Genomic DNA, 113,070 nt, shown 5'->3' with positions numbered 1-113,070 from the left:
TCCAAGGTCCTGAGCGAAAGCCTGACCAAGCTCACGGCCGAGCAGGAAACCCTGGATGCCCGCATGGAAGCCCTGCAGAAGAGCCTGCAGGACAAGTACAACAACATGGATACCCTGGTCACTCAGTTGCGTCAGCAGCAGGACTCGGTGCTGAGCACCCTCAACGCACTGAACAAGGCGAACAGCGACGATTGATCCGTGAACCTTGCATGAAGTCCGTGCAAGATGCCGGGCTTCATGTCATCGGTCGGTAAAGTTTTTCGCCGCCTGCCCGATACAAGGAATATCTCCCCCTTAAGCCTGCCCGTCACGAGGTCGCAAGATGAATCCCATGAGAGCCCTTCGTCAGTACCAGAAGGTCAATTCCCATGCCCAGATTTCCGAAGCCACGCCCCATCGCCTGGTGCAGATGCTGATGGAGGGCGGCCTCGATCGCATGGCGCAGGCCAAGGGTGCGATGGCGCGTGGCGACATTGCGGAAAAGGGTCTGATGCTGGGCAAGGCGATCGACATCATCATCGGTTTGCGCGATGGCTTGTCGCCTGAAAAAAGCGAAAACCCAGAGTACGTCGAAAAGCTCGACGCCCTCTATGTCTACATGACCAATCGCCTGATGCAGGCTAATGTGGACAACGATGCCAGCATTATCGACGAAGTTGCCCAGCTGCTGATTACCGTGAAAAGTGGCTGGGACGGCATTGCCGACGCCCAGCCTGCCAGCTGATGGCAAGGAGATTACCGTGACCGCACTGCAACGCCTCGATGACACCTGCGATGCCCTGATCGGGGCCTTGGGGGAGCGTGACTGGGAAACCATTGCCAAGCTGGATGTGGCGTGCCGCGCGTGCATCGACGAGGTGCTGGAAACCCATGCGATGGATCAGGCGTTGCTGCGCGAGAAGCTGGAAGGGGTGCTGCGGCTCTACCGCAATCTGATCGATGTGACAACCGGTGAACGCCAGGCAATTGCCGAAGAGATGATGCAGATCAATCAAGCGAAAAATGCATCGAAGGTTTACCATCTCTTCAGTTAAGATGCGCACGACTTAACAAAAGGCGCCATAAATTTGACTGTATGGGCCTTTTTGACTTTACTAGTGGCTGTTTTCGAATTTCAGACGTCCGAACACTGACCATTCAGTCGGAATGATGTCGAGCACGCCCCCGCAGGGCGCCGATATGACTAGGGAAGTTGCTATTGCATGTGGCGTGAAACCAAGATTCTGCTGATCGATGACGACAGCGCGCGCCGCCGCGACCTTGCGGTGGTGCTGAACTTCCTCGGCGAAGAAAACCTCGCGTGTGCCAGCCATGACTGGCAGCAGGCGGTCGAGCCATTGTCTTCGAGCCGCGAAGTGCTGTGCGTGCTCATCGGCACCGTAAATGCTCCGGGCAATCTGCTTGGGCTGCTTAAGACAGTGGCTACCTGGGATGAGTTCCTTCCGGTTCTGCTTTTAGGTGAAATTTCTTCTGTCGAGCTGCCAGAAGACCTTCGCCGTCGGGTGCTTTCCAGCCTGGAAATGCCGCCAAGCTACAGCCAACTGCTGGATTCGCTGCACCGTGCCCAGGTCTACCGCGAGATGTATGACCAGGCGCGCGAGCGCGGTCGCCAGCGCGAGCCCAATCTGTTCCGTAGCCTGGTTGGCACCAGTCGTGCCATCCAGCACGTGCGGCAAATGATGCAGCAAGTGGCGGATACCGATGCCAGCGTGCTGATCCTGGGTGAGTCGGGCACCGGCAAGGAAGTGGTGGCGCGCAACCTGCACTACCATTCCAAGCGCCGCGAAGCGCCATTCGTGCCGGTCAACTGTGGCGCGATCCCGGCCGAGCTGCTGGAAAGCGAACTGTTCGGCCACGAGAAGGGCGCCTTTACCGGGGCCATCACCAGCCGTGCCGGGCGTTTCGAACTGGCCAACGGCGGTACCCTGTTCCTCGACGAAATCGGCGACATGCCGTTGCCGATGCAGGTCAAGCTGCTGCGTGTGCTGCAGGAGCGTACCTTCGAGCGCGTGGGTAGCAACAAGACCCAGAGCATCGACGTGCGCATCATCGCTGCGACGCACAAGAACCTCGAAACCATGATCGAGGACGGTACCTTCCGCGAAGACCTGTACTACCGCCTGAATGTGTTCCCTATCGAAATGGCGCCGCTGCGTGAGCGTGTGGAAGACATTCCGTTGCTGATGAACGAGCTGATTTCGCGCATGGAGCACGAGAAGCGTGGTTCCATTCGCTTCAATTCCGCCTCGATCATGTCGCTGTGTCGTCACGGCTGGCCGGGCAACGTGCGCGAGCTGGCCAACCTGGTCGAGCGCATGGCGATCATGCACCCGTACGGGGTCATTGGCGTGTCGGAACTGCCGAAGAAATTCCGCTATGTCGATGACGAAGACGAGCAGATGGTCGACAGCCTGCGCAGCGACCTGGAAGAGCGCGTGGCGATCAATGGCCACACACCAAACTTCAGCAACCACGCCATGCTGCCGCCCGAAGGCCTGGACCTCAAGGACTACCTGGGTAGCCTGGAGCAGGGCCTGATCCAGCAGGCGCTGGACGATGCCAACGGTATCGTTGCGCGCGCGGCTGAACGTTTGCGTATTCGCCGTACCACCCTGGTCGAGAAGATGCGCAAGTACGGCATGAGCCGCCAGGGCGGTGAGGAACAGGCGGAAGATTGAAGCCTGGCGGTTGTCTATGCCGGCCTCTTCGCGGGCACGCCCGCTCCCACAGGGATATCACCGAATTGAAGATGTGTATCGATCCTGTGGGAGCGGGCGTGCCCGCGAAGAGGCCGGCACAAATCCCTATCTCCGGCACGGCTATTGCTACACCGCTGGCAACACACCGTTTTTATGACGGTCAGCCACGCGAGAGAGCACGATGCCCCAGGCCGCCCACGTATCACGAGCCCCTGATCAGCAGGGGCAAACCCCGGTCGCGCAGGACAGCGGCCAGGGTATCGCGCAAGCCTTTGCCCTGTTCAATCAGGTGTCCAGCCAGCTGAGCCAGTCCTACAGCCTGCTCGAAGCCCGGGTCAGTGAGCTCAAGGGTGAGCTGGCCGTGGTCAGCGCCCAGCGCATCGACGAACTGAGTGAGAAGGAACGCCTGGCCAACCGCCTGCAGAACCTGCTGGACTTGCTGCCCGGTGGGGTGATCGTGATCGACGGCCAGGGCCTGGTGCGCGAAGCCAACCCGGCCGCCTGCGAGTTGCTCGGCGAGCCCCTGATTGGCCAATTGTGGCGCCAGGTGATCGCCCGTAGCTTTGCCCCGCGCAAGGACGACGGCCACGAAGTCTCGCTGCGCGACGGTCGCCGCCTGTCGATCGCCACCCGCTCGCTGGATGCCGAGCCTGGCCAGTTGGTGCTGCTCAACGACCTGACTGAAACCCGTCGCCTCCAGGATCAACTGGCTCGCCATGAGCGGCTGTCGTCCTTGGGGCGCATGGTTGCCTCGCTGGCCCATCAGATTCGCACGCCGCTGTCGGCAGCCATGCTGTATGCCAGCCACCTGGCCGATAGCGAGCAAGCACTGAGCGCGGAAACCCGGCAGCGCTTCGCCGCGACCTTGAAGGAGCGCCTGCACGAGCTGGAACACCAGGTGCGCGACATGCTGGTGTTTGCCCGTGGCGAGTTGCCACTGGGGGATCGGGTGACCCCGAAAGCGCTGTTCCAGGCCCTGCAACAGGCGGCCCAGGCACATGTGCAGGGGCATGCCGTGCGCTGGCAGTGCGACAGTCATCTGGGCGAGTTGCTGTGCAACCGCGACACTCTGGTCGGCGCCTTGCTCAACCTGATTGAAAATGCCCTGCAGGCCAGCGATGGCCCGGCACGGCTGAAGGTGCACCTGTACCGCCGCGAACGTAGCTTGCACCTGTGTGTCAGCGATGCCGGCAGCGGCATCGATGCAGGCTTGCTCGGCCGTTTGGGCGAGCCTTTCCTTACCACCAAGGCCACCGGTACCGGCCTGGGCCTGGCCGTGGTCAAGGCGGTGGTGCGTGCGCATCAGGGCACGATCAACCTGCGCTCGAAAGTCGGCCGTGGTACCTGCGTGCGGGTAGAACTGCCGTTGATCGACGGGCAATTGGCGGAGGGGGTGTAATGGCAATCAAGGTGCTGCTGGTCGAGGATGACCGCGTATTGCGCCAGGCGCTGGGCGATACTCTGGAAATCGGCGGGTTCGCCTATCAGGCGGTGGGCAGTGCCGAAGAAGCGCTGGAGGCCGTACTGGATGACGCGTTCAGCCTGGTAGTCAGTGACGTCAACATGCCCGGTATGGACGGGCACCAGTTGCTCAGCCAGCTGCGCCGCCAGCAGCCACAGTTGCCGGTGCTGTTGATGACGGCGCATGCTGCTGTCGAGCGTGCGGTCGAGGCCATGCGTCAAGGCGCCGCCGACTACCTGGTCAAGCCGTTCGAGCCCAAGGCGCTGCTCAGCCTCGTGGAGCGGCATGCCGCCGGGCGGGTCACCGGCGAAGAAGGGCCGGTGGCTTGCGAGCCGGCCAGTCGCCAGTTGCTGGAGCTGGCGGCCCGTGTGGCGCGCAGTGACTCGACCGTGCTGATTTCCGGCGAGTCCGGTACTGGCAAGGAAGTGCTGGCGCGCTACATTCACCAGCAATCGCCGCGTGCGGCGCAGCCCTTCGTGGCGATCAATTGCGCGGCGATCCCCGACAACATGCTCGAGGCCACCCTGTTCGGCCACGAGAAGGGCGCCTTCACCGGCGCTATCGCGGCTCAGGCAGGCAAGTTCGAGCAGGCCGAAGGCGGCACCCTGCTGCTCGACGAAATCTCGGAAATGCCCATGGCCTTGCAGGCCAAGCTGCTGCGTGTGCTGCAGGAGCGCGAGGTGGAGCGGGTAGGCGGGCGCAAGCCGATCAGCCTGGACATTCGGGTGCTGGCCACCACCAACCGCGACCTGGCCGGCGAGGTGGCGGCCGGGCGCTTCCGCGAAGACCTGTACTACCGCCTGTCGGTGTTCCCGCTGGCCTGGCGCCCGCTGCGTGAGCGGCCGGGCGATATCCTGCAGTTGGCCGAGCGCCTGCTGGCGCGCCATGTGGCCAAGATGAAGCATGCCCCGGTGCGCCTCTCGCCAGCGGCTCGGGCCTGCCTGCAGGCATATGCCTGGCCGGGCAACGTGCGCGAACTGGACAACGCCCTGCAGCGGGCGTTGATTCTGCAGCAGGGGGGCGTGATCGAGGCGGCGGATTTTTGTCTGGCAGGCGCCATTCCATTGTCGGCTGGCACCGAGCCATCTCTTGAGGTGGTTGCTGATGCTGGCGGCTTGGGGGATGACATGCGTCGCCACGAGTACCAGATGATCATCGACACCCTGCGCGCCGAACGCGGCCGCCGCAAAGAGGCGGCCGAACGCCTGGGCATCAGCCCGCGCACGTTGCGCTACAAGCTGGCACAGATGCGCGATGCCGGGTTTGACGTCGAGGCCAGCCTGTTCGGCTGACAGGCAAATCATCTGCAACTGGCGCGGACCTCTGTGGGAGCGGCCTTGCGTCGCGATAGGGGCGCAAAGCGGCCCCGGCGATCTTTGCGGCGGAGCTGAAGACCTGGGGCCGCTTCGCGCCCCTATCGCGACGCAAGGCCGCTCCCACAGGAATTGTGTGATCCCTGGGAAATGAGTCGCGAAGGCTGGCACCTTTGTTGCTTTAGGTAGGTCATTCGCCGCATGACTGTCAAAAAAATGCGGCCGCAGGAGAGAGAAGGGTCATGAGCCAAGGTGTTGAATTCAATCGTCTGATGTTGGACATGCGGGCCATGCAGGCCGATGCCATGTCGCTGCCCAAGGCAACCGTTGCCCCAGAGCTGGCGCCGGGGCAAAGTACCTTCGCCGACATGCTCGGCCAGGCCATCGGCAAGGTGCATGAGACGCAGCAGGCCTCGACCCAACTGGCCAACGCGTTCGAAATCGGCAAGAGCGGCGTCGACCTGACTGACGTGATGATCGCTTCGCAAAAGGCCAGCGTGTCGATGCAAGCCATGACCCAGGTACGCAACAAGCTGGTCCAGGCGTACCAGGACATCATGCAGATGCCGGTTTGAGGACGGATGTAACCCATGGCTGAAGCAGTCGTCGAAAACGCCCCCGCCAAAGCTGGCTCGCCAGCGGCCAAGCCGCCGCTGTTTGGCATGGCGTTTCTGGAAAATATCTCGCAGATGCCCATGCTGCGCCAGATCGGCCTCATGGTCGGCCTGGCGGCCAGCGTGGCCATCGGCTTTGCCGTGGTGCTGTGGTCGCAACAACCCGATTACCGTCCGTTGTACGGCAGCCTGTCGGGCATGGACACCAAGCAGGTCATGGACACCCTGGCCGCTGCTGACATCCTCTATAACGTGGAGCCCAACTCGGGGGCCCTGCTGGTCAAGGCCGACGACCTCTCCCGTGCGCGCCTGAAACTGGCAGCCGCCGGCGTGGCGCCGAGCGACGGCAATGTCGGCTTCGAGCTGCTCGACAAGGAGCAGGGCCTGGGCACCAGCCAGTTCATGGAAACCACTCGCTACCGCCGCAGCCTGGAAGGCGAACTGGCCCGTACCGTTTCCAGCCTCAACAACGTCAAGGCCGCGCGTGTGCACCTGGCCATCCCGAAAAGTTCGGTGTTCGTGCGTGATGAACGCAAGCCCAGCGCCTCGGTACTGGTCGAGCTGTACCCAGGCCGCGCACTGGAAGCCGGGCAGGTGATGGCCATCGTCAACCTGGTCGCCACCAGCGTGCCGGAACTGGACAAGTCCCAGGTCACCGTCGTCGACCAGAAGGGCAACCTGCTGTCCGATCAGATTCAGGATTCCGCGCTGACCCAGGCTGGCAAGCAGTTCGACTACAGTCGCCGGGTGGAAAGCATGCTTACCCAGCGCGTGCACAATATCCTGCAGCCGGTGCTGGGCAACGACCGCTACAAGGCCGAAGTGTCCGCGGACCTCGACTTCAGCACGGTCGAGTCCACCTCCGAACAGTTCAACCCCGATCAGCCGGCGTTGCGCAGCGAGCAGTCAGTCGACGAACAGCGTGCCAGCAGCCAAGGCCCGCAAGGCGTGCCTGGCGCGCTGAGCAACCAGCCGCCAGGCGCCGCTTCGGCACCGCAGACCACCGGTGGCGCGGCTACCCCGGCTGCTGCCATTCAGCCTGGCCAACCGCTGGTGGATGCCAACGGCCAGCAGATCATGGACCCGGCCACCGGCCAGCCGATGCTCGCGCCGTACCCGTCAGACAAACGTCAGCAAAGCACCAAGAACTTCGAGCTGGACCGTTCCATCAGCCACACTCGCCAGCAGCAGGGGCGCATGACCCGTCTGTCGGTAGCGGTGGTGGTGGACGACCAGGTCAAGATCGACCCGGCCACTGGCGATACCACACGTGCGCCATGGGGCGCCGAGGACCTGGCGCGCTTTACCCGCCTGGTGCAGGACGCAGTCGGCTTCGATGCCAGCCGTGGCGACAGCGTGACGGTGATCAACGTGCCGTTCGCCGCCGACCGTGGCGAGGAAATCGCCGACATCGCCTTCTACCAGCAGCCCTGGTTCTGGGATATCGTCAAGCAAGTGCTGGGCGTGGTGTTCATCCTGGTGCTGGTGTTCGGCGTGCTGCGGCCAGTGCTGAACAACATTACCGGGGGCGGCAAGCAGGCTGCCCCGGATAGCGACATGGAGCTGGGCGGCATGATGGGTCTGGATGGCGAACTGGCCAACGACCGCGTCAGCCTGGGTGGCCCGACAAGCATTCTGCTGCCTAGCCCGAGCGAGGGTTACGAGGCACAGCTCAACGCAATCAAAGGCCTGGTGGCCGAAGACCCGGGCCGTGTGGCCCAGGTCGTGAAAGACTGGATCAACGCCGATGAGTGATAACCGAGCCGTTACCGCCAAGCTGAGCCGCGTCGACAAGGCGGCGATCCTCCTGCTCTCGCTGGGCGAGACCGATGCGGCCCAGGTGCTGCGGCACATGGGCCCGAAGGAAGTGCAGCGGGTAGGTGTGGCCATGGCGCAGATGGGCAATGTGCACCGTGACCAGGTCGAACAGGTGATGAGCGAGTTTGTCGACATCGTCGGCGACCAGACCAGCCTGGGTGTCGGGTCTGATGCGTACATCCGCAAGATGCTCAACCAGGCCCTGGGCGAGGACAAGGCCAATGGCCTGGTCGACCGCATCCTGCTCGGCGGCAATACCAGCGGCCTGGACAGCCTCAAGTGGATGGAGCCGCGTGCCGTGGCCGACGTGATCCGCTACGAGCACCCGCAGATCCAGGCCATCGTGGTCGCCTACCTCGACCCGGACCAGGCCGGTGAAGTGCTGAGCAACTTCGACCACAAGGTGCGCCTGGACATCGTCCTGCGCGTGTCATCGCTGAACACCGTGCAGCCGGCGGCGCTGAAGGAGCTGAACCAGATCCTCGAGAAGCAGTTCTCGGGCAACTCCAACGCCGCGCGCACCACCCTGGGTGGTATCAAGCGTGCTGCCGACATCATGAACTTCCTCGACAGCTCGGTGGAAGGCGCACTGATGGACGCGATCCGCGAAATCGACAGCGACCTGTCGGAGCAGATCGAAGACTTGATGTTTGTCTTCAACAACCTGGCCGACGTCGACGACCGAGGCATCCAGGCGCTGTTGCGCGAAGTGTCCTCCGACGTGTTGGTGGTGTCGCTCAAGGGCGCCGACGAGCGGGTCAAGGACAAGATCTTCAAGAACATGTCCAAACGTGCTTCGGAACTGCTGCGTGACGATCTGGAGGCCAAAGGGCCGGTACGGGTCAGCGACGTGGAAACCGCGCAGAAAGAAATCCTCACCATTGCCCGGCGCATGGCCGAGGCCGGCGAGATCGTGCTCGGCGGCAAGGGCGCCGAGGAAATGATCTAAGGTATTCGCGACCCCATAGCCGACGCCGCCTTTTGTAGGCGCGGGTTTACCCGCGAAGGCGTCGGTCCTGGCAATCGAGGTTGTCGCTGCCGACGCATTCGCGGGTGAACCCGCTCCTACAAGGGACCGTGTCGGCCGAACATGGTTTGAGAACATGACAGCATGCCCACCAAAGAACACCACCCCAGCGACCTGATCCGCGCCCGCGACCTCGAGGGCGTGGACGTGTGGGCGTTGCCCAGCTTCGACCCGGAACCGGAGCCTGCGCCCGAGCCGGAACCGGAGCCCGAGGTCATCGAGGAAGAAATCGAGGAAGTGCCGCTGGAAGAAGTCCAGCCACTGACCCTGGAAGAGCTCGAAGCCATCCGCCAGGAGGCCTACAACGAGGGTTTCGCCACCGGTGAGCGCGAGGGCTTCCACAGCACCCAGCTCAAGGTCCGGCAGGAGGCTGAAGAGGCCCTGAAGGCCAAGCTGGACAGCCTCGAGCGGCTGATGGCCAACCTGATGGAGCCGATTGCCGAGCAGGACAAGCAAATCGAGAAGTCGCTGGTCCACCTGGTAGCGCACATGACTCGCCAGGTGATCGGCCGCGAGCTGCGCAACGATTCCAGCCAGATCACTCAGGTGCTGCGCGAAGCGCTCAAGCTGCTGCCCATGGGCGCGGACAATATCCGCATCCACCTCAATCCGCAGGATTTCGAGCTGGCCAAAGCCCTGCGCGAACGCCATGAGGAGAACTGGCGGCTGCTGGAAGACAGTGCGCTGCTGCCGGGTGGTTGCCGCATCGAGACGGCCCACAGCCGCATCGATGCCACCATGGAAACGCGTATCGAAAAAGCGGTGGCGCAGCTGTTCGACCAGTTGCATGACCAATCCCTGCACCCGGCGGCGCCAGACATGTCGACAGACCTGGATGCGCCGGTCGAGCGTACCGTGGACAGCCCAGATGCACCTTGAGCGCACCAGCTTCGGCAAGCGCCTGGGCACTTACGCTGAGGCCATTGCGCTGCCGGCCCGGCCAATCGTCGAAGGCCGCTTGCTGCGTATGGTCGGCCTCACCCTGGAAGCCGAAGGCCTGCGCGCTGCAGTGGGCAGCCGTTGCCTGGTGATCAACGACGACAGTTATCACCCGGTGCAGGTCGAGGCCGAAGTCATGGGCTTTGCCGGGCCCAAGGTGTTTCTGATGCCGGTGGGCAGCATCGTCGGCATCGCTCCGGGGGCCCGGGTAGTGCCGTTGGATGACGGTGGCCGCCTGCCCATGGGCATGAGCATGCTGGGCCGGGTGCTCGACGGCGCCGGCCGCGCGCTGGATGGTAAGGGCGGGATGAAGGCCGAGGACTGGGTGCCGATGGACGGCCCGGTGATCAACCCGCTCAACCGCGACCCTATCAGCAAGCCGCTGGATGTGGGTATTCGCAGTATCAACGGCCTGCTTACCGTCGGCCGTGGCCAGCGGCTAGGCCTGTTTGCCGGTACCGGGGTGGGTAAGTCGGTGTTGCTGGGCATGATGACCCGCTTCACCGAAGCCGAGATCATCGTGGTCGGCCTGATCGGTGAGCGGGGGCGCGAGGTGAAGGAGTTCATCGAGCATATCCTCGGTGAGGAGGGCCTCAAGCGCTCGGTGGTGGTGGCTTCGCCGGCCGACGATGCGCCACTGATGCGCCTGCGTGCCGCCATGTATTGCACACGCATTGCCGAGTACTTCCGCGACAAAGGCAAGAATGTGCTGTTGCTGATGGACTCGTTGACCCGTTTCGCCCAGGCCCAGCGGGAAATTGCCCTGGCCATCGGCGAGCCGCCGGCCACCCGTGGTTACCCGCCCTCGGTGTTTGCCAAGCTGCCAAAACTGGTCGAGCGGGCAGGCAATGGCGAACCTGGCGGTGGTTCGATCACTGCGTTCTATACCGTGCTGTCCGAAGGCGACGACCAGCAAGACCCGATCGCCGACTCGGCGCGGGGCGTGCTAGACGGCCACTTTGTGCTGTCGCGTCGGCTGGCTGAGGAAGGCCATTACCCGGCCATCGACATCGAAGCGTCGATCAGTCGGGTCATGCCCCAAGTGGTCGATGCCGACCACTTGCGCCAGGCGCAGAAGTTCAAGCAACTGTGGTCGCGTCTGTCGCAAAGCCGCGACCTGATCAGCGTGGGTGCCTATGTGGCCGGCGGTGATCCGGAGACCGACCTGGCCATTGCCTTGCAATCGAAGCTGGTGGAGTTCCTGCGCCAGGGCCTGCGCGAGAACGTGGGCATGGCGCAGAGCCGCGAACAGCTGGGGGCGATTTTCACGCCCCCGGCAGGTTGATAAGCCATGGCGCAGCCCGGACGTGCCGCGCGCCTGGCGCCGGTGGTGGACATGGCCGAAGAGGCCGAGCGCAAGGCGGCTCAGCGGCTTGGTCATTTTCAGCAGCAGGTGGCCACGGCCCAGGCCAAGCTGGCCGAGCTGGAGCGCTTTCGCGAGGATTACCAGTTGCAGTGGATCAACCGTGGCGGGCAAGGGGTCAATGGTAGCTGGCTGGTCAATTACCAGCGTTTTCTCGGGCAGCTGGAAACGGCCATGACCCAGCAGCGCCAGAGCCTGGTCTGGCACCAGAACAACCTCAATAACGCGCGTGGTACCTGGCAGCAGGCCTATGCCCGGGTGGAGGGTTTGCGCAAGCTGGTGCAGCGCTACCAGGACGAGGCCCGGCGCGCTGAAGACAAGCGTGAGCAGCGCTTGCTGGATGAGCTGTCGCAGCGCCTGCCGCGGCAAAACCATCTATAGGTGTTCGCCGCAGGCCTTGCAGCGGAATAATTGGCCCGAAACAAATGAGAGGTCTTGCCCGCGAATGCGGTGGCGGCTGCGACGGTGTATGACCGGGTATATTGGCTGGCAGGTCCGGCCTATTCGCGGGTGAACCCGCTCCTGCCACGGTATTGGGCGACACCACCGATTGATGTAGGAGCGGGTTTACCCGCGAAGAGGCCGGCACAGGCCATCAACGCCATGAGCCTGCATCCGCTTGCCACCCCCACCTTCGCCTGCTAAACCTTAAAGCAGTTGCATCCGCCATCATCGAAGGAATCGCTAGCATGGCAGTCGAGACTGATTTTTCGCAGGACGGGAAAAAGCTGACCATCAAGATCAAGGGGCGCTTCGATTTCGGCAAGCATCAGGAGTTTCGCGAAGCGTACGAACGCCAGCCCGGGCGGCCGGATTCGGTGGTCGTCGACCTGAAGGATACCACCTACCTCGACAGCTCCGCGCTTGGCATGCTGCTGTTGCTGCGCGACCACGCGGGCGGTGATGAGTCGGACGTGCGGGTGGTGCATGCCAGCTCCGACGTGCGCAAGATTCTCGCCATCTCCAATTTCGAAAAACTCTTCGATATCAGTTGAGCGCCGACATGCCGGCCGAACAGGCGTTGACCGTGCTGGTCGCCGAAGACAGTGCTGTCGATCGCCTGCTGCTTTCGCAGATCGTGCGCCGCCAGGGGCATCAGGTATTCACTGCGGAGAACGGCGAGCAAGCGGTAGCGCTGTTCATCGAACGGCGCCCTCAACTGGTGCTGCTGGACGCCCTGATGCCGGTCATGGATGGCTTCGAGGCGGCGCGGCAGATCAAGGCATTGGCTGGCGAGGCGCTGGTGCCGATCATTTTCCTGACTTCGCTGAATGAAGAGGAAGGCCTGGTGCGTTGCCTTGAGGCGGGGGGCGATGATTTCATGGCCAAGCCCTACAGCGCGGTGATCCTCGCTGCCAAGATCCGCGCCATGGACCGTCTGCGCCGGTTACAGGCTACCGTGCTGGCGCAGCGCGACCAGATCACACGGCATCACCATCACCTGCTTAACGAGCAGCGGGTGGCCAAGGCGGTGTTCGACAAAGTGGCCCACTCTGGATGCCTTTCTGCGCCCAACATTCGCTACCTGCAATCGCCTTACGCGCTGTTCAATGGCGACCTGATGCTGGCGGCATTTACCCCGGCCGGCGACATGCGTGTGCTGCTCGGCGATTTCACCGGTCACGGCCTGCCGGCCGCGGTCGGCACCTTGCCGATGGCTGAGGTGTTCTACGGCATGACCGCCAAGGGCCACGGCATGGCGCAGATCCTGCGCGAGATGAATGCCAAGCTCAAGCGCATCCTGCCGGTAGACATGTTCTGCTGTGCGCTGCTGCTCAACCTCAGCATGCAGCGCGGCACGGTGGAGGTGTGGAATGGCGGTATGCCCGATGGGTATCGCCTGTCGGTGGATGGCCAGGTGCTGTCGGTACTGAGTTCGCGGCACCTGCCGCTGGGCATTTTGGCCGCTGAGCGCTTCGATGACAGCACTGAGGTGTTGCCGCTGGCACCGGACGAGCGCCTGTTGCTGCTGTCGGATGGTGTGCTCGATACCGCCGACGACCAGGAACGCCTGTTTGGCGTGCAGCGCCTGCGAGCGGTACTGGCCGACAACCGCGACCCTGTGCAGTTGTTCGACGAGCTGATGCTGGCCCTGGAGCGTTTTGGGGGGCAGCCACGCGATGACATCAGCTTGTGCGACATTCGCATGTTCACTGCCGAGGAGCGGGTGTCAGCACCGATGATCTACTCTGACAGCGGCCGTTCCAGCCCGTTGGACTGGTCGCTGGGCTTCGAGGTGCGCGGCGAAAGCCTCAAGCGCTTCAATCCTGTGCCGTACCTGGTGCAGTTATTGCAGGAAATTCATGGCCTGCGCGCACGTACGGGCAACCTGCACAGTGTGCTTAGCGAGTTGTATTCCAATGCGCTGGAGCATGGTGTGCTGGGCCTGGACTCGCAGCTCAAGCGCGATGTGCAAGGCTTTACCGACTATTACCAGGAGCGCGCCCGGCGCCTGGGCTCGCTGACCGAAGGCTTTGTAAGCATCGATTTCAAGGTTGAACCGCATGGCGGCGGTGGGCGTCTGATGATCGAGGTGCGCGACAGCGGTGCCGGCTTTGACGTGCAGCGAGTGCTGGCGCGGCCTTCGCCGGATCAGGGGCTGAGCGGTCGCGGTCTGAATCTGGTGAGGCAGTTGGCCAGTGATGCGCACTGGAGTGAGGGCGGGCGTTGCGCGCATGTGGAGTTCGTATGGTGAGCCGCTGGTTGGCTCGGGCATAATCTGGCTTGATCAAGGAGTGAACAAGTGACTGACATGCATATTGACCACAAGGTACTCAGTGACCTGCGTGAGGTCATGGAAGATGGCTACCTGCAGTTGGTGCAGACTTTTCTCGATGACTCAGAGCGGCGTCTTGGGCAGTTGCATGCGGCCAAAAGCGCCGAGGAGCTTGGCGCGGCGGCTCACAGTTTCAAGGGCAGCAGCAGCAACATGGGCGCTGTGGCCTTGGCCAGCCTGTGTCAACAGCTCGAAGAGCGCGCGCGGCGGCCCCCGTTGTACGGTATTGAAGACTTGATCAGCCGCATCGACATGGAGTTCGTCGTGGTGCAGCACTTTTACCGTGGTGAGCAGCAGCGTATTTCCGCAGGTTGATACGTGAGTTGGCGCGAGTCTTGCCTGTCTCTGTCTCGACGATTTTTTGTTTCTGGCGCGGAGACCGCTCGATGCCTGTCGCACCTAACCCATTGTTGCAAGCCAATGCCCTCGGCAAAACCACGCGTTCGGCCACCGTGCAGGCGGACAAGCCGCTGCAGGCGCAGGGCGACAAGGGCGATGCCTTTGGCCAGATGATGGCCAGGCAGGGCCGCGACAAGGTTGCAGGGCAGGATGACAAGGTCGCTCCGGCCAAGCCCAAGGACAAGCCTGATGCGGCAACGGGCGGCAAGAAAGACCCGGCTGGCAAGGCTGCAGTTGCCGATGACGGCAACAAGTTGCCAGAAGGCGATTCGGCCCAGGCCGATGCGGGTGTGCGCGACGCCAGCCTGGTGGCTGGTCAGGTCACCGATGCCCAGCCTGGCGCGCAACTGATCCAGGCGCAGGCCGAGGCGGTGGCGCCAGTGCTTCAGGCGGCCACGGCGCAAAGCCAGGTTGCTGCGGCATTGCCTGAAGAGCCGTCTGCCGAGAAGGCCTTCGACCCGGATGCTGACCCCCTGGCCAACTTGCCGACCCTGCGCTTGGCGCTGGAGCACAGTGCCCAGGCCAAAGGTGGCACCTCGGCACATGCCCTTGATGCTGCCCAGGCTCAGGGCGAGGAAGGGCGGGCAGCCGTCAATACCTTGGCGAATCTGGTCGAGAATGCCGATGGCGAAAGCGCCGAGTCCGGTGACAAGGCCTTTGGCGCCTTGCTTGAAGACGGCCTTAAGGACACCAAGAGTGCCAGCAGCGACACCCGCGTCGATGATTTTGCCAACCGCCTGGCCAACCTGACCCAGGCGGCCACGGCCAAGACCGCCAACGCCGTACCGGCCAATGCGAGCCCGTTGCATCAGCCATTGCCGATGAACCAGAACGCTTGGGCCGAGGGCCTGGTCAACCGGGTCATGTACCTGTCCAGCCAGAACCTCAAGTCAGCTGATATCCAGCTGGAGCCGGCAGAACTCGGTCGCCTCGACATTCGCGTCAATGTTGCGGCGGATCAGGCCACCCAGGTTACCTTCATCAGCGGCCACGCCGGCGTACGTGACGCCCTCGACAGCCAGGTGCACCGCTTGCGCGAACTGTTTGCCCAGCAGGGGTTGGCGCAGCCGGATGTCAACGTCGCTGACCAGTCGCGCGAGCAGCAACAGCAGCAGGGGCAGGCGCAGGGCGGCAACCTGTCCGGGGTGGCGGCGCGCCGGGCCGAGCAGGGTGGGTCCGAGGCGGTCGACAGCGCCCGGCCTTTGGAGCAGCAGGTGGTTATCGGCGACAGTGCGGTCGATTACTACGCCTGATAACTGTTGGCCTGGGCTGGCTTCTTCGCGGGCACGCCCGCTTCCACAGGCATTTCGTTGATTTCGAACCCTGTGCGGTACCTGTGGGAGCGGGCGTGCCCGCGAAGAAGCCAGCACCGCAAACCTGCTGGAATCCATCCACTGCAAAATCTGGCATAACACTTGCTCAAGCCAAGCCATCCTCCCTTGAACCCCCGATGGACGACGGATTATTGGCATGGCGAAGAGCGAAGCAGTCAAAGACCCCGCCACTAAAGGCAAACTCAAGCTGATCCTGTTGGCCGTGGTAGGCCTGTTGCTGGCGATCGGCCTTTCGGTGGGCGCTACCTGGTTCATCATGCACAAGAGCGAGCCGGCTCCGGCCACCGAGGCTGCGGCCAGCAACGTCAAGCCAGCGGCGATCTACGAAGCGCTGACCCCGGCTTTCGTGGTCAACTTCAACCAGAACGGCCGTCAGCGCTACATGCAACTGAGCATCACCCTGCAGGCGCGTAACCAGGCCGACCTGGATGCGCTCAAGGTGCACATGCCGGTGATCCGCAACAACCTGGTGATGATGTTCTCCGGGCAAGGGTTCGACGCCCTGGCCAGCAGCCCGGTAGGGCAGGAGATGTTGCGCCAGAAGGCCACTGCGGTGGTCCAGGAAGTGGCGCAGAAGGAAGTCGGCAAGCCGGTCGTTGACCAGTTGCTGTTCACCAATTTCGTATTGCAGTAGGAGTCCGCAATGGCCGTACAGGACCTGCTGTCCCAGGATGAAATTGATGCCCTGTTGCACGGCGTCGACGACGGTCTGGTGCAGACCGAGAGCGCATCCGAGCCTGGCAGCATCAAAAGCTACGACCTGACCAGCCAGGATCGGATCGTACGGGGTCGCATGCCGACCCTGGAAATGATCAACGAACGCTTCGCCCGCTACACCCGTATCAGCATGTTCAACCTGCTACGCCGCTCCGCAGACGTGGCCGTGGGTGGTGTGCAGGTAATGAAGTTCGGTGAATACGTGCACTCGCTGTACGTACCCACCAGCCTCAACCTGGTCAAGATCAAGCCGCTACGCGGCACCTCGCTGTTCATCCTCGACGCCAAGCTGGTGTTCAAGCTGGTGGACAACTTCTTTGGCGGCGATGGCCGCCACGCCAAGATCGAGGGGCGCGAGTTCACCCCGACCGAACTGCGCGTGGTGCGCATGGTGCTGGACCAGTGTTTCGTCGACCTCAAGGAAGCCTGGCAGGCGATCATGCCGGTCACCTTCGAGTACATGAACTCCGAGGTCAACCCGGCCATGGCCAACATTGTCGGCCCCAGCGAGGCGGTGGTGGTGTCCACCTTCCACATCGAACTGGACGGCGGTGGTGGCGATCTGCATGTGACCATGCCGTACTCGATGATCGAGCCGGTGCGGGAAATGCTCGATGCCGGTTTCCAGTCGGATCTGGACGACCAGGACGAGCGCTGGGTCAAGGCCCTGCGCGAGGACGTGCTGGACGTGGCCGTGCCGATGAGCGCCACGGTCGCCCGGCGCCAACTGAAGTTGCGCGACATCTTGCACATGCAGCCGGGTGACGTGATTCCGGTCGAGCTGCCTGAGCACCTGGTGCTGCGCGCTAACGGGGTGCCCGCGTTCAAGGCGCGGCTGGGCTCGCACAAGGGCAACCTGGCCCTGCAGATCATCGACCCGATCGAACGCCGCTGACGGTGTGCCGGTCGCTTACAACGAATTGAATGCCTGTCGAGGAAATCATGGCTAACGAAAACGAGATCACCTCCCCAGAGGACCAGGCACTGGCCGATGAGTGGGCCGCAGCGTTGGAGGAAACCGGTTCAGCCGGCCAGGCCGACATCGATGCGCTGCTGGGCGGGGATACCGGCAGCAGCAGCGGCCCGGGCCGCCTGCCGATGGAAGAATTCGCCAGCTCGCCGAAGCCGAACGAAAATGTCAGCCTCGAAGGCCCGAATCTGGACGTGATCCTGGACATTCCGGTGAACATTTCCATGGAGGTGGGCAGCACCGAGATCAACATCCGCAACCTGCTGCAGCTCAACCAGGGCTCGGTGATCGAGCTCGACCGCCTGGCCGGCGAGCCGCTCGACGTGCTGGTCAACGGCACGCTGATCGCCCATGGCGAAGTGGTCGTGGTCAACGAAAAGTTCGGCATCCGCCTGACCGACGTGATCAGCCCCAGCGAACGTATCAAGAAGCTGCGCTGAGTGAAAGGCACGATGCGCGCCATCGCCGCAGTCGCGGCGCTGTTCGCCAGCCACGCCTGCCTGGCCGCGGCCACGCCAGCGGCCACCCCGGCGGCTCAACCGGGCAGTCTCGGCGGGCAGCTGGCGCAGATGGTCTTGGGCCTGCTGCTGGTGGTGGGCCTGATCTTCTTCCTGGCCTGGCTGCTTCGGCGCCTGCAAAGCACCGCAGTGAAGGGTGGGCAGGTGATCGAGATCGTCGGCAGCCGTGCCATCGGCCCGCGTGACCGCCTGCTGCTGGTGCAGGTAGGCAAGGAGCAGATCCTGATCGGCCATACCCCCGGTAGTATCGAGGCCCTGCACGTACTGGCCGAACCCGTGGAAGTGCCGGCAAGTGTCCGTCAGGCGACGCCGGAGTTTGCCCAGCGGCTGATGGAGCTGATGGGCAAGGACCCTAAGGACAACAAGTGATGAGCGGCGCGCTGCGTACGTTGTTGACTCTGGCGCTGCTGTTGGCTGCGCCGCTGGCTCTGGCCGCCGACCCGCTGTCGATACCGGCCATTACCCTGTCCAACACCCCGGACGGGCAGCAGGAATATTCGGTCAGCCTACAAATCCTGCTGATCATGACCGCGCTGAGCTTCATCCCGGCGTTCGTCATCCTGATGACCAGCTTTACCCGCATCATCATCGTGTTCTCGATCCTGCGTCAGGCCCTGGGCCTGCAGCAGACACCGTCCAACCAGCTGTTGACCGGCATGGCGCTGTTCCTGACCATGTTCATCATGGCGCCGGTGTTCGATCGGGTGAACCAGGACGCGCTGCAACCGTACCTGAAGGAGCAGATGACTGCCCAGCAGGCGATCGACAAGGCTCAGGGGCCGCTCAAGGACTTCATGCTGGCGCAAACCCGGCAAAGCGACCTTGACCTGTTCATGCGCCTGTCCAAGCGTACCGATATCGCTGGCCCTGACCAGGTGCCGCTGACGATCCTGGTGCCAGCGTTTGTTACTTCCGAGCTGAAGACGGCGTTCCAGATCGGTTTCATGATCTTCATCCCGTTCCTGATCATCGACATGGTCGTGGCCAGTGTGCTGATGGCCATGGGTATGATGATGCTTTCGCCGCTGATCATCTCGCTACCGTTCAAGATCATGCTGTTCGTGCTGGTCGATGGCTGGGCGTTGATCATGGGTACCCTGGCCAGCAGTTTCGGCGGCGTCTGACGCCGTCAAGGAGAGCCGCCGATGACACCTGAAGTCGCTGTCGACCTGTTTCGTGATGCCCTGTGGCTGACCACCCTCATGGTCGCCGTGCTGGTGGTGCCGAGCCTGTTGGTGGGCCTGGTGGTGGCGATGTTCCAGGCTGCCACGCAGATCAACGAACAGACCTTGAGCTTTTTGCCGCGCCTGCTGGTGATGCTGATCACACTGATCGTCGCCGGGCCGTGGCTGGTGCAGAAGTTCATGGAGTACTTCACCACCCTTTACACCAACATCCCGCAGCTCATTGGTTGACGCGGCGATGCTGGAGCTGACCGACACGCAGATTGGCACCTGGGTCGCCACCTTCATCCTGCCGTTGTTCAGGGTGACTGCGGTGCTGATGACCATGCCGATCTTCGGTACCCGCATGTTGCCGGCGCGGATTCGCCTGTACGTCGCGGTGGCGGTGACCGTGGTGATCGTGCCGGCATTGCCGCCACTGCCCGAGTTCGACCCGTTGAGCCTGCGCGGTATGCTGCTGTGTGCCGAGCAGATCATCGTCGGGGTGCTGTTTGGCCTGGCTTTGCAGTTGCTGTTTCAGGCTTTCGTGGTGGCCGGGCAAATCGTCGCGGTACAGATGGGCATGGCGTTCGCCTCGATGGTCGACCCCGCCAATGGTGTCAACGTAACGGTAATCAGCCAGTTCATGACCATGCTGGTGAGTGTGCTGTTCCTGTTGATGAACGGCCACCTGGTGGTGTTCGAGGTGCTGACCGAAAGTTTTACCACCCTGCCGGTGGGGAGTGCGCTGGTGGTCAACCACTTCTGGGAGCTGGCCGGGCGCATGGGCTGGGTGTTCGGTGCCGGCCTGCTGTTGATTCTGCCGGTGATCGCTGCGCTGCTGGTGGTGAACATCGCCTTTGGCGTAATGACCCGCGCTGCGCCGCAGCTGAACATTTTCTCTATCGGCTTCCCGCTGACCTTGGTCATGGGCATGTTCATCTTCTGGGTCGGCCTGGCCGATGTCCTGTCCCACTATCAGGCATTGGCCAGCGAAACGCTGCAATGGCTGCGTGAACTGGCGAGGGCGCGCTGAGCATGGCAGAAAGCGAGAGCGGGCAGGACAAGACAGAAGAACCCACCGAAAAGCGCAAGCGCGACGCCCGCGAGAAGGGCGAGGTCGCCCGCTCCAAGGAGCTGAACACGGTGGCGGTGACCCTGGCGGGCGCCGGTGGCCTGCTGGCGTTCGGTGGCCACGTGGCCGAGACGTTGCTGGCGTTGATGCGCATGAACTTCAGTTTGACCCGCGACATCATCGTCGATGAGCGGGCCATGGGCGCCTTCCTGCTGGCCTCGGGCAAGATGGCTATCTGGGCGGTGCAGCCGGTGCTGATCCTGCTGTTCGTGATTTCCTTCGTGGCGCCCATCGCGCTCAGCGGTTTCCTGTTCTCGGGCAGCTTGCTGCAGCCAAAATTCAGCCGCATGAACCCGCTGTCGGGGATCAAGCGCATGTTCTCGATGAATGCCTTGACTGAACTGCTCAAGGCGCTGGCCAAGTTCTTCGTGATTCTGGTGGTGGCGGTGCTGGTGCTGTCCAGCGACCGCCAGGCCTTGCTGTCGATTGCCAATGAGCCGCTGGAGCAGGCGATCATCCACAGCTTGCAGGTGGTGGGCTGGAGTGCCTTGTGGATGTCAGCCGGGCTGTTGCTGATTGCCGCAGCAGATGTGCCGTTCCAGCTGTACCAGACGCACAAGAAAATGAAGATGACCAAGCAGGAAGTGCGCGACGAGTACAAGGACAGCGAGGGCAAGCCCGAAGTCAAGCAGCGTATTCGCCAACTGCAGCGCGAGGTGTCGCAGCGGCGCATGATGGCGGCGGTGCCGGATGCCGACGTGATCATCACCAACCCGACGCATTATGCGGTGGCGTTGCAGTACGACCCGGAGAAGGGCGGTGCGGCGCCGTTGCTGCTGGCCAAGGGTAGCGATTTCATGGCGTTGAAAATTCGTGAAATTGGCGTAGAGCACAACATCCAGATCCTCGAATCGCCGGCGCTGGCGCGGGCGATTTATTACTCCACCGAACTCGAGCAGGAAATCCCCGCGGGCTTGTACCTGGCGGTCGCCCAGGTGTTGGCGTATGTGTTCCAGATCCGGCAGTACCGGGCTGGCAAGGGCAAGCGGCCGGAGCCGCTGAAAGACGACCTGCCGATCCCGCCGGATTTGCGGCGTGACAGTTGAGCTTGTGTCACGGCTTCAGGCCATTTCGCGGGCGGGCCTGTTCCTGCGCGGTGGTGGACACATGTCGGTGGTTGGGCGCAGGCCGTCGTAGGAGCGGGTTCACCCGCGAAAGGGCCGGTCCTGCTGGCCAATTTCCACCCGCCGTTCACTGTTGCCGCCGCCACCGTATTCGCGGGTAAACCCGCTCCTACCACGGTGGTGGGCGCAGGTCGGTGGCTGGGCGCAGGCCGTCGTAGGAGCGGGTTCACCCGCGAAAGGGCCGGTCCTGCTGGCCAATTTCCACCCGCCGTTCACCGTTGCCGCCGCCACCGTATTCGCGGGTAAACCCGCTCCTACCACGGTGGTGGGCGCAGGTCGGTGGTTGGGCACAGGCCGTCGTAGGAGCGGGTTTACCCGCGAAAGGGCCGGTACCAGCAACATAAATCCCTCGCCATGCAAAGTTGGAAGGCTTCTTGCAAAGCCACGCCCAGGCGCCCCCTGGGCGTCAAAGTTTTGCATCAAGAGGACTCGCGGTGGATCGCACTCAGTTAATCAGCAACGCCCGTAACAACCTGGCCGGGCTCGGCCGGGGCAACCTGGGTGTGCCGCTGTTGCTGCTGGTGATGTTGGCAATGATGATGTTGCCGATACCGCCGTTCCTGCTCGACGTGTTCTTCACCTTCAACATCGCCCTGTCGATCGTGGTGCTGCTGGTCTGTGTATACGCCCTGCGCCCGCTCGACTTTGCCGCGTTCCCCACCATCCTGCTGGTGGCCACGTTGTTGCGCCTGGCCCTGAACGTCGCGTCCACCCGTGTGGTGATGCTGCATGGCCAGGAGGGCCACGGCGCTGCCGGTAAAGTGATCCAGGCCTTCGGTGAGGTGGTGATCGGTGGTAACTACGTGGTCGGTGCCGTCGTGTTCGCCATCCTCATGATCATCAACTTCGTGGTGGTGACCAAGGGTGCCGGGCGTATCTCGGAAGTGAGTGCGCGTTTCACCCTCGACGCCATGCCCGGCAAGCAGATGGCCATCGACGCCGACCTCAATGCCGGCCTGATCGACCAAGCCCAGGCCAAGCACCGCCGTGCCGAGGTGGCGCAGGAGGCCGAGTTCTACGGTTCGATGGACGGTGCCAGCAAGTTCGTGCGCGGTGATGCCATCGCTGGCTTGCTGATCCTCTTCATCAACCTGATCGGCGGCATATTGATCGGCATGATGCAGCACGGCATGAGTTTCACGGAGGCCGGCAAGGTGTACGCCTTGCTGACCATCGGTGACGGTTTGGTGGCGCAATTGCCATCACTGCTGTTGTCCACTGCCGCCGCGATCATGGTGACCCGCGCGTCGGGCTCCGAGGACATGGGCAAGCTGATCAATCGGCAGATGTTCGATTCGCCCAAGGCCCTGGCGGTGTCTGGCGCGTTGATGATCGTCATGGGGCTGGTGCCGGGCATGCCGCACGTGGCGTTCCTCAGCCTCGGCCTGTTGGCCGGTGGCGGCGCCTACCTGGTGTGGAAGAAACAGCAGCAGGTCAAGGTCAAAGCCCTGGAAGAGGCGCAGCGCCAGCAGGACCTGCTGCCCTCGCCACAGCGCGCGCTGGAAACCAAGGAGCTGGGTTGGGACGACGTCACCCCCATCGACATGATCGGCCTGGAAGTCGGCTATCGGCTGATCCCGCTGGTCGACCGCAACCAGGGTGGCCAGTTGCTGGCGCGGATCAAGGGCGTGCGCAAGAAGCTGTCGCAGGACCTGGGTTTCCTGATGCCCACCGTGCACATTCGTGACAACCTCGACCTGCAACCCAGCGCCTATCGCCTGACCCTGATGGGGGTGATTCTGGCCGAGGCGGAGATCTATCCGGACCGCGAGCTGGCGATCAACCCGGGGCAGGTGTTCGGCACCCTCAATGGTATTGCCGCGCGCGACCCGGCGTTTGGCCTGGAGGCGGTGTGGATCGACGTTGGCCAGCGCTCGCAGGCGCAGTCGCTGGGCTACACCGTGGTCGATGCAAGCACCGTGGTGGCCACCCACCTCAACCAGATCCTGCAGAAACATTGCCACGAACTGATCGGCCACGAAGAGGTTCAGCAACTGCTGCAAGTACTTGCCAAGGCATCGCCTAAACTTGCAGAAGAGCTGGTGCCGGGTGTCATTTCCTTGTCGGGGCTGCTCAAGGTGCTGCAAGCACTGTTGTCTGAACAGGTGCCAGTGCGCGATATTCGCAGTATTGCCGAGGCCATCGCGAACAATGCCGGCAAGAGTCAAGATACCGCCGCGCTGGTGGCGGCGGTGCGCGTCGGATTGTGTCGCGCCATCGTGCAAAGCATTGTCGGCGTTGAGTCGGAGCTGCCAGTGATTACCCTGGAGCCAAGGTTGGAACAGATTTTGCTGAATAGTCTGCAAAGGGCTGGGCAGGGTCAGGAAGACGGTGTTCTTCTGGAGCCAAGCATGGCCGAGAAACTGCAACGTTCGCTGATCGAGGCGGCCCAGCGCCAGGAAATGCAGGGTCAGCCGGCCATTCTGCTGGTCGCCGGCCCGATCCGCGCCATGTTGTCGCGTTTCGGTCGCCTGGCTGTACCGAATTTGCATGTTCTGGCGTATCAGGAAATACCTGACAACAAGCAAGTCACCATCGTTGCCACCGTGGGCCCTAACGGCTGAGGTAGGGGATAATGCAAGTTAAGCGATTTTTCGCCGCCGATATGCGTCAGGCCATGAAGCTGGTCCGTGACGAGCTGGGCGCCGATGCCGCGATCATTGGCAACCGCCGCATTGCTGGTGGTGTCGAACTGACGGCCGCGCTGGACTACAAGCTGTCCGCCCTGGCCCCGCGTGTGCCCAACGCCGAGCTGGAACAAGAGCTGCGCAAGACCCATACGCGCATTGCCAGTGCCCAGGCCGAGCTGGACCAGCGTCAGGACAGCAGCGACAACAACCGCCAATTGTTCGCCGGGCAATCTTTGACCGCTGCCGAACCGTTGGTCGAGCCGCACGTCGATATCCCTGAGGCAGCCGCCGCACCGGTTGCTGCACCGGTTGATCCGCGCCTGTTCGATGCCATGCGTTCCGAACTGTCGGGCCTGCGCGAGTTGCTGGAAGTGCAACTCGGTTCACTGGCCTGGAATCAGCTGCAGGGCAGCAAGCCGCAGCAGGCCAACCTTTGGCGCCGCCTGCAGCGCATCGGCCTGTCGGGGCCGATTGCCCGCGAGTTGCTGGACCTGACCGCCGAGATCGAAGAGCCGCGCCAGGCCTGGCGCATGCTGCTGGCTCACTTGGCGCGGATGATCGAAATACCTGAAGTCGAGCCGATCGAAGAGGGCGGGGTGATCGCCGTGGTGGGCCCGGCGGGCATGGGCAAGACCACCACCCTGGCCAAGCTGGCCGCGCGCTACGTGCTCAAGTACGGCGCGCAGAACCTGGCGCTGGTGAGCATGGACAGCTTCCGTATCGGCGCCCAGGAGCAGCTCAAGACCCTGGGCCGCATCCTCAACGTGCCGGTGACTTACGTCGACCCGGGCCAGTCGCTGGCAGCAGCGCTGGAGCCGCTGCTGCGCAAGCGCGTGGTGCTGATCGATACTGCCGGCCTGCAGGCCAGCGACCCTGCGCTGCGCATGCAACTGGAAACCCTGGCCGGGCGTGGCATTGCCGCGAAGAACTACCTGGTGCTGGCCACCACCAGCCAGAAGCAGGTGCTGACCGCCGCCTACCACAGCTACAAGCGCTGTGGCCTGGCCGGTTGCATCCTGACCAAGCTCGATGAAACGGCAAGCCTTGGCGATGTGTTGAGCCTTGCCATCAGTCATGAACTGCCAGTGGCCTATCTTACCGATGGCCCACGCATTCCTGACGACCTGCACCTGCCGCGGGGTCACCAGTTGGTCACGCGGGCCGTGAATGTGCAGCAGCAGGACGAGCCCAGCGAAGAGGCCATGGCCGACATGTTCGCTGATCTCTATCACAACCCACGGCGAGCGGGTTGACCATGAAGCGTGTGCAAAGTCGCTATGCCAAGGGGCACGCAGAATTGCCCTACGTGTGGCCTGAGTCCCAGCGAGACAAGGTAAAGAACAGACATGGGTAGCATGCATCCCGTACAGGTGATCGCCGTGACCGGTGGCAAAGGTGGCGTCGGCAAGACTAACGTTTCAGTGAACTTGTCCCTGGCGCTGGCCGAGCTTGGCCGCAGGGTCATGTTGCTGGACGCCGACCTGGGCCTGGCCAATGTCGACGTGTTGCTGGGCCTTGCCCCCAAACGTACCCTCGCCGATGTCATCGAAGGGCGTTGCGAGCTGCGTGACGTGATGCTGCAGGGCCCTGGTGGTGTGCGCATCGTGCCGGCAGCCTCGGGCACCCAGAGCATGGTGCACCTGGCCCCGGCCCAGCACGCCGGGCTGATCCAGGCGTTCAGCGAAATCGGTGACAACCTCGATGTGTTGGTGATCGATACTGCTGCGGGTATTGGTGACTCGGTGGTCAGCTTCGTTCGTGCCGCCCAGGAAGTGCTGTTGGTGGTGTGTGATGAACCTACCTCGATTACCGATGCCTACGCGTTGATCAAGCTGCTCAACCGCGACTACGGCATGAACCGTTTCCGTGTCTTGGCCAACATGGCGCAGAGCCCGCAGGAAGGGCGTAACCTGTTTGCCAAGCTGACCAAGGTCACCGATCGCTTCCTTGACGTTGCCCTGCAGTACGTGGGTGCCGTGCCTTACGACGAATGCGTGCGCAAGGCGGTGCAGAAGCAGCGTGCCGTCTACGAGGCCTTCCCCCGCTCCAAGTGTGCACTGGCCTTCAAGGCGATTGCGCAGAAGGTCGACAGCTGGCCGCTGCCGGCCAACCCGCGCGGTCATCTGGAGTTCTTCGTCGAGCGCTTGGTGCAACCCACCAGCGCGGGACCCGTACTATGAACGCCAGCGGTTTCAAGATGTACAGCCGGGCGGCGAAGGATGCCCAGTACGAGCTGATCGAACGCTATGCCCCGCTGGTCAAGCGCATCGCCTACCACCTGTTGGCCCGCTTGCCGGCCAACGTACAGGTCGAGGACCTGATCCAGGCCGGCATGATCGGCCTGCTGGAAGTGGCCAACAAATACGACGCCAGCAAGGGCGCCAGCTTTGAGACTTACGCGGGTATCCGCATCCGCGGCGCCATGCTGGACGAAGTGCGCAAAGGTGACTGGGCACCGCGTTCGGTGCACCGCAACACTCGTATGGTCAGTGATGCCATGCGTGCAGTTGAAGCCAGAACAGGCCGTGACGCTAAAGATCATGAAGTTGCTGCCGAACTCCAATTGAGTCTCGATGATTACTACGGGATCTTGAACGATACCCTGGGCAGCCGCCTGTTCAGCTTCGACGACCTGTTGCAGGATGGCGAGCACGAAGGGCTGCATGAGGATGGCGCCAGTGGCCAGGTCGAACCTGCGCGCGGGCTGGAGGAGGAGCGCTTCCAGGCTGCCCTGACCGAGGCTATCGCCAACCTGCCGGAGCGTGAGCGTCTGGTGCTGGCGCTGTACTACGACGAAGAGCTGAACCTCAAGGAGATCGGTGAGGTGCTGGGGGTCAGCGAGTCGCGGGTCAGCCAGTTGCACAGCCAGTGTGCCGCGCGCCTGCGCAGCCGCCTGGGGGAATGGCGGGCGCGTTGAGCCCGCTGTCGTTGCAGTCGTTTTCCACGTTGTACCGAATTGAATGAGTGCGTGCTCGGTAGGCCGAGCGCGTTTGAGACTGCTTGGAGGTCTAATTGGACAAGAACATGAAAATCCTCATCGTTGACGACTTTTCGACGATGCGGCGGATCATCAAGAACCTGTTGCGTGACTTGGGTTTCACCAACACCGATGAAGCCGATGACGGCACCACGGCGTTGCCAATGCTGGAAAACGGTCACTACGACTTCCTGGTGACCGACTGGAACATGCCGGGCATGTCCGGCATCGACCTGCTGCGTAAAGTGCGTGCCAGCGACAAGCTGAAAAGCATGCCGGTGTTGATGGTGACCGCTGAAGCCAAGCGCGACCAGATCATTGAAGCGGCCCAAGCCGGCGTCAATGGTTATGTGGTCAAGCCGTTCACCGCTCAGGTGCTCAAAGAGAAGATCGAGAAGATCTTCGAACGCGTCAACGGCTGAGTCACGTTACGGGGGGGCGCGTCATGGATTCATCACAAACGTCTTTGGGCGAGTTCGAATCGACCCTGAAGAAGCATGCCCAGGAGTTGGTCGAAAGCCTGGAGCGGGGCCGTTTCGGCGAGGCGGTGCAACTGATTCACGAGTTGAACCAGACCCGCGACCGCGGCCTGTATCAGGAAGTCGGCAAGCTGACTCGCGAGTTGCACAGCGCCATCGTCAGTTTCCAGATCGACCCCACCATGCCGCAGGCAGAAGAGGTGTCGCAGATCACCGACGCCACCGAGCGCCTGTCTTACGTGGTCAAGCTCACCGAAGGCGCGGCCAACCGCACCATGGACCTGGTCGAGGAAAGCACACCAGTGCTCAATGAGCTGGCCAGCGAGGCCAAGGCCCTGAGCACCGACTGGCAGCGCTTCATGCGCCGCGAAGTGGCTGCGCCGGAATTTCGTGATCTGGTCAAGCGAGTCGACAGTTTCCTGACGCATAGCGCTGAGGGTAACCGCAAGGTTTCCGGGCACCTCAATGACATTTTGCTGGCCCAGGACTATCAGGACCTGACCGGCCAGGTGATCAAGCGCGTCACCACACTGGTGACCGAGGTGGAAAGCAACCTGCTCAAGCTGGTGCTGATGGCCAGCCAGGTCGACCGCTTTGCCGGTATAAACCATGATCACGATCAATTGCGTGCAGAAAAAGATCGAGAAAAACATCCGACTCGGGGTGAAGGTCCGCAGATTCATGCCGATAAGCGTGAAGACGTCGTGTCCGGTCAGGACGATGTCGATGATCTGCTGTCCAGCCTTGGTTTTTAAGGAGCACGTTTGATGAGCTTCGGCGCCGATGAAGAAATCCTCCAGGATTTCCTGGTAGAAGCCGGCGAAATTCTTGAGCAATTGTCCGAGCAACTGGTCGAGCTGGAAAGCCGGCCTGACGATGCCGACCTGCTCAATGCGATCTTTCGCGGTTTCCACACTGTAAAAGGGGGCGCCGGCTTCCTTCAGCTGAACGAGCTGGTGGAGTGCTGCCATATCGCCGAGAACGTGTTCGACGTCCTGCGCAAAGGTGAGCGCCGGGTCGATGCGGAACTGATGGATGTGGTGCTCGAGGCACTGGATACGGTCAACAGCATGTTTGGCCAGGTGCGCGAGCGTGCTGAAGTGACGCCGGCCACCCCCGAGCTGCTGGCAGCATTGGCGCGCCTGGCCGAACCTGGCGCAGCCGAAGCTGTTGCAGCGCCGCCGCCGGCCCCGGTTGCCGACGTGGCGGTTGCGGCTCCGGCCGAGGCCGAAGAGCAGCATCAGGACATCACTGACAGCGAGTTCGAGCAGTTGCTCGATTCGCTCGATGCGGTCAAGGCGCAAGCAGCGGCCGACGAGCAGATGCAGGGCGAGACTGTCAGTGGCGCTGGTGATGAAATCACCGACGCCGAGTTCGAGTCGCTGCTGGACCAGTTGCACGGCAAGGGCCAGTTCAGTGTCGAGGTTGCGGCGCCGCCGGTTGCCGTCAGCAGCGAAGCGACCAGTGATGAGATCACCGACGCCGAATTCGAATCGCTGCTCGACCAACTGCATGGCAAGGGCACCTTCCAGGTCGATGCCTTGCCAGCCGCCCAGACACCAGCACCTGCCGTGCCAGACAGCAGCGCAGCCAGCGATGAAATCAGCGAGCACGAATTCGAAGCCCTGTTGGACCAGTTGCACGGCAAGGGCAAGTTCGGTGGCGATGTTGCCGCTGTAGAAGCCCCGGCTGCTGCCCAGGCGCAAGCGCCGGCTGCCGCCAAGGCCGAAAGCCAGCCGATGGCCAAGCCAGCCGCCGCGCCAGCGCCTTCGCCGGCCAGCAAACCTGCCGCGGCGCCTCGCGCGCCAGCCCCGGCCGCCGAAAAGCATGCCGCCAGCGAAGCAGAAACCACGGTGCGCGTCGATACCGCGCGCCTGGACGAGATCATGAACATGGTCGGCGAGCTGGTGCTGGTGCGTAACCGCCTGGTGCGCCTGGGCCTGAACAGCGGCGATGAGGCCATGTCCAAGGCCGTGTCCAACCTCGACGTGGTCACCGCCGACCTGCAGACTGCGGTGATGAAAACCCGCATGCAGCCGATCAAGAAAGTCTTCGGCCGCTTCCCGCGCCTGGTGCGCGACCTGGCGCGCCAGCTGAAGAAAGAGATCAACCTGGAGCTGGTCGGCGAAGAGACCGACCTTGACAAGAACCTCGTAGAAGCCTTGGCCGACCCGCTGGTGCACTTGGTGCGCAATGCTGTCGACCACGGTATCGAGATGCCCGCCGAGCGTGAAGCTTCTGGCAAGGCGCGTACCGGCCGCGTAGTGCTATCGGCCGAACAGGAAGGTGACCACATCCTGCTGTCGATCTCGGACGACGGCAAGGGCATGGACCCGAACATCCTGCGTGCCAAGGCCGTGGAAAAGGGCCTGATGGACAAGGACGCCGCGGAGCGCCTGAGCGAGTCGGACTGCTACAACCTGATCTTCGCCCCGGGCTTCTCGACCAAGACCGAGATTTCCGATGTGTCCGGGCGTGGCGTGGGCATGGACGTGGTGAAAACCAAGATCTCCCAGCTCAACGGCTCGATCAACATTTTCTCGGCCAAGGGCCAGGGCTCCAAGATCGTCATCAAGGTGCCGCTGACCCTGGCGATCATGCCCACCCTGATGGTGATGCTGGGCAATCAGGCGTTTGCCTTCCCGCTGGTCAACGTCAACGAGATCTTCCACCTCGACCTGTCGCGCACCAACGTGGTCGACGGCCAGGAAGTGGTGATCGTACGCGACAAGGCGCTGCCGCTGTTCTACCTCAAACGCTGGCTGGTCCAGGGGCAGGTGCACGAAGAGCAGCACGAGGGCCACGTGGTGATTCTGTCGGTCGGCACTCAGCGCATCGGCTTTGTCGTCGACCAACTGGTTGGCCAGGAAGAAGTGGTCATCAAGCCGCTGGGCAAGATGCTGCAGGGCACCCCGGGCATGTCCGGGGCCACCATCACTGGCGACGGTCGCATCGCGTTGATTCTCGACGTTCCGAGCATGCTCAAGCGTTACGCCGCGCGGCGTATTTGATTTCGGTGGCGCGCCCTGCGGGTTGCGCCGCCTAATGGAGTGTTTATGGCAGTCAAGGTCCTGGTGGTGGATGATTCTGGTTTCTTCCGCCGCCGTGTCTCGGAAATCCTCTCGGCGGATCCAACGATCCAGGTAGTGGGAACCGCGACCAACGGCAAGGAAGCAATCGACCAGGCGCTGGCGCTCAAGCCCGATGTCATCACCATGGACTACGAAATGCCCATGATGGATGGCATTACCGCAGTGCGGCACATCATGCAGCGCTGCCCGACGCCCGTGTTGATGTTCTCGTCGCTGACCCACGAAGGCGCCCGGGTCACCCTCGACGCGCTGGATGCCGGCGCAGTGGACTACCTGCCGAAAAATTTCGAGGACATCTCGCGCAACCCTGACAAGGTCAAGCAACTGCTGTGCGAGAAGGTGCACACCATTTCGCGCAGCAACCGCCGGATAGGCAGCTATGCGCGAACGGCGCCGGTCGCCGCGCCAGCGCCGGCCAGCACCTTCACCAGCCAGGCGCAGGCGCGCCCGGCTGCGCCTGCCCGTGCAGCGGCCCCGACAGCGGCGGCCTCGCAGTCGCCGGCACCCAAGCGCAAGCCCTATAAACTGGTGGCCATCGGTACCTCCACGGGGGGGCCAGTGGCGTTGCAGCGGGTACTGACCCAATTGCCAGCCAATTTCCCGGCGCCGATCGTGCTGATCCAGCACATGCCGGCGGCCTTCACCAAAGCGTTTGCCGAACGCCTGGACAAGCTGTGCCGCATCAGCGTCAAGGAAGCCGAAGACGGCGACATGCTGCGCCCGGGCCTGGCCCTGCTGGCCCCCGGTGGCAAGCAGATGATGATCGATGGCCGTGGTACGGTGAAGATCCTGCCCGGCGACGAGCGTCTGAACTACAAACCCTGCGTGGACATCACCTTCGGTTCGGCGGCCAAGTCGTATGGTGACAAGGTGTTGTCGGTAGTGCTCACCGGCATGGGCGCCGATGGCCGCGAAGGCGCGCGCCTGCTCAAGCAGGGGGGCAGCACAGTGTGGGCCCAGGATGAAGCCAGCTGCGTGATTTATGGCATGCCCATGGCCATCGTCAAGGCCAATTTGGCTGATGCCGTGTACAGCCTGGACGAAATCGGCAAGCACCTGGTGGAGGCGTGCGTCTGATGGACGTCCTCAGCCTGATCGGTTTGATCCTGGCTTTCGTTGCCATCGTCGGTGGCAACTTCCTTGAAGGTGGTCATGTCGGTGCTCTGGTCAATGGCCCGGCGGCTCTGATTGTACTGGGTGGCACTCTGGCGGCGGCGCTGTTGCAGTCGCCGCTGTCGTCGTTCAAGCGTGCCTTGCAGATTTTGCGTTGGATCCTGTTTCCTCCACGGGTCGACCTGGCGGGCGGCATCGACCGCGTGGTGAACTGGAGCCTGACCGCTCGCAAAGAAGGCCTGCTCGGCCTGGAAGGGGTAGCGGACAGCGAACCCGACCCGTATGCGCGCAAGGGCCTGCAACTGCTGGTGGACGGCGCAGAACCGGAAGCCATCCGCAGCATCCTCGAGGTCGACTTCCTTACCCAGGAAGGCCGTGACATTCAGGCAGCCAAGGTATTCGAAAGCATGGGCGGCTATGCGCCAACCATCGGCATCATCGGTGCGGTCATGGGCCTTATCCACGTGATGGGCAATCTGGCCGACCCGTCGCAACTGGGCAATGGCATTGCCGTGGCCTTTGTCGCCACCATTTACGGTGTGGCCAGTGCCAACCTTGTGCTATTGCCGGTCGCCAGCAAGCTCAAGGCCATCGTCATGCGTCAGTCGCGCTACCGCGAAATGCTGCTCGAAGGCCTGCTGTCGATTGCCGAAGGTGAAAACCCGCGCTCGATCGAGCTGAAGCTGCAAGGCTTCATGGAGTAACCCATGCGTCGCCGTCGTCATACCGAGGAACACGAAAACCACGAGCGCTGGCTGGTGTCGTACGCCGACTTCATCACGTTGCTGTTCGCCTTTTTCGTCGTGATGTATTCGATTTCCTCGATTAACGAGGGCAAGTACAAGGTTATTTCTCAGGCCTTGCTCGGGGTATTCAACGACCCCGAGCGCAGCATGAAGCCGATCCCGATTGGCGATGAGCAGCCGCTGAGCGTGCGCCCGGCCGAACCGCTGGTCAAAGACAGCGAGCAGACCGAAGCGGGCCTGGCGGCGACCAATACCGACCCGTTGAAAACCATCAGCAATGACGTGCGCGATGCCTTTGGCGACCTGATCAAAAGCGACCAGATGACTGTGCGCGGCAACGAACTGTGGGTCGAGATCGAGCTCAATTCGTCGCTGCTGTTTGGCAGTGGTGATGCGATGCCCAGTGACAAGGCGTTTGCGATCATCGAGAAGGTGGCCAACATCCTCAAGCCGTTCGCCAACCCGGTGCACGTCGAAGGCTTCACCGACAACCTGCCGATCCGCACCGCGCAGTACCCCACCAACTGGGAGTTGTCCTCGGCGCGCGCGGCCAGCATCGTGCGGCTGCTGGCCATGGAGGGCGTCAACCCGGCGCGCATGGCTTCGGTGGGCTACGGCGAGTACCAGCCGGTGGCCAGCAACGATACCGCCGAAGGGCGCGCACGCAATCGTCGGGTGGTGCTGGTGATTTCCCGTAACCTGGAAGTGCGCCGCAGCCTGACAGGCTCGGGCAGCGCCAATGCCACACCGGATGCTGCATTGCGCCGGGCTGGCACACAAAGTGCACCAGCAACGCCAGCAACAGTGGCGGGGCAGTGATTCGTCAATTCCCCGTCGCTGATACGAACACGATTTTGAATGTGCCGCCGTCCCCTGTGGGAGCGGGCATGCCCGCGAAGCCAGCGACTCGGTGAATGGCACCGGCTGCGCCGGTATTCGCGGGCTTGCCCGCTCCCACAGAGGGGCGTGCAAGCTTTGAAGTTTTGCGCATGACAGTTGTATCTACAGTGTCCCTGCCAAATCAATGGATAGAGTTTGCTTGATGAGAGTCTGGGCAGTAGCCAATCAAAAAGGTGGCGTCGGCAAGACCACCACTACCATTGCCCTGGCCGGCCTGCTGGCCGAGGCCGGCAAGCGCGTGGTCGTCGTCGACCTCGACCCGCACGGCTCGATGACCAGCTACTTCGGGCATAACCCGGATGCCCTGGAGCACAGCTGCTACGACCTGTTCCTGCACAAGGGGGCGGTGCCCGAAGGCTTGCCCGGGCAACTGCTGCTGCCCACCAGCGATGAGCGCATTTCGCTGTTGCCGTCGAGTACCGCGCTGGCGGTGCTGGAGCGCCAGTCACCAGGACAGAATGGCCTGGGCCTGGTAATCGCCAAGAGTCTGGCGCAACTGTGGCAGGATTTCGACTATGCCTTGATCGACAGCCCACCCTTGCTGGGTGTGCTGATGGTCAATGCCCTGGCCGCCAGCCAGCAGCTGGTGATCCCGGTACAAACCGAATTCCTCGCCGTGAAGGGCCTGGAGCGCATGGTCGGCACCTTGGCCATGGTCAACCGTTCGCGCAAGCAGGCGCTGCCGTACCAGATCGTGCCAACCCTGTTCGACCGTCGTACCCAGGCGTCGCTGGGCACCCTCAAGCTGCTACGTGACACTTACGGGCAGCATGTATGGCAGGGTTACATTCCGGTGGATACGCGCCTGCGCGATGCCAGTCGCAAGGGCGTCACGCCCTCGCAGTTCGACAGCAAGAGCCGTGGGTTGATCGCCTACAGGGCGTTGCTCAAGCACCTGCTCACCTACAAGAACGCAGTGCAGGTGGCCTGATGACTCAAACCCGGCAAACCAGCACCCGACCCCAGATGGCCCTGCAATCGTACCTGGACGGCCTGCTGCAGGAGGCCACCGAGGCCGAAGACCAGAGCGAGCCGCCGGCAGTGGCGGATGAGTTCGCCGAGGCGGTGCGCGAGGAGCAGGCACGCGATGCCCGGCAGCCGGCCCGGCCTGAGCCCGCCGAAGCCGCCGCCAGCCTTGCCCGGCCGTTCGCCGAGCCCCGGCTGGCGGTACTGCCCAGCGTGATGCCGGTGCAAGCCCCGGTGGTGGCGGTGGTCGAGCAGGAGATCGTGGCCGAAGCCACCATTCCGGTACTGGTCGAAGAGCAAACCGTGGAACCGGCTGTGCCGCTGGTCGATGTGTATCTGCCGGCGCCCAACCTGCCCGTGCCTCCGGCCACTGTAGAGGGTCGTCCGGCGTGGGCGGCCGAGCCGTTCGAGTGCCTGCTGTTCGATGTTGCCGGCTTGACCCTGGCGGTGCCGTTGGTGTGCCTGGGCTCGATCTACACCCTGGCTGGCCAGGAACTGACGCCACTGTTCGGCCAGCCCGACTGGTTCCTCGGCATCCTGACCTGCCAGGCTGGCAACCTGAAGGTGCTGGACACTGCGCGTTGGGTAATGCCCGACCGTTACCGCGATGATTTTCGCCAGGGCCTGCAGTACGTGATTTCGGTGCAGGGCTACGAATGGGGGCTGGCGGTGCATCAGGTCAGCCGTTCGCTGCGCCTGGACCCGTCGGAGATCAAGTGGCGCAGCCAGCGTGGCCAGCGCCCGTGGCTGGCCGGTACCGTAATCGAACACATGTGTGCACTGCTCGACGTCGCCGCACTGGCCGAGCTGATCGCCAGCGGTGCGGTCAAGCAGATGCACGCCAACCAGAAATGACACAGAACATACCGCCAACGGCGGATTTTGAGGGTAGGGGAATGAAAAAGTCGTCTGCACAAGGTTCCGAAGATCCGATCCTGCAGTGGGTTACCTTCCGTCTGGACAACGAGTCCTACGGCATCAATGTGATGCAGGTGCAGGAAGTACTGCGCTACACCGAGATCGCCCCGGTGCCGGGCGCGCCGAGCTACGTGCTGGGCATCATCAACTTGCGCGGTAACGTGGTGACGGTGATCGACACGCGTCAGCGTTTTGGCCTGATGCCGACCGAAGTGACCGACAACACCCGTATCGTCATCATCGAAGCCGACAAGCAAGTGGTCGGCATTCTGGTCGACAGCGTGGCCGAAGTGGTTTACCTGCGCCAGTCCGAAATCGAGACTGCGCCGAACGTGGGTAACGAAGAGTCGGCCAAGTTCATTCAGGGCGTGTGCAACAAGAATGGCGAGCTGCTGATCCTGGTCGAACTGGACAAGATGATGACCGAGGAAGAGTGGTCCGAGCTGGAGAACATCTGAGTTGATCCTAGAGGTTGCTGTCATCTTCCTGGCGCTGGCCTGGGCGCTGAGCCTGTGGTTTTTTCTCAACTACAGCAAGCGCCAGCGCGAGCTGGCTGCGCAGCAGGCCGAGGGCGATGCGCTGCGTGACCAGCGCATCAAGGACTTGGCCAAGCGTCTGGATGACTACCAGAACGGCACTGTGCGCATGGGGGAGGCCATCCATGAGCTGCGTGCGGCGGTGGCCACCCTGCCGGACCGGCTGGAGCGCCTCGAACAGCGCGACCCGAGCAACGTTACCTTCAGCCAGGCGGCCAAGCTGGTGGGGATGGGGGCGAGTATCGATGAGTTGACCCAGAGCTGCGGCCTGACCCAGGCCGAGGCGGAGTTGATGAGCAAGGTGTACCGGGCTCCTTGATTGGGGCTGGCAGGTATCCTTGGCAGCAGGTTCGTCGCCTGGGAAATCGAGCGACGTCCACGCGACGCTCGATCTGAAAGGTGCCGCCGGGCCCGTTCGGTACCCGCTGTTCATTTCAGTTGCGAACCCAGGAATGGTTGCCGCCGACGCCGGCGAATCGGTTCAGGGGCAGCAGTTGCCTCAGGGCTGTATTGGCTTGCGAAGGGTCGATGAATGGATAGGTGTTGACGCGTGGCATGGTGTGCAGGTTGATGATCTGGCGCAGGGTCCGCAGCCCGGGTAGATGGCGATCGACCACTTCGGTGAGCAGCGCCGGCCCGGTGAGATAGCTGAGCGTATTGGCATAGCGGTAGAAACCGCTCGGGTCCTGTTCCAGGCTCGGTCGGCTTTCGTAGAAGTCTGCATGGGTCTGGTAACGTGCGAGCATTTCGTCGGAGATCGCATCCAGCAGCGGGTTGCCGGGGTGGCTACCCATGAGGCTGGTGTTGTACAGGCAATTCATGCTCATTTTCTCGTTGGACATTGGCGGTGGCAGCAGCAGCCCATCGGCTGGGGTGCGCAGCTCGACCTGATCGATCGTTTCGCCCTTGCCGTCCGGCAGCAGGAAATCGTCTACGTCCATGTATAGCCCGCCCTCATGGTGCAGCATCCGGTAGCGCAGCACATCGGTCGCAGACGCGTAATTGGTGGCGATGCCACCGTTGCCATCCAGCGCTGCCTCGTACTGTGCGTAATAGCGGCTCTGGCGGAAGGCCCGGAAGAAGCCTTGCTCTTCTAGCGGCAATACCTGCAGCCCTGGCGCCCGGGCTGCCAATAGTCTTGCGTTCTGTTCGTAGGCGGTAGGCGAAGCCTTCGACAGAAACAGGCGCATGCTGTATTCACTGTCGCTCAGGCGCGCGGCGTTGGCGGCAAGGTTGGCCAGCAATGGCTCGCTTATGACTTTGTCGCCGACCCAGAGGCTGGAGATAAGTTTGGGGATGGGGGCGCTGTCCGGCGCCGGTGTCGGAATGTTTACTGGCAGTGGCAGGTCCACACCCAGCGCGCGCAAGGTGCGGGTGCGCATGGCGTCGGTGACTGGGCGCTGCCTGTCGAGCGCGACAAGGTCACGGCTGCCAGGTACTGCGATGTAGGCTTGCGGCTCGACCTCGTTGACGGTTTCCTTGATGATGAATGCGTCGCGCTCCAGGTCATAGACCACGCGTGCATTGTAGGTTTCGATGCTGCATTCCAGGTCGTCCAGTTCGCCATCGTAGTGGGGCAAGCGAATCACCGCGCCGGCAACAGCCGGGTCGCCTTCGTCAAGCGGTGTAATCGGCTCGTGGTTGTGGAAATACTCCACGCCTTCTGGCTCGGGAAGCCGTGGTGGACGGATCGGGCTCAGCGGGTAGCCGAGCTGCCCGTTGACCTCGCGCGGCATGACAAAACCATCGCTTTTGAACTCGAACAGGGCCTTGATGCCTGCCGTGCCCTCCGTTGCCAGCGGTGCGGCGTTGAACAGCCCCCAGGCGATGTCGCCAACCCCGTCCTGTTTGGCTTTCAGGCTGTGGCCGTTGATCACCTGATCCAGGCCCAGGCCCAACTGGGCAATGCCACCGACTGCCAGCAATGGCGCCAGCCCCGGCACCACCAGGCACAGTGGCGCCAGTAGGTTGAGCGTGTTGGTGAGGTAGCCTCGCCATCTGGCTTTGGTAACCTGGCTATCGGTGGTGATGACAAAATCGGCATCATCGTAGCTGCGCTGGCGCTGGCGCTCGGTCAGGGCTGCGAACATATCCCCGGTCAGTTTGGGGTTGTATTTGCCAGGTTTGTAGTTCACGTAGGTTCTAGGGGGCCAGACACCATCATCGTTGAAATAACCATGTTCAGGCGGCAGCCGGTGCCGGTTTGGATAGTCGCCAAGGCCCTCTAGCGCGGTGTCCAGGCCGCTGAAATCGAGGCCCTGAGGACGGTCGGCGAGCCTGAAATGTTGTTTGAGTGCCTCGCGTCGGGCGGGGTCCTTGCACTGATCGCCCACCCAGTCCTTGAGCAGGTTTTCGCTGGCGAATTCGAGCAAGGGTGAGCTGTTGCCTGGCATGTACAGCAGGGTCAGATCGCTGTCGGGGGCATTGATGTACAGCAGGTCGGTGGCCGCGTAGCCATAGATGCTCAGTGTGCTCACCCTTACCTTGCGCCGCCGCGGCATCAGGCCAGCGGCTTGCCATGCCAGCGTTCTGGCGGCATCGCTCAGGCTGCCTCGGCTGACCTGGGCGTTGCAGGCGGCGATGAAATTGAGCTTGCTGGCCAGGCGGTGACTGTCCTGATGCTCCTGCCAGTAAGCGTCGAGCATGGCTTTGAACGGCTGGTGAAAGTCCAGCGCTTCTATGAACCGCTGGAAGGCTTCAGCCGGAACCTGAACGTGGGTCGAAGCATCGTAGCGGGCGGGGGACGATCGCTGGAACAGGCCGTTATACACCTCGAAGGCCGCGCCCTGATGGCCAAAGCCCAGCGTTGGCAGGCGATCGACCAGCTTCAACGGCCCTTGGGGGAAGGTGCCTGCCCAAGGGTTGGCGAACAGTGCGCCGATGAGGTTGTTATCGGACTCCCCTTGCCAGTTGCCCAGCAGCGCCTGGGTCATGCTCTGGGTCTGCTGGACCGCTGCCACATAGCCTTGCTCATCCGGCCGGTAGTGCAGGGTGACCACATCGACGCGATCGGGGTCGATATGCACACCTTGCCCGGCGAGCCACTGCCGGATCAAGCGATTGGCTTCGCGGTCCGGACGTGGGATGTTGGCCAGATGGTCTACTACGAACTGCACACCTTGGGCGTTGATTCTGCTGTCGATCATGACGGTCACCTTGTACGTGGGAGACCGACAAGGTGGGGCGCATGGTGGGGGAGGGGGTGGTAGATAGTTACCGGCCAGTGCCGGGCAGCAGGGGCAATGGCGGGGTGATATCGTGCTCTTCCGGAGGCGCATCATCGAAACCCGCAGGTACCTTGCCGCGCAGTTGCCAGGCGAAGGCGATGATCTCGGCAATGGTCAGGTACAGCGCCTCGGGTATTTGATCGCCCAGCTCCAGCCGCGCCAGCAGGCGCACCAGCTCGGCGTTTTCGTAGATCGGTACTTCGTGTTCGCGGGCGAGCGCAAGGATGGCCTCGGCCAGTTCCTCGTCGCCCTTGGCGGTGAGGGTCGGTGCCTGATGGCCGTCGTAGTTCAGCGCTATGGCTTGGCGTGGTGTCGTGTGGCTCATGCGGTTTCGTCCACCCAGCGTTGTTCCATTCGTGTGCGTGGCCCCAGCGGCGGAATGCCCGGGTAGCACTCCAGGTCGCCGACTTCCAGGCCCCGGGCCAGCAGGCGCTCGCGCAGCGCGCCGAGCTGGGTGTCGATCAAGCGCGCGGTCTGCTCGCGCTCCGCCCATAGCTGCCCACTCAAACGGCCCTGGCTCAGTTGCGCCTGTACTTGCATGGGGCCGAGCGGGGACAGGTCAAAGGCCAGCTCGATGCGCCACAGGGCTTGCCGAGGGTCTTGGGCTTTATATTGGCGGTCGGCTTGTTGTTGCGGGGTTTCTTCGCGTTGCAGTTTGACTTGCAGCGGGATGAACTCCTGGCCGTGGCGGATCGGCACTTCGGTTTGCCAGGTGGTCTGCAGGTTGCCGTTCTCCAGCGTGCCGGTCTGTTGCAGGCTGCTCATGGCGTGGCTCTGCAAGCGTGAAACGGCAGCAGCAGCCAGGCGCAGCAACTGTTGCAGGTCGCCTTCGTCCTCCAGGGCCTTGAGCAGGCGCGACGGTAACGGGAACGCCCCCGGCTGCGGCTTGGGGCTGACCCGCTCGAGCATGCCCAGTGCACTGCGCGCCAGTGCCGGCATGGTCACGGCCAGGCTGGCGGGGTTGAGATTGGTGGCGCCCGCCGGAAGGGCAGGGGCCTGGTCCATCAGCCGCAGCAAATGCGCCTTGAGGTCGGTGGCGATGCTGGCGGTGGACCCACTCAGCAGCTTCGCTTCGAGAAAGCTGCCGCTGTTGTTCAGGGCCTGGGCCACTGCCTTGGCGTCGCCCAGTTGTCGGGCGTCCGGCAGGCCGGCCAGCAGGCGTTCGGCGCTGGCGCGCAGGTCGCCATCGACGCCGGGGTCGCGGGTGAGCTGTTGCAGGGCGTTGAGCAGGCCGGGCAGCGAGGCTTGGCGGTTTTGTTGGGTCAGCAGCTGTTGGGCAATGCTGAGTTGGTCCTGCCTGCCGCTGAGTGGCACGAAGCGCAATGACTGGTCGCCCTGCACCAGGGCGCTGAGCAGGCTGCCAATGGCCAGTGGACGCGGGCTGTCGATGCTCAGTGTGGCACCGGCCTGGGCGCTGTTGAGCAAGCTGACCAGCGCTCGGTACACGGCCGGTTGGTCGGGTTCCTGGGCCAGCGGCTGGTTGGTCAGGACCTTGCCTTGCAACAAGGTGCCGGCCGGCACCTTGCTGGTGTCCAGTTGGGTGAGGGTGGCGACCTGGCTGGCGCTGGCCTGTTGCAGCATGATCGCCAGGCGATTGCTTTCGGTCTGGCTGACGGTGATCTGGCTGCCTTGGGGCAGCGGCTGGCTAGCGTTGGCCTGTAGCTGGGTCTGTATGCCGTTGGCCTGCATCAGCCGTAGCACCAACTGAAAGTCCTGGCCGGTCTGGCGCAACGATACGACCTCGGCTTGCGCGGTTTCGCCAGGGGCCAGCAGGCCGGGCTGCGCCTGGATCAGGCGCAGCAGTTCGCCGGTCATGCCTGCCTTCATGGCTTGGCTGTTGATCGCGTTTTGTGCGCCGAGACTATTGATTTCAGTCATGATTGTATACAACCTGTCGAGCCCGGCCTCTTGGCAGCGCGGCGGCGCGTGTAATAATGCCGAGCGCCCGTGGTTGCCAGTATAACGGCAGCGCGCGGGGCGACTTGAGACACAAGGGCTTTGGAGCGGTGTTGGCTGCTTCGCGGGTGAACCCGCTCCTACAGGGTTCTGTGCGGTATCCGAGTACTGCGCCGAACCTGTAGGAGCGGGTTCACCCGCGAAACAGGCGACGCCGCGCCAAAGCCCTACTAAAGATAAGGCGAAACCGTGACCCTTCACCTCCAAGCCGCGGGCCTGGCCTGCGAGCGCGACTGGCGCCTGCTGTTCGAGCAGCTCGATTTCGAGCTGGGCGCCGGCGACATGCTGCAGATCAGTGGCCCCAACGGCAGTGGCAAGACCAGCCTGTTGCGCTTGCTGGCCGGGCTGATGCAGCCGACGGCCGGGCAGATTCTGCTGGGTGGCAAGCCCCTGGCCGAACAGCGACATGCCCTGGCCAGCGCACTGCTGTGGATCGGCCACGCCGCTGGTATCAAGGACTTGCTCACCGCCGAGGAAAATCTCACCTGGCTGTGCGCCCTGCACCAGCCGGCCAGCCGCGAGGCGATCTGGGCGGCGCTGGAGGCTGTTGGCCTGCGCGGTTTCGAAGACGTCCCCTGCCATACCCTGTCAGCCGGTCAGCAGCGCCGTGTGGCCCTGGCCCGGCTGCACCTGGCTAGTCCGCCGCTCTGGATTCTCGACGAGCCGTTCACCGCGCTCGACAAGCAAGGCGTGGCGCAGCTTGAAGCGCACCTGGCAGCCCACTGCGAGCAGGGCGGCACGGTGGTGCTGACGACTCACCACACACTGGAACGCAAGCCCTCCGGTTACCGTGAACTGAACCTGGGGCAATGGGCTGCATGAGCGTATTCATTTTGTTGCTGCGCCGCGAAGCGCGCCTGCTGTGCCGTCGCCCGGCCGAACTGGCCAACCCGTTGGTGTTCTTCGCCATCGTCGTGGCCATGTTCCCGCTGGCGGTCGGCCCGGAAAGCCAATTGTTGCAAACTTTGTCGCCGGGCCTGGTCTGGGTGGCAGCGCTGCTGGCCGTGTTGTTGTCGCTGGACGGCCTGTTCCGCAGCGATTTCGAAGACGGCTCGCTGGAGCAGTGGGTGCTGTCGCCGCACCCACTGGCGCTGCTGGTGCTGGCCAAGGTGCTGGCGCACTGGATCTTTTCCGGGCTGGCGCTGGTATTGTTGGCGCCACTGCTGGCACTGATGCTGGGGCTGCCAAGCCATTGCCTGCCGGTGCTACTCGGTTCGCTGCTGCTGGGTACGCCGGTATTGAGCTTGCTGGGCGCGGTGGGCGCGGCGCTGACAGTCGGCCTTAAACGCGGAGGTTTGTTACTGGCGTTGCTGATTCTGCCGTTGTATATCCCTGTATTGATCCTGGGCAGTGGTGCGTTGCAAGCGGCGTTGCAAAATATGCCGGCAACCGGCCATCTGCTCTGGCTCGCCAGTCTGACGGCCCTGGCCGTTACCCTGGCACCCTTTGCGATAGCGGCCGGCCTGAAGATCAGCGTCGGCGAATAACGAGTCCCGGGCTCTCAAGCCCGGCAAATACCCTGGATGTACCCTGATGAAAATAAGCTGGACGTGGTTCCACAAGCTGGGCTCCCCGAAATGGTTCTATGCCATCAGCGGCCGCATGCTGCCGTGGCTGGCCGGTGCTGCCGTGCTCCTGCTGCTGGTCGGCATCACCTGGGGCCTGGCCTTCGCCCCCCAGGACTACCAGCAGGGCAACAGCTTCCGCATCATCTATATCCATGTGCCGGCGGCGATGCTGGCGCAGTCCTGCTATGTGCTGCTGGCGGTGGCCGGGGTGGTGGGGCTGGTGTGGAAGATGAAACTGGCCGACGTCGCCCTGCAATGTGCCGCACCCATCGGCGCCTGGATGACCGCCGTGGCGCTGGTTACCGGCGCCATCTGGGGCAAGCCGACCTGGGGCAGCTGGTGGGTGTGGGATGCCCGCCTTACGTCCATGCTCATCCTGCTGTTCCTGTACTTCGGCATTATTGCGCTGGGCCAGGCGATCAGTAATCGTGACAGTGCGGCCAAGGCCTGTGCGGTGCTTGCGATTGTCGGTGTGGTGAATATCCCGATCATCAAGTATTCGGTGGAGTGGTGGAACACCCTGCACCAGGGCGCCACCTTCACCCTTACCGAAAAGCCGGCGATGCCGGCCGAAATGTGGCTGCCGCTGTTGTGCACGGCGCTGGGTTTCTACTGTTTCTTCGGCGCCGTACTGCTGCTGCGCATGCGCCTTGAAGTGCTCAAGCGCGAAGCACGCGCCAGTTGGGTCAGGGACGAAGTATTGAACAGCCTGGGGCGGAGGGCCGCACAATGAGCTTTGCCACTTTCGGTGACTTTCTCGCCATGGGCCACCATGGCCTGTACGTGTGGTCGGCCTATGGCATCTGCCTGGCGGTGCTGGCGCTGAACGTTGGTGCGCCACTGCTGGCCCGTCGTCGCTATTTGCAAGAAGAGGCGCGCCGTTTGCGCCGGGAGAACAACCAGTGAATCCGCAGCGCAAGAAACGCCTGTTGCTCATCGTCGGCCTGCTGGTCGGCGTCGGGGTTGCCGTCGGCTTTGCCTTGAGCGCATTGCAGCAGAACATCAACCTGTTCTATACACCGACCCAGATCGCCAACGGCGAAGCGCCGCTGGACACGCGCATTCGCGCTGGCGGCATGGTCGAGAAAGGCTCGGTTCAGCGCTCGGCCGACTCGTTGGACGTGCGTTTCGTGGTTACCGACTTCAACAAGTCGGTACCCATCACCTACCGCGGCATCCTCCCCGATCTATTCCGCGAAGGGCAGGGCATCGTCGCCCTTGGCAAGCTCAACGGCGAAGGTGTGGTGGTAGCCGATGAAGTGTTGGCCAAGCACGACGAGAAATACATGCCGCCCGAGGTCACCAAGGCGTTGAAGGAAAGCGGCCAGGCCGCTACCGGCGTAGAGGCCAAGCCATGAACGCAGCACTGGTAATTCCCGAACTGGGCCAGTTGGCGATGATTCTGGCGATCTGCTTTGCCGTCGTGCAGGCCAGTGTGCCGCTGCTTGGCGCGTGGCGTGGCGACAGCCTGTGGATGAGCCTGGCGCGGCCGGCAGCGTGGGGGCAGTTCGTCTTCCTGGCGTTTGCCTTTGCCTGCCTGACCCATGCCTTCATGACAGACAACTTCTCGGTCGCCTATGTGGCCAGCAACTCCAACAGCGCCTTGCCCTGGTACTACAAGTTCAGTGCGGTGTGGGGCGCCCATGAGGGTTCGCTGCTGCTTTGGGCGCTGATCCTCGGCGGCTGGACCTTTGCTGTGTCGGTGTTCTCCCGGCAGTTGCCGCAGGTCATGCTGGCCCGCGTGCTGGCGGTAATGGGCATGATCAGCGTGGGCTTCCTGAGCTTCCTGATCATTACTTCCAACCCGTTCCAGCGCCTGCTGCCGCAGGTGCCGACTGATGGCCGTGACCTCAACCCGCTGCTGCAGGACTTTGGCCTGATCGTTCACCCACCCATGCTCTACATGGGCTACGTGGGCTTTTCGGTGGCCTTCGCCTTCGCCATCGCCGCCTTGCTGGGCGGCCGGCTGGACGCTGCCTGGGCGCGCTGGTCGCGGCCGTGGACCATCGTCGCCTGGGCTTTTCTGGGTATTGGCATCACCTTGGGATCGTGGTGGGCCTACTACGAACTGGGCTGGGGTGGCTGGTGGTTCTGGGACCCGGTGGAAAACGCCTCGTTCATGCCTTGGCTGGTGGGCACGGCACTGATCCACTCGTTGGCGGTGACCGAGAAACGCGGGGTGTTCAAGAGCTGGACCGTGCTGCTGGCAATTGCCGCATTCTCGCTGAGCCTGCTGGGTACCTTCCTGGTGCGTTCCGGCGTGCTGACCTCGGTGCACGCGTTTGCCGCCGACCCGTCGCGCGGTATTTTCATCCTGTTTTTCCTGCTGTTCGTGGTCGGCGGGTCGCTCACGCTGTTCGCACTGCGTGCACCGGTGGTCAAGAGCCAGGTCGGTTTCGCCCTGTGGTCGCGTGAAACGCTGCTGCTGGCCAACAACCTGGTGCTGGTGGTGGCGGCTTCGATGATTCTGCTCGGTACCCTGTACCCGCTGGTGCTCGATGCCCTGACCGGTGCCAAGCTATCGGTCGGCCCGCCCTACTTCGACGCCTTGTTCCTGCCGTTGATGGCGCTGCTGATGGTGGTGATGAGCGTGGGCGTGGTGGTGCGCTGGAAGGACACCCCGGGCAAATGGCTGGCCAGCATGATGACCCCAGTGTTGATCGGCAGTGCCATCCTTGCTCCGGTTGCCGGCTTTATCGTCGACGACTTCGATTGGCCGACGCTGACGGCCTTCGCCCTGGCGTCTTGGGTAGTGCTTGGCGGGCTGCGTGACATTTTCGACAAGACCCGCCACAAGGGCCTGATCAAAGGCTTGCCGGGCCTGGGGCGCAGCTACTGGGGCATGCAACTGGCGCACTTGGGCCTGGCGGTGTGCGCGCTGGGCGTGGTGCTGTCCAGCAACAACAGCGCCGAACGCGACCTGCGCATGGCGCCGGGCGAAAGTGTGGAGCTGGGTGGCTACCACTTCCTGTTCCAGGGCGCCAAGCACTTCGAGGGGCCGAACTTCATCTCTGACAAGGGCACCATCGTGGTCAGCCGCGAGGGTCGTGAAGTGACCACACTGCACCCGGAGAAGCGCCTGTACACCGTGCAACAGTCGATGATGACCGAAGCGGGCATCGACGCCGGCTTTACCCGAGACCTGTACGTTGCGCTTGGTGAGCCACTGGAGAATGGCGCCTGGGCTGTGCGCGTACATATTAAGCCTTACGTTCGCTGGATCTGGCTGGGCGGTCTGCTGACCGGCCTGGGCGGGTTGCTGGCGGCCCTCGACCGGCGCTACCGCGTCAAGGTCAAGACCCGGGTGCGTGATGTCCTGGGCGTGTCTGGAGCAGCTGCATGAAGCGTTGGATCATGGTGGTGCCCCTTGCAGTGTTCCTGCTGGTGGCGGTGTTCCTCTACAAGGGGCTTTTCCTCAAGCCCGACGAGCTGCCTTCGGCAATGATCGGCAAACCGTTCCCGGTGTTTTCCCTGGCTTCGACACAGGGGGACCGCACTCTGACTCAGGCTGACTTGCAGGGTCGCCCGGCACTGGTCAATGTGTGGGCCACCTGGTGTCCATCATGCAAGGTCGAGCATCCGTACCTGAACCAGCTGGCACGGCAGGGTGTGGTGATCCATGGGGTCAACTACAAGGATGACAACGCCGCCGCGCAGAGGTGGCTGGCCGAGTTCCACAACCCCTACCAGCTGGATATTCGTGACGAGCAGGGCAGCCTGGGCCTGGACCTTGGGGTGTATGGGGCGCCGGAAACCTTCCTGATAGACGCCAAGGGCATCATCCGCTACAAGCACGTGGGTATCGTTGATGCCACGGTCTGGCGTGAACAACTGGCGCCGTTGTACCAGGGCCTGATCGACGAGGCCAAGCCATGAAGCGCTGGCTGGCAGCTGCGGTGCTGGGCATGAGCCTGGCCGGTGTGGCCAAGGCGGCTATCGACACCTACCAGTTTCGCGACGAGGCCGAGCGCGAGCGTTACCAACAGTTGACCAAGGAACTGCGCTGCCCCAAGTGCCAGAACCAGGATATTGCCGACTCCAACGCGCCGATTGCTGCCGACCTGCGCCGGGAAATCTTCCGCATGCTCGGCGAAGGCCAGAGCAACCAGCAGATCATCGACTTCATGGTCGATCGCTATGGCGACTTCGTGCGCTACAAGCCGGCGCTCAGCGCGCGTACCTGGCTGCTGTGGTTTGGCCCGGGGATCTTGCTGGCCGGTGGCTTCGTGGTGCTGGCGGTGATCGTGCGCCGGCGCCGTGCCACGGCTGCGCAAGGCACCGATGAGTTGTCTGCCGAAGAACGCGAGCGTCTCGCCAAACTGCTGGAAAAAGAACAGACCCATGATTGAATTCTGGCTTAGCGCGGGCCTTCTGCTGCTCGCTGCCCTCAGCTTTTTGCTGCTCCCGATCCTGCGTGGCCGCCGTCGCCAGCAGGAAGAAGACCGCACGGCCTTGAACGTGGCCCTCTACCAGGAACGCGTCGCCGAACTGGCGGCCCAGCAAGCCGCCGGTGTGCTCGATGAGGCGCAGATGGCCAAGGGCCGGGACGAGGCTGCCCGCGAGTTGCTGGCCGATACCGAAGGCGCCGAGGCCCCGCGCCAGGGGCATTTGGGCAAGGCGCTGCCGCTGCTGGCTGCGGTGCTGGTACCGCTGATGGCGCTGGGGCTGTACCTGCATTTTGGCGCGGCCGACAAGGTGGCGCTGACCCAGGAATTTGCCGAGGCACCCAAGTCGATGGATGAAATGACTACGCGCCTTGAGCGCGTGGTGCAGGCCCAGCCGGATTCGGCCGAGGCCATGTATTTCCTTGGCCGGGCCTACATGGCCGAGCAGCGCCCGGCCGATGCCGCGCGCACGTTCGAACGGGCCGTGGCCCTGGCTGGTCGTCAGCCCGAGCTGCTGGGGCAGTGGGCGCAGGCGCTGTACTTTGCCGCCAACAAGCAGTGGAGCCCGCAATTGCAGGCGCTGACTGACGAAGCGCTGAAGGCGGACCCTAACGAGGTGACCAGCCTGGGCCTGCGCGGTATTGCTGCGTTTGAAGGCGAGCGTTATCAGGAAGCCATCGACTACTGGAAGCGCTTGCTGGCGCAGTTGCCAGAAGGTGATTCATCGCGAGCGGCCCTGCAGGGGGGGATCGACCGTGCCGCCGAGCGCCTGGGTGGGGCGCCAGCGCAGGCCGAGCCTGCACCTGTGGCGGCTCGCCTGAAAGTACGTGTGGAACTGGCGGCTGCCTTGAAGGACAAGGTCAAGCCGGACGACACGGTGTTTATCTTCGCTCGCGCCAGCAAGGGCCCGCCGATGCCTCTGGCGGCCAAGCGGGTGACCGTGGCGCAGTTGCCGATCGAGGTGGAATTGTCTGATGCTGATGCGATGATGCCGCAGATGAAACTGTCGCAATTTGCTGAAGTCCAACTGGTTGCACGTGTTTCACGCGCGGGTCAGCCTACCCAGGGTGAGTGGATTGGCCGGGGTGCTCCGTTGTCTAGCGCCACCCAGGCTACCCAGCGCCTGACCATCGACACTCCAGACCAGTAAGAGAGCACTGCCATGCACAGCACCGTCCGCCTGACCCTGATTACCCTGGCCCTGGGTTTGTCTGCGTGTACGGTGCACGAGCCGTACGAGCAGCCCGCGCCACCGATCGAGCGTGTGCCGCCATCGGGGCCGGTGGTCAAGCCCTTGCCGGGCGGGCAGCCTGCCACTCAGCCGAGCAAGCCGGCGGCGATACCCAAGCCCATGCCGCGTACCTCGGCCAGCTTTGCGCCACCGCCTGGCGGGGCAAGCCACTGGGATCCCAGGCTGGGTGTATATGTGTTGGAGAAGCAGCCCAATACCTTCTACCGGCAGCGTACCTACTATCGGTTTGATAACGGCTGGAGCTGGTCGTTGAGCCCGAATGGGCCGTGGCAGGAAACTGACAGCAGCGGTGTACCAGGTGGGTTGGGGCGGGCGTTCGCACAGTAACGCTGTTTCTGTATTTACTTCTGCTTCTGCTTCTGCTTTTGCTTGTAAGCGCGCGATAGTTCAGGCGACGCAGATTGCGACTTCAGGAGGCCGAGCGCAGGGCTTGCGAAGGGAGGTGACGGGCATGGATGCCCGTCAAGCGCTGGGCCCCAGGATGGGGCCTGCAGCGCGGTCCTCCCGGGAGCAAGACCGTAGCGAGGGAACCCCGGAGCGTAGCGCAGGGGCCGGATGATAGGAGCCAGCGTTTTTTGGTTACTTTTTGTCGCGTTTGACAAAAAGTGACCCGCCGTAAGGGCGGAAAGGTGACTATGCGCCACCTGCGTGAATGAATACCTACTCGATGTGAGTGCCCACATCCAAGAAGCAAGAAGCAAGAAGCAAGAAGCAAGAAGCAAGAAGCAAGAAGCAAGAAGCAAATTCGTCTGTTTTGACTCAGCGAACCGTCCGTTTGCGATGGCGACGCTGACTCACCTTTTCGCCCTTACGGCGAGTCACTTTTTGTCAAACGCGACAAAAAGTAACCAAAAAACGCTGCTCCTATCATCCGGCCCCTGCGCTGCGCTCCGGGGTCCCCTCACTCCGGCCTTGCTCCCGGCAGGACCGCGCCGAAGGCCCCATCCTGGGGCCTCAGCGCTTGACGGGCATCCATGCCCGTCACCTGCCTCCGCAAGGCCTGCGTTCGGCCTCCTGAAGTCGCGAAGATCAAGATCAAGATCAACATCAACATCAACATCAACATCAACATCAACATCAACATCAACATCAAGATCAAGATCAACAGCAACAGCAACAGCAACAGCAACAGCAACAGCAACGCAGCAACGCAGCAACGCAGCAACGCAGAAACAGCACAGTACAGTTTTGCCTTGTTATTTCCATTGACTGTACCGGTCGGTGACTCCGCATAATGACGCCTCGAATTCACCCGGAGGTGGCATGCGCAAGACAGTCCTGGTACTGGTGGAAACCGTCGACGATTACCTGCCCATGCTGGAGCAGGCCGGTTACCACCTGATCCGTGCCCCTTCGCCGAAACTGCGCGCCGATGCCATTCATCGCCACGCCGAAGAAATCGATGCGGTCCTCACCCGTGGGCCGCTGGGGCTATCCGCCGCCGAAATTGACGCATTACCCAGATTGCAGATCATCTGCGTGATCGGCGCCGGCTACGAGCAGGTCGACCTGGCCGCCGCCGCTGCCCGCGGCATAACCGTCACCAATGGCGCCGGGGCCAATGCCGCGGCCGTCGCCGACCACACCCTGGCCCTGCTGCTGGCGCTGCTGCGCGACATCCCCCGTGCCGATGCCAGCACGCGGCGCGGTGAATGGAACCGGGTGATCAGCCCCTCGGTGAGTGGCAAGCGCCTGGGCATTCTCGGCCTCGGCGCAGTAGGGCTGGCGATCGCCAAGCGGGCCCACTTGGGCTTCGACATGCACGTCAGCTACCACAGCCGCACAGCACGCCAGGGGGTGCCCTATACCTGGTACGACAGCCCACGACACTTGGCTGAAGCCGCCGACATCCTGGTGGTGGCCACCCCCGGTGGCGCCAACACCCGGCATCTGGTCGATGCCCACGTCCTTCAGGCCCTGGGGGCTGACGGTTATCTGGTGAACATCGCCCGTGCCAGCGTGGTCGACACGCAGGCCCTGATTGCTGCATTGCAGCGTGGCCAGCTGGCTGGCGCCGCGCTGGATGTATTCGATGACGAGCCGGCAGTGCCCGATGCACTCAAGGCCTTGCCCAACACCGTGCTCACACCCCACGTGGCTGGCCAATCGCCAGAAGCCGCGCGCGACACGGTGGCCTTGGTGCTACGCAACCTGCAGGCGTTCTTTGCCGGTGAGCCAGTTTTGACCCCGGTACGCCCGTAACCCTTTTCCAGATATCTGCCTGGCAGCGCCCGGGCAACAAGGAGTGTGTGCATGCAACTCGAAATATTCCAGGTCGATGCCTTTTCCACTGAACCGTTCGGTGGCAACCCGGCCGCAGTGATCCCGCTGGACAGCTGGCTGCCGGACGATGTGCTGCAGCGCATTGCCGAAGAAAACAACCTGTCAGAAACAGCCTACTTCGTGCGCAACGGCGAAACGTTTGACTTGCGTTGGTTTACCCCCGCCGTGGAGGTCGACCTGTGCGGCCATGCTACCTTGGCCTCGGCTTACGTGCTGTTCGAGCAACTGGGTGAGCAGGCGCAAGTGCTGCGCTTCAATACCCGCAGTGGCGAGTTGCGCGTCAGCCGTGGCACTGATGGCCTGCTGGCCATGGACTTCCCGGCCAAGCAACCCGTAGCGGTGGACATACCGGCGGGCTTGTTGCAGGCGCTGGGCTTGAGCCAGGCTCAGGTGGTTTACCACAGTGACGATTATGTGGTGCTGATCGATGACGCCTTGCTGCTCGATACGTTGAACCCAGATTTTGTTGCACTGTCGGCCTTCGACGTCCGTGGCATTGCCGTGACCGCGGCAGGGCGTGGCTTTGACTTCGTCACCCGCTGGTTCGGCCCGCGGGTTGGTGTGAATGAAGACCCGGTAACCGGTTCGGCACACACCTCGCTGGCGCCGTTATGGGCCCAGAGGCTGGGCAAGAACGTGCTGAGCTGCGAGCAGGGCGGGGCACGCAAAGGGCAGTTGCAGTGCGAAGTGCCGGGCAATGGCCGCGTGATCATCAGTGGGCGGGCGGCGTTGTACCTGCGGGGCAATGTGTACATCTAGTATGGCGTGTGATGCCCTGGGGGGCTTCTATAATTGCAGGCCCATCTTTCCGTTCAAGGAGCCACCCATGGACCTGGAAAAACACGGCACCTGCCTGTGCGGCGACACGCGGCTGACGGTCAGCGTCGACAATACCCATATCAGCGCTTGTCATTGCAGCATGTGCCGCAAGTGGACCGGTGGCCCGCTGCTGGTGGTGCACTGCAGCAAGCCTCCGCTGATCGAAGGGCGTGCGCCGAGCGTCTATGATTCGTCCGACTGGGCCCAGCGTGCTTTCTGTGGCCGCTGTGGTACGCACCTGTACTACCGGCTCAAGGCCAACGACTTCCACGCCGTGCCGGTCGGCCTGCTCGATGGCGACCAAGCCTGGGATTTCGACCTGCAGATCTTCGTCGAACAGAAACCCGCGTGGTACTGCTTCGCCAATCAGACCAAGGAGCTGTCCGGCCAAGAGGTGTTCGAGCAGAACAGCTGATTCAACGTCATGTTGTACGGGGGCGTTCCGTCGGCGAATGCCTCCATACAATTCTGCGTGAACTTGCCAAACCGGTGCATTCCTGAGAAAAGGGCGGTTTTGTTTTTCAGCGTTTGGAGTGTACCCGTGAGCCAAGAACTGCAGATCATCGACCTGGTCGAGGGCGACGGCAAAGCCGCCGTCAAAGGTGCCCTGATCACCACCCAGTACACCGGCTGGCTGGCCGATGGCAGCGAGTTCGACTCGTCCTGGTCGCGCGGTAAGCCGTTTCAGTGCGTAATCGGTACCGGCAGGGTAATCAAAGGCTGGGACCAAGGCCTGATGGGTATGCGCGTTGGCGGCAAGCGCAAGCTGCTGGTACCGGCGCACCTGGGCTATGGCGAACGCAGCGTAGGGGCGATCCCACCGAATTCGGACCTGACCTTCGAGATCGAACTGCTGGAAGTGCTCACGCGGGATGATTGAGTGGGCACGTTGCAACCCGAAATTCTTGCACCTTACACAATTGCGCAACACCCAGCCCCTAATCTAGGCCTTGCCTAGGGAACGGCATCCACCTCCAGGGAGGAACCAAACGGGTTCGGGGCACTCTGACCCTCACGCGTTGCCAGGGATGGCATTCACTACATGGGCGCCCTGCAACTGGCCGGGCGATGTGGCGGGTAAACCCGATTTTCTCTGCCACACGAGCCTGCCTTGATGAAGTTGCCAACACTCTTCCGCCGTCGCCGTCACTTGCTGCTGAGTCTGTTGCTCACAGCCATCGCCGTACCGTTGGCGCTGGAGGCTGTCGAAAGCCGGGCACGACCGGTGGATGGCACCCAGACCCTGGTGTTTCTGCGTCATGGCGAGAAGCCGGGCGAGGGGCTCGGGCAGTTGAACTGCCAGGGCCTCAACCGTGCACTGGACCTGGCCACTGTACTGCCCGAGCGCTTCGGCAAGGCCGACTACGTGTTTGCCGCCAACCCCACGCGGCATGTCGAGGAAGGCAGCCGGGACGAAAGCTACAGCTACATCCGCCCATTGATGACCATCACCCCCAGTGCCATCCGCCTCGGCTTGCCGGTGAATATCGACTACGGCGCCAACGACACTGCTGAACTGGCCGATGAGTTGCTGAGCGACAAGTACCGCAATGCGACCATCTACACTGCCTGGTCCCACGGCTACCTGCCGGAACTGATCAACACCGTGGCCGGCAAGGCCCTGGGGGAGGAGCGGGTGATCACCGAGGATTGGAGCGGCGAAGACTTCGACACGCTCTATGTACTGACCCTGACCTGGCAAAACGGCAAAGCCAGCCTGCTGAGCCGTAATGTGCGCCAGGGCCTGAATGACGGTGCGCATAGCTGCCCGACCTGATCCGCTGGTACTGTTTGGCAAGGAAGCTGGAACAGGGATGAGCGATGAAGCAGCGGGTAACGGTGATCGGTGGTGGAGTGGTGGGCCTGGCGACGGCTTACGCGCTGGTTCGGGAAGGGTGGTCGGTTGACCTGATCGAGGCCCGCGACAGCCTGGCGTCGGCCACCAGCTTTGCCAATGGCGGGCAATTGTCCTATCGCTATGTGGCGCCGCTGGCTGATGCCGGGGTGCCGTGGCAGGCGCTGGGCTGGCTGTTGCAGGGCGAGTCGCCATTGCGATTGCGCTTGCGCATGGACCCGGCCCAGTGGCGCTGGCTGCTGGCATTCACCCTGGCTTGCCGGCGAAGCGTCAATCGCCGTAATGCCGGGCAATTGCTTGAGCTGGCGCTTTACAGTCAGGCCGTTCTGGCGCAATGGCGCGAGGACCAGAACCTGGGGGATTTTGCCTGGCGGCGCAATGGCAAGCTGGTGGCATTTCGCAGTGAACGGGCCTTTGCCCAAGGCCGGGAACAGTTGGCGGACCCGTCCAGTCAGCAGGTGCTGGCGGCTACCGAGCTGCGCGGGCTGGAGCCTGCCCTGGATGGCGCACCGTTTGTGGGTGGCGTGTTCACGGCGGGCGAAGAGGTTGGCGATTGTCACGTGTTTTGCTTGCGGCTGGAGGCGCTGTTGCGCGCGTCGGGCCAGTGCCATTTCCTGCTTGGCCGGCCGGTGACGCAATTGCTTCAGCGCCAGGGCCAGGTCGTGGCACTGCAACTGGGCGATCAGCAGCTGGACGTGGAGCAGTTGGTGCTGTGTGCCGGGCATCGCGGCCCAGGCTTGGCATTACCGGGGGTGCAGATACCAGTCTACCCGCTGAAGGGCTATAGCCTGACGGCACCGATCAGCGCCGCGCACCTGCCCCCGGAGGTGAGCCTTACCGACTATGAGCGCAAGATCGTCTACGCCCGCCTGGGGCAGCAGCTGCGGGTAGCGGCGATGGTGGACATTGTCGGGTTCGATGAGTCGGTGGACATGCGCCGTTTGCAGAGCATGCGGCGGCTGGCGCTGGAGACGCTGCCGAGGGCGGCGGATTATGGCCAGGCGGTGGAGTGGGCGGGGATGCGGCCGGCGACACCGACCGGGGTGCCGATCATCGGTGGGACGGTGTACCGCAACCTGTGGCTGAACCTGGGGCATGGCGCATTGGGATTCACCTTGGCCTGTGGCAGTGCGCAGCGCTTGGCCCGGATGATGCGTTAACCGGACCGGCCTCTTCGCGGCTAAAGCCGCTCCTACGAGGACCCCACGGTATTCAGGCTTGCGCTGGTCCTGTAGGAGCGGCTTTAGCCGCGAAGAGGCCGGTACAGGCGAAGGATATCTAGCGGCCGAAGCGCATCGGCCATCCCACCACTTTCTTCGCCCGTGGCGTCGCATAGGTGCGCACTTTGGACGTACTCAAACCCATGCGCACCAGCGATTCGGCAATGGTCACCGCTGCACTCACACCATCCACCACCGGCACGCCGGTACGTTGGCGAATCTGCTCGTCCAGCCCGGCCATGCCGCCACAACCCAGGCAGATCACCTCGGCATTGTCGTCACGCACGGCGCGTTCGGCCTGCTCGACAATCGCCTCCACGGCCCGCAGCGGGTCGGCTTCCAGTTCCAGCACCGCCAGCCCGCTGGCTCGCACCGAGGCGCAGCGGTCATACAGGCCCGAGAGCTTCAGGCGGTCCTCGATCAATGGCACGGTGCGGTCAAGCGTGGTTACTACGGAATAGGCGTGGCCCAGGTACATTGCTGTGCTGGCGGCGGCGTCAGTAATGTCCACCACAGGCACGTTAAGCAGTTCCTGCAGGCCTTCGCGGCCGTGTTCGCCATAACCGGCCTGGATCACGGCATCGTAAGGCCCTTCAAAGGCCAGGACCCTGTCCATCACCGCGATGGCCGCCAGGTAGCTCTCGAAGTTGCCCTCCACCGACTCGGCGCCGAACCAGGGTGTGAGGCCGACGATTTCGGTACCGGGTGCGGCCACCGCACGGGCCTGCTCGGCAATGGCTTGGGTAATGGCTTCGGTGGTGTTGACGTTGGCGATCAGAATACGCATGGGCAGTCCTCCTTGATCAATGGCCGCTGTGGTCGACGGCGATGCACTCGCCGCTGACGTCGTGGTAATGGCGGTTACGTGGCGCGATCAGCAGGTACAGGGCGGCGGCGATGCCGGCACCGATCAGCCAGGAGAACGGCGCGATACCGTGGAAGTTGGGCACCAGGGCCAGCACGATGGCCAGCAGTGCGGCCGGCACGAAGGCGGCCACGGCGCGCAGGTTGATGCCCTTGCTGTAGTGATAGGCACCGGCCGGGTGCTCGGTATACAGCTCTGGCACGTTGATGCAGCCTTTGCGCAGCAACCAGTAGTCGGACATGATCACGCCGTACAGCGGGCCGAGCAGGGCGCCCAGGCCCGACAGGAAGTACACGATCACCAGCGGGCTGTTGTACAGGTTCCAGGGCAGGATCAGCACCGCCAGGGTGGCGCTGATCAGCCCGGCACGGCGGAAGTTCAGGTGGCGCGGCGCCAGGTTGCTGAGTACGAAGGCCGGGGCGACGAAGTTGGCCATGATGTTCACCGCCACGGTGACGATCAGGAAGGCCAGGCAGCCGAGCACCAGGAATGGCGTGCTGGGTATGGCGGCGACGATCTGCGTCGGGCTGTCGATGATCTGGCCGTTGATCTGGAACTGCGCGCCGCACAGCACCACGGTGATCACGGCGAATACCAGGATGTTCACCGGCAGGCCCCAGAAGTTGCCGACGCGGATGGTCTTGCGGCAAGGCGAGGAGCGGGCGAAGTCACAGAAGTTCAGCACCAGGGTGCCGTAGATCGCCAGCCACAGTGCGCCGCCGGCAAAGATGTTGCGCCACATCTCATAGCCGGTCAGCGGGGTAGCCACCGACCAGGCAATGCGCGCGTCGGCCTTGACGTACATGAACACCGCCAGTGCGGCGACGGTCAGCAGGATCACAGGCCCGGCAAAGGCCTCGTAACGGCGCACCATCTCCATGCCGTAGGCCAGGATCACCAGCTGCACCAGCCAGATCGACACGAAACACACCCAGCCCAGGCTCGACAGGCCGAGGATGCTGTCGTGGTCGTAGGCTGCCAGTTGCGGCCACACGGCGGTGAGCAGCACCCGCAGCACCACCGATGCCAGGTAGGTCTGGATGCCGAACCAGGCGATGGCGATGATGGCTCGGATCAGCGCCGGTATCTGCGCGCCGTGGATGCCGAAGGCAATGCGGCTGATGACCGGAAACGGCACCCCGGTTTTCTGCCCCATGTAACCCGACAGGTTCATGAAGAAGTACACCAGTGCCGCGCCGATGGCCAGCGACAACAGAATTTGCCAGCCACCCAGGCCGAGGGCGAACAAGCCCATGGCGAACGAATAGTTGGCGATATTGTGCACATCGTTTGTCCACAGCGCGAAGATGCTGTAGCCGCCCCAGCGACGGCCTTCCATACGCGTTGGCGCCAGGTCGCGGTTATGCAGGCGCGGGCTGAGAACAAGGTCCGGCTGGTGGCCGGCAAGCGTGGACGCGGGGTGTGTGCTGGCGACGGATTGTTCAGGGGCAAGGTCGAGGCTGCTACTCATTCCGGCGGGCTCCTGATGCACATGGACTGCGATGAGCGGGCATGCGCACGGGCTCGCCATCTCGTCGGTGCAGCGTTGGCATCACAGGGTTGTGGGCGCGGCGGCCGATATTGGGTCGGCGTCGCGGATTCTTGTGTATCTATGTTTTGTTTAAGTTGTATACAAAACACGAACACTCAAAAGCGAGTTCCATGCCAAGGGAAGAGCAGGTTTCAGCAGGCGATCATTTCGAACTTATCTTGTTAAAAGGTAAGTTAATGAAATACAGAGAATATAAGTTGACCAAGTGAACAAGTTATATTTTTTTAAAGATTGATTAGTTGATCATTTGGTCAAAATAACGGGTGGGAAGTGTGTAACGAATTGGGGCGCTGCTGAAGAAAGTGCACACAAAAATGGCACCTATGGTTACGTTTTTGTGTACAAAAAATAGTCAACTTTTCCAGTGCTGGCCTCTTCGCGGGCACGCCTGCGAAGAGGCCAGCACAGAAGCCAATCAATCCATTGGCGGCAACCGCCGCTTGACCGGGGTCTTCTTGATGATCGCGGTATTGGTCTCAGCCAGCACATTCATGAGGTCGAGCAGCGTGTCCAACTGCTCCATCGAGCGCACATGCAGTCGGGCGACGAAGCAGTCTTCGCCAATGACCTTGTCGCATTCGGTGAACTCAGGGATGGCAATGATCTGGCGCTCCACTTCTTGCAGCTTCCCCGGTAGCGGACGGATGCGCACGATCGCCTGCAACTGGTAGCCAAAGGCGCGTGGGTCGACCTCCACGGTATAGCCGCGCAGCACGCCACGCTCTTCCAGCCGGCGCAGGCGCTCGCTGACGCTGGGTGCGGACAGCCCGCTGACCTGCGCCAGAGCCTTGAGCGAGCGGCGCGAGTCCTCCATCAGGGCATTGATCAATAGTTGGTCGATGGCATCGGTCATACCCACCTCATCAGGTAATTCGTGTTATTTGCCTTGATAGTAAAGGCAGATCCACGAATATGCCTTGGTTATCCGCTGGATGGCCAGGCTGTTGCCTTTGCATACTGTGGCCATCATCAACGGGAGATTTGAGATGGACAGTTCATTGCGCCGTGGCTCGCTGGAAATGGTCGCCGCCATGCTGATTTCCGGGACCATTGGCTGGTTCGTGCTGGTGTCCGGCCAGCCGGTGCTGGATGTGGTGTTCTGGCGCTGCGTGTTCGGTGCCGTGACCTTGCTGGCGATTTGCGCCGCGTTTGGCTTTCTGCGCCCAGGTGTGATCAGCCGCACGGCATTTTTGCTGGCGATTGCCAGTGGGGCGGCCATTGTCGGCAACTGGCTGCTGTTGTTTGCCTCGTACGCGCGGGCGTCGATTGCCATCGGCACGGCGGTTTACAACGTGCAGCCATTCATTCTGGTGGGGCTGGCGGCGCTGTTTCTGGGCGAAAAGATCACCTTGGCCAAGGTGACCTGGCTGAGTGTGGCGTTCCTCGGCATGCTGGCCATCGTCAGTGCCCATGGCGCTGGGCAAAGTAATGGCGAGGACTATCTGCTGGGGATTGCCCTGGCGCTGGGGGCGGCGTTTCTGTATGCAATCGCGGCCTTGATCATCAAGCGCCTGAGTGGCACGCCCCCGCACCTGATTGCGTTGATTCAGGTAACCACGGGTGTGTTGCTGCTGGCGCCATGGGTCACGCTTGGCGGGTTGCCGGTTGAAATGCCGGCGTTGGCCAGCTTGTTGACACTGGGCATGGTGCACACCGGCCTGATGTATGTGCTGTTGTACAGCGCCATCCAGCGTTTGCCCACGGCGTTGACCGGTGCGCTGTCGTTCATTTACCCGATTGCGGCAATTCTGGTGGACTGGGTGGCGTTCGGGCACCGCCTGGCGCCGCTGCAGTGGCTGGGTGTGGGGTTGATCCTGCTGGCGGCGGCGGGCATGCAGCAGGGGTGGTGGTTCCGCTCGGCGCGGCATCCTGTAGGCGCGGGTTTACCCGCGAAGAGGCCCGCAAGGTAGAATGCCGCTTTTTGCCAGCCTGCGATCCGCCATGACCTCGCCAATCGATACCCTCGAGCAGCACCTGCTCGCCGCCCTCGACCCTGCCCCACAGGAAACCCGCCGCCTGTTCCACGGTCGCGGCCGCTGCTGGCCGGGCCTGGAGCAGGTCACCGTCGACTGGCTGCAGGGCGTGCTGTCGGTCGCCTTGTTCCGTGAGCCGGCCGAAGGCCAGCTCGCCGAACTGGAAGCCATGCTGCGCAGCTTGGCCGAGCGCCCGCAGTGGACTGGGCAGGCAGTCATCATCCAGCACCGCTACCTGCCCGACAGCCCGGGCCAGTGGCTGCTGGGCGAGCCGTGCCAGCAACGCGAAGTGATCGAGGACGGCCTGACCTACCTGCTGGACTTGGGCGTGCGGCAAAACAATGGCCTGTTCCTCGACATGCGCTATGGCCGCCGCTGGGTGCGCGAGCAGGCCGCGGGCAAGCGCGTGTTGAACCTTTTTGCTTATACCTGCGGCTTTTCCGTGGCAGCGATTGCCGGTGGCGCCGAGCAGGTGGTGAACCTGGACATGGCCAAGTCGGCCCTGTCGCGGGGCCGGGACAACCATCGCCTCAATGGCCACGATGCATCACGGGTGGCATACCTGGGGCATGAACTGTTCAAGTCGTGGGGCAAGGTGCGCAAGTACGGGCCTTATGACCTGATCATCATCGACCCGCCAACCTTCCAGCGTGGCAGCTTTGTGCTGACCCAGGATTACGCAAAGATCCTGCGGCGTTTGCCTGAGTTGTTGAGCGAAGGCGGGACGGTGCTGGCGTGTGTCAACGACCCGGGGATCGGGCCTGAGTTTCTGATCGAAGGCATGGCAGAGCAGGCGCCTTCGCTGGCTTATGTCGAGCGCCTGGAAAACCCGCCGGAATTTCCGGACGTTGACCCGGCGGGGGGGCTGAAGGCCTTGGTGTTCCGCCGGGTTTGATGTTGCTCGTGCGTTACTGACCGGTATAGATCTGGTCAAACACCCCACCATCATTGAAGTGGGTCTTCTGCACGGTACGCCAGTCACCGAAGGTTTTCTCCACCGACAGGAAGTCCACTTTCGGGAAGCGGTCGGTGTACTTGGCCAGTACCGTTGCATCACGCGGGCGCAGGTAGTTGTTGGCGGCGATCTCCTGGGCTGCTGGTGACCACAGGTACTTCAGGTATTCCTCGGCCACGGCCTGGGTGCCTTTCCGGGCCACTACCTTGTCGACCACCGTCACCGGTGGCTCGGCTTCGGCCGATACGCTTGGGTAGACCACTTCGAACTGGTCGCGGCCAAACTCGCGGGCGATCATCTCGGCTTCGTTCTCGAAGGTGACCAGTACGTCACCGATCTGGTTGGTCATGAACGTGGTGGTGGCGGCACGGCCACCGGTGTCCAGCACGGGTGCCTGCTTGAACAGCTTGCCGACGAAGTCGCGGGCTTTGCTTTCATCGCCGCCTTGCTTGAGTACGTAGCCCCAGGCCGACAGGTAGGTATAGCGGCCATTACCCGAGGTTTTCGGGTTGGGCACGATCACCTGGACACCGTCCTTGAGCAGGTCGGGCCAGTCTTTGAGGGCTTTCGGGTTGCCCTTGCGCACGATGAACACAGTGGCCGAGGTGAACGGCGCGCTGTTGTTCGGCAGGCGGGTTACCCAGTTGTCGGGCACCAGCTTGCCCTTGTCTGCCAGGGCGTTGATGTCGGTGGCCATGTTCATGGTGATGACATCGGCCGGCAGGCCATCGATCACCGCACGGGCTTGCTTGCTCGAGCCGCCGAAGGACATCTGCACGTTGACCTTCTCGTTGTGTTCGGCTTCCCAGTGCTTCTGGAAGGCCGGGTTGTAGTCCTTGTAGAAGTCGCGCATCACGTCGTAGGAAACGTTGAGCAGGGTGGGGGCGGCCTGGGCGAGGTTACCCAGGGCCAGGCCTGCGGCGAGCAGCGAGGCGGTGAAGAGCTTTTTCACGATGCTTCCTTGTTCTTGAAGGGTGTTGGGGCAGATTGCCAGCGACTATAGCGGGTGGGTTTATACGGGTTAAAGAACAAAAAATGCTTTGGTTATGCTTCTGCCTGTGCCGGCCTCTTCGCGGGTAAACCCGCTCCTACGGGGGACCGCGCACGGTCCGCGCCTGTTGTAGGAGCGGGTTTACCCGCGAAGAGGCCGGCACAGGCGCTATCACGCTTTGGGAAACAACCCATTCCCACAGCGAGAACAGAACGCTGCCCCATGCTCGTGGGTCTTCTTGCAGCAGGTCGGGCAATCATGCTGCAACTGCTCCCCGCGCATGGCATTTGCCAGCTCTGCCGTGAAGATACCGGTCGGCACGGCAATGATCGAATAACCGGTGATCATCACCAGCGACGACAGCACCTGCCCCAGCGGAGTCTTCGGCACGATGTCGCCAAAGCCCACGGTGGTCAGGGTAACGATGGCCCAGTAGATGCCTTTGGGGATGCTGGTAAAACCATGCTCAGGCCCTTCGATCACGTACATCAGCGTGCCGAACACGGTCACCAGCGTCGATACCGTCACCAGGAACACGATGATCTTCTGTTTGCTGCCGCGCAGTGCCTCCATCAGGTAATGGGCCTGCTTGAGGTACGGGCTGAGCTTGAGTACACGGAAGATCCGCAGCATCCGTATCACACGAATGATCAACAGGTACTGGGCGTCGCTGTAGTACAGCGCGAGGATCCCCGGCACGACCGCCAGTAAATCGACCAGGCCATAGAAACTGAAGGCATAGCGCAACGGCTTCGGCGAGCAGTACAGGCGGGTGATGTATTCGGCCAGGAAGATCGCGGTAAAGCCCCACTCGATGCCGGCCAGCAGGCCGGCGTAGCCTTGGTGTACTTCGTCGATGCTGTCGAGGATCACCGTGACCAGGCTGGCCAGGATGATCAGTAGCAGGATCTTGTCGAAGCGGCGACCGGCTACGGTGTCGGTCTGGAAGACGATGACGAAGAGCCGCTCGCGCAGACTCGCTGGGTTGTTCATTGGCTCGTTCCACAAAAGCGATGGGCTGAGCCTAGGGGTTGCGTTTCAGCTGTGCAAGCGGCTGGCGTTGCGCTGCCTGGGTTGTGCCAGGTAGCTGCCCAAGTGCATCAGCCAACAGGCGGCAACGAAGGGGGCGGTCAGGGCAGGCAGCGGCAACAGCTTGAACAGCGGTTGCAGCAGCAGGGCCAGGGCTACTGCCAGCAACGTCACCCATGGTTTTTCGCCCTGGCGGCTAAACGCCAAGGCTGCCAGCGCGGCGTTGAAGCCGCAAAGGCCTAACCATGCGGCCTGTGCATGATCGGCGAGCAGGGCCACGCCGCCACCAATGGCCGAACCGATCACCGCCCACAACGCCGCATAGGGGTTGGCGATGAACATGCCGACGATGATCAGCAACCCGGCCAAGGGCTGGTCGAGCAGGAAGATCTGGCCCACGCCGCGGGCCAACGCATACAGCGGGTCGGCTTCGACGAAGCCGCTGGGCGAGGGGCTGGCGACCAGCAGTGTGGCCCAGCCCAGCAATACGAAAGGGGAGGTGTAGGCAATCAGCAACTTGCCGCCACGCTTGCGCCACTGGTGGGTGATGATGCTGGACAGGCCGCCGGCGGCGATGATCAGTGGCGGCAGGATCGCCGACCAGGGCAGCACCGCGCTGATCAGGATGCCGATCAGCACGCCGTTGTAGCAGTACAGCCCCGCTTGGCGGTCGGCACGGTCATAGCCGCGTGCCTGGGCGGTGAGCAGGCCGGCCAAGGCACCAAGCAGCGCGCCGCCGACCAGGTTGGGCGCCGTCAGCAGGATGGCCAGCAGGCAGCACAGGCCGCACAGGGGGTTGCGCAGCAGCAGCACCTGGCTGAAGCCGTTGAGTAACGCCGTGGCCCAGTCGGGGCACGGGTTGACGAAATTTTTGGTGTACATGGGGCAGTCAGTGAGGTTGATGGGGAGCGGTGGGCCTCTTTGGGCCTCGGTTTTCCGCGGTTGGGTAGAGCGATATTCGGGGAGGGCTTTGCCCTCCAATCGCGACACAAGGCCGCTCCCACAGGGATCGCATTCCCTTGTGCCAGCGCGGCCCTGTGGGAGCGGCCTTGTGTCGCGAAAGGGGCGCAACGCGCCCCCGGCAATCTCAGATCAAAGTCTCGATCCGCAGCGTGTTGGTCGTACCCGGCTTGCCGAAAGGCACGCCAGCGGTGATCAGCAACGTGTCGCCACGGCTGGCCATGCCTTGCGCCTGGGCAATCTCCAGGGCGGTGGAAACCACCTCGTCGACCTGACGCAGACGGTCGTTGACCACCGAATGCACGCCCCAGGCCACGCTCAGGCGGCGCGCGGTGTTCAGGTTCGGCGTCAGGTTGAGGATCGGTGCCCGTGGCCGCTCACGTGCCGCGCGCAGGGTCGAGGCACCCGACTCGCTGTAGTTGACCAGCACCGCCACCGGCAGAATGCCGCTGATGCGGCGGATGGCGCAGCTGATGGCATCCGATACGGTCGCTTCGGCCTTTGGCCGGCCGACGTCGAGCTGGGCCTGGTAGTCCGGGCCGTTCTCCACCTGGCGGATGATCTTGCTCATCATCTGCACAGCTTCCAGCGGGTAGTCGCCCGAGGCCGTCTCGGCCGACAGCATCACAGCGTCGGCACCTTCGGCCACCGCGTTGGCCACGTCGGTGACTTCGGCACGGGTTGGTGCTGGCGAGAAACGCATCGACTCGAGCATCTGCGTGGCCACCACCACCGGCTTGCCCAGCTGGCGGCAGGTACCGATGATGCGCTTCTGGATCTGCGGCACGCTTTCGGCCGGTACTTCCACGCCCAAGTCACCACGGGCCACCATGATCGCGTCTGCCAGTTCGGCGATGGCTTGCAGTTGCTCCACCGCCGATGGCTTCTCGATCTTGGCCATCAGGTAGGCGCGGTCGCCAATCAGCTGGCGCGCTTCGACGATGTCTTCAGGGCGCTGCACGAACGACAGGGCGACCCAGTCCACACCCAGCTCCAGGCCAAAGGCCAGGTCGCGGCGGTCTTTTTCGGTGAGCGGGGAGAGGTCGAGCACCGCTTGCGGTACGTTGACGCCCTTGCGGTCGGAAAGCTCGCCACCGTTCAGTACCTCGGTGTCGATGGCGTCGCTGTGCTTGGCGGTAACGCGCAGACGCAGCTTGCCGTCGTCCAGCAGCAGGTCCATGCCGGGCTCAAGGGCGGCGATGATTTCGGGGTGCGGCAGGTTGACCCGGCGGCTGTCGCCCGGGGTTTTGTCCAGGTCCAGGCGCAGGGCCTGGCCGCGTTGCAGCTGCACCTTGCCTTCGGCAAAGCGGCCAACGCGCAGCTTCGGCCCTTGCAGGTCCATGAGGATACCCAGCGGGTAGTTCAGTTGCTGCTCGACTTCGCGGATCCACTGGTAGCGCAGGGCGTGGTCGGCATGCTCGCCATGGCTGAAGTTGAGGCGGAAGATGTTCACCCCGGCTTCGACCAGCTGGCGGATATCGTCGATGCCGTTGATCGCAGGGCCAAGGGTGGCGAGGATCTTTACTTTTTTATCAGGCGTCATGATTGGGCAGTCTCGAGGATCAGGATGGCGCGGAAGTCGTTGACGTTGGTGCGAGTCGGTTCGGTGACGATCAGCGCATCCAGCGCGGCGAAGTAGCCGTAGCCGTTGTTGTTGTCCAATTCGTCGCTGGCCGACAGGCCCAACGCTTCGGCGCGGTCGTAGCTGGCGGGGGTCATGAAGGCACCGGCGTTATCTTCCGAGCCATCGATGCCGTCGGTGTCACCGGCCAGGGCGTAAACACCCGGCAGGCCTTTCAGGCTTTCGGTGAGGCTGAGCAGGAACTCGGCGTTGCGCCCGCCACGGCCATTGCCGCGTACGGTCACGGTGGTTTCGCCACCCGACAGGATCACGCAGGGCGCCTTGAGCGGTTGGCCGTGCTGAACGATTTGCCGGGCGATACCGGCATGCACCTTGGCCACTTCGCGCGATTCGCCTTCAAGGTCGCCGAGGATCAGCGGGCTGAAACCGGCCTGACGGGCTTTGACGGCGGCGGCCTCGAGCGACTGCTGGGGTTTGGCGATCAACTGGAAGTGGCTGCGGGCCAGGGCCGGGTCATCGGCCTTGACGGTTTCCGAGGCCGGGTTGTTCAGCCAGTCGATGACCGCTTTGGGCGCTTCGATGTTGTAGCGTTTGAGGATGGTCAGGGCGTCGGCCGAGGTGCTCGGGTCGGCCACGGTGGGGCCAGAGGCGATTACCGTGGCGAGGTCGCCCGGTACATCGGAAATGGCATAGGTGTAGACCGTGGCCGGCCAGCAGGCCTTGGCCAGGCGCCCGCCCTTGATCGCCGAGAGGTGCTTGCGCACGCAGTTCATCTCGCCGATGGTGGCGCCGGATTTCAGCAGCGCCTTGTTGATCTGCTGCTTGTCGGCCAGGGTCAGGCCCTCGGCAGGCAGGGCCAGTAGCGCCGAGCCACCGCCAGACAGCAGGAAGATGACGCGGTCGTTTTCGTTGAGGTTGCTGACCAGGTCCAGCACGCGCTTGGCCACAGCCAGGCCGGCAGCGTCCGGGACCGGGTGGGCGGCTTCGACCACCTCGATCTTCTGGCAGTTTGCACCATGGCCGTAGCGGGTGACGACCAGGCCGGAGACTTCGCCCTGCCAGCTTTTCTCGACCACTTCGGCCATGGCGGCTGCGGCCTTGCCGGCGCCGATGACGATAACCCGGCCGCTGCGATCGGCGGGCAGGTAGGGTTCGAGGACTTGACGGGGGTGGGCGGCGGCGATGGCTGTGTCGAACAGCTCGCGGAGAAGTTTTTGCGGATCGACCGACATGGCAGGCTCCCAGTTATTGTTGTTCTGCAGAATCAAAGACGCCCCTGGAACTGCCTCCGTGCAGGCCGAACCAGGGGCGGGTGTTGCTCGATGCCACCATTGGGCCTGTGGTCGCAGGTTCAACGGCGTTGGCTTCTTCGCGGACAAGCCCCGCTCCTAAATGCACAGCTCTGAGCGATTGTGCGGTCTTTGGTAGGAGCGGGTTTACCCGCGAAGAGGCCAGTGAAGGCTAAAAACGACTTATTTGTCGCCGCGGATCGAGAAGTTGGCCATGTGCTCCAGGCCTTTGATCAGCGCCGAGTGGTCCCAGTTGCCGCCGCCCAGGGCCTGGCAGGTGTTGAACACTTGCTGGGCATTGGAGGTGTTGGGCAGGTTGATGCCCAGTTCCTTGGCGCCTTGCAGGGCCAGGTTCAGGTCCTTCTGGTGCAGGCTGATGCGGAAGCCTGGGTCGAAGGTGCCCTTGATCATGCGCTCGGCGTGCACTTCGAGGATTTTCGACGAGGCGAAGCCGCCCATCAGTGCTTCACGCACCTTGGCCGGGTCTGCACCGTTCTTGGCGGCGAACAGCAATGCTTCGCTGACGGCCTGGATGTTCAGGGCGACAATGATCTGGTTGGCGACCTTGGCGGTCTGGCCGTCACCGTTGCCACCGACGCGGGTGATGTTCTTGCCCATGGCTTCGAACAGCGGCAGGGTGCGCTCGAAGGCGTTCGGGCAGCCACCGACCATGATGCTCAGGGTCGCAGCCTTGGCACCGACTTCGCCACCGGATACAGGAGCGTCCAGGTAGGCAGCGCCGGTTGCCTTGATTTTCTCGGCGAACACTTTGGTCGCGGTTGGCGAGATCGAACTCATGTCGATCACCACCTTGTTCGGGCCGACGCCTTCGGACACGCCGTTTTCACCGAACAGAACGCTTTCTACCTGCGGGGTGTCGGGGACCATGACGATGATGAATTCGGCTTCCTGGGCAACCTCTTTCGGGTTGGCCAGGGCCACGGCACCGGCAGCGATCAGGTCGGCTGGCGCAGCGTCGTGGTGGGTGGAAATGAACAGGCTGTGACCTGCCTTTTGCAGGTTCTGGGCCATGGGCTTGCCCATGATGCCGGTGCCGATGAAACCGATTTTAGCCATGAGAAATTACCTCTTTGTAATTGTGATATCTCAAGCAAGCTTTGGCCCCCTGTGGGAGCGGGCTCGCCCGCGAAGCAGACAACTCGGTGGATGGCACCGGCTTTGCCGGTGTTCGCGGGCGAGCCCGCTCCCACAGGGTCCCGAGTTGTTCCTCAGATTGCGTTGTGGGTTTTCAGCCAGCCCAGGCCCGCTTCGGTGGTGGTCAGCGGCTTGTACTCCGCGCCCACCCAGCCCTGGTAGCCGATGCGGTCCAGGTGTTCGAACAGGAAGCGGTAGTTGATCTCGCCGGTGCCTGGTTCATTGCGGCCTGGGTTGTCGGCCAGCTGGATGTGGTTGATCAGCTGCAGGTTGGTTTCCATGGTCCGAGCCAGGTCACCTTCCATGATCTGCATGTGGTAGATGTCGTACTGCAGGAACAGGTTGTCGCTGCCTACCTCGGCCTGGATTTCCAGCGCCTGTTGGGTGGTGTTCAGGTAGAAACCGGGGATATCGCGGGTGTTGATCATTTCCATGACCAGGCGGATCCCGGCGGCCTTGAGCTTGTCAGCGGCGTAGCGCAGGTTCTCGACAAAGGTCTTGCGCACGGTGGCGCAGTCCGGGCCTTGTGGGCGGATGCCGGCCAGGGCGTTGACCTGGGTGTTGCCAAGGACCTTGGCGTATTCGATGGCTTTGTCGACACCTGCGCGGAATTCTTCGATGCGGTCGGGGTGGCAGGTGATGCCGCGCTCACCTTTGGCCCAGTCGCCTGCCGGCAGGTTGAACAGCACTTGGGTCAGGCCGTTGGCCTCCAGCTGCTGCTTGATTTCAGCTGCGCTGAAGTCATAGGGGAAGAGGTATTCGACGCCGCTGAAGCCAGCGTCAGCGGCAGCTTTGAAGCGGGCCAGGAAGTCCTGTTCGGTGAACAGCATGGACAGGTTGGCAGCGAAGCGAGGCATGAGTTGTCTCCTTGCGATGAAGGCCCCCAGGGCGTGCCTGGGGGCGTCAGGCGATCAGTCCAGCAGCGAGATGGCGGTTGGCGCGTCGTTGCCGACCAGGGCCAGGTCTTCGAACTCGTTGACCGCGTTGATCTCGGTGCCCATGGAAATGTTGGTCACACGCTCGAGAATCACTTCAACCACCACCGGCACGCGGAACTCTTCGGCCATCTTCTGTGCCTTGATCAGGGCAGGGGCGATTTCTGCTGGCTCGAACACACGGATGGCCTTGCAACCCAGGCCTTCGACCACAGCGACGTGATCGACACCGTAGGTGGCAGCGTCGGTCGAGTTGATGTTCTCGAACGCCAGTTGTACACAGTAATCCATGTCGAAGCCACGCTGCGCCTGACGGATCAGGCCCAGGTAGGCGTTGTTGACCAGCACGTGGACGTACGGCAGGTTGAACTGTGCGCCTACCGCCAGCTCTTCGATCATGAACTGGAAGTCGTAGTCACCCGACAGCGCCACAACCTTGCGCTTCGGATCGGCTTTGACCACACCCAGCGCGGCAGGGATGGTCCAGCCCAGCGGGCCGGCCTGGCCGCAGTTGATCCAGTGGCGAGGCTTGTACACATGCAGGAACTGGGCGCCGGCAATCTGCGACAGACCGATGGTGCTGACGTAGCAGGTGTCCTTGCCGAATACCTGGTTCATTTCTTCGTAGACGCGCTGCGGCTTGACCGGCACGTTGTCGAAGTGGGTCTTGCGCTGCAGGCTCGACTTGCGCTCCTGGCACTCTTCGAGCCAGGCCTTGCGGCACTTGAGCTTGCCGGCGGCTTTCCACTCGCGGGCCACTTCCAGGAACACGTCCAGTGCCTTGCCCGCATCGGAAACGATGCCCAGGTCCGGGGTGAACACGCGGCCGATCTGGGTCGGTTCGATGTCGACGTGCACGAACTTGCGGCCTTCGGTGTAGACATCGACGGAACCGGTGTGGCGGTTGGCCCAGCGGTTACCGATACCGAATACCAGGTCGGATTTCAGCAGGGTTGCGTTGCCATAGCGGTGCGAGGTCTGCAGGCCGACCATACCAACCATCTGTGCGTGGTCGTCCGGGATGGTGCCCCAGCCCATCAGGGTCGGGATCACCGGTACGCCGGTCAGTTCGGCGAATTCAACCAGCTTGTCGCTGGCGTCGGCGTTGATGATGCCACCACCGGCTACCAGCAGGGGGCGCTCGGCGTCATTGAGCAGGGCCAGGGCTTTTTCGGCCTGTACGCGAGTGGCGGACGGCTTGTGCACGGGCAGCGGTTCGTAGGCGTCGATGTCGAATTCGATTTCGGCCATCTGCACGTCGAACGGCAGGTCGATCAGCACCGGGCCTGGGCGGCCGGTACGCATTTCATAGAAGGCCTTCTGGAAGGCGTAAGGCACCTGGCCTGGCTCCAGAACGGTGGTCGCCCACTTGGTCACCGGCTTGACGATGTTGGTGATGTCGACAGCCTGGAAGTCTTCCTTGTGCAGGCGGGCACGTGGCGCCTGGCCGGTGATGCACAGAATCGGGATGGAGTCGGCCGAGGCACTGTACAGGCCGGTGACCATGTCGGTGCCGGCAGGGCCGGACGTGCCGATGCACACACCGATGTTGCCCGGGTTGGCGCGGGTGTAGCCCTCGGCCATGTGCGAGGCACCTTCGACGTGACGAGCGAGGACGTGATCGATGCCACCGACTTTCTTCAGGGCCGAATACAACGGGTTGATGGCAGCCCCCGGGATGCCGAACGCGGTATCTACACCTTCACGGCGCATGACCAGAACGGCTGCATCGATTGCTCTCATTTTGCTCATGGTTTGTGCCTCATCGATTTTGTAATTGTATACAACTTGCTTTGCGACAGAGTGTATTCACGCCTGGCGGCTCAGGTCAATGGGTTTTCATCGACTAAGCTGGCTTTCGTCAGAGCGCCCGTGAAAACGAGGGTTTGCGCCATCGCATACGATCGTTTAAAAATATTGTATACAAAAACATCTCTCGTTGTGTTCTATTTGTTCGATCGGTTTTCAACTGCCCTCAGGGCTTCTCACAACAAGAAGAGGACCTTTCCATGAACGTTCTGAACCTGAAAGTCGCCGTCAGCCTGGTGAATGCCGCGCTGGTGGCGGGCCGCAAGATCAATGCCGCGCCGCTGACCGTGGCGGTGCTGGATGCCGGCGGGCACCTGCTGGCGCTGCAGCGCGAGGATGGCGCCAGCCTGATTCGTCCTGAAGTGGCCACTGGCAAGGCCTGGGGCGCGATTGCCCTGGGCAAGGGATCGCGCTTGCTGGCGCTGGATGCGCAGCAGCGGCCGGCTTTTTTTGCCGCGTTGAACGGCATGGGTGAGCGGCCGGTGGTGCCGGCGCCGGGTGGGGTGCTGATTCGTGATCAGGACGGCAAGGTGCTGGGTGCCGTGGGGATCAGCGGCGATACGTCGGATATCGACGAGCAGTGTGCGATCAGTGCGATCGAGGAGGTGGGGTTGCGGGCAGATGCCGGGGTAGCGGCCTAAATCTCTATTGCCTGTTCTGGTCCATTCGCGGGCAAGCCCGCTCCCACAGCGACTCCACTACCTTCAGGCATGTGGTGATCCTGTGGGAGCGGGCTTGCCCGCGAATGGACCTTCGGGATGGTTCAGGCTGCCTCAGGCTCACAACCTTTCAAGACCATACGAATGATGGTTTCGGCTGCCGCGTCATAATCACTGTCGGCCAGCTTGGCCTTGCCGGTCACTGCAGAAATCTGCCAGTCGAAGTCCGCATAGGTCTGGGTCGCCGCCCAGATGCTGAACATCAGGTGGTGTGCGTCCACATGGGCGATCTGCCCGCGGTCGATCCAGCGCTGGATACACTCGATGTTGTGTCGGGCCTGCTCGTTCAACTGCTCTACCTGGTTCGCTGACAGGTGCGGCGCGCCATGCATGATCTCGCTGGCGAACACCTTGGACGCATAAGGCAGATCACGCGAAATGCGAATCTTCGAACGAATGTACGCGCTCAGCACTTCCTTCGGGTCGCCGTCTGCATTGAACGGCGTGGATGCCTGCATGATTGGCGCGATGATGCTTTCCAGGACCTCGCGGTAAAGGTTGTCCTTGGACTTGAAGTAGTAATACACGTTCGGCTTGGGCAGGCCGGCCTTGGCCGCGATATCGCTGGTCTTGGTGGCGGCGAAGCCCTTGTCGGCGAATTCCTCGCTTGCCGCGCGCAGGATCAATTCCTTGTTGCGCTCGCGAATGGTGCTCATGGTCAGGGATCTTCCTCGTGTCTGGCCACCTCTAAGGGGGATCGGGCATGGTAGCACCGGGCTCGACGGGCGCTCAAGGCAGCGACTTTCGGCTAGACTCCGGCACATTCAATTCAGGGGAAACAGGCAAACATGGCAGGAAGCAGTCTACTGGTACTGATCGACGACATCGCCACGCTGCTGGATGACGTCTCGCTAATGACCAAAGTTGCGGCGAAAAAGACTGCGGGTGTGCTGGGTGACGACCTGGCACTGAATGCTCAGCAGGTCACCGGCGTGCGCGCTGATCGCGAGTTGCCGGTGGTGTGGGCGGTGGCCAAAGGCTCGCTGCTGAACAAGGCCATTCTGGTGCCGGCGGCCCTGCTGATCAGCGCCTTCATCCCGTGGGCGGTAACGCCACTGCTGATGCTGGGCGGTGCGTACCTGTGCTTCGAGGGTTTCGAGAAGCTGGCGCACAAGTTCTTGCACAGCAAGGAAGAGGATGATGCACAGCACGAGGCGCGCAAGGAGGCCGTTGCCGATCCCAGCGTTGACCTGGTGGCTTTTGAAAAAGCCAAGATCAAGGGGGCGGTGCGTACCGACTTCATCCTGTCGGCGGAAATCATCGCCATTACCTTGGGTATCGTCGCGGACTCGCCGCTGACCCAGCAGATCATCGTGCTGTCGGGCATTGCGGTGGTCATGACCATTGGTGTGTATGGGTTGGTAGGCGGGATCGTCAAGCTTGACGACCTTGGGCTGTGGATGGCCCGCAAAACCTCCAGGCTGACTCAGGCAGTGGGTAACGGCATCCTGCGGGCGGCGCCGTACATGATGAAAAGCCTGTCGGTGATTGGTACTGCGGCGATGTTCCTGGTTGGCGGTGGGATCCTGGTGCATGGCATCGAGCCGCTGCATCATGCCATCGAGGCGTTCAGCGAAGGGCGTGGCGGGGCGTTGACCGGTGCGTTGCTCAACGGCGGGGTCGGCGTCATCGCAGGTGCTGTGGTGCTGGCGGTGGTAAGCGTTGCGGGGAAATTGTGGCGGGCAGTTCGGCCAGCCAATTGAGGCGTGTGGCCGGGGCTTTGCCCCGGTTCGCGGGTGAACCCGCCCCCCCAGGTATCGCGTTTGCCTTGAACCCGGCGCGGCCCCTGTAGGAGCGGGTTTACCCGCGAATGGGCCGCAGCGCGGCCCCGAGCGATCATTTCAGAAGTGAACCTTGACCAGGAAGCTCATGGTGTTCTGGTCGGTAGTGAAGGCATCGCTGTCCTTGATGCCGTACTTGTTTTTCCAGTAGTCATACTCCACACCCACATACAGCTGTTTCTCACCCAGGTGCAATGCCTTGCCCAGGTCGTACTTGATCTGCGGGTTGAAGTGCAGGTTGGCCTGGTAGGTGCCGCGGCGGTTCTCGTCGTTGTCCACCACCCAGTCCATGAAGCCGTCGATCAGCACGTCGGAATCACCGACCGGAATGGTGTACGACCACACCGGGGTGATCTGCCACACGTTGTCGCCAGCGCGGCTGCCGTCGGTGGTGCGGTTGTAGAAGTTCAGCTGGAAGTAGTCGAAGCCCGGGATGGCCAGGTCGAAGCCTGGGCCGATCAGGTAAGACTCTGTGTCACCTTCGCCAAACTCGTAGGTCATCGCCAGCAGCACGTCCTTGACCGGGCCAAACTCGATCTTCTGATCGAAAATCTTGCCGAACGACAGGCGTGGGCTGATCTCACCGTAGTAGGTGTTCGGGCCGTTGCCGGCGTCTTTCTGGCCCTGGTAGAAAATCTTGTCGACGAAAATGAAGTTGTCTCCGTACTTCCAGCCATCGGCGTGCTCGAAGGTGACGGTTTGCTGAATCGCCGGGTTGACCTTGAAGTTCTTGCCCCACAGGTAGGTCAGGCTGTTGTTCTGCCATTGCAGCAGGTCGCCGCCGAAGGTGGTGCCGCAGGCCAGCAGGCCGCCAGCGAGGATCAGGCTCTTGATAGTACGCATTGCGAGTGTCGCTCCCTTGATTGATCTGTTGTCAGCGCTCGGTGTCGGCGCTTTTTTGTCTTTTGAGTCAGCTTTTTTCGATAGGCCACAGCTGTTTGGCAAGGGTTGGGCCAACTTTTCCGGGTTGGCAAAACCTTCCTGCTCGACTTCGTTCTGAACGGATGAAAAGGGTCTTTCAGGCTGGCAACACGTTGGCCAACCGCCCGAATTCATTGACTGAGCGGTCAGTAAACGCAGGCAGAATCCGTTCTGCCCTGATCGAGGGGGCGCGCAGATTACTGGCTTGCGCGCCGCGCCTCAAGTGCTCCGTCCTGGAGCGGGGTGGATCAAACCTGTGCGTTTGGTCAGCTTGTCAGAAGTGGACCTTGACCAGCGCGCTGGCGACGCTCTGGTTACTGTCCAGGTTGCCGCGGCTGTCAATGCCGTACTTGTCTTTCCAGTAGCTGTATTCAAAGCCAACGTAGAGCTGCTTGGCGCCCAGGTTCAGCGCCTTGCCCAGGTCGTATTTGACCTGCGGGTTGAAGTGCAGGTTGGCGTGATAGGTGCCACGGCGGGTCTGGTCGTTGTCGGTAACCCAGTCCATGTAACCGTCGATCAGAATGTCTGACCGCCCCACGGGGAGGGTGTACGACCAGCCGGGGGTAATCTGCCAGACGTTGTCACCGGGGCGGCTGCCTTCGGTGTTACGCACGTAGAAATTGAGGGTGAAATAGTTGAAGCCGGGGATGTTCAAGTCGAAGCCGGGGCCGATCAGGTAGGCCTCGTTGTCGCCTTCACCGCGCTCGTAGGTCATGGCCAGCAGCACGTCCTTGATCGGACCGAAGGCAAGCTTGCGGTCGAAGATCTTGCCCAATGACAGGCGTGGGCTGAACTCGCCGTAGTAGGTGGTCACACCTTTGCCGGGGTCGGCCTTGCCGTTGTAGAAGATCTTGTCGACGAACATGAAGGTGTCGCCGTACTTCCATTTGTTGGCGTGCTCGAAGGTGATGGTCTGCTGGATATCAGGGTTGACCTTGAAGTCCTTGCCGTACAGGTAGGTCAGGCTTTCGCCGTGCCATTGCAGCCATTCGCCTGCGTGCGAGGGTAGGGTGGCCAGCAGGCTGCTGCCCAACAACAGGGACGTGGTGATGCGCTTCATGTTGTGATTCCCGGACTTATTGTTTTTGTTGGTGTTTTTGGCGCGCAGGCGCCCCGGGCGACCCATTCCGGCGGGTCGACGGCGTAGCGGTTACTGCAGAGGTGAATGAGGGGCGGCAATGCACCGCCCCCCTTGGCTCAATGCTGGTGACAGACGTCGTTGTGCATTGCGCGGTCGGCACCGCCAAGGATGTTGAACAGTACGTTCAACACCAGGGCACTGACCGTGGCCATGGCGATACCGCTGTGGGTGATGGGTTCCATCCACTGTGGCATCTGGGCAAAGAACTCCGGACGCACCACGGGGATCAACCCGAAGCCGACGCTCACGGCAACCAGCAGCTGGTTGCGGCGGTCGCCGATGTCCGCCTCCTGAAGAATCTTGATCCCGGTGGCGGTGACCATGCCGAACATGGCGATGGACGCGCCGCCCAGTACCGCAGGCGGGATAGAGGCAATCAGGAAGGCCGCCTTGGGCAGCAGGCTGAGCAGGATCAGCAGTGCACCGGCCACGATGGTGACATAGCGGCAGCGCACCCCGGTCATCTGCACCAGGCCGATGTTCTGGGCGAACGAGGAGTGGGTGAAGGTGTTGAAGAAGCCCGCAATGAACGACGCACCGGCATCGCACAGCAGGCCGCGACGCAGCATGCCAGGGGTTACTTCACGATCAGTCACCTTGCCCAGGGCCAGGAACATGCCGGTGGACTCGACGAAGATGATCACCACTACCAGGCACATGGACAGGATCGGCGCCAGGCTGAAGGTCGGCATGCCGAAGTGCAGTGGGGTGACCACCTGCAACCACGGTGCTTCATTCAGGCCCGACAGGTCGACCATGCCGATGGAGCCGGCCAGGATGTAGCCAAGGCCCATGCCCACCAGTACCGACACGTTGACCCAGAAACCGCGCATGAAACGGTTGATCAGCAGGATCACGGCCAGTACCAGGCCGGCCACCAGCAGGTAGATCGGCGAGCCGAACGTTTCTGCTTCATGGCCGCCACCGGCCCAGTTGACTGCCACCGGGAACAGCGACAGGCCAATCGAGGTGATCACCGTACCGGTGACCAGCGGTGGGAAGAAGCGGACAACCTTGGACATGAACGGCGCGATCAGCATGCCGAAGAACCCGGCAGCGATGGTCGCGCCGAAGATCCCCTGCAGGCCTACGCCGGGCATGCCGGCCATGGCCACCATGCTACCGACGGCAGCGAAACTGGCACCCATCATCACCGGCATGCGGATGCCCACCGGGCCGATACCGAACGACTGGATGATGGTAGCGACGCCGGCGACCAGCAGGTCGGCGTTGATCAGGAAAGCGACTTCTTCACGGGACAACCCGGCGGCCTGGCCGATGATCAACGGCACGGCGATCGCGCCACCATACATCAGCAGAACGTGTTGCAGGCCAACCAGGATCAGTTGGAACAGGGGCAAGGGTTCGCGCGGCGGCGCAATGGGGATATACGCCTTGCGTGACTCGGACATGCAGCACCTCGAGTTTTGTTTTTATTCTCGGATCCAAGCGGCAGGCTTCATGCCTGCGCGCTCGATGCTTGCTTGTTGCGTAACACATGGAGCTTGAGGCTGGGGTTACCGGCCTCTTCGCGGGCAAGCCCGCTCCTACAAGGGATGTGCAATCCCCCGATTTGCGGGTCAGCCCACCCCTTCAGGGAAAGATGATTCCCTTGGGGGCGGGTTGCCTGGCGAGGTGCTGTCAGTTGACCTGGGCGCCTTTGGCGATCCAGTCCCCGACGAGCTTGCGCTCTTCGGTGGTCATCTGGGTGATGTTGCCCAGCGGCATGATCTGGCTGGCAACCGCTTGCGCCTGAATGCGCGCGGCCTGGGCCTGGATCTGCTGCGGAGTGTCGAACATCACGCCGGCAGGGGCGGTGCTGAACAGTGGGCTGGTCGGCTTGGACGAGTGGCACACGGTGCAGCGTTCCTGGATGACATTGTGGATCTTGTCGAAGTCGCCACCACCGGCCTGGGCAGCGGCCTGGGCCGGTGCCTGCGCAGGTGTTTCGGCAGCCTTGGCGGCGTCCTCGGCGCGCTGCTCGGCAGCCTTGGCGGCGTCCTCGGCGCGCTGCTCGGCAGCGGTCTTGCCGCCTACCGCAGTTGCCGGCAGCGGTTGGTACTCGATCTTCGCTGCGGCTTGCTCAGGGCTTACGGCCATCGGTTTCGGGCCGGTAACGTAAGCCAGGCAGATCATCGCCAGGGCGCCGACGGGCAGGGTCCAGGCGTACTTGTTGCTGTCGTGGCGGGTGTTGAAGTAGTGGCGGATCAGAACCGCGGCTACTGCGATACCGGCCAGGATCAGCCAGTTGTACTGGCTACCGTAGGTGCTCGGGAAATGGTTGCTGATCATGATGAACAGCACCGGCAGGGTGAAGTAGTTGTTGTGACGCGAGCGCAGCAGGCCCTTGGCCGGCAGTACCGGGTCGGGCGTCTGGTTGTTCTCGATCGCCGCCACCAGCTGGCGTTGGGCCGGCATGATGATGCGGAACACGTTACCGACCATGATGGTGCCGATGATCGCGCCGGTGTGCAGGTAGGCGCCACGGCCGCTGAACACCAGGCTGAAGCCCCAGCAGGCTGCGATGATCAGCACGAACAGAACACCACCGAGCAGCGCTGGCTTCTTGCCCAGGGGCGAGTCGCACAGGAAGTCGTAGATGAACCAGCCCGCGATCAGCGAACCGATACCGATGGCCACGCCTTCGGCACCGCTCAGGGTGCTGCCAGGTGCCAGCAGGTACAGGGTCGGGTTCCAGTAGAACACCACGCACAGCAGGGCGATACCGGACATCCAGGTGAAGTAGGCTTCCCATTTGAACCAGTGCAGGTTCTCGGGCATTTTCGGGGGGGCGAGCTTGTATTTCTCCAGGTGGTAGATACCACCGCCGTGAATCGCCCAGAGATCACCCGACAACCCATCGCGCGGGTTGCTTCGGTTCAGGTGGTTCTCCAGCCAGACGAAGTAGAACGATGCACCGATCCAGGCGACGCCGGTGATCATGTGAACCCAGCGAATGCTCAGGTTCAGCCATTCGTGAAGGTGTGCTTCCACAGTATGTACCTCTGCCAGTCACCGAGAAGATGACTGACCTTTTCTTATTGGTGGGGATTGAGGATCAGCATCTGTTCCTCGGTGAAGTAATGCTCATCGCAGTTGTTGCCAGAACCACTGCGATCAACCACCAGGAAATCATCCCGCTTTTCGATCGTCAGCACCGGGTGGTGCCAGACGCCGCGATGGTAATTAACGCCCTGCCTGCCATTACTGCGGAAGGCTCGGACCAAGCCTGATACAGGTGCATCGCCAACGGGCGCGACCACGATCAGAAAGGGGTTGCCGAGCAGCGGGATGAAAGCCTGGCTGCCCAGCGGATGGCGTTCCAGCATGCGCACGGTCAGCGGCATGTCCTGCGCGTCGGCGCGGAAGATGCTGATGATCGCCTTGTCTTCAGGCTCGGCGGTTTCGACCGTGGCGAGCTTGTGAAAGCGCATGGTCGAGCCGTTGTTGATCATGAAGTGGTCGCTGCCGTCGGTTTCGATCACGTCTCCGAACTGGGCGAAGGCTTCTTTGGTCAAGGGCTCGATCATCAGGGTGCGCATGCGGTTATCTCTTCTATTGTTCGTTTTCTGAATAAGGTTCGGCTGTTGCTTACAGCTGCAGCAGGCGGAACAGGGCGATCTGGTTGATCTGCGTCAGGGCTTCCTTGAATTCGGCATCGGCATCGTTGTGGATGCGCTTTTCAAAGGCGGCGAGAATCTGGTGCCGGTTGCTGCCCTTCACTGCCATGATGAACGGGAACTGGAACTTGGCTTTGTAGGCATCATTCAGCTCGGTGAAGCGGGCGAACTCCTCGGCGGTGCACTGGTGAATGCCGGCGCCGGCCTGTTCGTTGGTGCTCGATTCTGTCAGCTCGCCCTGGATGGCTGCCTTGCCGGCCAGGTCCGGGTGAGCGTTGATCAGCGCCAGCTGGTCGGCGTGGTTGGCGCTGAGCAGGATGTCGCTCATGCGCTGGTGCAGCGCCTCGATCTCGTCCAGCTCGCCCAGTTGGCCCAGGTCGTAGGCTTTTTCGGCAACCCACGGCGAGTGCTCGTAGATGTCGGCGAAGGCCTTGACGAAGGTGTCACGGTCCAGGGCGGATGGTTTGAGGGTATTGAAGGCGGTCATCAGGCGTTCTCTTTCTTGTACGGGTGGGTGGTGTGCCAGTGGCGGGCGATATCCACGCGACGGGCGAACCAGACCTGGTCATGACTTTTTGCGTAATCGACGAAGCGCTTGAGTGCTGCCAGGCGCGCCGGGCGACCGACCAGGCGGCAGTGCAGGCCGATGGAAAGCATTTTCGGTGCGTCGGCGCCTTCGGCGTACAGCACATCAAAGGCATCTTTCAGGTACTGGAAGAACTGCTCGCCGCAGTTGAAGCCCTGTACCTGGGTGAAGCGCATGTCGTTGGTGTCCAGGGTGTAGGGGATCACCAGGTGCGGCTTGCCAGTGGGGTTGTTTGGCTCCCAGTAGGGCAGGTCGTCGTCGTAGGTGTCGCTGTCATAGAGGAAACCACCTTCCTCCATCACCAGGCGGCGGGTGTTCGGGCCGGTTCGGCCGGTGTACCAGCCCAGCGGGCGTTCGCCAGTGAGTTCGGTGAGGATACGGATGGCTTCGAGCATGTGCTCGCGCTCCTGGGCCTCGTCCATGTTCTGGTAGTCGATCCAGCGGTAGCCGTGGCTGCAGATCTCGTGGCCGGCTTCGACCATGGCGCGGATCACGTCGGGGTGGCGCTGGGCGGCCATGGCCACGGCGAAGATGGTGAGTGGTACGCCGCTGTCCTTGAACAGCTTCAGCAGGCGCCATACACCGGCACGGCTGCCGTATTCATACAGCGACTCCATGCTCATGTTGCGCTGGCCCTGCAGTGGTTGGGCAGCGACCATCTCGGACAGGAAGGCTTCGGATTCCTTGTCACCGTGCAGGATGTTGCGTTCGCCACCTTCCTCGTAGTTGAGGACGAAAGACAGCGCGATGCGGGCGTTGCCCGGCCATTGCGGGTGAGGAGGGTTGTTGCCGTAACCGATCAGGTCGCGAGGGTAATCAGCGCTCACTGCAGTCTTCCTTCTTGTGCGTTAGTGCGGGGGGTGGGCGGGCCGCGTCGGTATGTCGCACCACCGGATGGGCTGATTGTATACAACTTCTGAAATCTTTTGTAAGCCTGTTTTTCCGCATTTCTTCCCTTTTGTCGCCTGACAGCGACTTGGAAATACAGTGCAAGAAACCTGCCTGATTGGTCAGCTAATAAAGTTGGCATCGTTATGGTGCGCGTATTTGCGACCGATGGGTCGTTTATGGGCATCAAAGGGAGGGTGCGACAGGGGAGATCAAAAAATTGTGTACAATTCATGGGTAGAATGTCTTAATAACGTCATTCCCGCCTGCCGCAGGCGCTAAGCTGGTGCGATGGCTGAGTATTTTTTGCCCACAGATTGAACAAGAGGCGACACGCAATGGGACGTTTGACCACACACGTACTGGATGCCGCGCATGGCTGCCCGGGTAGCTCGATCAAGGTCGAGCTGTACCGCGTCGAAGGCCAGCAGCTGGAGCTGGTGAACACCGCCCTGACCAATAGCGATGGCCGCGTCGATGCGCCGCTGTTGCAGGGGGACGATTACCGCACTGGCGTTTACCAGTTGCAGTTCAGCGCTGGGGATTACTACCGCGCCCGTGGCGTGCAACTGCCGGCCCAGGCGTTTCTGGATGTTGTTGTGCTGCGCTTTGGCATCGACGAGTCGCAGGAGCATTACCACGTGCCGCTGCTGATTTCGCCGTACAGCTATTCGACCTATCGTGGAAGCTAGTTGGTCGCTAGAAGAATCTTCGTAGGTCCTTTGGCCCGCTCTCACACTGGCGGGCTTTTTTTCGTCTGCTGTTTTTTGCGTTGCCTGTGCCGGCCTCTTCGCGGGTGAACCCGCTCCTACGGCGGGCTGTGTCCAACTGTCCACCACCGTGGTAGGAGCGGGTTTACCCGCGAATACGGTGGCGGCAGCAACGGTGAACGGCGGGTGGAGATTGGCCAGCAGGGCCGGCCTCTTCGCGGGTAAACCCGCTCCTACGGGCGACCGCGAAGGCCTTTCAAATGTTGAGCAAGGGCGCCATATCGCGGCGTACCAACAAGGCGGTCGCGCGCGTCCCTCGCGGGCATTGATGGCCCGAAACAAGCATAGGAGCGACGCGATGCGCCGCGGGGCGGCGCTCGGTCGAAAACACTGGAAATCTAAAGCCAGACACCCTTGATCAGAGGAACACGAACTTGGCGATGAAGATCGCGCACAGCACCCACAGGCTGGCCGAGATTTCCTTGTACTTGCCGGTACCCGCCTTCAAGGCCACATAGCTGATGAAGCCCAGGGCAATACCATCGGCGACCGAGAACGTCAGCGGCATCATGATCACCGTGACGATCGCCGGAATGCTGTCGGTGGCCTCATCCCAATGGATGTGCGCCATGCTACCCATCATCAGCATTGCAACGTAGATCAGTGCACCTGCTGTCGCATAGGCAGGAATCATCCCGGCCAGCGGCGCGAAGAACATCGCGGCGATGAACAGCAGGCCTACCACCACAGCCGTCAGGCCAGTTCGGCCACCTGCAGCAACCCCCGCAGCACTCTCCACATAGCTGGTCACCGGCGGTACACCTACCACCGCACCGAACACACTCGAGGCACTGTCAGCCTTCAACGCCTTCGACAGGTTCTCGATACGCCCGTCCGGCGCCACCAGGTTGGCCCGTTGCGCGACGCCCATCAGGGTGCCGGCAGTGTCGAACATGTGCACGAAGAGGAACGCCAGCACCACGCTGATCATGCTGACGTTGAACACGCCAGCCACGTCCATGGCCATCCAGGTGGGCGCCAGGCTCGGCGGCATCGACATCACCCCGCCAAACTTGACCAGGCCCAGGCCCCAGCCTGCGACTGTGACACCGATGATGCTGATCAGGATCGCACCGAAGACCCGCTTGTAGCTGAGGATGGCGATCAGCAGGAAGCACACGGCTGCCAGCAGTGGCCCCGGTTCATGCAGCGAGCCCAGCTTGATCAGGGTGGCAGGGCTGTCGACGATGATGCCTGCGGTCTTAAGGCCGATCAGCCCGAGAAACAATCCGACGCCGGCCCCCATGGCATGGCGCAGGCTGACCGGGATGCTGTTGAGCAGCCATTCGCGCACTTTCGACAAGGTCAGGAACATGAACAGCACGCCCGAGACGAATACCGCCCCCAGCGCCGTTTCCCAGTTGTAGCCCATGGTGCCGACAACGGTGTAGGTAAAGAAGGCATTGAGCCCCATGCCCGGCGCCAGGCCCACCGGCCAGTTGGCGTACAGGCCCATCAGCAGGCAGCCCAGCGCGGCGGCGATGCAGGTGGCGACGAAAGCGGCACCATGGTCGATGCCGGCGTCGGCCATGATGTTGGGGTTGACGAAGATGATGTAGGCCATGGTGATGAAGGTGGTCACCCCAGCGATCATTTCGGTTCTGACGGTACTGCCGTGTTGCTTGAGTTTGAAAATCCGCTCCAGCCAGCTCGTTTCGAGCGGTGGGGCGAGATCCAGCGTAGGGGCTTCGGATTTGCGGCTTTCCACAGCGGGTACTCCTCAAGTCTTTCTTGTTGTTATGGAGCCAGTTTCCTGCGCAATGCACTTGGCGGCTCCGCGAGGGAAGGCAGACGTCTGACCGGTTTGTTGACTCAAGGGTCAAGAAGTCGCTCGATGGATTATGCTTTTGTGTACAAAGAAAGCAAATAATGTTTTATGTTTTGTATGCGCAATGTGTCGTACAACGGCTATATAGGTAAAACGCCCCCTGCGGAATCGCCTCAGCCTGTGTACAATGGCGCCATACTTTCTCTTCGTGCCTCGAGAGCCCATGAACGAACAGCTGCAACCTCTGAAAAAACCTGCACGAGTCGGCAAGGCCGGCCGCAGCGGTACCCAGGACGACATCGTCTACGCGCATATTTTCGAGGCGATCCTCGAGCAGCGTCTGGCTCCGGGCACCAAGTTGAGCGAGGAAGCGCTGGGCGAGATCTTTGGCGTCAGCCGCACCATCATCCGCCGCGCCTTGTCGCGCCTGGCCCACGAAAGCGTGGTGTTGCTGCGGCCCAACCGCGGCGCGGTGGTGGCCAGCCCGACCGTGGAAGAGGCGCGCCAGGTGTTCTTCTCGCGGCGCATGGTCGAACGCGCCATCACCGAGCTGGCGGTGCAGCATGCTACCCTCGACCAGCTCAACGAGCTGCGGCAGATGGTGCGTGAGGAGCGCGACAGCTTCTCGCGCGGTGACCGGGGTGCCGGCATCCGCCTTTCCGGTGAGTTCCACCTCAAGCTGGCCGAAGCGGCGGGCAATGCACCGCTGGTAAGTTTCCAGCGCAGCCTGGTCTCGCAGACTTCGCTGATCATTGCCCAGTACGAAAGCGGCAACCGCTCGCACTGCTCTTACGATGAGCACATGCAGCTTATCGATGCCATCGAGGCGCGCGATGCCGAGCAGGCCGTGAGCCTGATGATGCATCACATGGACCACATCGACAGCAAGCTGAACCTGGACGAGGAGAGCGCCTCGGACGATTTGCATGCGGTGTTCTCGCACCTGTTGAAAAAGCCGAAGGTTTCCATCAAGGGTTGATCGTTTGCCGGTGTGATCGAGGGGCTGCAAGGCAGCCCCCAGGCACTACTGGCCATAACCCAAAGGTCTGCTAAATTCTTGTGAGCAAACCTTCATCAAGCAGTTGGGCTTGCGCATTCGTTGCGTTCAACTTCTTGAGGAACGGATTCATGAGCATGTCCCTGGGTAAACGCATGGGGGCCGAACTGATCGGCACCTTCTGGCTGGTCCTTGGTGGCTGTGGCAGTGCGGTACTCGCAGCCAGTTCCCCTCTCGGCATCGGTGTACTCGGTGTCGCCTTCGCCTTCGGCCTCACTGTACTGACCATGGCTTTCGCGATTGGCCATATCTCTGGTTGCCATCTAAACCCTGCCGTGTCGTTCGGGCTGGTGGTAGGCGGGCGCTTCCCGGCCAAAGAGCTGCTGCCTTATGTGATCGCTCAGGTCATCGGTGCCATCCTGGCGGCCGGGGTGATCTACCTCATCGCCAGCGGCAAGGCCGGTTTCGAGCTGTCTTCGGGGTTGGCTTCAAACGGCTACGCCGACCACTCGCCCGGTGGCTACACGCTGGGCGCCGGCTTCATCAGTGAAGTGGTGATGACCGCCATGTTCCTGGTGGTGATCATGGGGGCGACCGACGCCCGCGCACCGGCCGGTTTTGCACCCATCGCCATCGGCCTGGCCCTTACCCTGATCCACCTGATCTCGATCCCGATCACCAATACCTCGGTCAACCCCGCGCGTAGCACGGGGCCGGCCTTGTTCGTCGGGGGCTGGGCCCTGCAGCAGCTGTGGCTGTTCTGGGTGGCGCCGCTGATCGGGGCTGCAATCGGCGGCGCGCTGTATCGGGGTTTGGCGAAAGAACCTTAGCGCTGGTGCACGCAGCGCCCGGCGGCGTAGGTTTCACGCACGGTACGGTCATCGCCCAGGGTGGTGAGCACGAACAAGGTTTCTTCGATGCTGTTGGACTGCTGGATGCGGTAGTCCAGCAGTGGCGTGGCCTTGTAGTCCAGCACCACGAAGTCGGCATCGTTGCCCGGGCGCAGGCTGCCGATACGGTCGTCCAGGCGTAGCGCGCGAGCGCCGCCGAGGGTGGCCAGGTACAGCGATTTGTACGGGTGCAGGCGCGCGCCTTGCAGCTGCATCACCTTGTATGCCTCGTTCAGGGTGTTAAGCAGAGAGAAGCTGGTGCCGGCGCCAACGTCGGTGCCCAGGCCCACGTTGACCTTGAACCGCTCGGCCTGGGGCAGGTTGAACAGGCCGCTGCCGAGGAACAGGTTGGAGGTGGGGCAGAAGGCCACGGCCGAGCCGGTTTCGGCCAGGCGTTGGCACTCTTCGTCGCACAGGTGCACGCCGTGGGCAAACACTGAGCGTTCGCCCAGCAGCTCGAAGTGATCGTAGACGTCCAGATAACCCTTCTGCTCGGGGAACAGCGACTTGACCCAGTCGATTTCCTTGAGGTTTTCCGACAGGTGCGTGTGCATGTACACGCCCGGGTGCTCCTTGAGCAATTGGCCGGCCAGGGTCAATTGTTCCGGCGTACTGGTTGGGGCGAAGCGCGGGGTCACGGCATAGTGCAGGCGGCCTTTGCCGTGCCAGCGCTCGATCAGTGCCTTGCTTTCGGCATAGCCGGACTCGGCGGTGTCGGTCAGGTAGTCTGGGGCATTGCGGTCCATCATCACTTTGCCGGCGATCAGGCGCAGGTCCAGGCGCTCGGCTTCTTCGAACAGGGCGTTGACCGACTCCGGGTGCACGCTGCCGAATACCAGCGCAGTGGTGGTGCCGTTACGCAGCAGTTCCTTGAGGAAGATCTTCGCCACCTGGTCGGCGTGGTCTTTGTCGGCGAACTGCTTTTCGCAGGGGAAGGTGTAGGTGTTGAGCCAGTCCAGCAACTGCTCGCCGTAGGAACCGATCATGCCGGTCTGCGGGAAGTGGATGTGGGTATCGATGAAGCCCGGGGTGATCAACGCGTCCTGGTAGTGCTCGACCGGGATGCCGGCATCCAGCGTCGGCAGCAGTTCACTGGCGTGCCCAACGGCGCTGATGCGGCCATCGTCGACCACCAGCAGGCCGTCTTCGTAGTATTCATGGGAAGCCTCCAGGCCCACCTCGGCCGGGTCGGCAATGCTGTGCAGGATGGCGGCACGGTAGGCTTTGCGGGTAACGGTCATAACACACTCGTCAAATGGCTTGGCTGCGCCGGGAGGGCGGCAGCAATTGGGCAATGGGGCCGGCATTGGCGGCAGCGTCGTGCTGGCCGAAGCAGGCGTTGTAAGTGGCAATGATTTCACCGGCGATAGACACGGCGATCTCGATGGGCAGCTTGCCCTTGACCTCGGCCAGGCCCATGGGGCAGCGCATGCGTGCCATGACGGCCTCGTCGAAACCTCGCTCGCGCAGGCGGTGCTCGAACTTGACCCGCTTGGTCTTCGAGCCGATCAGGCCGAACCAGGTGAAATCGTTGCGCTTGAGAATGGCGGCGGTCAGTTCCAGGTCGAGCTGGTGGTTGTGGGTCATGACGATGCAGTAGCTGCCGGGCGGCAGGTCCGCGACTTCGTCGACCGGTTCCTCACTGACGACCTTGGTCACCCCTTTGGGGATGAGTTCGGGGAATTCCTGTTCACGCGAGTCGATCCAGCGCACCCGGCAGGGGAGCGCGGCGAGCAAGGGTACCAGAGCCCTGCCGACATGGCCCGCGCCGAACACGGCGATCTGCGCCTGCACAGCGGCCATCGGCTCGAACAGCAGCACGGTGGCGCCGCCGCAACACTGGCCCAGGCTGGCGCCGAGGCTGAAGCGCTCCAGGTGCGGGGTGGTGCGCTGCTCTTCGAGCATTTGTCGGGCGATGTGCAAGGCTTTGTATTCGAGGTGCCCGCCGCCGATGGTGTCGAACAGGCCGCTGGCGCTGACCACCATCTTTGAGCCGGCATTGCGCGGTGTCGAGCCGCGTTCCTCGATGATGGTCACCAGCACGCAGGCTTCGCCACGTGACTGGTGGTCGGCGAGGGCGTTGATCCATTGGTGCATGATGCAACCTCTCTAAGCCATGCTGCCGACCCTGGTAGGAGCGGGTTTACCCGCGAATGTAGCGATGAAGCTGATATCGCATTCGCGGGTAAACCCGCTCCTACAAGGGCCTTGCGTTGTCAGGGGGTGATGGTTTCCAGTTCCCGTTCGCGCGACTGTGTTTCAGCCACTGCCTTGCGCATCTGCTCGCAGCCCCACAGCACCCGCTCCGGCGTAGCTGGTGCATCCACCTGCGGCTGCACGCGGTAATCAGCCAGGCTGGCCACGGCATCCTTGATTGCACACCAGGCAGCGATGCCGAGCATGAACGGGGGCTCGCCCACGGCCTTGGAGTGGAATACGGTGTCTTCCGGGTTCTTGCGGTTCTCCACCAGTTTCACCCGCAAGTCCAGTGGCATGTCGGCCACGGCCGGGATCTTGTAGCTGGCCGGGCCGTTGGTCATCAGCTTGCCTTTGGCGTTCCACACCAGCTCTTCGGTAGTCAGCCAGCCCATGCCCTGGATGAAACCGCCCTCTACCTGGCCGATGTCGATCGCAGGGTTCAGCGAATCGCCCACGTCGTGCAGGATGTCGGCGCGCAACATCTTGTATTCGCCGGTCAGCGTATCGACGATCACTTCGACGCAGGCTGCGCCAAAGGCGAAGTAGTAGAACGGCCGGCCGCGGGCCTGGCTGCGGTCGTAGAAGATCTTCGGTGTGCGGTAGAACCCGGTGCTGGACAGCGACACCTGAGCGAAGTAAGCCTGCTGCACCAGTTGCTCGAAGCTGACGATCTGGTCGCGCACGCGCACATGGCCGTTGCGGAATTCGACGTCTTCCTCGGTCACCTGATAGTGCCGTGCGGCAAACTCGGTCAGGCGGCGCTTGAGGATTTCAGCCGCGTTCTGCGCCGCCTTGCCGTTCAGGTCGGCGCCGCTGGACGCAGCCGTAGGCGAGGTGTTAGGCACCTTGTCGGTGTTGGTGGCGGTGATCTGGATGCGGCTGAAATCCACCTGGAAGATCTGCGCCACCACCTGGGCTACCTTGGTGTTCAGGCCCTGACCCATCTCGGTGCCGCCGTGGTTCAGGTGGATGCTGCCGTCTGTATAGATGTGGATCAGCGCACCGGCCTGGTTGAGGAAGGTGGCGGTGAACGAAATGCCGAACTTGACCGGAGTCAGCGCCAGGCCTTTCTTCAGGATCGGGCTGTTGGCGTTGAAGCGGCGGATCGACTCGCGGCGTTCGGCGTAGTCGCTGCTGGCTTCCAGCTCGGCGGTCATCTCCTCGAGCATGTTGTGCTCGACGGTCTGGTAGTAGTGGGTGACGTTGCGTTCGGTCTTGCCGTAATAGTTGGCCTTGCGCACGGCCAGCGGGTCACGGCCCAGATGACGGGCGATATGGTCCATCACCTGCTCGATGGCGACCATGCCCTGTGGGCCGCCAAAGCCGCGGTAGGCGGTGTTGGAGGCGGTGTTGGTCTTGCAGCGGTGGCCGTGGACGGTGGCATCGCCCAGGTAGTAAGCGTTGTCGGAGTGGAACATGGCGCGGTCGACGATCGAGCCGGACAGGTCGGGCGAATAGCCGCAGTTGCCGGCCAGGTCGAAATTGATGCCGTGCAGCCGGCCGTTGTCGTCGAAGCCCACGTCATACTCGACGTAGAACGGGTGGCGCTTGCCGGTCATGGTCATGTCTTCGACCCGCGGCAGGCGCATCTTGGTTGGCTGGCCGGTCAGGCGCGCAACTACCGCGCACAGGCATGCCGGGCTGGCGGCCTGGGTTTCCTTGCCGCCAAAACCGCCACCCATGCGGCGCATGTCCAGCACCACCTTGTTCATCGGTACGTCGAGCACTTCGGCGACCAGTTTCTGCACTTCGGTGGGGTTCTGCGTGGAGCAGTAGACGATCATGCCGCCGTCTTCGGTAGGCATTACCGAGGAAATCTGCGTTTCCAGGTAAAAGTGCTCCTGGCCGCCGATGTGCAGGGTGCCTTGAATGCGGTGCGGGGCGCTGGCCAGGGCGGCAGCCGAATCGCCGCGCTGATGGGTGTGGCTATCGAGCACGAAGTGCTTCTTGCGCAGCGCCTCGACCACGTCCAGCACCGGTTCCAGGTCTTCGTACTCGACGATGGCGGCCATGGCCGCTTTACGTGCGGTTTCAAGATCGCGGGCAGCGACAGCGAGCACCGGCTGGCCGAAGAACTCGACCTTGTCGATGGCCAGCAGCGGGTCGCCGGCCACCACCGGGCCGATGTCCTTCAGGCCGGGGATGTCTTCGTGGGTGATGGCAATGCGCACGCCCTCGAAGGCGTAGCACGGCGTGGTATCGATGCGCAGGATACGCGCATGGGCGCGGTCGGCGGTGCGGGCATAGACGTGCAACTGGTTGGGGAATTCCAGGCGGTCGTCGATGTACACCGCCTCGCCGGACACATGCTTGTCGGCGCTGTCGTGCTTGACGCTGCGGCCCACCCCGGTGGTCAGGTCCTGGCTGAACAGTTCGGCCATCTCGGCCTGGCTTTTGGCTACGTGATGGTTAGACATAAGCGGTCACCCGGGTTTCGATGTGCGGTGTTTGCTGTTCGATGAAATACTTGCGCAGCAGGTTCTGCGCGGTCAGCAGGCGGTATTCCTTGCTGGCGCGGAAGTCGCTTAGCGGGGTGAAGTCCTCGGCCATTGCCTGGCAGGCGCGCTCGATGGCAGCCTGGTCCCATGGCTTGCCACGTAGCGCCGCCTCACAGGCGCGGGCGCGTTTGGGGATCGCCGCCATGCCGCCGAAGGCGATGCGTACCCCGCTGACTACGCCGTCTTCGATGCTGAGGTTGAACGCCCCGCACACGGCGGAGATGTCATCGTCCAGGCGCTTGGACACTTTATAGGCGCGGAACGCCCAGTCGCTGGTGGCGCGCGGCACAATGATCTTCTCGATGAACTCGCTGTCCTGTCGGGCGGTGATGCGGTAATCGATGAAGTAGTCTTCCAGTGGCATCACCCGCTGACGCTCGCCCTGGCGCAGAACGACCTGCGCATCCAGCGCGATCAGCAAGGGTGGCGAGTCGCCAATCGGCGAGGCGTTGCCGATGTTGCCGCCGAGGGTGCCCTGGTTGCGGATCTGCAGCGAGGCGAAGCGGTGAAGCAGTGCCCCGAAGTCAGGGTACTCTTCGTTCAGCGCGGTGTAGCAGTCAGTCAGCGGCGTGGCGGCGCCGATTTCCAGGTGGCTGGCGGTTTTCTCGATGCGCTTGAGCTCCGCCACATGGCCGACGTAGATCATCACTGGCAGGGTCTTGTGGAACTGGGTGACTTCCAGCGCCAGGTCGGTCCCCCCCGCGAGCAGGCGCGCTTCAGGGTGCGAGCTGTACAGGTCGGCCAGGTCGGAGACGGTCAGCGGCACCAGGCAGCGCTTGTCGCCGCTGTTCAGCTCGCCGGTCTGGGTCGGGGCAATGGCCTTGAGGCGGCTGATGGTTTGCGCCTGCTGGCTATCGAACTGGTCGCGGCAGGGCTGGCGGCAGCTCTGCTCGGCAGCGTCGAGGATCGGTCGGTAACCGGTGCAGCGGCACAGGTTGCCAGCCAGGGCTTCCTGGGCCTGGTGCAGGTCGGGGCCGCTGCTGTTCTTTTGCAGGGCAAACAGTGACATGACGAAGCCGGGCGTGCAGAAGCCGCATTGCGATCCGTGGCAGTCTGCCATCGCTTGTTGAACGCTGTGCAGTTGGCCCTGTTGTTTGAGACCCTCGACGCTGATCAGTTGCTTGCCGTGCAGCGACGACACAAAGGTCAGGCACGAATTGAGGCTGCGGTAGCGCAGGCTGTCGTTGCCTTGGTCGTCCTGGCTCAGTTCGCCGACCACCACGGTGCACGCACCGCAGTCTCCACTGGCGCAGCCCTCCTTGGTGCCGGTTTTGCCCAGGTGCTCGCGCAGGTACTGCAGCACCGTCATGTTTGGGTCCAGGGCGTGCTCACTACGCAGCTCCTGGTTGACGAGAAACTGGATCACGGGGATGGCCTCGCAATGGTTTTATTGTTGTTGGGCGGACTCTAAGCAAGACCTGTCTAGCAGGTCAATATTTTTCTGACCCAAAGGTCAAGAAAATGCACATGTCCATGCCCAGCCGAACACACTGCCTCTATTCCAAGCATAGATCGCGCCGGGCGCGTGGCTGTCTGACAGGTCAAATAAACCACCTGGCCCCTCTGCGCGACTACCGCCCAAGTACGCTACAATTCGCCCCTTGTGCCCAGTTCAATGATTTTGAAGGAAAACCATGACGTTCAAGGCCCCGGACAGCCTCTCCGAGCAGATTGCCGATTACCTGGCCGAACGCATCATCCGCGGCGAGCTGGCACCAGGCGAACGTATCCAGGAGCAGAAGGTTACCCAGGCGCTCAACGTCAGCCGCGGCTCGGTGCGCGAGGCATTGCTGATCCTCGAACGCCGCCATCTGGTGGCGATCCTGCCGCGCCGGGGCGCCCATGTGACGCAGCTGGACGAGCGCAGCGTTCGCAGCCTGTGCTCACTGATGGGCGAGTTCTACATCCTGCTGGGCAATGCGGTTGCGCAAAAATGGCGCACCGAAGCCGACCTGCGCCCGTTTCTGGAGATCCAGCAGCGGCTGCAGCGTGCCCATGACCAGCTCGACATCAAGACCTTCGTCGCCGACAGTTTTGCGGTCATGCGTGCGGCCTATCCATTCGCCGACAACCCGTTCCTGCAGGAAACCGTGGAAAACCTGCAGCCGGCCATGAGCCGTGCCTATTACCTGTCGCTGGACCAGCGCCAGGCCAACATGAGCGACTATCTCGACCTGTTCGCCCGCCTGCTCGAAGCCGTGGTCTCGCGTGACCTGCCACGCATTCGCGAGGTGCTCACCGCCTATGGCCAGCGCAGCTGCGAACTGGTGCTGGCGGCACTGGCCAGAGGCTGACCGATGCGCCTGAAGTGCATTCGCCTGGCCGGGTTCAAGTCGTTCGTCGACCCGACCACGGTCAACTTCCCCAGCAACATGGCGGCCGTGGTCGGTCCAAACGGCTGCGGCAAGTCCAATATCATCGACGCGGTGCGTTGGGTGATGGGCGAGAGTTCGGCTAAGAACCTGCGCGGCGAGTCGATGACCGACGTCATCTTCAACGGCTCCAGTGGTCGCAAGCCGGTCAGCCAGGCCAGTATCGAGCTGGTGTTCGACAACAGCGAAACCACCCTGGTCGGCGAGTATGCCGCCTACGCCGAGATTTCGATCCGCCGCAAGGTTACCCGCGACGGGCAGAACAGCTACTACCTCAACGGTACCAAGTGCCGCCGGCGTGACATAACCGATATCTTCCTCGGGACGGGGCTGGGGCCGCGCAGCTACTCGATCATAGAGCAGGGCATGATCTCCAAGCTGATCGAGGCCAAGCCCGAGGAACTGCGCAACTTCATCGAGGAAGCGGCTGGCATTTCCAAATACAAGGAACGCCGCCGTGAAACCGAGAACCGCATCCGCCGCACCCAGGAAAACCTGGCGCGTCTGACCGACCTGCGCGAAGAGCTCGAACGCCAGCTGGAGCGTCTGCATCGCCAGGCCCAGGCCGCCGAGAAGTACCGTGAATACAAGGCTCAGGAGCGCCAGATGAAAGCGCGCCTGTCTGCCTTGCGCTGGCGAGACCTGGACGAACAAGTACGCCAGCGCGAATCGGTGATCGGCGATCAGGGCGTTTCTCACGAGGCGCTGGTGGCCGAGCAGCGCAATGCCGATGCCAGCATCGAACGCCTGCGTGATGGTCATCACGAACTGTCCGAACGTTTCAACCAGGTGCAGGGCCGTTTCTACTCGGTTGCCGGTGACATCGCCCGGGTCGAGCAGAGCATCCAGCACGGCCAGCAGCGCCTGCGGCAGTTGCAGGACGACTTCAAGGAAGCCGAGCGCACACGCCTGGAAACCGAATCGCACCTGGGCCACGACCGTACCTTGCTGGCGACCCTGGGCGAAGAGCTGGCCATGCTCGAACCCGAGCAGGAAATGACCCTGGCGGCTGCCGAGGAAGCCGCGGCCGCGCTTGAAGAGGCCGAACTGGGCATGCACGGCTGGCAGGAGCAGTGGGACAGCTTCAACAGCCGTTCCGCCGAACCGCGCCGCCAGGCCGAAGTGCAGCAGGCGCGCCTGCAGCAACTGGAAACCAGCCTTGAGCGCCAGGCCGAGCGCCAGCGCAAGTTGGTCGAGGAGCGCGAGCAACTGGGCAGCGACCCGCAGGATGCCGCCATGCTCGAACAGGCCGAGCAGTTGGCCAGCAGCGAAATGCTGCTGGAAGAACTGCAGCTCTGCGAAGAGCAGGTGATCGAGCGCCTGGAAAACGCACGCGAGCAACTGCAGCAGGCCACCCAGGCGCAACAGCAGGCACAGGGCGACCTGCAGCGCCTGGGCGGGCGCCTGGCCTCGCTTGAAGCCTTGCAGCAGGCCGCCCTGGAGCCGGGCGCAGGTGCTGCGCAATGGCTGCACGGCCAAGGGTTGGAGCAACAGCCGCGGCTGGCCGAAGGCTTGCGGGTGGAGCCGGGGTGGGAGCTGGCGGTAGAGACCGTGCTTGGCGCCGATCTGCAGGCTGTGCTGGTGGAGGATTTCAACGACCTCGATTTTGCCGGCCTGGAACAGGGTGAGCTGCGCTTGCTGCTGGCCGTCGGCGCGGGGGTGACGTTGACCGGCAGCTTGCTGGAGAAGGTCGAGGGCCGTATCGACCTGGCGCCCTGGCTGGGCCAGGTAAGGCCTGTGGAAGACCTGGCTCAGGCACTGGAGCAGCGCGGGTCGCTCGGCGAAGGGCAGAGCCTGGTCAGTCGCGATGGCTATTGGGTCGGCCGGCACTTCCTGCGGGTGCGCCGGGGTGGCGAGGCCGAAGGCGGCGTGCTGGCGCGTGGCCAGGAAATCGAACGCCTGGGCCAGGAACAACTGGTACAGGAAGCGGCGCTGGAACAGCTCGATCAACAGTTGCAGGCCCTGCGTGAGCAGCAACTGGACCTGGAGGAGCAGCGCGAACAGTTGCGCCGCCGTACACAGGATGAAAACCGCCTGCACGGCGAGCTGAAGGCCAGTCTTTCGGCCAGCCGCGCGCGCGCCGAGCAGGTCGAGTTGCGCCGCCGCCGCCTGCATGAAGAGCTGGGCGAGCTGGAAGAGCAGCGCGCCCTGGAACACGAGCAACTGGGCGAAGCCCGCCTGCTGCTGCAAGAGGCTCTGGAGCTCATGGCCCAGGACACCGAGCAGCGCGAACAGTTGATGGCCCGCCGCGACACCCTGCGCGAAAGCCTTGACCGGGTGCGTCAGGAGGCCCGTCAGCACAAGGACCACGCTCACCAGTTGGCGGTACGCCTGGGTTCGCTGCGTGCCCAGTACGATTCTACCCGCCAGGCTCTGGAGCGTCTGGAGCTGCAAGCTGCACGCCTGACCGAGCGCCAGGAACAACTGAGCCTGAACCTGGAGGAGGGTGAGGCCCCGCAGGAAGAGCTACGCCTGAAGCTGGAGGAGCTGCTGGAGCGGCGCATGAGCGTCGACGAGGAAATGCGCCTGGCTCGCCTGCACATGGACGAAGCCGACCGCGAACTGCGCGATGCCGAAAAGCGCCGCACCCAGGCCGAACAGCAGGCGCAGTTGCTGCGCGGTCAACTGGAGCAACTGCGCCTGGAGTGCCAGGGCCTGGATGTGCGGCGCAAGACCCTGCAAGAGCAGTTGCTGGCTGACGGCTATGACCTGCAAGGCGTGCTCGCCACCCTGGAAGCCGAGGCCAGCGAGCAGGGTACCGAACAGGAACTGGAGCAGCTTGAAGCGCGCATCCAGCGCCTGGGCGCGATCAACCTGGCGGCCATTGAAGAGTACGAGCAGCAGTCCGAGCGCAAACGTTACCTGGACGCCCAGGACGCTGACCTGGTCGAAGCGCTGGAGACCCTCGAAAACGTCATCCGCAAGATCGACAAGGAAACCCGCAACCGCTTCAAGGATACCTTTGATCAGATAAATGCCGGATTGCAGGCACTTTTCCCAAAAGTTTTCGGTGGTGGCAGCGCTTATCTGGAACTGACGGGCGAAGATCTACTCGATACAGGGGTGACGATCATGGCGCGACCACCGGGCAAGAAGAACAGCACCATCCATTTGCTGTCCGGCGGCGAGAAGGCACTGACCGCTTTGGCGCTGGTGTTTGCCATCTTCAAGTTGAACCCCGCACCGTTCTGCATGCTCGACGAGGTCGATGCGCCGCTGGACGATGCCAACGTCGGGCGCTACGCGCGTCTGGTCAAGGAAATGAGTGAAAGCGTGCAGTTCATCTACATCACGCATAACAAGATTGCGATGGAGATGGCGGATCAATTGATGGGGGTGACCATGCATGAACCGGGTTGTTCACGCCTTGTTGCAGTTGATGTGGAGGCGGCCATGGCCATGGTCGACGCTTGATGCGCGACGATAGGGGCACATTCTGTAGCGAAATGCCCCCGCCATGTGCGACAGACGGTGTAAAGTTGTCTTTGGTCGTGCTAGCTTAATGTCACTCGTTTTTTGCGTGGGTAAAACGCCTGTCAGAACATAGAGTTGGCGCCACGTGTTAAAGGGCTTTGAACCCTTTGTTTTCAAGCATATTTTTATAGAGGCACGGGATTACATGGAAATCGGTCTGCGCGAGTGGCTGATCGTCATCGGCATCATTGTTATTGCCGGGATACTTTTCGACGGCTGGCGCCGCATGCGCGGCGGCAAAGGCAAGTTGAAATTCCGTCTGGATCGCAGTTATTCCAACCTGCCGGACGAAGAGGGTGGCAGTGCCGAGGTGCTCGGCCCGTCGCGAGTGCTCGATACCCACAAGGAGCCTGAGCTGGACGAAAGCGACCTGCCGTCGCTCAGCGCGTCTGCGCGTGATCGCGAGCGCGAGCCCAAGCCGGTCAAGGCCAGCAAGCGCGGCAAGCGTGCCAGTGCGGCTGCCGATGTGCAGCAGGGTGACCTGAACCTGAGCGCCGAGCAGCGTGAGCCCGACCTGTTTGCCGACAGCGATGACGACTTTGCCGCCGACAACAACCGTGGCAGCGGCGCAGCGCCTGCCAGCAGCAGCGTCAAGGAGTTGCCACCCGCTGAAGAGGTGCTGGTCATCAGCGTGATCTCCCGTGACGAGGGAGGCTTCAAGGGCCCGGCGCTGCTGCAGAACATCCTGGAAAGCGGCTTGCGCTTCGGCGAAATGGACATCTTCCACCGTCACGAGAGCATGGCCGGTCACGGCGAGGTGCTGTTCTCGATGGCCAACGCAGTCAAGCCTGGCGTGTTCGACCTGGACGACATCGATCACTTCAGCACCCGCGCGGTGAGCTTCTTCCTCGGCTTGCCGGGCCCACGTCATCCGAAACAGGCTTTCGACGTGATGGTTGCCGCGGCGCGCAAGCTGGCCCACGAACTGAACGGTGAGCTCAAGGACGACCAGCGCAGCGTGCTGACCGCCCAGACCATCGAGCACTATCGCCAGCGTATCGTCGAGTTCGAGCGCCGTGCGCTGACCCAGAAGCGCTGACAGATCCAGACGAAAGAGCAGCCTGAGGGCGTGCTGGCCGGTTCGGGTATCGTCGTTGCCTGTGCCGGCCTCTTCGCGGGTAAACCCGCTCCTACAGGTACATCACCACCCTGGAGGTATGTGGTGCCCTTGTAGGAGCGGGTTTACCCGCGAAGAGGCCGGCACAGTCAATAGACACCTGGAACCCCACGCACACCCCAAGCTGCTCTTTTGCTTTGCAAGAGAAGACAAATCCCATGACCGCCGAAACCCGTATCCTCGAACTGCGTGCCGAGCTCGACCAGCACAACTATCGCTACTACGTGCTCGACGATCCCAGCGTGCCCGATGCCGAATACGACCGCCTGTTCAACGAGCTCAAGGCGCTGGAAGCCGAACACCCTCACCTGGTAACCCCTGACTCGCCCACCCAGCGTGTAGGTGGAGCTGCCCTGGCGGCGTTCAGCCAGGTGCGCCACGAAGTGCCCATGCTCAGCCTGGGCAACGCCTTCGAAGAAGCCGACCTGCGTGAGTTCGGCCGTCGCGTGGTAGAAGGCCTCGATCAGCCTGGCGCGGTCGACTACAGTTGCGAACCCAAGCTCGATGGCCTGGCCGTGAGCCTGCTGTACCGCGACGGGCAGTTGGTGCAGGGCGCCACCCGTGGCGACGGCACCACTGGCGAAGACATCAGCGCCAACGTACGCACCGTGCGCAACATCCCGCTCAAGTTGCAGGGTAAGGGCTGGCCGGCAGTGCTGGAGGTGCGCGGCGAGGTGTACATGAGCAAGGCCGGTTTCGACCGGCTCAATGCCGCCCAGGCCGAGGCCGGTGGCAAGACCTTCGCCAACCCGCGCAACGCTGCCGCTGGCAGCCTGCGCCAGCTGGATTCGAAAATTACCGCCAGCCGCCCGCTGGAGTTCTGCTGCTATGGCGTCGGCCAGGTGTCCGAGAGTATCGGCGACAGCCACATCGGCATCCTCGAGCAACTCAAAGTCTGGGGCCTGCCGATCAGCCGCGAGCTCAAGCATGCGGCCGGCATCGAAGAATGCCTGGCCTACTACCGCGACATTGGCGAGCGCCGTAACAGCCTGCCGTATGAGATCGACGGTGTAGTGTTCAAGGTCAACAGCCTGGCCGCCCAGCGCGAGCTGGGCTTCCGCGCCCGTGAGCCACGTTGGGCGATTGCCCACAAGTTCCCGGCCATGGAAGAGCTGACCGAGGTGCTGGACGTCGAGTTTCAGGTTGGCCGTACGGGGGCGGTAACGCCTGTGGCGCGCCTGCGGCCGGTCAAGGTGGCCGGTGTGACCGTGTCCAACGCCACCCTGCACAACATGGACGAAATCGCCCGCCTTGGCCTGCGCATTGGCGACACGGTGATCATTCGCCGGGCCGGCGACGTGATCCCGCAGGTGATGCAGGTGGTGCTGGAGCGTCGTCCGCAAGACGCCCGCCCGGTAGGCGTACCAAGCGAGTGCCCGGTGTGTGGTTCGCAGGTCGAGCGTACCCAGCTGGTAAAGCGCAGCAAAGGCAAGGCAACCACCAGCGAAGGCGCAGTGTACCGCTGTGTTGGTCGCCTGGCCTGTGGCGCCCAGCTCAAGCAGGCGATCATTCACTATGTATCGCGCCGTGCCATGGACATCGACGGCCTGGGCGAGAAGAGCGTCGAGCAGTTGGTGGATGAAGGCCTGATCGGCTCACCGGCTGACCTGTACAAGCTGCAGTTCGAGCAGATCGTCGGCCTTGAAGGCTTCGCCGAGGTGTCCAGCAAGAAGTTGCTCGATGCCATTGAAGCCAGCAAGCGCCCGAGCCTGGCGCGCTTCATCTACGCCCTGGGCATTCCTGATGTAGGCGAAGAGACCGCCAAGGTGCTGGCCCGCTCGCTGGGTAGCCTGGCCCGCGTGCAGCAGGCGCTGCCGCAGGTGCTCACCTACCTGCCGGACATCGGCCTGGAGGTTGCCTACGAGATCCACAACTTCTTTGAAGACGAGCACAACCAGAAGGTTATCCAGCAACTGCTCGACAGCGGTATGCAGTTGCAGGACGAAGGCGAGCTGGCTGCCGAGTTCGCTGCCAGCACCACCTTGGCCGGGATGATCGCCAAGCTCGACATCGCCTCCGTCGGCCCGACCGGTGCCGAAAAGTTGGTGGCCAAGCTCGACAGCCTGGACAAGATCATCGCCGCCGACGGCATTGACCTGCGGCAGGCCCTGGCGGCCAAGCAGGCTGACGCGGTGCGCGAGTTCTTCAAGGACGAAGCGAACCAGAAGCTGGCGCGGGACATCGAGGCACAGCTGCTGGCGTTCGGCATGCACTGGGGCTGTGAGAAGAAGGTAGCCGAAGGCTTGCCGCTGGCCGGGCAGACTTGGGTCTTGACCGGGACGCTAGAGCGTATGAGCCGGGACATTGCCAAGGACAAATTGGAAAGCCTGGGGGCCAAGGTAGCCGGTTCCGTTTCTGGCAAGACCCACTGCGTGGTGGCAGGGCCTGGGGCAGGCTCCAAACTGGCCAAGGCTGCTGAGCTGGGTGTGAAGGTGCTGGACGAAGATGCCTTCGTTACCTTCCTGGCTGAGCAGGGCATAGCGGTCTAGGCATCCGCGGCCCCTGTGGGAGCGGGCGTGCCCGCGAACACCGGCGTAGCCGGTGCCATCCATCGCGGCGCCTGCTTCGCGGGCAAGCCCGCTCCCACAGGGACGGTGCTGCTTGCGACATTCAAGCGGTGCCTGTGGGGAGGGTTTACCCGCGAGAGGCCCGTCCATGCCGTCTCGACTCTGACAAGTCATTGAGAAATGATGACTTTTTCTCGCCCCGGAGGTTGTATCTGCTCGCAAGACCGGTACAATGGCGCCACTCGCTGCTCAGCGAGGCATGTAGTGGTGGCCCCATCGGTCCCCCCGCATTGATTACCCGTTAACCTGGTCAGGCCCGGAAGGGAGCAGCCATAGCGGGAACATCGAGTGCCGGGGTGTGGCTGGTGGGGCCGCCTCCATTTTCGGGGTCGGAAAACCTCAATCTATAACGAACGCTTTCGTTCTTTCCTGCTTTTCGCCCAGTGCTCCCGCCGCCGACAGCTTCATCAGCCGCTGAAATTTCGGGCATGCCAGATGATCTTTCTCAGGGCATTGCGCTGCATGGCGCAACCCCTTGCTCATGGCCTGCAAGCGCCTGATCCGCGCGTCAAGCTCGTCTGCCTTGGTATTCAGCTTCTGCCGGTCGACCTGCAGGTCCACCAGCATCGCCCCCACTTCATCCAGCGAAAACCCTGCAGCCTGCCCCAGGGCGATCAGCGCCAGCCTGTCCGCCACATCGGCTGCAAACTGTCGTCGCTGGCCGCGCCCTGCCAGGGACTTGAGCAAGCCTTTCTTCTCGTAGTAGCGGAGTGTCGATGCAGGTACGCCTGTGCGTTTGGCGACGTCGGCAATGTCCATTTCGGGCCCTTGACTTGAAGTTGACTTCAACTTCTATGCTGCGGGGCATGGGTAATGACCGTCAACTTTCGAGGGCTTGTTCAATGACGTTTACTTCAATGTTTTTAGCTGCGTTGCCGATTGGCATCGGTGCCACAGTAGTGATGGACCTGTGGGGCCTGCTGCTGAGGCGGTTGGGTGTGGCAACGCTGAACTTTGCCATGGTCGGGCGTTGGGCGGGGCACTTGCTAGGCGGGCGTGTTTCGCACCAAGCGATTGCCAAAGCGGAACCGGTGCGAAACGAGTTGGCGTGGGGATGGGTGATTCACTGCGCCACCGGCGTGCTTTTCGCGATGCTGCTGCTTGTGATCGTAGGGGAGGGCTGGTTGCGATCGCCTACTCTTTTACCTGCGGTAGTTGTGGGTGTGGGTACAGTCATGGCGCCGCTGTGCTTCATGCAGCCGGCCATGGGGGCAGGGTTCTTTGCGTCCAGAACGCCGACACCTGCGCGGAACTGTTTGAAGAGCCTGGCCACGCATTTTGTGTTTGGTGTGGGGTTGTTCTTGAGTGCGTATTTACGGGCTTTGGTGTGAAGACAGGGATCCCGATTACAGTAAGCACATGATCAGAGTGCCCACTTTTAAGATAGGTCTGATAACAGTCTAGGAAAGCCCCTACGCGTCAGGCAGGCATAGCGAATTATCCTACGTGTTCCGTCGACTCCCGTCTGATTGTCCCGGTCAACCTCGCCCACTAGGCTTTCGCGGTCGCTGTCAGTTCAGCGATCGGGTGTGGAAGCCTGGGTGGCACATGGGACAGTTGTCATTTATGGCGGCTGTGCGCGGGAGGTATTCATACCTGCCGGGTCTACCGTGTGCCTGGTCTTCCACCCCGCGTACAGTTGCCACCCTAATGCGTGGAAGCAGAAGGGGACAACACAGCCAACACGGAGCTGTCATGAAAAAACTGGTCCCCGATCCGCCCCACGTCTTCGATCTTCCCCAAGGCAAATCCCTTTCCCGCGCGATCAGCGAAGGCATCGTCCCGATGGAGTTCGCGTTGATGAATGTGTCCCACTACCTGATGTTCGCCTACAGCGATAGCCGGCGGGCGCTTGAGCGTATTCAGGACGTAGAAACCAGGCAGTTGTTGGAGCATGGGTTGCGGGCCATGCAGATTGCCTGGGGGCAGGCGGATGCTGTCAGCGTGGCGTTTGAACGTAAAGGCCGGTGACGTTGAGTTTGTGATAGAGATTGTGAGTGTGCCGCACAACGCTGTGGGAGCGGGCGTGCCCGCGAAGAATATAGCGCGGTGGATGGCACGGGCTTCGCCCGTGTTCGCGGGCAAGCCCGCTCCCACAGGGATGGACTGCCCCCAAGAAGTTGGACACCAATCCAACCCTTGGGAGCAGTCCAGGGATAGCGCCAGCTTTTAGAAATTGAGCAAGACAGTTGCTCCCACAGTGCGCAAGCGTTCGCGAAATGAGCAGTGCCGTTAGTTGCGCTGGCTGTGTGCCGGCATTTTGCTGGGTATTTCGGGTCGGGCCACAGACATACTGTCCGGGTCACCCGTCCCTCCATACCGCCGCACAATTCGCTCGATCTCCCCTGACTGCTTCATTCTTACCAGCGCCCGCAACAGCCCTTGTGTCGGTATCGCCGGATCGTTGCGCACCATGCACCCCAAATCCTGTTCGTCCAGCACCGCCAGTGTTTGCAGCTGCTGCTCCGCTGGCAATCCCTGGTTGAACCACTGCAACGACAACTGGTTGCTCACCGCATGGCGGTACCGGCCTGCCTGCAGCTTTTGCAGCACCAGCAACTGGCTGCGGCTGTCCTCACGGTGCAGTTGGCCGTTGTCCAGCAGTGGTTGCAGGGTTGAATAGGTGTAGCCCAGCACCGTGCCGATCGCCTGGGGTGGCAGTCGCTCCGGGGGTGTCGGGGTGCTGTCGCCAGCGCGGCCAACCAGCACGTCGCGCTGATGAATCAGCGGGATACTCCACACAAAATCCCTTGGACGGTCGTTGAGCCATTGGGTACTCACGTAGCAACGGACATCTATGTCGCCGCTGCTCATCGCCTCCTCCAGACGCAGGCGGGCCATGACGTGAAACTCGGGGCGAACGCCCACCTCCCTGGCAACGGCTTGCATCAGGTCGTGAAGCAATCCCTCCACTGGCTGATCGTCTTCGATGCGCACCAGCGGCATGCTCCAGCTCTCGGCTACGGAAAAGCGTAGCACCGGCTGGTCAGCCAGGCTGTGGGTAGACCACAGCAGTAACAGGGCCAGCAGACTTCGCAAAGGCAATCCTCCCTGGACAATGCGTCATTCCAAGCTTAGACGACTCGCGCAGGGTGCAATTTTGCCCCCGCTCCGCTAGCATTAGCGATCTTCCGCTCGATCAGGCTACGATGGTTTTTCGATGAGTTATCAGGTTCTTGCACGAAAATGGCGTCCGCGCTCGTTCCGCGAAATGGTCGGCCAGACCCATGTGCTCAAGGCCTTGATCAATGCCTTGGACAACCAGCGCCTGCACCATGCCTACCTGTTCACCGGTACCCGCGGCGTGGGCAAGACGACCATCGCCCGTATCATCGCCAAGTGCCTGAACTGCGAAACCGGCATCACCTCCACGCCCTGTGGCACCTGTTCGGTGTGCCGTGAAATCGACGAAGGCCGCTTCGTCGACCTGATCGAGATCGACGCCGCCAGCCGCACCAAGGTCGAGGACACCCGCGAACTGCTCGATAACGTGCAGTACGCCCCCAGCCGTGGGCGCTTCAAGGTCTACCTGATCGACGAAGTGCACATGCTCTCGACCCACTCGTTCAACGCCTTGCTCAAGACGCTGGAAGAGCCGCCGCCCTACGTCAAGTTCATCCTCGCCACCACCGACCCGCAGAAGCTGCCGGCCACCATCCTGTCGCGCTGCCTGCAGTTCTCGTTGAAGAACATGAGCCCGGAGCGGGTGGTGGAGCACCTCAGCCATGTACTGGCCGCCGAGAACGTGCCGTTCGAGGAAGATGCCCTGTGGCTGCTGGGCCGTGCGGCCGATGGCTCCATGCGTGATGCCATGAGCCTGACCGATCAGGCCATTGCTTTTGGTGAAGGCAAGGTACTGGCCGCCGATGTGCGTGCCATGTTGGGTAGCCTCGACCATGGCCAGGTGTATGGTGTCTTGCAGGCACTGCTCGAAGGCGATGCCAGGGCTTTGCTGGAGGCCGTGCGTAACCTGGCCGAGCAAGGGCCGGACTGGTCGGGTGTTCTGGCCGAAATGCTCAATGTGCTGCACCGTGTAGCCATTGCCCAGGCGCTGCCCGACGCGGTAGACAACGGCCAGGGTGATCGCGAGCGGGTGTTGGCACTGGCTTCGGCGCTGCCGGCCGAGGATGTGCAGTTCTATTATCAGATGGGCCTGATTGGCCGCCGTGACCTGCCCCTTGCGCCGGACCCGCGCGGCGGCTTCGAGATGGTGCTGCTGCGCATGCTGGCGTTCCGCCCGGCCGACACGGACGACGCGCCGAAGCCGGTGCTAAAGCCAGTGGGGATCAGCCAGGCCACAGCTGATCCTGCAGCGCAGGTGGCAGCCCCGGCGTCGGTCGCGCTTTCATCGCCTGTCGCCGCCGTGCCGGCGGAGCCGGTAGCGCAAGTGCCGCAGCTGGAGGTGCCTGCCCCCGCGACGGCTGACCATGAGCCGGAGGCCGAGCCAGACGTTGAGCTGAAGGCCGAAGCCGAGGCCATCTCCGTACCTGAGCCTGTCGCCGAAGTGGTCGACCTGCCGTGGGAAGAACCTGCAGTTGCACCTGCGCCTTTAGCGGCTGAACCTGCGCCTGCCCCGGCTCCTGCGCCCGAGCCTGTTGCCCCGGTGGCGCCCGCACAGGCTACCCCAGCGCACGACGAGCCGCCCTTCGACCCGTCCGCCTACGCTGCCGTGGGGATGGACCGCGACGATGAGCCACCGCTGGACGAAGACTATTACGGCGGCGAAATCGATCCGGCAGGTTTCAGCTACCTGGACGAGTTGGCCGAACATGTTCAGGAAGACGTCTCCAAACCGGCTGCCGAACCGTTGCCGGCAGCCAAACCGGCTACCGGCCTGGCCCTGCAATGGCTGGAATTATTCCCACAGTTGCCTGTGTCCGGGATGACAGGCAACATCGCGGCAAACTGTACGCTGATTGCCGCCGAGGGCGACGACTGGTTGCTGCATCTGGACCCGGGCCAGGGGGCGCTGTTCAACGCCACCCAGCAGCGGCGCCTGAACGAAGCGCTCAACCAGCACCTGGGGCGCACGCTGAACCTGCGCATCGAGCTGATCCTGCCAGAGCAGGAAACCCCGGCTCAGGCGGCGGCACGCAAGCGAGCCGAGCGCCAGCAGGACGCCGTCGCGTCGATCGAGCAGGATCCGTTGATCCAGCAGATGATCAAGTTGTTCGGCGCCAAGGTGCGGCAGGATACTATTGAGCCTGTAGAAGCCCTGGCCAGTCAGGGCCAGTAACGGATAACCATGCGGCCGGCCCGGTGCCGGGCCGCATCACATGACCCAATCGAGGTATACCCCATGATGAAAGGTGGCATGGCCGGCCTGATGAAGCAGGCCCAGCAGATGCAGGAAAAAATGCAGAAGATGCAGGAAGAACTGGCCAACGCCGAAGTCACTGGCCAGTCCGGTGGCGGCCTGGTGAGCGTGGTGATGACCGGTCGTCACGACGTCAAGCGCGTCAGCATCGACCAGAGCCTGATGTCGACTGATGAAGACGACAAGGAAGTACTGGAAGACCTTATTGCCGCTGCGCTGAACGACGCAGTGCGCAAGGTTGAGCAAAGCAGCCAGGAAAAGATGGGCGGCATGACCGCCGGCATGCAGCTGCCGCCAGGCTTCAAGATGCCGTTCTAAGGCATTGAGGTACTCAAAAACGCCGCTGATATCAGCGGCGTTTTTTTGCGTAGATTTCACCCAACTGCGGTCTGCTTTTTTATGTCGGGTGCAACTGTTGTGCTCGAACTTTGAAATTTTGCACGATCACTGTGGGAGCGGGCATGCCCGCGAACACGGGCGAAGCCCGTGCCATCCACTGTGCAGCCTGCTTCGCGGGCATGCCCGCTCCCACAGTGATCACACTAGCTTTCCAGTTTTGTGCAAGGCAGTTGCTTCTATCATAAAACTGCAGGCCGCGTAGACTTGGGGTGACCTGATTTGACGCCACCGCCCCCGCTGGGTATAAACCGCCTCTTATTGAATTGTCAGGCCTTTCCCATGAGCTTCAGCCCCCTCATCCGCCAACTGATCGATGGCCTGCGCATCTTGCCAGGCGTTGGCCAGAAAACCGCCCAGCGCATGGCCCTGCAACTGCTCGAGCGCGACCGCAGCGGTGGGCTGCGCCTGGCTCAGGCCTTGACCCAGGCCATGGAAGGGGTAGGGCATTGCCGCCAGTGTCGCACCCTCACCGAGCAGGAGCTGTGCCCGCAGTGTGCCGACCCGCGCCGTGACGACACACAGCTGTGCGTGGTCGAGGGGCCGACCGATGTGTATGCGGTGGAGCAGACTGGCTACCGTGGCCGTTACTTCGTGCTCAAGGGGCACCTGTCGCCGCTGGATGGCCTGGGGCCTGAGGCGATCGGTATTCCGCAGCTGATGGCGCGGATCGAAGAGCAGGGCACTTTTACCGAGGTGATCCTGGCGACCAACCCGACGGTGGAGGGGGAGGCGACGGCGCATTACATTGCCCAGTTGCTGAGCGAGAAGGGCTTGGTGGCGTCTCGCATTGCCCATGGTGTGCCGCTGGGCGGTGAGCTGGAGATGGTGGACGGCGGTACCTTGGCCCATGCCTTTGCAGGGCGCCGGCCCATTTCGCTCTGATTCATTGGGGCCGCTTGGCGGCCCATTCACGGGTAAACCCGCGCCTACAAAACATACGCGGCCTTTGTAGGAGCGGGTTTACCCGCGAATGGGCTGCAAAGCAGCCCCAAAAGCCCACTCAGTACTCGCTGAGGGAAAACTCGGTCAGGCAGAAGGTAGGCACCCCGGCCGCCTGCAACCGACGCGAGCCGTCCAGTTCCGGCAGGTCGATGATCGCCGCCGCCTCGAACACCTGCGCCCCGGTACGACGTACCAGGTTGGCCGCCGCCAGCAGCGTGCCGCCAGTAGCAATCAGGTCATCGAAGATCAACACCGAATCGCCTTCACACAGACTGTCGGCATGCACTTCCAGGAAGGCCTCGCCGTACTCGGTCTGGTAACCCTCGCTCAGCACGTCAGCCGGCAGCTTGCCCTGCTTGCGGAACAGGATCAGCGGCTTGTTCAACTGGTGGGCAATGATCGAGCCGATCAGGAAGCCCCGCGCGTCCATGGCGCCGATGTGGCTGAATTCCGCCTCGACATAGCGCTCGATGAACTGGTCGGCCACATAGCGCAGCCCGCGTGGCGACTGGAATAACGGGGTAATGTCGCGGAAGATCACACCCGGTTTGGGGAAGTCCACTACCGGGCGGATCAGGGCTTTGAGGTCGAAGGCGTCGCTGTGCATTGTTGCGGGTATCCTGGGAAAACGAATGCCCAAGTATACCCGCTAAAGACTGGCCTCAGGCCTCGATTGCACCACCGGCCAGCGCGCACAGCTGGATCGGGTCGAGGATGTGCACTTCCTTGCCCTCGGCGCGCAGCAGGCCGTTCTGCTGGAAGCGGGTGAACACCCGCGACACGGTTTCTACCGCCAGGCCAAGGTAGTTGCCGATTTCGTTGCGCGACATGCTCAGGCGGAACTGATTGGCCGAATAGCCGCGAGCGCGGAAGCGCGCCGACAGATTGACCAGGAAGGTGGCAATGCGCTCGTCGGCGGTCTTTTTCGACAGCAGCAGCATCATTTGCTGGTCGTCGCGGATTTCGCGGCTCATTACCCGCATCAGCTGGCGACGTAGCTGTGGCAGTTGCACCGACAGCTCGTCCAGCCGCTCGAAGGGGATTTCACACACCGAAGTGGTTTCCTGAGCCTGGGCCGATACCGGGTAGGCCTCGGTATCCATGCCCGACAGGCCGACCAGCTCGCTGGGCAGGTGAAAGCCCGTGATCTGCTCTTCGCCGCTGTCGCTGAGGCTGAAGGTTTTCAGGGCCCCGGACCGTACTGCGTAGACCGAGCCAAAACTGTCACCCTGGCGGAACAGAAACTCGCCTTTCTTGAGCGGCCGCCCGCGTTTGACGATTTCATCCAGTGCGTCCATGTCTTCCAGGTTCAGCGAAAGAGGCAGGCACAGGGGGGCCAGGCTGCAATCCTTGCAATGGGCCTGGTTGTGTGGGCGCAGTTTGACTGGCTCGGACATTTGAATCGATCCTTGTGGGAAAGCACACATAAGTCGTAAGGGTAACTCACGACACAGGGTGTAGGCCAGTGTGCGCGATGATGGTGCGCGCTGGCGAAACCCCGGCAGCTGGCCTGCCGGGAGTCCTTGTGTGCTGATAGTGTGCCTGACAAGGAAGCTTGTCCATGCGGTGAACGCCTTGTTTTTCAGATCACTCGCGAGAAGCGCTGGCGGTTGTGCATCGTCAGGTAGGCGTCGAACACCATGCATACCGAGCGCGCCAGCAGCCGGCCGGCGGGCAGGATGCGAATGCCCTTGTCGTCCAGGCTGATCAGGCCGTCGCGCTGCAAGGTCAGCAGCTCGGGCCAGAGGTCGTTGAAGTAACCGCGAAAATCCAGGGTGAAAGCCTGTTCGATGGGTTCGAAATCCAGCTCGAAATGGCAGATCAGTTGCTGGATCACCGCCCGGCGTATGCGATCGTCGTGGTTGCACAGCAAGCCGCGCTGGGTGGCCAGTTGGGCGTTGGACAGGCTGTCCTGATAGGTGCTGAGGTCACTGCTGTTCTGGCAGTACAGGTCGCCGATCTGGCTGATCGCCGACACGCCCAGGCCAATCAGGTCGCAATGCCCGTGGGTGGTGTAGCCCTGGAAGTTGCGCTGCAAGGTGCCTTCTTCCTGGGCAATGGCCAGTTCGTCGTCGGGCAGGGCGAAATGGTCCATGCCGATGTAGCGGTAACCGGCGGCGGTCAGTTGGTCGATGGTGGCGTGCAGCATCTCCAGCTTGGCGGCGGCGCTGGGCAGGTCGTTGCTGTCGATGCGCCGTTGCGGCATGAAGCGCTCTGGAAGGTGGGCATAGTTGAACACCGACAGGCGGTCGGGCTGCAGGCGGATCACCTCTTCGACGGTGCGGGCGAAGCCTTCCGGGGTTTGCTTGGGCAGGCCGTAGATCAGGTCGAGGTTGACCGAGCGAAACTGTAGTGTGCGGGCAGCCTCGATCAGGGTGCGGGTCTGCTCCAGGCTCTGCAGGCGGTTGATCGCCCGCTGCACGGCCGGGTCGAGGTCCTGCACGCCCAGGCTGACGCGGTTGAAGCCCAATTCGCGAAGCAGGCCCATGGTCGACCAGTCGGCTTCGCGGGGGTCGATCTCGATGCCGTAGTCGCCGGAATCGTCGTCCAGCAGGTGGAAGTGCTGGCGCAGGGTGGCCATCAGCTGGCGCAGTTCCACATGGCTGAGGAAGGTTGGTGTGCCGCCGCCAAAATGCAGCTGTTCCACACGTTGTTTAGGGTCCAGGTGGCAGGCGATCAACTGGATTTCCTGCTCCAGGCGCTGCAGGTAGGGCGCGGCGCGCGCGCGGTCCTTGGTGATGACCTTGTTGCAGGCGCAGTAGTAGCAGATGTTGGCGCAGAACGGCACATGCACGTACAGCGACAGCGGGCGCACGGCCCGTCGGCTCTCGCGCAGGGCGTTGAGCAGGTCGAACGAACCCACCTCGCTGTGCAGTTGCACGGCGGTTGGGTAAGAGGTGTAGCGTGGCCCGGCGAGATCGTAGCGGCGGATCAGGTCGGTATCCCAACGTAGTTCGTCGAGCATGAGGGTAGTCCCCGGAAAGAGCAGCAGTGCACCGGAGTCTATGGCCGTCTGTAGGAAACTGTGTTGATTTGTATCAAGGGCATTGGGTCCGCAGAGCGGCCCCGTCAATGCCCCATCAGCCAGTGCTGGTGTGGGCCTGGCAGGGTCCAGACACCGAACAGCATCACCAGCACACCGCCCGCCACACGCACGCTGCGTCGTCGCAACAGGGCGTTTACCCGTTCGGCAGCCAGCCCGGTTGCCAGCAACACTGGCCAGGTGCCCACCCCGAACGCCAGCATCAACGCTGCGCTGTAGCCGGCATTGCCCTGGCTGGCCGCCCACAGCAGGGTGCTGTACACCAGCCCGCACGGCAGCCAGCCCCATAGGGCGCCCAGCAGCAATGCCCGGGGCAGGCTGGACACCGGCAGCAAGCGCGACGTCAGCGGCTGGATATGCCGCCACAACCCGCGGCCAAGCGCCTCGATGCGGGTCAGCCCGCTCCACCAGCCGGCCAGGTACAGGCCCATGGCAATCAGCAGCAGCGCCGCAGCCACCCGCAGCGCCAGCGCTGCCGGGCTGCTGGCCACGGCCCAGCCTGCCAGGCCCAGCAGCAGGCCGGCGCAGGCATAACTGAGAACGCGCCCGAGGTTGTAGGCCAGCAGCAGGCGCAGGCGCCTGCCACGTTGTTCGGGCGGTATTGCCAGGGTCAGGGCCCCCATCAGGCCGCCACACATGCCCAGGCAGTGGCCGCCACCCAGCAGGCCAAGGACCAGCGCCGAGCCAAGGGGAAGCAGGTCAGGCACGTGGAGGTGGTTCCTTGTCGGTGTCGGTTGGGGCGTCGTCGGGCTTCACGGCCGCCTGGTGGCGCGGGTCCTGATCGTCGAACAGGATGCTGTGGGCGGGGCCTTCAAGGTCGTCGTACTGGCCGCTGTCTACCGCCCAGAAGAAGATGTACACGGCCACGCCGACCAGCAGCAGGGCTGCCGGAATCATGACATAGAGGGCGGGCATGGCGACTTCCTCCCGGATAAAGGGGCTTCGTGGGGCAGCGGGCCCAAGGCCACTGGCATACGGGTCAGGCGCAGGGCATTGAGCACCACGATCAGCGAGCTGACCGACATGCCGATGGCGGCCCACACCGGCGTGATCCAGCCGAGCGCGGCAAACGGCAACATCAGGCCATTATACAGGGTCGCCCACAGCAGGTTCTCGAGGATGTTGCGCCGCGTTCGACGGGCCAGGTCGAAGGCCTGCACCAGCGCTTGCAGGCGGTTGGACAGCAGTACGGCATCGGCGCTGGTCTTGGCAAGGTCGGTGGCGCTACCCATGGCGATGCTGATGTCGGCAGCGGCCAGCACCGGCACATCGTTGACACCGTCGCCAAGCATCAGCACCTTGCGCCCCTGCGCCTGCAGGGCTTTCAGCCGGTCAAGCTTGTCGTCTGGCCGCAGGCCGCCAATGGCCTGGTCGATGCCCAGTTGTGCGGCCACTTCGGCAACCATCGGCGAGCTGTCGCCCGACAGCAGCAGCGTGCGCCAGCCACGTGCCTTGCAGGCAGCGAGCAGGGCAGGGGCATCGTCGCGCAGACGGTCGTCCAGGCCAAACCAGGCCAATGGCCCCTGGCGGTCGCCCAGCAGCAGCCATTGGCCGCGAGGCTCCGGCACGGCGGGGATCTGCGCGCCGCTCAAGGCGCAGACGAAGGTGGCCTGACCAATGCGCAGGCGCTGCCCGTCCACCAGCCCTTCCAGGCCCAGGCCAGGTACGGTCTGCACATCATCGGCAGGCGTGGCGGTACGGCCGAAGGCACGGGCGATGGGGTGTTCGGAGCGGTTTTCCAACGCGGCGGCAAGGGCCAGGCAGCGGTCGGCTGCCTGGTTGCCGAGCGGGCGAATGCTGCGCAAGGTCAGGCGGCCTTCGGTCAGTGTGCCGGTCTTGTCGAAGATTACCGTGTCGATCTGGTTCAGGCCTTCCAGCACATGACCGCGGGTCACCAACAGGCCGAGCTTGTGCAGGGTTCCGGTGGCGGCGGTCAGTGCGGTTGGCGTAGCCAAAGACAGGGCACAAGGGCAGGTGGCCACGAGCATGGCCAGCACGATCCAGAACGCCCGCGTCGGGTCCAGGTGCCACCACCACAGGCCGATGGCAACGGCGGCCAGCAGCGAAAACAGCAGGAACCACTGCGAGGCACGGTCGGCAATTTCCGCCAGGCGCGGTTTTTCGGTCTGTGCACGCTCCAGCAGGCGGACGATGGCCGACAACCGTGAATCGTGACCGAGGGCTTCGACTTCCACGTTCAGGGTGCTTTCGACGTTCAACGTGCCGCCGGTGACCCGTTCGCCTACTTGGCGGGGCTGTGGCAGGTATTCGCCGGTCAGCAGTGATTCGTCGACGCTGGAGCGGCCTTCTACGATACGCCCGTCGGCCGGGATTACCGCACCTGGCAGCACTTGCACGGTGTCACCGCAGCGCAGTTCGCCAAGGAGGATGCGCTCGCTGCGGCCGATGGCGTCCAGGCGCAGGCACGAGGCTGGCAGCAGGTTGACCAGCTGGGCAGTGGCCGCAGCCGTGCGTTCTCGGGCTCGGCGTTCCAGGTAGCGGCCGGTGAGGAGAAACAGGGCGAACATGCCCACGGTGTCGAAATACAGCTCGCCGCTGCCGGTGATGGCCGTCCAGATGCCAGCGCCGAAGGCCAGGCCAATGGCCAGCGACACTGAAACGTCCATGGTCAGGTGGCGGGTGCGCAGGTCGCGTGCCGCGCCTTTGAAGAACGGCGCGCAGCTGTAGAACACGATGGGGATGGTGAGGAACAGTGCCACCCAGCGCAGAATGGTGTGCAGTTCGGGCGACAGGTCGATGTTGAACTCCGGCCAGGTGGCCATGGTTGCCATCATCGCCTGGAACCACAGCAGCCCGGCCACGCCCAGGCGGCGCAAGGCGCTACGGTTCTCCCGGGCCAGCTGTTCGGTAGCCTGGTCGGGCTGATAGGGATGGGCGGCGTAGCCGATCTGTCGTAGCTCGGTGAGCAGGCGCGACAGCGGTAGCTGGTTGTCGTCCCAGTTCAGCAGCAGGCGGTGATTGGACAGATTCAGGCGCGCTTCGGCGACACCGGGCAGGTTGCGCAAGTGCTTTTCGATCAGCCAACCGCAGGCGGCGCAACTGATGCCTTCGACCAGCAGGGTGGTTTCGGCCAGCTCGCCCTGGTGGCGGACGAAGGTTTGTTGCACGTCGCTGCGGTCGTAGAGGGCCAGTTCGTCCTGCAGTTGCTTGGGCAGGGCTTCGGGGTTGGCGCTGTTGTCGCTACGGTGCTGGTAGTAATGTTCCAGGCCTCCAGCGACGATCGACTCGGCCACCGCCTGACAGCCTGGGCAGCAGAACTGCCGGGGCTGGCCGAGGACCACGGCGGTGAAGCGGCTGCCGGTGGGGACGGGCAGGGCGCAGTGGTAGCAGGGGGTGGGTTGGGTCATAGGGCAGACACTGCTCAGGCAGATAGGAAACCCTGTGGGAGCGGGCGCGCCCGCGAATGCGTCAGACCTGGAAATACCTTTGCCTGAGCTATCGCATTCGCGGGCGTGCCCGCTCCCACAGGGATTTGCGGTGTTGCTACTGTTGGTGTTCGGCGCCTTGCAGTGCTTCATCACCCAGCTGCAAGGTCACACCATGCGCCACTTTTTCCTCTTCGAACAGCCGCCACACCTGGCCCCCTTCGCTGCCCAGCAGTTCGACAAAGCGGCGCCCGTCGACCTTGTCTTCCAACTGCCCCACATAGCGCCCTGCTTCGACCCGGCTCAGTAGCACCTTGCGGTCCTTCTCTGGCTGGGTTGGCGAAATCAGGTTCAGCTCCAGGCTTTGCGGGTCGCTGTTACCGGTCAGGCGCAGGTCTGCTTCGCCGGTCAGTTCGTCCAGATGCACGCTGGCTTTCAGGCCCAGCTGCTGCGCCAGCAGCTCGCGGTCCAGCGAGCGGTTGATGCCCTTGCCGGCCTCGTAGTAGTTGTCGTTCACCAGGTTGTCCGGGTTGTGCACAGCGATGCTGACCATGGTCAGGCTCAGGCACACCGAGGTGGTAAGGATGCCGATGATGATCCAGGGCCAGAGGTGTTTGTACCAGGGGCTGGCGGCGGTGGCGGCAGGCATTGTGCGTTATCTCTCTTAGCGGATCTGTGGGCCGATGAAACGGCTCTTGGCTTCAACCTGGGCGTCACTGTCGTCGGCGCTCTTGAGGATGAAGGTGATTTCGTTGGTGGTCGATGGCAGTTTCTCGGGGGCGACCGACAGCTGCACGGGAAGGCTGACGATATCACCGGCTGCCACGCGGATTTCGCGTTGGCCTTCGAGCTTGAGGTCCGGCAGGCCGGCGGCGTCCAGCACGTAGACGTGATCGCGCTGGTCCTTGTTCATCACCTTCAGGCTATACACGTTCTCGATCCGCCCCTGGGCGTTTTCGCGGTACAGCACGCGGTCTTTGCTGACGTCGAAGCCGACCAGCGAACGGGTAGCGAAGGCCGTCGCCAGCCCGACCATCATCACCAGCAGTACCACGGCATAGCCGATCAGGCGCGGGCGCAGCATGTGGGTCTTCTGCCCGGACAGGTTGTGTTCGGTGGTGTAGCTGATCAGCCCTTTGGGGTAGTTCATCTTGTCCATGATGCTGTCGCAGGCATCGATACAGGCGGCGCAGCCGATGCACTCGATCTGCAGGCCGTCACGGATATCGATGCCGGTAGGGCAGACCTGCACGCACATGGTGCAGTCGATGCAGTCACCCAAGCCTTGGGCCTTGTAGTCAGCGTCTTTTTTTCGTGGCCCGCGGGTTTCGCCGCGGCGTGGGTCGTAGGACACGATCAGCGTGTCCTTGTCGAACATCACGCTCTGGAAGCGTGCATAGGGGCACATGTACACGCACACCTGTTCGCGCAGCCAGCCGGCGTTGCCGTAAGTGGCGAGGGTGAAGAAACCGACCCAGAAGTAGGCCCAGCCAGCGGCCTGGCCCGTGAAGAATTCGATCACCAGTTCACGGATCGGCGAGAAGTAGCCGACAAAGGTCATGCCGGTGACAAAGCCGATCAGCAGCCACAGGCTGTGCTTGGCGAATTTGCGCAGGAACTTGTTGCCGCTCATGGGGGCTTTGTCGAGCTTCATGCGCTGGTTGCGGTCACCCTCGGTGACCTTTTCGCACCACATGAAAATCCAGGTCCACACGCTTTGCGGGCAGGTGTAGCCGCACCACACCCGGCCGGCGAACACCGTGATGAAGAACAGGCCGAAGGCGGCGACGATGAGAATGCCCGAGAGCAGGATGAAGTCTTGCGGCCAGATGGTGGCGCCGAAGATGTAGAACTTGCGCTCGGGCAGGTTCCACCACACGGCCTGGTGACCGCCCCAGTTCAGCCACACAGTGCCGAAGTACAGCAGGAACAGTGCGGCACCACCGACCATGCGCAGGCGACGGAACAGGCCGGTGAAGGCGCGAGTGTAGATTTTTTCGCGGGAGGCATAGAGGTCGACGGAATCCTTCCCTTTGTTGGCGGGCGGGGTTACATCATGTACCGGAATTTGCTTGCTCATCATCAAGTCCCACGGCAGTGGAGAAACGCCGCGGCCAGTGCGTGCGGGCCGCAGTCTCGCGCAATCTGCTAGCGCTCTGCGGACCATGATACGCCGCTGATGGCAGTATGGGTTCGCACTGCGACCTTTAGTCGCGTTGGGTTCGTGGTATGAAACGTGTTATGGCGGGTGTCAATTGATCCAGGTCACTTGCCTGCGAGAAATGCT

General features: G+C 62.7%; 108 protein-coding genes and 1 other RNA gene (1 of these 109 only partly in view). 72 read left to right on the top strand and 37 right to left on the bottom strand.

The window, feature by feature from the left end:
• From fliD to ACF8EF_RS02620, 38 genes are all read left to right on the top strand, one after another.
• On the top strand, positions 1–195 hold the 3' end of the coding sequence (fliD, locus tag ACF8EF_RS02805) for a flagellar filament capping protein FliD (protein WP_392461869.1). The gene continues 1,194 nt to the left of window position 1, outside the view; 195 of the gene's 1,389 nt are visible here — the last part of the coding sequence; its start codon lies beyond the left edge, outside the window; its stop codon occupies positions 193–195.
• A gap of 127 nt (positions 196–322) precedes the next feature.
• Positions 323–724, top strand: a complete 402-nt coding sequence (gene fliS / locus ACF8EF_RS02800) for a flagellar export chaperone FliS (protein ID WP_019438376.1) — start codon at positions 323–325, stop codon at positions 722–724.
• 16 nt (positions 725–740) lie between these two features.
• Positions 741–1,034: a flagellar protein FliT gene (locus tag ACF8EF_RS02795; RefSeq protein WP_370844654.1), complete on the top strand. Its 294-nt coding sequence runs from the start codon at positions 741–743 to the stop codon at positions 1,032–1,034.
• A 168-nt stretch (positions 1,035–1,202) separates the two neighbouring features.
• Positions 1,203–2,678 carry a transcriptional regulator FleQ gene (gene fleQ, locus ACF8EF_RS02790; RefSeq protein ID WP_392461865.1) on the top strand — a complete coding sequence of 492 codons (1,476 nt, stop codon included), beginning with the start codon at positions 1,203–1,205 and terminating at the stop codon, positions 2,676–2,678.
• A 202-nt stretch (positions 2,679–2,880) separates the two neighbouring features.
• Entirely contained in the window at positions 2,881–4,098 is a 1,218-nt protein-coding gene (locus ACF8EF_RS02785; protein ID WP_176685400.1) for a PAS domain-containing sensor histidine kinase, read from the top strand.
• Positions 4,098–5,453: a sigma-54 dependent transcriptional regulator gene (locus ACF8EF_RS02780; RefSeq protein WP_103462202.1), complete on the top strand. Its 1,356-nt coding sequence runs from the start codon at positions 4,098–4,100 to the stop codon at positions 5,451–5,453. Before ACF8EF_RS02785 ends, ACF8EF_RS02780 begins: the two co-directional genes overlap by 1 nt.
• Positions 5,454–5,716: 263 nt before the next feature.
• Positions 5,717–6,049 (top strand): flagellar hook-basal body complex protein FliE, encoded by a 333-nt coding sequence (gene fliE, locus ACF8EF_RS02775; RefSeq protein ID WP_176685401.1) that lies wholly within the window; start codon positions 5,717–5,719, stop codon positions 6,047–6,049.
• A gap of 15 nt (positions 6,050–6,064) precedes the next feature.
• Positions 6,065–7,843, top strand: a complete 1,779-nt coding sequence (gene fliF, locus ACF8EF_RS02770; RefSeq protein ID WP_392461863.1) for a flagellar basal-body MS-ring/collar protein FliF — start codon at positions 6,065–6,067, stop codon at positions 7,841–7,843.
• Positions 7,836–8,855, top strand: coding sequence for a flagellar motor switch protein FliG (gene fliG / locus ACF8EF_RS02765; protein WP_003254434.1), 1,020 nt, complete (start codon positions 7,836–7,838; stop codon positions 8,853–8,855). Before fliF ends, fliG begins: the two co-directional genes overlap by 8 nt.
• Before the next feature lie 162 nt (positions 8,856–9,017).
• Positions 9,018–9,812 (top strand): flagellar assembly protein FliH, encoded by a 795-nt coding sequence (fliH, locus tag ACF8EF_RS02760; protein ID WP_392461861.1) that lies wholly within the window; start codon positions 9,018–9,020, stop codon positions 9,810–9,812.
• Positions 9,802–11,157 (top strand): flagellar protein export ATPase FliI, encoded by a 1,356-nt coding sequence (gene fliI / locus ACF8EF_RS02755; protein ID WP_392461859.1) that lies wholly within the window; start codon positions 9,802–9,804, stop codon positions 11,155–11,157. Before fliH ends, fliI begins: the two co-directional genes overlap by 11 nt.
• A gap of 6 nt (positions 11,158–11,163) precedes the next feature.
• On the top strand, positions 11,164–11,616 hold the full coding sequence (fliJ, locus tag ACF8EF_RS02750) for a flagellar export protein FliJ (RefSeq protein ID WP_103462206.1): 453 nt from the start codon (positions 11,164–11,166) through the stop codon (positions 11,614–11,616).
• Positions 11,617–11,924: 308 nt separating this feature from the next.
• Positions 11,925–12,230, top strand: a complete 306-nt coding sequence (locus tag ACF8EF_RS02745; protein ID WP_176685404.1) for an STAS domain-containing protein — start codon at positions 11,925–11,927, stop codon at positions 12,228–12,230.
• Positions 12,231–12,238: 8 nt separating this feature from the next.
• On the top strand, positions 12,239–13,930 hold the full coding sequence (locus ACF8EF_RS02740; RefSeq protein WP_392461857.1) for a SpoIIE family protein phosphatase: 1,692 nt from the start codon (positions 12,239–12,241) through the stop codon (positions 13,928–13,930).
• Positions 13,931–13,978: 48 nt separating this feature from the next.
• Entirely contained in the window at positions 13,979–14,326 is a 348-nt protein-coding gene (locus ACF8EF_RS02735; RefSeq protein WP_004577674.1) for an Hpt domain-containing protein, read from the top strand.
• A gap of 71 nt (positions 14,327–14,397) precedes the next feature.
• Positions 14,398–15,663 carry a flagellar hook-length control protein FliK gene (locus tag ACF8EF_RS02730; protein WP_392461856.1) on the top strand — a complete coding sequence of 422 codons (1,266 nt, stop codon included), beginning with the start codon at positions 14,398–14,400 and terminating at the stop codon, positions 15,661–15,663.
• Positions 15,664–15,880: 217 nt separating this feature from the next.
• Positions 15,881–16,378: a flagellar basal body-associated protein FliL gene (gene fliL / locus ACF8EF_RS02725; protein WP_176685407.1), complete on the top strand. Its 498-nt coding sequence runs from the start codon at positions 15,881–15,883 to the stop codon at positions 16,376–16,378.
• Positions 16,379–16,387: 9 nt separating this feature from the next.
• Positions 16,388–17,356, top strand: coding sequence for a flagellar motor switch protein FliM (fliM, locus tag ACF8EF_RS02720; RefSeq protein ID WP_021785186.1), 969 nt, complete (start codon positions 16,388–16,390; stop codon positions 17,354–17,356).
• Positions 17,357–17,403: 47 nt separating this feature from the next.
• Positions 17,404–17,871 (top strand): flagellar motor switch protein FliN, encoded by a 468-nt coding sequence (gene fliN, locus ACF8EF_RS02715; RefSeq protein WP_029615633.1) that lies wholly within the window; start codon positions 17,404–17,406, stop codon positions 17,869–17,871.
• Entirely contained in the window at positions 17,872–18,318 is a 447-nt protein-coding gene (fliO, locus tag ACF8EF_RS02710) for a flagellar biosynthetic protein FliO (protein WP_370844661.1), read from the top strand.
• Positions 18,318–19,073 carry a flagellar type III secretion system pore protein FliP gene (gene fliP / locus ACF8EF_RS02705; RefSeq protein WP_003254415.1) on the top strand — a complete coding sequence of 252 codons (756 nt, stop codon included), beginning with the start codon at positions 18,318–18,320 and terminating at the stop codon, positions 19,071–19,073. The genes fliO and fliP overlap by 1 nt, the downstream gene beginning before the upstream one ends.
• 21 nt (positions 19,074–19,094) lie before the next feature.
• Entirely contained in the window at positions 19,095–19,364 is a 270-nt protein-coding gene (fliQ, locus tag ACF8EF_RS02700; protein ID WP_103462211.1) for a flagellar biosynthesis protein FliQ, read from the top strand.
• 7 nt (positions 19,365–19,371) lie between these two features.
• Entirely contained in the window at positions 19,372–20,148 is a 777-nt protein-coding gene (gene fliR / locus ACF8EF_RS02695) for a flagellar biosynthetic protein FliR (protein ID WP_209967365.1), read from the top strand.
• Between the two features lie 2 nt (positions 20,149–20,150).
• Positions 20,151–21,293 (top strand): flagellar biosynthesis protein FlhB, encoded by a 1,143-nt coding sequence (gene flhB / locus ACF8EF_RS02690; RefSeq protein WP_209967362.1) that lies wholly within the window; start codon positions 20,151–20,153, stop codon positions 21,291–21,293.
• A 512-nt stretch (positions 21,294–21,805) separates the two neighbouring features.
• Positions 21,806–23,935 (top strand): flagellar biosynthesis protein FlhA, encoded by a 2,130-nt coding sequence (gene flhA / locus ACF8EF_RS02685; protein WP_176685412.1) that lies wholly within the window; start codon positions 21,806–21,808, stop codon positions 23,933–23,935.
• Positions 23,936–23,946: 11 nt separating this feature from the next.
• Complete coding sequence (flhF, locus tag ACF8EF_RS02680) at positions 23,947–25,254, top strand: flagellar biosynthesis protein FlhF (protein WP_392461854.1); 1,308 nt, start codon at positions 23,947–23,949, stop codon at positions 25,252–25,254.
• 93 nt (positions 25,255–25,347) lie between these two features.
• Positions 25,348–26,181 (top strand): flagellar synthesis regulator FleN, encoded by an 834-nt coding sequence (fleN, locus tag ACF8EF_RS02675; RefSeq protein ID WP_021785193.1) that lies wholly within the window; start codon positions 25,348–25,350, stop codon positions 26,179–26,181.
• Entirely contained in the window at positions 26,178–26,918 is a 741-nt protein-coding gene (fliA, locus tag ACF8EF_RS02670; protein WP_003254406.1) for an RNA polymerase sigma factor FliA, read from the top strand. Before fleN ends, fliA begins: the two co-directional genes overlap by 4 nt.
• 107 nt (positions 26,919–27,025) lie before the next feature.
• On the top strand, positions 27,026–27,400 hold the full coding sequence (locus ACF8EF_RS02665; protein WP_010955070.1) for a chemotaxis response regulator CheY: 375 nt from the start codon (positions 27,026–27,028) through the stop codon (positions 27,398–27,400).
• A 23-nt stretch (positions 27,401–27,423) separates the two neighbouring features.
• Positions 27,424–28,212 (top strand): protein phosphatase CheZ, encoded by a 789-nt coding sequence (locus tag ACF8EF_RS02660; RefSeq protein WP_176685414.1) that lies wholly within the window; start codon positions 27,424–27,426, stop codon positions 28,210–28,212.
• Between the two features lie 12 nt (positions 28,213–28,224).
• Positions 28,225–30,468 (top strand): chemotaxis protein CheA, encoded by a 2,244-nt coding sequence (locus ACF8EF_RS02655; protein WP_392461852.1) that lies wholly within the window; start codon positions 28,225–28,227, stop codon positions 30,466–30,468.
• A 45-nt stretch (positions 30,469–30,513) separates the two neighbouring features.
• Entirely contained in the window at positions 30,514–31,626 is a 1,113-nt protein-coding gene (locus ACF8EF_RS02650) for a chemotaxis response regulator protein-glutamate methylesterase (RefSeq protein ID WP_021785198.1), read from the top strand.
• A complete protein-coding gene (locus ACF8EF_RS02645; protein ID WP_003254399.1) occupies positions 31,626–32,366 on the top strand; it encodes a flagellar motor protein in 741 nt (246 codons plus the stop codon). The genes ACF8EF_RS02650 and ACF8EF_RS02645 overlap by 1 nt, the downstream gene beginning before the upstream one ends.
• 3 nt (positions 32,367–32,369) lie before the next feature.
• The gene (gene motD / locus ACF8EF_RS02640; protein WP_176685417.1) at positions 32,370–33,227 is read left to right on the top strand and encodes a flagellar motor protein MotD; all 858 of its coding nucleotides are present in this window, start codon (positions 32,370–32,372) and stop codon (positions 33,225–33,227) included.
• Positions 33,228–33,450: 223 nt separating this feature from the next.
• A complete protein-coding gene (locus tag ACF8EF_RS02635; RefSeq protein ID WP_176685418.1) occupies positions 33,451–34,239 on the top strand; it encodes a ParA family protein in 789 nt (262 codons plus the stop codon).
• Positions 34,239–35,129, top strand: coding sequence for a CheW domain-containing protein (locus ACF8EF_RS02630; RefSeq protein WP_392461851.1), 891 nt, complete (start codon positions 34,239–34,241; stop codon positions 35,127–35,129). Before ACF8EF_RS02635 ends, ACF8EF_RS02630 begins: the two co-directional genes overlap by 1 nt.
• Before the next feature lie 41 nt (positions 35,130–35,170).
• Entirely contained in the window at positions 35,171–35,650 is a 480-nt protein-coding gene (locus ACF8EF_RS02625) for a chemotaxis protein CheW (protein WP_003254393.1), read from the top strand.
• A 1-nt stretch (position 35,651) separates the two neighbouring features.
• Entirely contained in the window at positions 35,652–36,047 is a 396-nt protein-coding gene (locus tag ACF8EF_RS02620) for a DUF2802 domain-containing protein (RefSeq protein WP_010955062.1), read from the top strand.
• 115 nt (positions 36,048–36,162) lie between these two features.
• Here the strand turns inward: ACF8EF_RS02620 and ACF8EF_RS02615 are convergent, their stop codons facing one another.
• The 3 genes from ACF8EF_RS02615 to ACF8EF_RS02605 all read right to left on the bottom strand — a co-directional run bounded on the left by ACF8EF_RS02615 (position 36,163) and on the right by ACF8EF_RS02605 (position 40,833).
• Positions 36,163–38,874 (bottom strand): dermonecrotic toxin domain-containing protein, encoded by a 2,712-nt coding sequence (locus tag ACF8EF_RS02615; RefSeq protein ID WP_392461849.1) that lies wholly within the window; start codon positions 38,872–38,874, stop codon positions 36,163–36,165.
• 67 nt (positions 38,875–38,941) lie between these two features.
• Positions 38,942–39,280 carry an EscU/YscU/HrcU family type III secretion system export apparatus switch protein gene (locus tag ACF8EF_RS02610; RefSeq protein WP_021785204.1) on the bottom strand — a complete coding sequence of 113 codons (339 nt, stop codon included), beginning with the start codon at positions 39,278–39,280 and terminating at the stop codon, positions 38,942–38,944.
• Positions 39,277–40,833, bottom strand: coding sequence for a flagellar hook-length control protein FliK (locus ACF8EF_RS02605; protein WP_392461847.1), 1,557 nt, complete (start codon positions 40,831–40,833; stop codon positions 39,277–39,279). The genes ACF8EF_RS02610 and ACF8EF_RS02605 overlap by 4 nt, the downstream gene beginning before the upstream one ends.
• A 267-nt stretch (positions 40,834–41,100) precedes the next feature.
• On the opposite strand from ACF8EF_RS02605, the gene ccmA reads away from it, so the two are divergent.
• The 17 genes from ccmA to ACF8EF_RS02520 all read left to right on the top strand — a co-directional run bounded on the left by ccmA (position 41,101) and on the right by ACF8EF_RS02520 (position 54,233).
• A complete protein-coding gene (ccmA, locus tag ACF8EF_RS02600; protein ID WP_176685423.1) occupies positions 41,101–41,733 on the top strand; it encodes a cytochrome c biogenesis heme-transporting ATPase CcmA in 633 nt (210 codons plus the stop codon).
• Entirely contained in the window at positions 41,721–42,398 is a 678-nt protein-coding gene (ccmB, locus tag ACF8EF_RS02595) for a heme exporter protein CcmB (protein WP_021785206.1), read from the top strand. The genes ccmA and ccmB overlap by 13 nt, the downstream gene beginning before the upstream one ends.
• Positions 42,399–42,444: 46 nt before the next feature.
• Complete coding sequence (locus ACF8EF_RS02590) at positions 42,445–43,212, top strand: heme ABC transporter permease (RefSeq protein ID WP_010955058.1); 768 nt, start codon at positions 42,445–42,447, stop codon at positions 43,210–43,212.
• Positions 43,209–43,385, top strand: a complete 177-nt coding sequence (ccmD, locus tag ACF8EF_RS02585; protein ID WP_003254380.1) for a heme exporter protein CcmD — start codon at positions 43,209–43,211, stop codon at positions 43,383–43,385. Before ACF8EF_RS02590 ends, ccmD begins: the two co-directional genes overlap by 4 nt.
• Complete coding sequence (gene ccmE / locus ACF8EF_RS02580; protein ID WP_176685424.1) at positions 43,382–43,837, top strand: cytochrome c maturation protein CcmE; 456 nt, start codon at positions 43,382–43,384, stop codon at positions 43,835–43,837. Before ccmD ends, ccmE begins: the two co-directional genes overlap by 4 nt.
• Complete coding sequence (locus tag ACF8EF_RS02575) at positions 43,834–45,822, top strand: heme lyase CcmF/NrfE family subunit (protein ID WP_176685425.1); 1,989 nt, start codon at positions 43,834–43,836, stop codon at positions 45,820–45,822. The genes ccmE and ACF8EF_RS02575 overlap by 4 nt, the downstream gene beginning before the upstream one ends.
• Positions 45,819–46,355 (top strand): DsbE family thiol:disulfide interchange protein, encoded by a 537-nt coding sequence (locus ACF8EF_RS02570; protein WP_209967349.1) that lies wholly within the window; start codon positions 45,819–45,821, stop codon positions 46,353–46,355. The genes ACF8EF_RS02575 and ACF8EF_RS02570 overlap by 4 nt, the downstream gene beginning before the upstream one ends.
• Positions 46,352–46,828 carry a cytochrome c-type biogenesis protein gene (locus ACF8EF_RS02565; RefSeq protein ID WP_176685427.1) on the top strand — a complete coding sequence of 159 codons (477 nt, stop codon included), beginning with the start codon at positions 46,352–46,354 and terminating at the stop codon, positions 46,826–46,828. Before ACF8EF_RS02570 ends, ACF8EF_RS02565 begins: the two co-directional genes overlap by 4 nt.
• Positions 46,821–48,014 carry a c-type cytochrome biogenesis protein CcmI gene (ccmI, locus tag ACF8EF_RS02560; RefSeq protein ID WP_392461845.1) on the top strand — a complete coding sequence of 398 codons (1,194 nt, stop codon included), beginning with the start codon at positions 46,821–46,823 and terminating at the stop codon, positions 48,012–48,014. Before ACF8EF_RS02565 ends, ccmI begins: the two co-directional genes overlap by 8 nt.
• Before the next feature lie 12 nt (positions 48,015–48,026).
• Positions 48,027–48,443 (top strand): hypothetical protein, encoded by a 417-nt coding sequence (locus ACF8EF_RS02555; RefSeq protein ID WP_176685429.1) that lies wholly within the window; start codon positions 48,027–48,029, stop codon positions 48,441–48,443.
• A gap of 647 nt (positions 48,444–49,090) precedes the next feature.
• Positions 49,091–49,351, top strand: coding sequence for a hypothetical protein (locus tag ACF8EF_RS02550; protein WP_392461843.1), 261 nt, complete (start codon positions 49,091–49,093; stop codon positions 49,349–49,351).
• Between the two features lie 28 nt (positions 49,352–49,379).
• Positions 49,380–50,318, top strand: coding sequence for a 2-hydroxyacid dehydrogenase (locus ACF8EF_RS02545; protein WP_392461841.1), 939 nt, complete (start codon positions 49,380–49,382; stop codon positions 50,316–50,318).
• Positions 50,319–50,369: 51 nt separating this feature from the next.
• Positions 50,370–51,158: a PhzF family phenazine biosynthesis protein gene (locus ACF8EF_RS02540; RefSeq protein WP_392461840.1), complete on the top strand. Its 789-nt coding sequence runs from the start codon at positions 50,370–50,372 to the stop codon at positions 51,156–51,158.
• Positions 51,159–51,225: 67 nt separating this feature from the next.
• Entirely contained in the window at positions 51,226–51,633 is a 408-nt protein-coding gene (locus tag ACF8EF_RS02535) for a GFA family protein (protein ID WP_176685135.1), read from the top strand.
• A gap of 126 nt (positions 51,634–51,759) precedes the next feature.
• A complete protein-coding gene (locus ACF8EF_RS02530; protein WP_003254365.1) occupies positions 51,760–52,098 on the top strand; it encodes an FKBP-type peptidyl-prolyl cis-trans isomerase in 339 nt (112 codons plus the stop codon).
• A gap of 234 nt (positions 52,099–52,332) precedes the next feature.
• Positions 52,333–52,995, top strand: coding sequence for a histidine phosphatase family protein (locus ACF8EF_RS02525; protein ID WP_176685136.1), 663 nt, complete (start codon positions 52,333–52,335; stop codon positions 52,993–52,995).
• A 44-nt stretch (positions 52,996–53,039) separates the two neighbouring features.
• Positions 53,040–54,233 carry a D-amino acid dehydrogenase gene (locus ACF8EF_RS02520; RefSeq protein WP_392461838.1) on the top strand — a complete coding sequence of 398 codons (1,194 nt, stop codon included), beginning with the start codon at positions 53,040–53,042 and terminating at the stop codon, positions 54,231–54,233.
• Positions 54,234–54,351: 118 nt separating this feature from the next.
• On the opposite strand, the gene ACF8EF_RS02515 is transcribed toward ACF8EF_RS02520, so the two are convergent.
• The 3 genes from ACF8EF_RS02515 to ACF8EF_RS02505 form a co-directional block, all read right to left on the bottom strand.
• Positions 54,352–55,080, bottom strand: a complete 729-nt coding sequence (locus ACF8EF_RS02515) for an aspartate/glutamate racemase family protein (protein WP_392461836.1) — start codon at positions 55,078–55,080, stop codon at positions 54,352–54,354.
• Positions 55,081–55,096: 16 nt separating this feature from the next.
• Positions 55,097–56,629, bottom strand: a complete 1,533-nt coding sequence (locus tag ACF8EF_RS02510; RefSeq protein WP_392461834.1) for an NCS1 family nucleobase:cation symporter-1 — start codon at positions 56,627–56,629, stop codon at positions 55,097–55,099.
• Positions 56,630–57,125: 496 nt separating this feature from the next.
• Positions 57,126–57,563: an Lrp/AsnC family transcriptional regulator gene (locus tag ACF8EF_RS02505; RefSeq protein ID WP_003254357.1), complete on the bottom strand. Its 438-nt coding sequence runs from the start codon at positions 57,561–57,563 to the stop codon at positions 57,126–57,128.
• A 133-nt stretch (positions 57,564–57,696) separates the two neighbouring features.
• On the opposite strand from ACF8EF_RS02505, the gene ACF8EF_RS02500 reads away from it, so the two are divergent.
• Together ACF8EF_RS02500 and ACF8EF_RS02495 are read left to right on the top strand one after the other, a co-directional pair.
• Positions 57,697–58,620 (top strand): DMT family transporter, encoded by a 924-nt coding sequence (locus ACF8EF_RS02500; RefSeq protein WP_176685139.1) that lies wholly within the window; start codon positions 57,697–57,699, stop codon positions 58,618–58,620.
• A 31-nt stretch (positions 58,621–58,651) separates the two neighbouring features.
• Positions 58,652–59,578 (top strand): class I SAM-dependent methyltransferase, encoded by a 927-nt coding sequence (locus ACF8EF_RS02495; RefSeq protein ID WP_392461832.1) that lies wholly within the window; start codon positions 58,652–58,654, stop codon positions 59,576–59,578.
• Positions 59,579–59,591: 13 nt separating this feature from the next.
• Here ACF8EF_RS02495 and ACF8EF_RS02490 read toward each other — a convergent pair whose 3' ends face one another.
• From ACF8EF_RS02490 to gcl, 8 genes are all read right to left on the bottom strand, one after another.
• Complete coding sequence (locus ACF8EF_RS02490; protein WP_103444723.1) at positions 59,592–60,590, bottom strand: sulfate ABC transporter substrate-binding protein; 999 nt, start codon at positions 60,588–60,590, stop codon at positions 59,592–59,594.
• A gap of 210 nt (positions 60,591–60,800) precedes the next feature.
• Positions 60,801–61,622: an ion transporter gene (locus ACF8EF_RS02485; protein ID WP_176685142.1), complete on the bottom strand. Its 822-nt coding sequence runs from the start codon at positions 61,620–61,622 to the stop codon at positions 60,801–60,803.
• Between the two features lie 45 nt (positions 61,623–61,667).
• Positions 61,668–62,540 carry an urea transporter gene (locus ACF8EF_RS02480; protein WP_103462234.1) on the bottom strand — a complete coding sequence of 291 codons (873 nt, stop codon included), beginning with the start codon at positions 62,538–62,540 and terminating at the stop codon, positions 61,668–61,670.
• Between the two features lie 205 nt (positions 62,541–62,745).
• Entirely contained in the window at positions 62,746–64,161 is a 1,416-nt protein-coding gene (pyk, locus tag ACF8EF_RS02475) for a pyruvate kinase (RefSeq protein ID WP_003254349.1), read from the bottom strand.
• The gene (locus ACF8EF_RS02470; protein ID WP_392460635.1) at positions 64,158–65,432 is read right to left on the bottom strand and encodes a glycerate kinase; all 1,275 of its coding nucleotides are present in this window, start codon (positions 65,430–65,432) and stop codon (positions 64,158–64,160) included. The genes pyk and ACF8EF_RS02470 overlap by 4 nt, the downstream gene beginning before the upstream one ends.
• A gap of 240 nt (positions 65,433–65,672) precedes the next feature.
• Complete coding sequence (locus ACF8EF_RS02465; RefSeq protein ID WP_392460634.1) at positions 65,673–66,566, bottom strand: 2-hydroxy-3-oxopropionate reductase; 894 nt, start codon at positions 66,564–66,566, stop codon at positions 65,673–65,675.
• Between the two features lie 152 nt (positions 66,567–66,718).
• Positions 66,719–67,501 carry a hydroxypyruvate isomerase gene (gene hyi, locus ACF8EF_RS02460; RefSeq protein ID WP_176685145.1) on the bottom strand — a complete coding sequence of 261 codons (783 nt, stop codon included), beginning with the start codon at positions 67,499–67,501 and terminating at the stop codon, positions 66,719–66,721.
• A 54-nt stretch (positions 67,502–67,555) separates the two neighbouring features.
• Complete coding sequence (gene gcl / locus ACF8EF_RS02455; protein ID WP_010955038.1) at positions 67,556–69,331, bottom strand: glyoxylate carboligase; 1,776 nt, start codon at positions 69,329–69,331, stop codon at positions 67,556–67,558.
• Positions 69,332–69,588: 257 nt separating this feature from the next.
• On the opposite strand from gcl, the gene ACF8EF_RS02450 reads away from it, so the two are divergent.
• Entirely contained in the window at positions 69,589–70,029 is a 441-nt protein-coding gene (locus ACF8EF_RS02450; protein WP_010955037.1) for a heme-binding protein, read from the top strand.
• A 122-nt stretch (positions 70,030–70,151) separates the two neighbouring features.
• Here ACF8EF_RS02450 and ACF8EF_RS02445 read toward each other — a convergent pair whose 3' ends face one another.
• A complete protein-coding gene (locus ACF8EF_RS02445; protein WP_209967314.1) occupies positions 70,152–70,763 on the bottom strand; it encodes a TetR/AcrR family transcriptional regulator in 612 nt (203 codons plus the stop codon).
• A gap of 132 nt (positions 70,764–70,895) precedes the next feature.
• On the opposite strand from ACF8EF_RS02445, the gene ACF8EF_RS02440 reads away from it, so the two are divergent.
• Complete coding sequence (locus ACF8EF_RS02440; protein ID WP_392462338.1) at positions 70,896–71,810, top strand: DUF808 domain-containing protein; 915 nt, start codon at positions 70,896–70,898, stop codon at positions 71,808–71,810.
• Between the two features lie 138 nt (positions 71,811–71,948).
• Here the strand turns inward: ACF8EF_RS02440 and ACF8EF_RS02435 are convergent, their stop codons facing one another.
• The 7 genes from ACF8EF_RS02435 to puuE form a co-directional block, all read right to left on the bottom strand.
• Complete coding sequence (locus ACF8EF_RS02435) at positions 71,949–72,731, bottom strand: outer membrane protein OmpK (protein ID WP_003254339.1); 783 nt, start codon at positions 72,729–72,731, stop codon at positions 71,949–71,951.
• Positions 72,732–73,083: 352 nt separating this feature from the next.
• Positions 73,084–73,869: an outer membrane protein OmpK gene (locus tag ACF8EF_RS02430; protein ID WP_209967310.1), complete on the bottom strand. Its 786-nt coding sequence runs from the start codon at positions 73,867–73,869 to the stop codon at positions 73,084–73,086.
• A 137-nt stretch (positions 73,870–74,006) separates the two neighbouring features.
• Entirely contained in the window at positions 74,007–75,362 is a 1,356-nt protein-coding gene (locus ACF8EF_RS02425) for a nucleobase:cation symporter-2 family protein (protein WP_176685148.1), read from the bottom strand.
• Positions 75,363–75,591: 229 nt separating this feature from the next.
• The gene (locus tag ACF8EF_RS02420) at positions 75,592–76,944 is read right to left on the bottom strand and encodes a urate hydroxylase PuuD (RefSeq protein WP_392528994.1); all 1,353 of its coding nucleotides are present in this window, start codon (positions 76,942–76,944) and stop codon (positions 75,592–75,594) included.
• Positions 76,945–76,988: 44 nt separating this feature from the next.
• A complete protein-coding gene (locus tag ACF8EF_RS02415) occupies positions 76,989–77,492 on the bottom strand; it encodes an ureidoglycolate lyase (protein WP_003254333.1) in 504 nt (167 codons plus the stop codon).
• Positions 77,493–77,541: 49 nt separating this feature from the next.
• Positions 77,542–78,057: a 2-oxo-4-hydroxy-4-carboxy-5-ureidoimidazoline decarboxylase gene (gene uraD, locus ACF8EF_RS02410; protein WP_176685150.1), complete on the bottom strand. Its 516-nt coding sequence runs from the start codon at positions 78,055–78,057 to the stop codon at positions 77,542–77,544.
• Positions 78,057–78,983: an allantoinase PuuE gene (gene puuE, locus ACF8EF_RS02405; RefSeq protein ID WP_176685151.1), complete on the bottom strand. Its 927-nt coding sequence runs from the start codon at positions 78,981–78,983 to the stop codon at positions 78,057–78,059. Before puuE ends, uraD begins: the two co-directional genes overlap by 1 nt.
• Positions 78,984–79,382: 399 nt before the next feature.
• Here puuE and uraH point away from each other — a divergent pair, with 399 nt between their 5' ends.
• Entirely contained in the window at positions 79,383–79,736 is a 354-nt protein-coding gene (uraH, locus tag ACF8EF_RS02400; protein WP_003254328.1) for a hydroxyisourate hydrolase, read from the top strand.
• Positions 79,737–80,172: 436 nt separating this feature from the next.
• On the opposite strand, the gene ACF8EF_RS02395 is transcribed toward uraH, so the two are convergent.
• Positions 80,173–81,522 (bottom strand): NCS2 family permease, encoded by a 1,350-nt coding sequence (locus ACF8EF_RS02395; RefSeq protein WP_021783017.1) that lies wholly within the window; start codon positions 81,520–81,522, stop codon positions 80,173–80,175.
• Positions 81,523–81,805: 283 nt separating this feature from the next.
• Between ACF8EF_RS02395 and ACF8EF_RS02390 the strand changes: the two genes are divergently transcribed.
• Together ACF8EF_RS02390 and aqpZ are read left to right on the top strand one after the other, a co-directional pair.
• On the top strand, positions 81,806–82,561 hold the full coding sequence (locus ACF8EF_RS02390; RefSeq protein ID WP_392461885.1) for a GntR family transcriptional regulator: 756 nt from the start codon (positions 81,806–81,808) through the stop codon (positions 82,559–82,561).
• A gap of 149 nt (positions 82,562–82,710) precedes the next feature.
• Positions 82,711–83,409 carry an aquaporin Z gene (gene aqpZ, locus ACF8EF_RS02385; protein WP_176685153.1) on the top strand — a complete coding sequence of 233 codons (699 nt, stop codon included), beginning with the start codon at positions 82,711–82,713 and terminating at the stop codon, positions 83,407–83,409.
• Here aqpZ and guaD read toward each other — a convergent pair.
• From guaD to xdhA, 4 genes are all read right to left on the bottom strand, one after another.
• Positions 83,406–84,710 (bottom strand): guanine deaminase, encoded by a 1,305-nt coding sequence (guaD, locus tag ACF8EF_RS02380; RefSeq protein ID WP_176685154.1) that lies wholly within the window; start codon positions 84,708–84,710, stop codon positions 83,406–83,408. The genes aqpZ and guaD overlap by 4 nt on opposite strands.
• A gap of 10 nt (positions 84,711–84,720) precedes the next feature.
• A complete protein-coding gene (xdhC, locus tag ACF8EF_RS02375; RefSeq protein WP_180688616.1) occupies positions 84,721–85,566 on the bottom strand; it encodes a xanthine dehydrogenase accessory protein XdhC in 846 nt (281 codons plus the stop codon).
• A gap of 119 nt (positions 85,567–85,685) precedes the next feature.
• Positions 85,686–88,085, bottom strand: coding sequence for a xanthine dehydrogenase molybdopterin binding subunit (gene xdhB / locus ACF8EF_RS02370; protein WP_392461883.1), 2,400 nt, complete (start codon positions 88,083–88,085; stop codon positions 85,686–85,688).
• The gene (xdhA, locus tag ACF8EF_RS02365) at positions 88,078–89,532 is read right to left on the bottom strand and encodes a xanthine dehydrogenase small subunit (RefSeq protein WP_392461881.1); all 1,455 of its coding nucleotides are present in this window, start codon (positions 89,530–89,532) and stop codon (positions 88,078–88,080) included. The genes xdhB and xdhA overlap by 8 nt, the downstream gene beginning before the upstream one ends.
• A 268-nt stretch (positions 89,533–89,800) precedes the next feature.
• Here xdhA and ACF8EF_RS02360 point away from each other — a divergent pair, with 268 nt between their 5' ends.
• From ACF8EF_RS02360 to ffs, 5 genes are all read left to right on the top strand, one after another.
• Complete coding sequence (locus tag ACF8EF_RS02360) at positions 89,801–90,460, top strand: GntR family transcriptional regulator (RefSeq protein WP_176685158.1); 660 nt, start codon at positions 89,801–89,803, stop codon at positions 90,458–90,460.
• Between the two features lie 3 nt (positions 90,461–90,463).
• A complete protein-coding gene (smc, locus tag ACF8EF_RS02355) occupies positions 90,464–93,952 on the top strand; it encodes a chromosome segregation protein SMC (RefSeq protein ID WP_392461879.1) in 3,489 nt (1,162 codons plus the stop codon).
• 205 nt (positions 93,953–94,157) lie between these two features.
• On the top strand, positions 94,158–95,051 hold the full coding sequence (gene zipA, locus ACF8EF_RS02350) for a cell division protein ZipA (RefSeq protein ID WP_176685160.1): 894 nt from the start codon (positions 94,158–94,160) through the stop codon (positions 95,049–95,051).
• A 236-nt stretch (positions 95,052–95,287) separates the two neighbouring features.
• The gene (ligA, locus tag ACF8EF_RS02345; protein WP_392461878.1) at positions 95,288–97,618 is read left to right on the top strand and encodes an NAD-dependent DNA ligase LigA; all 2,331 of its coding nucleotides are present in this window, start codon (positions 95,288–95,290) and stop codon (positions 97,616–97,618) included.
• Between the two features lie 292 nt (positions 97,619–97,910).
• Positions 97,911–98,007, top strand: an RNA gene (ffs, locus tag ACF8EF_RS02340) — signal recognition particle sRNA small type.
• A 28-nt stretch (positions 98,008–98,035) separates the two neighbouring features.
• Here the strand turns inward: ffs and ACF8EF_RS02335 are convergent.
• Positions 98,036–98,455, bottom strand: a complete 420-nt coding sequence (locus ACF8EF_RS02335; RefSeq protein ID WP_176685170.1) for a helix-turn-helix domain-containing protein — start codon at positions 98,453–98,455, stop codon at positions 98,036–98,038.
• Positions 98,456–98,538: 83 nt separating this feature from the next.
• Between ACF8EF_RS02335 and ACF8EF_RS02330 the strand changes: the two genes are divergently transcribed.
• Complete coding sequence (locus ACF8EF_RS02330) at positions 98,539–99,027, top strand: DUF2938 domain-containing protein (protein WP_392461876.1); 489 nt, start codon at positions 98,539–98,541, stop codon at positions 99,025–99,027.
• 364 nt (positions 99,028–99,391) lie between these two features.
• Positions 99,392–99,667 (top strand): hypothetical protein, encoded by a 276-nt coding sequence (locus ACF8EF_RS02325; RefSeq protein ID WP_176685172.1) that lies wholly within the window; start codon positions 99,392–99,394, stop codon positions 99,665–99,667.
• Between the two features lie 261 nt (positions 99,668–99,928).
• On the opposite strand, the gene ACF8EF_RS02320 is transcribed toward ACF8EF_RS02325, so the two are convergent.
• Complete coding sequence (locus ACF8EF_RS02320) at positions 99,929–100,735, bottom strand: ABC transporter substrate-binding protein (RefSeq protein ID WP_176685173.1); 807 nt, start codon at positions 100,733–100,735, stop codon at positions 99,929–99,931.
• 121 nt (positions 100,736–100,856) lie between these two features.
• Here ACF8EF_RS02320 and dnaX point away from each other — a divergent pair, with 121 nt between their 5' ends.
• The 3 genes from dnaX to recR all read left to right on the top strand — a co-directional run bounded on the left by dnaX (position 100,857) and on the right by recR (position 104,294).
• Positions 100,857–102,932, top strand: coding sequence for a DNA polymerase III subunit gamma/tau (gene dnaX / locus ACF8EF_RS02315; RefSeq protein ID WP_176685174.1), 2,076 nt, complete (start codon positions 100,857–100,859; stop codon positions 102,930–102,932).
• A gap of 63 nt (positions 102,933–102,995) precedes the next feature.
• Entirely contained in the window at positions 102,996–103,331 is a 336-nt protein-coding gene (locus ACF8EF_RS02310) for a YbaB/EbfC family nucleoid-associated protein (RefSeq protein ID WP_003254305.1), read from the top strand.
• A 360-nt stretch (positions 103,332–103,691) separates the two neighbouring features.
• Positions 103,692–104,294, top strand: a complete 603-nt coding sequence (gene recR / locus ACF8EF_RS02305) for a recombination mediator RecR (RefSeq protein WP_003254304.1) — start codon at positions 103,692–103,694, stop codon at positions 104,292–104,294.
• A 118-nt stretch (positions 104,295–104,412) separates the two neighbouring features.
• On the opposite strand, the gene ACF8EF_RS02300 is transcribed toward recR, so the two are convergent.
• From ACF8EF_RS02300 to ccoG, 8 genes are all read right to left on the bottom strand, one after another.
• Positions 104,413–104,961, bottom strand: coding sequence for an adenine phosphoribosyltransferase (locus ACF8EF_RS02300; RefSeq protein WP_009683910.1), 549 nt, complete (start codon positions 104,959–104,961; stop codon positions 104,413–104,415).
• A 55-nt stretch (positions 104,962–105,016) separates the two neighbouring features.
• Complete coding sequence (fnrA, locus tag ACF8EF_RS02295) at positions 105,017–105,751, bottom strand: Crp/Fnr family transcriptional regulator FnrA (RefSeq protein WP_003254301.1); 735 nt, start codon at positions 105,749–105,751, stop codon at positions 105,017–105,019.
• A 185-nt stretch (positions 105,752–105,936) separates the two neighbouring features.
• Positions 105,937–107,319, bottom strand: coding sequence for an oxygen-independent coproporphyrinogen III oxidase (hemN, locus tag ACF8EF_RS02290; protein WP_176685175.1), 1,383 nt, complete (start codon positions 107,317–107,319; stop codon positions 105,937–105,939).
• Positions 107,320–107,423: 104 nt separating this feature from the next.
• Complete coding sequence (locus ACF8EF_RS02285; RefSeq protein ID WP_176685176.1) at positions 107,424–108,104, bottom strand: sulfite exporter TauE/SafE family protein; 681 nt, start codon at positions 108,102–108,104, stop codon at positions 107,424–107,426.
• Complete coding sequence (ccoS, locus tag ACF8EF_RS02280) at positions 108,097–108,312, bottom strand: cbb3-type cytochrome oxidase assembly protein CcoS (protein ID WP_176685177.1); 216 nt, start codon at positions 108,310–108,312, stop codon at positions 108,097–108,099. Before ccoS ends, ACF8EF_RS02285 begins: the two co-directional genes overlap by 8 nt.
• Positions 108,291–110,765, bottom strand: coding sequence for a heavy metal translocating P-type ATPase (locus ACF8EF_RS02275; protein WP_392461874.1), 2,475 nt, complete (start codon positions 110,763–110,765; stop codon positions 108,291–108,293). The genes ccoS and ACF8EF_RS02275 overlap by 22 nt, the downstream gene beginning before the upstream one ends.
• Positions 110,766–110,901: 136 nt before the next feature.
• Positions 110,902–111,432, bottom strand: a complete 531-nt coding sequence (locus ACF8EF_RS02270) for a FixH family protein (RefSeq protein ID WP_176685179.1) — start codon at positions 111,430–111,432, stop codon at positions 110,902–110,904.
• A 15-nt stretch (positions 111,433–111,447) separates the two neighbouring features.
• Complete coding sequence (ccoG, locus tag ACF8EF_RS02265; protein WP_392461872.1) at positions 111,448–112,863, bottom strand: cytochrome c oxidase accessory protein CcoG; 1,416 nt, start codon at positions 112,861–112,863, stop codon at positions 111,448–111,450.
• Positions 112,864–113,070: the final 207 nt, after the last annotated feature.

The organism is Pseudomonas sp. zjy_15 (assembly GCF_043101865.1).
Lineage (GTDB): Bacteria > Pseudomonadota > Gammaproteobacteria > Pseudomonadales > Pseudomonadaceae > Aquipseudomonas > Aquipseudomonas putida_Y.
The sequence above is the reverse complement of the archived record's forward strand: the minus strand, read 5'-3'. Positions and strand labels throughout refer to the sequence as shown.

Excerpts from the sequence above, each read along its gene's own strand:
- fliS (WP_019438376.1), top strand. The coding sequence starts at position 323 with ATGAATCCCATGAGAGCCCTTCGTCAGTACCAGAAGGTCAATTCCCAT.
- fleQ (WP_392461865.1), top strand. The coding sequence starts at position 1,203 with ATGTGGCGTGAAACCAAGATTCTGCTGATCGATGACGACAGCGCGCGC.
- ACF8EF_RS02785 (WP_176685400.1), top strand. The coding sequence starts at position 2,881 with ATGCCCCAGGCCGCCCACGTATCACGAGCCCCTGATCAGCAGGGGCAA.
- ACF8EF_RS02780 (WP_103462202.1), top strand. The coding sequence starts at position 4,098 with ATGGCAATCAAGGTGCTGCTGGTCGAGGATGACCGCGTATTGCGCCAG.
- fliE (WP_176685401.1), top strand. The coding sequence starts at position 5,717 with ATGAGCCAAGGTGTTGAATTCAATCGTCTGATGTTGGACATGCGGGCC.
- fliF (WP_392461863.1), top strand. The coding sequence starts at position 6,065 with ATGGCTGAAGCAGTCGTCGAAAACGCCCCCGCCAAAGCTGGCTCGCCA.
- fliG (WP_003254434.1), top strand. The coding sequence starts at position 7,836 with ATGAGTGATAACCGAGCCGTTACCGCCAAGCTGAGCCGCGTCGACAAG.
- fliH (WP_392461861.1), top strand. The coding sequence starts at position 9,018 with ATGCCCACCAAAGAACACCACCCCAGCGACCTGATCCGCGCCCGCGAC.
- fliI (WP_392461859.1), top strand. The coding sequence starts at position 9,802 with ATGCACCTTGAGCGCACCAGCTTCGGCAAGCGCCTGGGCACTTACGCT.
- fliJ (WP_103462206.1), top strand. The coding sequence starts at position 11,164 with ATGGCGCAGCCCGGACGTGCCGCGCGCCTGGCGCCGGTGGTGGACATG.
- ACF8EF_RS02745 (WP_176685404.1), top strand. The coding sequence starts at position 11,925 with ATGGCAGTCGAGACTGATTTTTCGCAGGACGGGAAAAAGCTGACCATC.
- ACF8EF_RS02740 (WP_392461857.1), top strand. The coding sequence starts at position 12,239 with ATGCCGGCCGAACAGGCGTTGACCGTGCTGGTCGCCGAAGACAGTGCT.
- ACF8EF_RS02730 (WP_392461856.1), top strand. The coding sequence starts at position 14,398 with ATGCCTGTCGCACCTAACCCATTGTTGCAAGCCAATGCCCTCGGCAAA.
- fliL (WP_176685407.1), top strand. The coding sequence starts at position 15,881 with ATGGCGAAGAGCGAAGCAGTCAAAGACCCCGCCACTAAAGGCAAACTC.
- fliM (WP_021785186.1), top strand. The coding sequence starts at position 16,388 with ATGGCCGTACAGGACCTGCTGTCCCAGGATGAAATTGATGCCCTGTTG.
- fliN (WP_029615633.1), top strand. The coding sequence starts at position 17,404 with ATGGCTAACGAAAACGAGATCACCTCCCCAGAGGACCAGGCACTGGCC.
- fliP (WP_003254415.1), top strand. The coding sequence starts at position 18,318 with ATGAGCGGCGCGCTGCGTACGTTGTTGACTCTGGCGCTGCTGTTGGCT.
- fliQ (WP_103462211.1), top strand. The coding sequence starts at position 19,095 with ATGACACCTGAAGTCGCTGTCGACCTGTTTCGTGATGCCCTGTGGCTG.
- fliR (WP_209967365.1), top strand. The coding sequence starts at position 19,372 with ATGCTGGAGCTGACCGACACGCAGATTGGCACCTGGGTCGCCACCTTC.
- flhB (WP_209967362.1), top strand. The coding sequence starts at position 20,151 with ATGGCAGAAAGCGAGAGCGGGCAGGACAAGACAGAAGAACCCACCGAA.
- flhF (WP_392461854.1), top strand. The coding sequence starts at position 23,947 with ATGCAAGTTAAGCGATTTTTCGCCGCCGATATGCGTCAGGCCATGAAG.
- fleN (WP_021785193.1), top strand. The coding sequence starts at position 25,348 with ATGGGTAGCATGCATCCCGTACAGGTGATCGCCGTGACCGGTGGCAAA.
- fliA (WP_003254406.1), top strand. The coding sequence starts at position 26,178 with ATGAACGCCAGCGGTTTCAAGATGTACAGCCGGGCGGCGAAGGATGCC.
- ACF8EF_RS02665 (WP_010955070.1), top strand. The coding sequence starts at position 27,026 with ATGAAAATCCTCATCGTTGACGACTTTTCGACGATGCGGCGGATCATC.
- ACF8EF_RS02660 (WP_176685414.1), top strand. The coding sequence starts at position 27,424 with ATGGATTCATCACAAACGTCTTTGGGCGAGTTCGAATCGACCCTGAAG.
- ACF8EF_RS02655 (WP_392461852.1), top strand. The coding sequence starts at position 28,225 with ATGAGCTTCGGCGCCGATGAAGAAATCCTCCAGGATTTCCTGGTAGAA.
- ACF8EF_RS02650 (WP_021785198.1), top strand. The coding sequence starts at position 30,514 with ATGGCAGTCAAGGTCCTGGTGGTGGATGATTCTGGTTTCTTCCGCCGC.
- ACF8EF_RS02645 (WP_003254399.1), top strand. The coding sequence starts at position 31,626 with ATGGACGTCCTCAGCCTGATCGGTTTGATCCTGGCTTTCGTTGCCATC.
- motD (WP_176685417.1), top strand. The coding sequence starts at position 32,370 with ATGCGTCGCCGTCGTCATACCGAGGAACACGAAAACCACGAGCGCTGG.
- ACF8EF_RS02635 (WP_176685418.1), top strand. The coding sequence starts at position 33,451 with ATGAGAGTCTGGGCAGTAGCCAATCAAAAAGGTGGCGTCGGCAAGACC.
- ACF8EF_RS02630 (WP_392461851.1), top strand. The coding sequence starts at position 34,239 with ATGACTCAAACCCGGCAAACCAGCACCCGACCCCAGATGGCCCTGCAA.
- ACF8EF_RS02625 (WP_003254393.1), top strand. The coding sequence starts at position 35,171 with ATGAAAAAGTCGTCTGCACAAGGTTCCGAAGATCCGATCCTGCAGTGG.
- ACF8EF_RS02615 (WP_392461849.1), bottom strand. The coding sequence starts at position 38,874 with ATGATCGACAGCAGAATCAACGCCCAAGGTGTGCAGTTCGTAGTAGAC.
- ACF8EF_RS02610 (WP_021785204.1), bottom strand. The coding sequence starts at position 39,280 with ATGAGCCACACGACACCACGCCAAGCCATAGCGCTGAACTACGACGGC.
- ACF8EF_RS02605 (WP_392461847.1), bottom strand. The coding sequence starts at position 40,833 with ATGACTGAAATCAATAGTCTCGGCGCACAAAACGCGATCAACAGCCAA.
- ccmB (WP_021785206.1), top strand. The coding sequence starts at position 41,721 with ATGGGCTGCATGAGCGTATTCATTTTGTTGCTGCGCCGCGAAGCGCGC.
- ACF8EF_RS02590 (WP_010955058.1), top strand. The coding sequence starts at position 42,445 with ATGAAAATAAGCTGGACGTGGTTCCACAAGCTGGGCTCCCCGAAATGG.
- ccmD (WP_003254380.1), top strand. The coding sequence starts at position 43,209 with ATGAGCTTTGCCACTTTCGGTGACTTTCTCGCCATGGGCCACCATGGC.
- ACF8EF_RS02575 (WP_176685425.1), top strand. The coding sequence starts at position 43,834 with ATGAACGCAGCACTGGTAATTCCCGAACTGGGCCAGTTGGCGATGATT.
- ACF8EF_RS02570 (WP_209967349.1), top strand. The coding sequence starts at position 45,819 with ATGAAGCGTTGGATCATGGTGGTGCCCCTTGCAGTGTTCCTGCTGGTG.
- ACF8EF_RS02565 (WP_176685427.1), top strand. The coding sequence starts at position 46,352 with ATGAAGCGCTGGCTGGCAGCTGCGGTGCTGGGCATGAGCCTGGCCGGT.
- ccmI (WP_392461845.1), top strand. The coding sequence starts at position 46,821 with ATGATTGAATTCTGGCTTAGCGCGGGCCTTCTGCTGCTCGCTGCCCTC.
- ACF8EF_RS02555 (WP_176685429.1), top strand. The coding sequence starts at position 48,027 with ATGCACAGCACCGTCCGCCTGACCCTGATTACCCTGGCCCTGGGTTTG.
- ACF8EF_RS02550 (WP_392461843.1), top strand. The coding sequence starts at position 49,091 with ATGCCCGTCACCTGCCTCCGCAAGGCCTGCGTTCGGCCTCCTGAAGTC.
- ACF8EF_RS02545 (WP_392461841.1), top strand. The coding sequence starts at position 49,380 with ATGCGCAAGACAGTCCTGGTACTGGTGGAAACCGTCGACGATTACCTG.
- ACF8EF_RS02540 (WP_392461840.1), top strand. The coding sequence starts at position 50,370 with ATGCAACTCGAAATATTCCAGGTCGATGCCTTTTCCACTGAACCGTTC.
- ACF8EF_RS02535 (WP_176685135.1), top strand. The coding sequence starts at position 51,226 with ATGGACCTGGAAAAACACGGCACCTGCCTGTGCGGCGACACGCGGCTG.
- ACF8EF_RS02525 (WP_176685136.1), top strand. The coding sequence starts at position 52,333 with ATGAAGTTGCCAACACTCTTCCGCCGTCGCCGTCACTTGCTGCTGAGT.
- ACF8EF_RS02520 (WP_392461838.1), top strand. The coding sequence starts at position 53,040 with ATGAAGCAGCGGGTAACGGTGATCGGTGGTGGAGTGGTGGGCCTGGCG.
- ACF8EF_RS02515 (WP_392461836.1), bottom strand. The coding sequence starts at position 55,080 with ATGCGTATTCTGATCGCCAACGTCAACACCACCGAAGCCATTACCCAA.
- ACF8EF_RS02510 (WP_392461834.1), bottom strand. The coding sequence starts at position 56,629 with ATGAGTAGCAGCCTCGACCTTGCCCCTGAACAATCCGTCGCCAGCACA.
- ACF8EF_RS02505 (WP_003254357.1), bottom strand. The coding sequence starts at position 57,563 with ATGACCGATGCCATCGACCAACTATTGATCAATGCCCTGATGGAGGAC.
- ACF8EF_RS02500 (WP_176685139.1), top strand. The coding sequence starts at position 57,697 with ATGGACAGTTCATTGCGCCGTGGCTCGCTGGAAATGGTCGCCGCCATG.
- ACF8EF_RS02495 (WP_392461832.1), top strand. The coding sequence starts at position 58,652 with ATGACCTCGCCAATCGATACCCTCGAGCAGCACCTGCTCGCCGCCCTC.
- ACF8EF_RS02485 (WP_176685142.1), bottom strand. The coding sequence starts at position 61,622 with ATGAACAACCCAGCGAGTCTGCGCGAGCGGCTCTTCGTCATCGTCTTC.
- ACF8EF_RS02480 (WP_103462234.1), bottom strand. The coding sequence starts at position 62,540 with ATGTACACCAAAAATTTCGTCAACCCGTGCCCCGACTGGGCCACGGCG.
- pyk (WP_003254349.1), bottom strand. The coding sequence starts at position 64,161 with ATGACGCCTGATAAAAAAGTAAAGATCCTCGCCACCCTTGGCCCTGCG.
- ACF8EF_RS02470 (WP_392460635.1), bottom strand. The coding sequence starts at position 65,432 with ATGTCGGTCGATCCGCAAAAACTTCTCCGCGAGCTGTTCGACACAGCC.
- ACF8EF_RS02465 (WP_392460634.1), bottom strand. The coding sequence starts at position 66,566 with ATGGCTAAAATCGGTTTCATCGGCACCGGCATCATGGGCAAGCCCATG.
- hyi (WP_176685145.1), bottom strand. The coding sequence starts at position 67,501 with ATGCCTCGCTTCGCTGCCAACCTGTCCATGCTGTTCACCGAACAGGAC.
- gcl (WP_010955038.1), bottom strand. The coding sequence starts at position 69,331 with ATGAGCAAAATGAGAGCAATCGATGCAGCCGTTCTGGTCATGCGCCGT.
- ACF8EF_RS02450 (WP_010955037.1), top strand. The coding sequence starts at position 69,589 with ATGAACGTTCTGAACCTGAAAGTCGCCGTCAGCCTGGTGAATGCCGCG.
- ACF8EF_RS02445 (WP_209967314.1), bottom strand. The coding sequence starts at position 70,763 with ATGAGCACCATTCGCGAGCGCAACAAGGAATTGATCCTGCGCGCGGCA.
- ACF8EF_RS02440 (WP_392462338.1), top strand. The coding sequence starts at position 70,896 with ATGGCAGGAAGCAGTCTACTGGTACTGATCGACGACATCGCCACGCTG.
- ACF8EF_RS02435 (WP_003254339.1), bottom strand. The coding sequence starts at position 72,731 with ATGCGTACTATCAAGAGCCTGATCCTCGCTGGCGGCCTGCTGGCCTGC.
- ACF8EF_RS02430 (WP_209967310.1), bottom strand. The coding sequence starts at position 73,869 with ATGAAGCGCATCACCACGTCCCTGTTGTTGGGCAGCAGCCTGCTGGCC.
- ACF8EF_RS02425 (WP_176685148.1), bottom strand. The coding sequence starts at position 75,362 with ATGTCCGAGTCACGCAAGGCGTATATCCCCATTGCGCCGCCGCGCGAA.
- ACF8EF_RS02415 (WP_003254333.1), bottom strand. The coding sequence starts at position 77,492 with ATGCGCACCCTGATGATCGAGCCCTTGACCAAAGAAGCCTTCGCCCAG.
- uraD (WP_176685150.1), bottom strand. The coding sequence starts at position 78,057 with ATGACCGCCTTCAATACCCTCAAACCATCCGCCCTGGACCGTGACACC.
- uraH (WP_003254328.1), top strand. The coding sequence starts at position 79,383 with ATGGGACGTTTGACCACACACGTACTGGATGCCGCGCATGGCTGCCCG.
- ACF8EF_RS02390 (WP_392461885.1), top strand. The coding sequence starts at position 81,806 with ATGAACGAACAGCTGCAACCTCTGAAAAAACCTGCACGAGTCGGCAAG.
- aqpZ (WP_176685153.1), top strand. The coding sequence starts at position 82,711 with ATGAGCATGTCCCTGGGTAAACGCATGGGGGCCGAACTGATCGGCACC.
- guaD (WP_176685154.1), bottom strand. The coding sequence starts at position 84,710 with ATGACCGTTACCCGCAAAGCCTACCGTGCCGCCATCCTGCACAGCATT.
- xdhC (WP_180688616.1), bottom strand. The coding sequence starts at position 85,566 with ATGCACCAATGGATCAACGCCCTCGCCGACCACCAGTCACGTGGCGAA.
- xdhB (WP_392461883.1), bottom strand. The coding sequence starts at position 88,085 with ATGTCTAACCATCACGTAGCCAAAAGCCAGGCCGAGATGGCCGAACTG.
- ACF8EF_RS02360 (WP_176685158.1), top strand. The coding sequence starts at position 89,801 with ATGACGTTCAAGGCCCCGGACAGCCTCTCCGAGCAGATTGCCGATTAC.
- smc (WP_392461879.1), top strand. The coding sequence starts at position 90,464 with ATGCGCCTGAAGTGCATTCGCCTGGCCGGGTTCAAGTCGTTCGTCGAC.
- zipA (WP_176685160.1), top strand. The coding sequence starts at position 94,158 with ATGGAAATCGGTCTGCGCGAGTGGCTGATCGTCATCGGCATCATTGTT.
- ligA (WP_392461878.1), top strand. The coding sequence starts at position 95,288 with ATGACCGCCGAAACCCGTATCCTCGAACTGCGTGCCGAGCTCGACCAG.
- ACF8EF_RS02335 (WP_176685170.1), bottom strand. The coding sequence starts at position 98,455 with ATGGACATTGCCGACGTCGCCAAACGCACAGGCGTACCTGCATCGACA.
- ACF8EF_RS02330 (WP_392461876.1), top strand. The coding sequence starts at position 98,539 with ATGACGTTTACTTCAATGTTTTTAGCTGCGTTGCCGATTGGCATCGGT.
- ACF8EF_RS02325 (WP_176685172.1), top strand. The coding sequence starts at position 99,392 with ATGAAAAAACTGGTCCCCGATCCGCCCCACGTCTTCGATCTTCCCCAA.
- dnaX (WP_176685174.1), top strand. The coding sequence starts at position 100,857 with ATGAGTTATCAGGTTCTTGCACGAAAATGGCGTCCGCGCTCGTTCCGC.
- ACF8EF_RS02310 (WP_003254305.1), top strand. The coding sequence starts at position 102,996 with ATGATGAAAGGTGGCATGGCCGGCCTGATGAAGCAGGCCCAGCAGATG.
- recR (WP_003254304.1), top strand. The coding sequence starts at position 103,692 with ATGAGCTTCAGCCCCCTCATCCGCCAACTGATCGATGGCCTGCGCATC.
- ACF8EF_RS02300 (WP_009683910.1), bottom strand. The coding sequence starts at position 104,961 with ATGCACAGCGACGCCTTCGACCTCAAAGCCCTGATCCGCCCGGTAGTG.
- fnrA (WP_003254301.1), bottom strand. The coding sequence starts at position 105,751 with ATGTCCGAGCCAGTCAAACTGCGCCCACACAACCAGGCCCATTGCAAG.
- hemN (WP_176685175.1), bottom strand. The coding sequence starts at position 107,319 with ATGCTCGACGAACTACGTTGGGATACCGACCTGATCCGCCGCTACGAT.
- ccoS (WP_176685177.1), bottom strand. The coding sequence starts at position 108,312 with ATGCCCGCCCTCTATGTCATGATTCCGGCAGCCCTGCTGCTGGTCGGC.
- ACF8EF_RS02275 (WP_392461874.1), bottom strand. The coding sequence starts at position 110,765 with ATGACCCAACCCACCCCCTGCTACCACTGCGCCCTGCCCGTCCCCACC.
- ACF8EF_RS02270 (WP_176685179.1), bottom strand. The coding sequence starts at position 111,432 with ATGCCTGCCGCCACCGCCGCCAGCCCCTGGTACAAACACCTCTGGCCC.
- ccoG (WP_392461872.1), bottom strand. The coding sequence starts at position 112,863 with ATGAGCAAGCAAATTCCGGTACATGATGTAACCCCGCCCGCCAACAAA.